Here is a 111,738-nt window from a genome sequence, read left to right on the forward strand (position 1 = left end):
GACGCCGGTGGAGCTCTCGCTGACCGCCGAGCACCGACGGGGCTACGGCGCGTTATACGGAGCCCTGAACCATGGCTGCCTCGACGTGGACCGGCTGCGTGACCTGCTGGTTTCCCTGCCGTTGCCGCGGTTCGGCGGGCGGATCGTGCTCAGCGTGGATGTCTCCCCATGGCTGCGTTCCGACGCGGCCTGTTCGCCGGAACGACTGTTCTGTCACGTCCATGGCCGTTCACGGGAGGCCGCGCAGATCATCCCGGGCTGGCCGTACTCCTTCGTTGCCGCACTCACCCCGGACCGCACCTCGTGGACATAGGTCCTGGATGCGGTCCGGCTGGGGCCTGTCGATGATGCCGCGGCCGTCACCGCCGACCAGCTGCGGGCCGTCGTCGAGCGACTGATCGCGGCCGGGCAGTGGCAGTGCGGCGACGGGGACATCCTGATCGTGATGGACGCCGGCTACGACGTGATGCGCTTGGCCTGGGTCCTGCGCGACCTGCCCGTCGAGCTGGTCGGACGTCTGCGCTCTGACCGCGCCCTGCGGCTTCCGGCACCCTCCCGCGAGGAGTTCGCCCTGGCCCACCCCCGCGGCGGCCGGCCGCCCAAGCACGGCAAGGAGTTCAGCCTTGCCAGGCCGCGGACCTGGACAGAGCCGTCGGTGGTGACAGTGAACGACACGCCCCGCTACGGCAAGGCCGAAGCCCAGGCATGGGACCGGCTCCACCCCGAACTCCAGCAGCGTTCCGCCTGGATCGACCATGACAGTGACCTCCCCGTCATCGAGGGCACGCTGATCCGGCTCAAGGTCGATCACCTGCCGGGTGACCGTGACGCGCCACCGGTGTGGCTGTGGTCCTCGGCCACCGGCGCCGACCCGGCCGACGTCGATTTCGTCTGGTCGTGTTACCTGCGAAGGTTCGACCTGGAGCACACATTTCGCCTGTTCAAGCAGACCCTCGGCTGGACCCGCCCGCGGCTACGCGACCCGCGGGCGGCGGACCGCTGGACTTGGATCATCATCGCTGCCCACACTCAACTCCGCCTCGCCGCCCCGCTCGCCACCGACCAGCGCAAGCCCTGGGAGAAGGTCACCCGCCCCGGCGTCGTCCTCACGCCGACCCGCGTCCGGCGCGGGTTCCGACACCTCCGCCCTCACCTGCCCTGCCCGGCCCGCGTGCCCAAACCCAGCCGCCCCGGCCCTGGACGACCGCCCGGCTCCAAGAACCGACATCCCGCCACCCGCCACGACGTGGGCAAAACCGTCAAACGACCCAACACCCTCTACGAGCGAGACCGAGCCCGAGGCAAGGCGGCAACCACCCACCACGGTGTGTGATGGCTAGGTTAAGGAACAAGTTCAGAAGCCGTGGTGCATCTCTACCGTGCGTAGTCTGTGCTGGTGGTTGCCGCCGAAGGAAGCTGGGCGAGGAGGCGGGGCAGCGACTGGACGGTGCCGGACTCAGGCCTCGGGATGTTGAGGCCTGGGTCCCGGTTGTCGGCGTGGGCACTCGGACAAGTACGCGACACCGGTGCTTCCCGGCGCGCCCGGGCTTCGGCAACGGCAACGCGCCTTTGCGCCGGGGAGTACCGGGGGAGCGGAGCTCAATACCGGTTGTTTCAGCGACGAGACGGGAGTAGTTCCTGGGAGATGTGTTCGGCGTCAGGGCAGTAGGAGAGGCCGGTCAGCGGCTGGTCGGTGAAGAAGCGGGTGATCAGGTCGACGATCTCCGCGCTGCGTTCGAAGGGCACCATGTGGTCGGCGTCGGCGATGGTGGTGAACCAGCTGTCGGCGCAGGTGGCGGCGACTTCGCGGCACAAGTCCGGGGTGGTGAAGTGGTCGTGTTCCCCCGTGGCTACCAGGACTGGCATGGTCGGTGTGATGCTCGTGTCGAGCTTCTTGTGCACGAGCAGGCGAGTGGTGTTCGCGAGAGCCTGTGCGCCTTCTTCGGGTTTCAGCCTGTGCAGCCGTCGGCGCATCCCTTGGCGTAGCCGGGTGCCGAGGACGACGGAATCGATGGCGTGGGGATTGAACAGCAGGTCCAGGACCGTCTCCGCGAAGTCTTCCGTCCGTTCCGCGAGCATGAGTTCCATGGCGCGGCGTATGGCGGCCTCGGCGTGGTCGGGTATGGATGTCATGGTTCCGACCAGGGCCATCCGGTGGACGCGGTCGGGGTGACGCTGGGCGAAGGTGTAGGTGATCGCGGTTCCGTAGGAGCCGCCGACGACGTTGACCGCCTCCAGGCCTGCTTCGTCGAGCATGTGGCACAGGGCATCGGCCAGGAACTCGACGCCGTGATCTTCGGGCAGGACATCTGCCTGGCCCCATCCGGGCAGGTCGACGGTGAAGACGTCGGCGTGGGCCAGGAACTCGCTCTCGACCCGTCCCCAGCTCTCCTTCGTCTGGAAGGCGCCCCCGACAAGCACCACGGGCGCCAGGCGCGGCGAATCCGAGCGCACAAGCCGGGACTCGCAGTGGAAGCCGTGCCAGGAATGCGCGGCGATAACCGGTAACGCGCGGTCGGTCATGCCGCTGGCCGGCGTGGTCGGGTTGGGCACCGGGACTCCCTCACATCGACATGGCCAACCCCGGCCCTTCATCACGGCACCGCCCGAAAGAAGAGCAGGTCAGGGCCATGAGGTCACTGACAGCTGAGCAGTCGTCACAGTACCTCAGTGGATTTCCGGTGACGGCAGGGGCCTGCGGCGCCGCCCTGGGCAGCCATTGAGCTCGATCTCCGGCCACTGCGCAGCGGAGTGGACTGGCGGAGCGAGGAGGTCACCTACTCGGGGTAGCGGTGGTGACGTTCCCGATTGATTGAGGGACTTGCCCACTTCCGAAGCAGACCAGTGCCTGCCTGCTCCCTCACCGTAGAAGCACAACCGCTTCTCAGCCTTGTGCCGCCGCAGTCGAGGGAAGTCGGGCTCTGCTTCACCTGCGGTCTTGTGACGTTGAGCGATAGAGGGGTAGATGGCCCTGTTCTCCCGAAGCTACGGCGAAGTGACAAGTAGCTCTCTGTAGCGGATCTGGGATGTGCTTGTCAGTGTTTTTGATCTTCTGGGGTCATCGGGGGCCGTGCTCGGCGAGGTTGGTCCGGTCATGACGACCGGAAGGAGCGCGGGGTGCGGCAGGAGTGGGAGCCGGAGGACCTGATCGAGGTCTGGACGCTGCTGGAGGAGGACCAGGAACGGCTGCGGAACAAGTCGGGGGCGAACCGGTTGGGGTTCGCGTTGTTGCTGAAGTTCTTCGAGGTGGAGGCCCGGTTCCCAGAGGACGCCGGGGAGATTCCGGTGCCGGCGGTGTCGTACGTCGCTCAGCAGGTGAAGGTGGCGGCGGCGGAGTGGGCCGCGTACGACTGGTCGGGGCGGGCGATCAAGCGGCACCGGATGGAGATCCGGGGCGCGTTCGGCTTCCGTGAGTGCACCGAGGAGGACCAGGCGCAGCTCGCCGAGTGGCTGGCGGTCGCAGCTGTGCGGGGTGGAGTTGAACCGGGACCGGCTGGCGGAGGCGGTGGTGGCCCGCTGCCGCAAGGATCGGCTGGAGCCGCCGGCCCCGGGACAGATCGCGCGGCTGGTGGGCAAGGCGGTCAGCACCTTCGAGGAGCGGTTCTGCGCGGCCACCGTGGGCCAGCTGTCGGGGGCGACCCGTTCCCGGCTGGACGACCTGATCGCCGAGGACGCCGACACGGACGCGGACAGCGCGGGCGGTGGGGGCACGTTCTTCACCGAGCTGAAGGCGGACCCGGGTGCGCTGGGGCTGGACAGTCTGCTGGCGGAGGTAAACAAGGTCCAGCGGGTGCGCGGGCTTCAGTTGCCGCCGGAGTTGTTCGGGGACGTGTCGGGGAAGCTGGTGGCGGCCTGGCGGGCGCGGGCGGCGAAGGAGTATCCCTCGGACCTGCGGGCGGCGGCCGGGCCGGTGCGGTACACGCTGCTGTCGACGCTGTGCCATGTGCGGGAGACGGAGATCACCGACTCGCTGGTGGAGCTGTTCATCCAGCTCGTGCAGAAGATCAACACGCGGGCGGAGAAGAAGGTCGAGGGTGAGTTCAACAAGGAGCTGAGGCGGGTCCGCGGCAAGGAGGGCATTCTGCTGCGGCTGGCGGAGGCGGCGGTCGCGGAGCCGGGCGGCACGGTCCGCAAGGTGATCTATCCGGTTGGCGGGGAGTCCACGCTGAAGGCGCTGGCGGCGGAGGCCGCGGCGAACGAGGCGCGTTACCGGGCCCGGGTGCGGACGGTGCTGCGCTCGTCGTACTCCAACCACTGGCGGCGGATGCTCTCGCCGCTGCTGAACGCGCTGGAGCTGAAGTGCAACAACACCGCTTACCGGCCGGTGATGGACGCGATCGACCTGCTCAAGCGGTATCTGGATCAGCCCATCGCGAAGGAGGGCGCGTTCTTCGATGAAGCGGAGAAGATTCCGCTAGCCGGGGTGGTGCGCGAGGAGTGGCGCAAGTCGGTGGTGGGTGAGCGCGGCCGGGTCGAGCGCATCCCGTACGAGCTGTGCGTGCTCGTGGCGCTGCGGGATGCGCTGCGGCGGCGGGAGATCTGGGTGCCGGGCGCGAACCGGTGGCAGAACCCGGAGGACGATCTGCCGCCGGACTTCGAGGACAACCGCGATGTGCACTACGACGCGATCCGCCAGCCGCACGACCCGGAGAAGTTCATCGGGGCCCTTCAGAAGCGGTTGCGGGAGGCGCTGAGCCGCTTCGATGCGGCGCTGGAGTTGGGCACCACGGGCGGGGTGGACATCGTCAAGAAGCACGGTGAGCCGTGGATCAAGGTCTCGCCGCTGGGCAAGCAGGCCGAGCCGGAGAACCTGGTGGCGTTGAAGGCGGAGATCGAGCGCCGCTGAGGCACCATCGACCTGATCGACATCCTTAAGGAGGCCGAGTTCGCCACCGGCTTCACCGGTGAGTTCACCTCGGTCGGCAAGCACGGTGAGAGCGAGGCCGTCCTGCGGCGGGTGCGGCACCTGTTCGTCAACCGGACCAACCTGCGCGCGGCTCTGGTGCGGCTGGTCAACGCCACTTTCGCCGCCCGTGATGCGGCGTGGTGGGGCGAGGGCACCGCCTGCGCGAGCGACTCCAAGAAGTTCGGCTCCTGGTCCGAACTTCATGACGGAGTGGCACCAGCGGTACCGCGGGCCCGGGGTGATGATCTACTGGCACGTCGAGAAGAAGTCGCTGTGCGTCTACAGCCAGCTCAAATCCTGCTCGGCGTCCGAGGTCGCCGCGATGATCGAGGGCGTGCTGCGGCACTGCACGGACGTGGAGATCGACCGGCAGTACACCGACACGCACGGTGCCTCCATCGTCGGGTTCGCCTTCGCCCACATGCTCGGCTTCAACCTGCTCGCCAGGCTCAAGAACGTCGGCTCAGCACGCCTGTACCGGCCGGCGGCCGGGGAGGACGAGAAGTGGCCGAACCTGGCGCCGGTGCTGTCGACCAAAACGATCGACTGGGACCTGATCCACCAGCAGTACGACCAGATCGTGAAGTACACCACAGCCCTGCGCCTGGGCACCGCCGAGGCCGAGCAGGTCCTGCGGCGCTTCACCCGCGGCGGCCCCAAGCACCCCACCTACCGGGCGATCGAGGAACTCGGGCGGGCGGTGCGTACGGCGTTTATCTGTGACTACCTAGCCGACGCGGACCTGCGCCGCGAGATCAACGACGGGCTCCAGGTCGTGGAGAACTGGAACTCCGCCAACCACGACCTGTTCTACGGCAAGGACGGCGATCTGACCGGCTCCGACAAGGAGTCCCAGGAGGTCTCCATGCTCGCCCTGCACCTGCTCCAGTCGGCGTTGGTGCACGTCAACACCCTGCTGCTTCAGGACATCCTGAGCGAGGAGAAGTGGCAGAAGCGGCTCACCGACGCCGACCGGCGGGGCCTGTCCCCGCTGTTCTGGACCCACGTGAACCCGTACGGCACGTTCCGCCTCGACATGAACAAGCGCCTCGACCTGTCGGGCGTGACCATTCCCGGACAGCGTGCCGCCGTGAGCGAGCGAGCCGAGGCAAACCCCGCCACCCGCTGAGGAGGAGGATCACGCACTCAATGAGTAGACACTGTCTACCAATGCGTGGTAGACAGTGTCTATGACTGATGAGAGCCCCCTTCGGGAGCGGTTGATCGATGTCGGGGTCGACCTTGTGCTGACCGAGGGCTCCGCGTCCGTGGGCCTGCGGGAAATAGCCCGTCGGGCGGGGGTGTCGCACGGGGCGCCGCGTCGGTACTTCCCCACGCACCACGCGCTGCTCTCGGCTATCGGGCGTCGCGGCTTCGAGGACCTTGCAGCCATGTTCGAGGCCGCGGTCGCCGGCACGACCACACCGCGCGGCCAGCTGGAGGCTCTCGCGCGGGCGTACGTCGGGTACGCGCTGGAACGCCGCGGCATGTTCGAGCTCATGTGGCGGCACGACCTGCTTGACGGCGCGGCGCAGGCATCGGACCAACCGAGGCTGCGCGAGTCGACCCTCCCGCTGTTCGGGCACTTCACCGGACTTGTCGCCCGATGCCTATCGGAGAGGGAGGCCGCGCGACGCGCCGACGGGTCGAACGAGGCCGGACCGCCGCCTGCGGTGACTGCCGCCGCTCTGTGGTCGAACCTGCACGGCATGGCCCAGCTGTGGGCCTGGGGCAGCTTGCAACTCGCCCTCGGCGCACCACCGCTGGACGGGGACCCCGACGACGACCAACGCGACCGGCTCATCGCGGCAGTTCTGGACGCCCATCTCGGCCCGGTGACCTCATGACCGCACCCGCACAGCGGCAGATTGCACTTCTGGTCAGTGTGGTCGGCGCGGTGATCGTCGCACTGGACGGAACCATCCTGCTCATGGCGCAGCCCGGCATGCAGCGTGATCTCGGCGCGAGCGTGGCGCAGATCCAGTGGACGAGCACCGGCTATCTGGTCGCCGTGGCCGCGTTGCTCGTGATCGCCGGGCGCCTCGGGGATCGGTACGGGCACCCGCGCCTGCTGTTCGTCGGCGTCCTCGGTTTCGGGGCTGCCTCGGCCGGGATCGCGCTCGCGCCGGGCGTCGGCTGGGTGATCGTCCTGCGCGCGGTGCAGGGCGGGTTCGCCGCGTTCCTCCAACCTGCGACGCTCGCGCTGCTACGGCTGGCGTATCCCGCGGACCGGCTCGGCAAGGCGATCGCCATTCGCACCAGTGCGATCGCGGTGGCGGCAGGGTCCGGTCCGCTCCTGGGCGGTGTTCTCGTGGCTCATCTGGGGTGGCGCGCCGTGTTCTGGGTCAACGTGCCCCTCGCGTTCGTCATCGCCGTCCTCGCCCTCGCCGCGCGGACGCCGGCACCTCAACGTGGCAACTCTCCACGGCTCAACCTCACCAGCGCGGGCCTGCTAGCGGTCGCGCTCGCAATCCTGGTCCACGCCTTGGCCGACGTACCCGCGCGGGGGTGGACCGCCGCGCCGACGCTGCTCGAATTCCTCGCCGTCATCGGCGTCGCAACGGTGCTCGCCTGGCACGAACGCCGCACCACGCACCCGATCGTTCCACCAGCCGTAGCGCGGTCCGTACCGGTGACCGCGTCGATGGCGATCCTGCTGGTCACCACCGCCGGGCTGTTCGGCGCGCTGTTCAGGGCCACCTTCTACCTCCAGGACGTACTTCGACTCGACCCACTCGACAGCGGTCTGCGCGTGCTCCCGCTGACCGTGCTCATGGTCCTCGGCTCACCCGCCGCGGTCGCCGCACTGCGCCGGTACGGTGCGCGCCGCACCGCGATCGCCGGTACGGTCCTCGTCGTGGTCGGCATCGCGGGGCTGTCCCGGCTCGGTCCCGCCAGCACATGGATGGCCATGGCTGCAGCCTTTGCCGCCATCGGTGCCGGGTTCGCCACCGTGATGGTCACCGCCACCGGGACCGTCGTCGGTGACGCGCCACCCGGGTACGCCGGGGTCGTCAGCGGACTCAAGCAGACCGCCATGAACATCGGGCCGACCCTCGGCATCGCCGTCGCGGCCAGCGCAACCGGCACCGCTGCTTCGACCATGAACTCCACTGCGCTGATCTTGGCCGCACTCGCCGCTCTCGGCCTGCTGCCCGCGTCGCGACTGCCCCGGCGCCCGGCCCACCAGGAAGGAGACGACACGACCGCCTCACGCCCGGCGCAAGCACCAACACCACAGGCAGCACCCGCTCGACACTCAAACAGTTGAGCAACCGCCGAACACGCCCGGGCTGATCCGGTCATGTACCAGACCGATCTTCAGTGGCGGCACGCCGTCGTCTGCTGACACTTGGGGTCTCGCCGGTATTGCTGCTGAATTGAACGCTAAGGGCTTTGCCGCAGGTCAGGTCTGGCGCTGGCCGGGGATGACGGGCGTGAGTAGTCGGGGCACAGGAAATCCCGGTGAGAACGATCATGGTCTCGGCGTGAGGGTGCTGACGCGATCTCGTACTCGCGACGGGCCTTGCGCTGGGCCGGGACCGTCGAAGCGCCCGGGCCGCCGTCGAGCGGCTGGCAGCGGGCGAGGAACTGGCGGTGCACGGCGGGGAGGGCGCTGACGCGCAGGGTGTAGCCCTGGCCGCGCCGTACGGTCACACCGTGGTCGAGGCGGTCCGCTCGGCGGGCTCTAGTTCGGCGGCACGGAGGAAGTCGGCGACCTTGCCGGGCGTGTCGAGGGTGGCCGGCAGCTCCAGGGCTGGGATGCCCTCCTGCTCGACGGTGCGGTCGGGCAGGAGGTCGGCGACGGCCGTGCGGATCGCGCCGCGGCTGACGCCGTGGTCGCGAGCGAGGGCGGCGATGGAGCGGGCCCTCTACCTCCACACCCTCAAACACGCTGGGCCGCAGGGTTCAGAAGGCGCGGCACAGCTTGACGTCGAAGGTCACGTGCTTCCCCATGACCTTGCTGTCGTTGTGCAAGCGGAAATACGGGCCTTTGAGGTAGAGCGTGGCCCTGCCGTCGGCGATTTCGTTCTGGAACGTGATCGATACCCTCTCACTGGAGCTCCCCTTGGCCTCGCCCAGGCGGACCGGGGAGCGGAAGGGAACAGCGCAGCCCAGTCGCCAGGACAGGCTCCCCTTCTCGGGGTCTTGCTCGATGTGCAGTTCGAGGGTGAGAGCCCCGTGCAACGGCACTGCGACGTCGACGGTCGATTGAACTTCGGCGGATTCGCCGTAGACCGGGCTGCCGTCTGCGTTCTGGGCGTAGATGTGGCGCTCTTCGGCGGCATCCGAAGCGAGGTCGACGCGGTGGTGCCCCTCCAGCCACGTGCTCAGAGGTTCCTCGGTCTTGCCAGCCGCCTCATCGGCAGTCCTGTCGGCCTGCGTGGACATCGTGTGGGCCCTCCTGTCATCGACGGCTTTCCCGGTTACCGGTCCGCCGGTCTTCGCCCCAGCGTCCGGCGCGGGCCGAACCTACCCACGACACGTTTCGATAACCACACAAAGTAATTTAATGTGCGCCTAACGTAGAACAGGGAATCGTGCGGAAACCAGCACCGGCACCCGCTCGACGATCTTTTCGTCTCAGCGAGGCCGCAGAAACCGACCATGATCGCTCTCACCGGGATTTTCTGTACCCCGACTACTCACACCCGGATGAGGCGCCAGTGGCCGGGGTACTCGGCGCCGCAGTTCGCGCAGTGGGCGCGGTAGAGGGCGGCGGCCGGTCCGAGGGTGCGGGCGGGCCGGGCAGCCGGGGCCTGGCCCTCGATGACGGCGATCAGGTTCTCCCACGGCTTCGGGCAGGTGCAGGCGGCCGGTAACGCGTCGTCAGCCGGTGCGGTCATGCGGTACTCCCGTCCTCGGTGGGGTCGTCGGGGCTGGTGGCCCGCCATTCGCGGGGCTTGAGGCCGGTGGCGTGCTGGACGGCGGCGACTTCTTCGTGGTCGTAGGCGGTGCGGACGCCGGAGATGGACATCCCGGCCGCGTTCGCGAGGTCGGCGAGCTTGTAGGGGCGGGGCCGGGTGAACTCGCGGCCGTACGCGACGAGGCGGCGGATGTCGGCTTCGGCTTCTTCGCGGCGGCGGCGGGCGCCGGCGAGGGCGGACAGCAGGGGTTCGGCGTCGTCGCCGTGGGCGTCCCAGGCGGCTTCGAGGTTGAAGGCGGTCCGTTCGCGGGCTTCGGCGATGTCCGCCCAGATCTCGCTCCGGGCCTCCTCGGGGAAGTTCTCGGGGTCGGGTGTCGGGTGGAGGATTGCGGCAATCTCTTCGTACATGGTCATGGGATTCAGTCTGCGCAATGCTTTGCGATGAGCGCAACAGATTTCAGCAGTCGAAACCGGCCGGGTTCACGGAGCCCGGCGCCCGGTTCACGGCATCCCGAGGGACAAGATCTTCAGCGAGAAGATCAGCACCCGGGTGCGGGTCCGCCCGAAGTTCGAGGAGGCGCTGCGGACCGCGAGGGAGGTCAAGGCGCACGCCCCGCACTGCCGGGTCATCTTCACGGTGTACGAGATGAAGCGGCTCGGCCGCGACGCCGCCGAGCTCACCGCGCTCGCCGACCACCTCACCGCTCACGGCCTGGTCCTGGAGATGCTCGCCGGGCCCGTGCCGGGTATCTACGACCCGACCGGGCCGGGGAAGCTGCTGTTCGCGTTCTTCGCGGCGATGGCGGAGACCGAGCGGGAGAACATCCGCGAGTCGACGCTGGAAGGTCTCGACACGGCGGCCCGCAAGGGCAAGCACGGCGGCCGGCCGTCGGTCATCACCGACGACATGCTGCACACCGTGCTGCGGCGCCGCGCGGGCGGCGAGTCTGTCGAGCAGATTCAGCCCGACCTGATCATCCCCACCGGCAAGCGCAAGGGCCAGAACCCCTCGGTCGCCAGCGTCTACCGGGCACTCGCCGAGCACGCCAAGCGCGAGGCGTACCCCGAAGCCGTCGAGCAGGCCCACGCCGACTTCGCCGCCCTGACAGAAGGGGAACTCCCCGGCCCGCGCACGGCCGAGGTCGCCCACACCGCAGGGAGCGGCGAGTGACACCCGGACCCCACCGGACGAAGGGCGGCGCGCCCCCGCTCGGCGCACGGCCCGGGCAGGTCGGCCCCTTCGGCCAGTACGGCGCCGGGGCGCGCGACCCTGGAGATGTGGAGATCGAGATCCTGGCCGTGCCCGACTGCCCCCACCAGCAACGCGCCCGAACAGCGACTGCGGCAGGCCCTGGACGACGCCGGCCTGCCCGGCATGGGCTTCACCACCCGGGTGATCGCGTCGGCGGGAGCCAGCTATTAGCGGCTGCTGTTAGCTGACCCGTTCGAGGTAGAGACCGTCGTGCGTGTGGACCTTGACCTTGTCGCCAGTGGCGACGAACAGCGGGACCTTGATCTCGGCTCCGGTCTCCAGGGTGGCGGGCTTGGTGCCGTCGCCCTGGGCGGGCGGCCCGGTCTCGGCGATGACCAGCTGGACCACAGAGCTGATACTGATGGCCAGCGGGCGGCCCTTGTGCAGCGTTACGTCGACCGCAGAACCCTCGGTCAGGTACTTGGCGGCGTCGCCGACGACGGCGGAGTCGACCGTGAGCTGCTCGAAGGTGGCTGTGTCCATGAGGACGAAGCCGTCGCCTTCCGGGTAGAGGTACTGCATCGACCGTTCTTCGACATCGGCGAACTCGATCTTGGCGTCCGCGCCAAAGGTCTTCTCGATGATCTCGCCGGAGCCGAGGTCCTTCAGCCTGGCTCGCACGGAGGCCGGTTTCCCGCAGCGTCGGAACTCGATGACGACGTAGGGCCTGCCGTCGACCTCAAGCTTCAGGCCCTTCCTGAAATCGTCCAAAGTAGCCACGGAAAACAACTCCTCGTTGTGTGCTGACGCGGTCCCGCTCAGGCCACCGTCTCGTTGCGGCAGATGCACTCCGGCGCGGCTGTGGCCATCACGACGTTGGACGCATACCCTGAGTTGCCAAATTGTCACGCCGTGTGGCGCCCAGAAGTCGGGCATGAGGGTGGCGTTTCCGACCCGACGGTCAGACGTCGGTCACTCCCCGGTCAACGATCAGCCGGTCCAGCTTCGGTGGCAACTGATCCGAGGCCTGGAAGAAGCTGGTGGAGGCCGCGGGCGACCGGTGGCGGCTGGTCTACCTGCCCGTCGAGAAGGACGAGCTGCTGCGACGCCTCGCCGACCGGAACCGCCGCGAGGATGCCAACGCGCTGACCGTCAGAGGTCGCTCGCCCGTCCCGTACCGACGGCGGGCGAGCGATCCTGGAGGTATGGCCCGCCGTCGGTACTGCTACGTCTGCCGCGTCGTGCTCCCCAAGGGGGCGACACGGCGGCGCCTGTACTGCGGGCCCGCCTGCCGGGCCCAGGCATACCGAGACCGGCTGACCACCGAGTGGATCGGCGCCTTCGGCCGGGTGTATCTCCAGGCCGTGGCCACCGACAACAAGCGCCTCCTGCGGCGGCTGCTGTGCCCGGTGTGCGGGCATATGACCTACGCTGGCGCCTCCCGGCGCCGGGATAGTACGTACTGTTCGAATCGCTGCAAAGATCGTGCTTACCGGCGTCGGCACCGGGCGTACCGTGACGTCAAGACGTCGGGAAAATGCGCTGTACCGGCGGGTACGACGCGTTGACGTCACACAATGCCGAGGGAGTGCAGGACGGCCCGCGCGAGGTCCGGTGTCCATGGTGAGTCGCCGGCGGTCCCGGGCCCGACGCCTTGGGCGAGCTGCTGGAGGCTGGCGACGTCGATCGTGCGCTCGCCGCCGGCGGTGCGGGTGTAGACGCTGCCGTCCTCGCCGTGTCGGGCCTGGAGCCCGTGCACTCCGGTCTCCACCCAGCGCGTTGTGTCCATATCCAGGATCATGCCGGAGACGTCCCGGCCGGTGGCGCATCGACCGGCGGGTGGTCGAGGCGGAGGCGGGCGGCGGCCCATAGCAGGCGGCCACCGGTCCGTACGGCATTGAGGCTCGTGCGGTGGGCGGCGCAGGCGTCGGGGTGGTCGGTGCGGTCGGCCTGCTCGGGCATGTCGTCGTCGAAGGTGCCGGGCGGCACCACTATGACCACGGCCTCCAGGGTGTCCAACGCGGCCTTCAGCCAGGCCGAGGACAGCGGCACCGGTTCCTCGGGCGCCACCAGGGTGCCTGGGCCGGTCAGCGTGAGGGCGTGGAAGCAGCCGCCTGCGACGTGTACGGCGGTGGTCACCACGGGCATCGCTTCACGGCCCCAGGCGAAACCGGCGGCCAGCGCATCCCGGACGAGGTCGCTGTAGGTGTCGGGGCCGGGCTGGTGGACGACTTCGGCGACCCGCCGCCGGGGCGTGGAGATCGTGGAGAAGGACCAGCTGCGCTGTGCTGTCGCGATCAGCTCGTCGGTCACACCAGGCCCAACGAGCCCGGCCTGGACCAGGGCACGGGCGAGGAGGCTACTGGTCGTACGCCCACGCGCGGCCGGTCTGGCGGTATTCCTCCACGGGGATCGGTTCGACGCCGGGCCGCATACGGGCGGTGTAGAGGTGGCCGTCGAGGTGGTCGATCTCGTGAGCGATGAGCCGGGCGAGGCCGCGCTCGTACACCGTGGTGACCTCGGTGCCGTCCATGGCGGTGGTCACCACCGTGATCGTCAGGGGGCGCGGGACCATGCCGCGGACGTCGAAGAAGCTCAGGCACCCCTCGTACTGCTCGTCCATCTCCTCCGAGCGCGCGGTGATGCGGGGGTTGAGCAGGACGATCGCCGCGGCGGCGGGGTCGGCGGGCTGGACGACGGCCGCCGCCCGGCCGATGCCGATCTGCGGAGCCGCGATGCCCATGCCCTTGGCGAAGGGGTGCACATGCGCGATCCGCTCCATCGCCGCGAACAGCGACTCGACGGTGTGCTCGGCGGTGTCCTTCTCGGCGGGCAGAGCGAAGGGCCGGGCGACCTCTGCGAGGACGGGGGCGCCGTACTGCACGACGCCGAGGTCACGCATCTGCTCGCTGGGCCGCACCGTCGTCACGTCAGCTCCCTGTCGCTCGTCTGGGGTTCGGGCCGGGCCGCTCGGAACCGCCATTCGAGACGGTACCGGGCGTGCAGGGGCGGTGTGGAGGTCGTCCAGGAGAACAACCGCGTCCCGTTCTCGTCCCGCCGCACGGGGGCGGTCCGCAGCGGGGACGCCTCGGCGCTCATGGAGGTCTCGGTCCCCCACACGACCGGGTCGAGGGCGGCGGGAAAGGCGAGCTGGACCTCCAGGTGCTCGGTGGGCAGCCGCACCGCCCGCTGGAACCACCGGCCCCACTTCTCATCCCCCACGCCGTAGGCGTACTCGATCCACACAGACTCGGCGGGGTAGAGCGGAAAGCGGCCCTGGTCGTTCTCGAACAGCAGCCAGACCTCCTTGAAGGCGTCGCGGTCGTGCTTGGCCTCCCACCGCATCGCCTCCCCCCGGCACGTCGCGCTCAGCTCCAGCTCCTCCCAGGTCAACGGGTGGGTGCGGTAGTGGGCGTTGGACCGCTCCGGCTCGCCGGGGTAGCGGTCGACGCTGATGCGGATCAGGTAGCGGGTCACCGGCTCGGAGCCGGTGTTCCGCAGGCGCCGGCGCATCGTCAGTCGGTAGAGGCGGCCGTCGTAGTCGAGCCGGGCGGCGTCGTGCTCGACGACGAGCGCCGATCCGGTCGCGTACGGCTGCTCGGCCACCGCTCGCGGGGCCGGAGCGAGGACTGTTGCCCGACCGGTGCGGGTCTTGGCCGCTTCGTAGTCGCACCACCGCTTCCAGATGGCCTTGCCCGCGCCCAGGGCCTCGTCGGCACGGCGGGCGAAGTCCTCGGTCGGCTTGTGCCGCCCGGACTCCACGTGGCTGACGTACGACGGATCGAAGCCCATCGCCGCCGCGAGAGCCCGTTTCGACAGGCCCCTCACCTCGCGCCAGTAGGCGGTCTCGGCCGCGAACGCCTCCGCCGCCTGCTCCACGGTCACCGCATCGTGCTGTTCTCCCATCAAGGACTCCCGCCCGGCCGGCTGGTTGGTGACGAGGGTGAGTGAACCGTGAGTGAGGCCGATTCACCATCCCGTCACCGCTATTGACCCCGGTTTCCTTCCCATGACCGGCCCGGACGGACCCGGGCCAGCAGGAGGGGAAAGCATCATGCGGCTGCTGTACCTGCTGAACATCTCCAACCCCGGACGCCTCTCGGCCGACTCCGGCTTCACCTTCGCCGACCTCCTCACCCCCGCTCTGGCCGACGCCGGGGTGGACGTGACCGTGGCATCCCCGGCGCCGGCCGGGGATGCCCGGGTGGGCTTCGCGCCCACCATCTCGCCGTCCACGAAGTACCGGGCCCGCCTCGACCCCGGCCTCGACGAGCTCGTCGCCCTCGTCCGCCGGACGAAGCCGGAGGTGGTGGTGGCCAACCAGATCGAGGCCGCCCCCGCGATCCGCGCCGCCCTCCTCGAAGCCGGCACCAACGCGCGCATCGCGGGGTACTGCCACTACCTGCCCTTCTCCTTCACCGACGACGGCGACCTGGAGCTCGACCCCTCCATGGACGACGGCGGCCTCGGCCGGCCGGTGCTGCTGGCCTTCGCCGCCGGCCTCGCCGCATGCGACCGGGTCCTGGTCCACTCCGCCACCGCCGCCGCCTGGACCACGGCGGCGGCCGACCGTATGGGCGTCGACCTCGCCGAGAAGCTGCACACCGTGCCCGCCCCCAGGGACGAGCGCCTGGTGCGCGACCCCGCCGACGTCCTCCCGCCGCCAGACGGCCGCGCGGCCGCCATCTACAACCACCGCCTGTACGCGCACTACGGCACCGCCCGCTTCACCGCCCTCGCCCGGCGCTTGGTGGCCGAGGCGCCGGTGGAGCTGACGGTGATGGACCTGTTCGGCACCCGTAGCCCCGAGCGCGTCCGCCTCGATCCCAGCCCCGAACGCCACCGTGACGAGCTCGCCGCCCTCGACGGGGTTACGGTCGCCTCGGACCGCGGGGACCGGGTGCACTACCGGAATCTGCTGGCCAGCGCCCACTTCGGCATCGCGCCGTTCCGGCCCGGGTGCCCGTGGTCGATGTCGGTGGTGGACTGCCAGGGGATGGGCCTGCCGGTCATCGCCCCGCGCACCGGGTGGCTGGCCGAGCACATCGACGACGACCTGCTCTTCGTCACCGACGACGAAGCCGTACGGATCGCGGCCCGGCTGGCCACGGACGGAGAGTTCTACCGGGTGCACGCCAAGCGCGCGCACGCCTCCACCGCCGACTTCGCCCCCTCGGCCGTGGCCGCCCGCTACCTGGAGGCGATCGCATGACCAGCGCCTTCGATGCGGTCCTGCTCTCCTACGACGAGCCGATGGCGAACGCCCTGCACCGCCGGCTCGGGAGGGTGCTGGGCGGCACGGTCAAGCGCCTGCACGGCGTGCGGGGGATGCGCCGCGCCTACCTGCTGACGGCCGAGCTGGCCGATACCGAGCAGTTCTTCCTCGCCGACGGCGACTTCTCCATCGACACCCGCTTCCCGGCTGTCGGCGTCGAGCCGCTGGCGGCCGGGGTCTCGATGCGGGTGTGGCGGGCGGTCAACCCGGTCAACGGGCTGACGTACGGCTACGGCGGGCTGAAGCTGATCCGCCGGGACGCGCTGCGGGAGATGGGCGAGGCCGTCGACGTCCTCGCCGCCCTCCCCGGCAAGGTCGAGTTCTGCCAGGACACCGCCGGGACCACCAGGTTCAACCAAAGCCCGTACCACGCCTGGAAGGCGGGTTTCCGCGAGTGCGCGATGCTCGCGCGCGGCAGCGAGTACGGCATGAACGACACCGACGCCCGCGCCCGGATCGACGCCTGGACATCCAGCAGCACCGGCGACTTCGCCACCTACGCGGCGACCGGCGCCCGCGACGGCATCGCCTTCGCCCGCGACGCCGCCCGCGACCCTGAGCGGTTCGACCTGCTCAACGACCCCGCGTGGCTGCGGGAGCACTTCACGGCCGCGCACGGCGAGCAGGCGGTCGCCGGATGACCGCCGAGCCCCCGCTGGTGCTCATCGAGCCCGGTGCCCACCGGCTCGGCGGGCACCACCCGCGCACCCTGACGGCGCTCGCCGCCGCGCGGCCCGGCAGCTGGGTCATCGCCCCGTACGGCGCCGCCGACCCCGGCCCGCTCCGCCAGGCCGGCGCCCACCTGGTCACCGGCACCCGCGGGCACCTCGCGGCCGTGCTGCTGGCCGCCGCCCACTGGGCGGGCGCCGTCTCCACCGCCGGGCAGAAGGCGTTCGCCTCCCGACGGTGGCCGCGCGCGCTGCGGCGGGCCCCGCACCAGGTCACCCTCCTGGCCCGGTGCCTGACGGAGGCCGCGTGCCTGCGCACGGCCCGCCGGCTAGTCCGGGAACCGGCCACCGTGGTCGTGCTCAGCGCGAGCGAGGCCCTGCACGGCGCCGCCGCCCTCCTCGGCGGCCAGCCCCACCTACGGTTCCTCCACGAGGCCATCACCACGGAGGACGCGCCAGTGCGGCTGCTCGGGCGCATCGCCCGCCGGGGCGAGCGGCGGGTGGTCGCGCTGTACCCGACGGCCGCCGTGCGGGACCAGTTCGCCGACGCCTTCCCGGGCCTGGCCGGGGCCGTGCGGGCTTTCGCGGTGGACGACGGGAAGCGGCTCACCGAGGCCGAGCGGGACGGCGCCCGCACCGCCTTCGGCATCCCCGCCGACGCGGTGGCGGTGTGCCTGGTCGGCGGCTGGTGGCCGTACAAGGACATCGCCACCGTCGACGCCGCCCTCGCCCGGCTCACCGCATCGCTGCACCTGGTGGTCACCGGCACCCCGCTCGACGAGGAGATGCTCTTCCGCTGGCACGAGCTGCCGCAGGTCCACCTCCACACGGTGCCCGGTCCTGTCGTCGAGCAGGTCCTCCGCCTCGTCTACGCCGCAGCCGACGCAGCCCTGGTCACCCGCCGGCCCGGGGTCGGCAAGGAGTCCGGGCTGGTCATGGACGCCGCCCGGCTCGGCGTCCCCTTGCTCGTCTCCGACCACGACCCGGACCTCACCGCCCGTTTCGCGGGGCAGCCGTGGGTGCGGCTCTTCCCGGCCGGCGACGACGGCGCCCTCGCCGCGGTTCTTGACGGCCTCGCCGCCGGGCCGCCCGAGCGCCCCGGCCCCCAGGCCCCGGCGGTGCTGGGCATGGCCACGGCGGCCGAGCAGGCCGCCTTCCTCACCACCGCGTACACCCGCCTCATCGAGGAGCTGCGATGACACCCGTCCCGCCCGCGCTGGTCGCGGTGATCGGCCCCGTGGAACCGGCCCTGCTGATCTCCTGGACGGCCCACTACCGCGTGCTCGGCATCACCGACTTCCGCCTCGCCTTCCACTTCCCCGACCATGTCCCCACGGCCTGGCGGGACCAGCTGCTGGCCACCGCCGCCGAGCTCGGCATCACCCCGGCGACGGTCAGTGCCGGGCCGTGGCACGAGCACACCAACACCGATCTCCGCGACGCCCTGCGCGAGCAGGCCGGGCCCGGCTGGCACCTGCTCGCCGACTCCGACGAGCTGCACACCTTCCCGGCCCCACTGGAGAAGGTGATCGTCACGGCGGAGAGAGCGGGGCGGGTGGTGGTGGGCGGGCTGATGCTCGACCGTGTCGCCCCCGACGGACGGCTCGCCCACTGGCGGCCGGAGACCGGGCTGGACCGCGCGTTCCCGCTCGGCGGCCACCTCACCCACCGGCTCCTGCGCGGCGACCCCCGCAAGATCGTCCTCGCACGGTCCGAGGTTTCCGTGGCCTCCGGCAACCACCGAGCCCCCGGCCAGAGACCCGACCCGGACACGCTGGCCTGCGTGCACCACTTCAAGTGGCGCTCGGGCGTCCTGGACGACCTGCGGCGCCGGGTGGAGAACTTCGCCTCCGGCACCTGGGCCGAGCACACCCCGGCCGTCCGCGATGAGGCCGGGCGGCTGCTGGACCACATCAGTCAGCACCACGGGCGGATCGACGTCGCCGACCCGCGCCTGGGCTTTCGCCGCGTCGACCTGGACGGCCTGCCGGCGGGCTGGGCGGCCGAGGCCCGCGGCATCGTCACCGGATGGCGGCCACCTGCGGCGAACGGCCACCGGTAGCCGGGCCCGGTCGGCGAGAATGGAGGCCGAGGCCCGGCGAGAGGGGAGAGGTCGACGTGACGGAGCGCGTACCGACGGCGGTGCTGCTGGTGGGCATCACCGGCTCCGGCAAGACCACCCTCGCCCAGGCCCTCGCCGACCGGGGCATGGTCCGGCTGTCCGTGGACGAGGAGGTCCACCGCCTCCACGGCCGCTACGGCGTCGACTACCCCGAGGACACCTACTTCGAGCGCGAACGCCCCGTCGTCGAGGCGATCCGCCGCCGGCTCGCCGAGCACCTGGCTGCTGGGGACGACGTCGTCCTCGACCATGGCCTGTGGCTGCGCGAAGACCGCGACGCCTGGAAGAAGCTGGTCGAGGCCGCGGGTGGCCGGTGGCGGCTGGTCTACCTGCCGGTCGACCGGGACGAGCTGCTGCGGCGCCTGGCCGACCGCAACCAGCGCGCGGACGCCAACGCCCTCACCGTGAGCGCCTCCGCGCTGGACGACTTCTTCGCCCGCTTCGAGCCCCCGGCCGACGACGAGCACGCCGTCGTCTACACCGGCGACCCCGGCGCCGTGCTCACGGCCGTCGGCTGACGGGCTGCTGCCCGTACGCTGCCGGTGCCCTGGACGGGGAGTGTGGCGGCCCCCGCCCAGGGCGTACCCGTCCTTCTACTCCTCGGACTCGCCCGGCTCCTGCAGGGGCCGCAGGGCCCCGTCGTCGTGGAAGCGGACGATGGGGTAGCGGCCGTGGAAATTGATGTGCTCGTGGACCAGCGGGGACAGGCGTGAGCGGATCTCGGGGGAGATGGTGACGCCCCCGGCCTCCAGTTTCTTGACCGCCGCGTCGATGTAGAGCGTGTTCCACCAGACCACGGCGTTGAGGGCCAGGCGGAGGGCGCCGAGCTGGTCTTCCATGCCGTCGCGGTAGCCGTGGCGGAGCTCGCCGAGCCGTCCGAAGAAGATCCGGCGCCCGAGTGCGTGGCGGCCTTCGCCGATGTTGAGCTGGACGCCGATCATGCGCCGGTATGCCTCGGAGTCGATGAACTGGAGCAGGTGGAGGGTCTTGAAGATCCGCCCGTAGTGGGCGAACGCGTCCCCCAGGCCGGTCATGCGGTCGCCGCTGGCCATCATCCCCAGCAGGTCGTACGCCCGCACCTTGCCGGTCTGGAGCGAGCCGGCGACACGGAGCATGTCCTCCCAGTGCGTGCGGATCCGCTCCACCTGCACCCGGTGGCGGGATACGGGCTCCAGCGGCCCGTAGTCGGCGCTCATGTCGAAGCGCCACAGCCGGGCGTCGGAGATGTCGGCGATCCGCGGGGAGAATTGGTAGCCGCAGATCGCGAACAGACCGAAGACCAGGTCGCTGTAGGAGCCGGTGTCGGTGATGACGATCTCGGGCCGTTCACGGGTGTCGAGGTTGAACACCGCGTCCAGGATGCCCAGGGAGTCGCGCAGGGTACCGGGCATGACGAGGCCGCCCAGGCCCATCACGCGGTCCGAGACGACGTTGAGCCACGTCGCCCCGCGCCCACCACTGGAGACCGGGAAGTACTTGCGGTTCGGCCGTGCGTGCAGGGAGCGCACGGGGACGGTGAAGCGCATGCCGTCGGCGGAGGCGACGTGGCCGCCGCCCCAGTCGCCGGCGATGTCGATGCCGCCCTGGCCTTCGACCAGCAGGGCGGAGGCGGCGCCGATGCCCGGGGTGTTGAAGTACCCCCAGTCCACGGCGGTCAGCCGCGAGCGGGTCAGGGCCTTGTCGCCGGGCTTGACGACCGGTTCCAGACCGATGTTCGTGGACTTGTGTACCAGCAGGGCGGTGAGGGTGATGTCGAGGTCATCCGGGCGGGCGGCCTTGCCGCTGATGTGCTCGAAGGCATCCAGCATGCCGGTACGGGCGTGGACCTCCAGCAGCAGCTCGGGGTAGTCCACCCTCGGCAGCATCCCCTGCACCGCATCGCGCACCATCTTGTAGCCGACGGGCTCGGGCTCGGCCTGAAGCCGGTCCAGACGGATCCGGCCCGCCACGACGTCCACGGCCGCATTCCCCGGCAGGCCCTCAGCAACATGCCGGTACGTCGCATCCAGCAGCACTTCCAGCTCCCTCAAGTGCTCCCCGGCGGTGTTCGGCAGCTCCAGCGCACACAGGACCTTCGGCCGCGCGATGTCCCAGGCGGCGCCGGACAGCAGCCTTCCCCGCGTGTCGCCCCACACGTCCGTGCCTTTGGCGAAGACGTCGCGCCGCTTGAGCGCGGTGTGCAGGGCCTCCAGCACGCAGAACGTCCAGGCGTGCTTGTCGATCAGCCCGTTCGGGGTGAGCACCGGGCTACCCACGACCAGGCGCCGCCACGTGGCGTCCAGCAGCGACTGATCGATGTGCTCGGGGCCGGGCTTGCGCCTGGCCTGGAGCTTCGGCAACGCCCGCAGCGCCTCCACGACCGTCTCCCCGGCCTCCGTCGCGCCCCACGGCACCACCGTGGCCAGCAGCGAGGTGAACGGCCGTACGGTGGCGTAGCGGTCCAGCAGCTGCTTGCGCCACAGCGCATCGGCGTCCTCATCGTCGCCCTCGGGGAACATTTCGCCCAGCTCGACGAGGGCCTTGGCCAGTTCCTCGCGGGTGACGAACTGCTCGATGCGCTCCCACGCTGCCGCCACGCTCAGCGGCTCAGGCTCCCCTTCGCCCTCCGCCTCCTCCACCACGGGGGTATCCATGAAGATGGTCACCGCGCCCTTGACCTTCGCCACGACCTTCCGCAGCTTCGGCATCCTCTTCAGCTGGGCCTTGCCGTCCTCGCGCTCCGCGCGGGCCAGCAGCTTCGTGGACATCAGCAACTCGAACAGCGTCAGCGCATCATCCACCGACGCACCTTCCAGGTGCCGCACCGTCGCCAGCAGCGTCGCCGCCCGCCGCGGCTCCGCCAACCTGCGCAACGTCGGCGCGTGCGTGGACAGCCCGTACCGGGCCAGCTCCGCCTGCTTCACCAGCGGCACCCGCCACAGATCCAGCTCCCGCGCCTCCAGCGCGCGGATGTCCCGGGCCCGCTCCAGCGCCGCCTTCTGCCCCTTCCCGGAGATGTCCCTCGGCGCCTTGCGCCACCGCTCCAGCACAGACACCGACGATCCCTCCGGCACCGTCAGCAACTGGAGCAACTCCCGGCGGAACTCCGGCGTCACAGGCGCGTCCGCCACCGAATAGATCAACGCCTGCTCGCCCGTGCGGACCTCACCGACCAGCCGGACCAGCTGGTAGATGTCCGGCAACTGCACCCGGTTGCGCCGCAGCCATGCCACCGCCCGGTCGAACAAGGCCCGCGGCCCCTCGTTCGACACCCACACCCGCCCCGCGATGTACTCCCGCAGCGGCAGGTCGCCCTCCTCGAAGTCCCACAGCCTCAGCAGGCCCCGGATCTCCCGCGCGCGCTCGTGCTGCGTCGGCAACCGCTCCGGGTACAGCTTCAGGCACGACGGATCATCGACACCCAACTGCTCCGCGACGAAATCCGCCACCGACGTCGGAACGGCGCCCGGCTCGGACAAGAACGTCCCGAGCATGCGCACGGTGCCCCACTGCACACCCCAGCCCAGCCGGTTGTGGGCACGGCGCTTCGACCGGGCCGCCTCCAGCGCCTCGACGTCCAGCCGGAAGAACGCCTCCAGCTCCTGGACCGACGGCTCGCCCGCGAACTGCCCGTACCGGGCAACCTGATCATCCGATAGGTACTCAATCGGCACGGCCTGTCAACCTGCGGCCAAAGGCCGCAGGCACGGAGCCGCCTCTCTGGTGATCAAACTGATACGCAGCGTTGGCCAGAGCCCTTAGCGTTCAATCCAGCAGCAATACCGGCCGGACCCCTAGTAGGCGCGCGGGGCGTAGGCGCGTTCGCCGTGCAGGTCGTCGAAGAAGATGGTGCCGCCGCGGTGCTCGACGGAGCTGACCGTCACCACACGGGCGTCGCGGCCCTCGGCGGCGGACTTCTCCAGCCGGCCCAGCAGCAGGTCTGTGAGTGCGAAGTGGCCGAGGTGGTTGGTGGCGAACTGCAGCTCGTAGCCCTGCCGCGTGAGCCGGTGCGGGGGCCACATGACGCCCGCGTTGTTCACCAGGACGTCCACCGGCAGACCATCGTCCAGGATCTGCTGTGCGAAGGCGGCCACCAAGTCCAGGTCGGACATGTCCAGCAGGCGCAGCTCGATGCTCGCCCGGGGCTGCTCGGCCAGGAGCCGCTCCACGGCGGCGGTGCCGCGGGTACGGTCACGGGCGGTCATCACGACGTGGGCGCCGTGGCGGGCCAGCTCACGGGCCGTCTGGAAGCCCAGGCCGCTGTTGGCCCCGGTCACGACAGCCGTGCGGCCCTTCTGGTCGGGGATGCGGGCGCTGGTCCACTTGGCCATGGGATGAGGCTCCTCAGCAGTGCTCGACGGCTGCCTTCACGACACCGTCTACGTGCGTAAACACCGGTACGGGAGGAGGCCTCCCGGCGGCTGTCTCCCAGCCTGCTGCGGGCACCGGGGAGTATCCACGGTGTGTTTATCGTCGGTCCGGCAGTGCGTGGATATCCGGGTGCGGACGTACCAAGCTGGTCATGTCAGCGCCTGCGAGCCCGCCCGGCCCCGGCTTGCTCCCAGCGCCCGCCGTACCGCCAGGGAGCAACCGATCATGACCGACCGCAGAGAGCTGGGCCGCTTCCTGCGCGCCCGCCGCGAGGCCCTGCGCCCCGCCGACGTCGGCCTCATCCCCGGCGGACGGCGCCGCACCCCCGGCCTGCGCCGCGAAGAAGTGGCCATGCTGGCGAACATCTCCACCGACTACTACGAACGCCTCGAACAGGCATGCGGAGTCAACCCCTCCGAAGCCCTGATCGGCTCCCTCGCCCGCGCCCTGCGACTGTCCACCGACGAACGCGACCACCTCTACGCCGTCGCCGGCTACCAGCCCCCACAACACCGCTCCGCCGACGGCTATGCCGACCCCGGGCTGATGCACATCGTCGACGCCATCACCGACACCCCCGCACAGATCGTCGACGAGCTGGGCACGGTGATCGTGCAGAACGCCGCGGCCGTCGCGCTGCTGGGACCGCTGGCCAACCGCCCGGGCCGGGAGGGCAACGGCGCCTGGCTCTGGTTCACCCACCCCGAGGGCCGCCGGCTCTACCCGCAGGAGGACCACGCATCGCTCGGCCGCGTCATCGTCGCCGACCTGCGCGCGGCCGTCTTCCGCCACGGCCCCCACCCGGCAGGCGAGCAACTCGTCAACGACCTGCTCGAGCGCAGCGAGGAGTTCTCCGCCATCTGGGCACTGGGAGGTCGCTACCGTCCGCTCCACCCGCAAGACCATCCTCCACCCGCGCGTCGGCCGCCTCGACCTGCAATGCGACGTCGTCCTGAGCCCCAGCACCGGCAACCGCCTTTTCCTCTACCGGCCCCAGCCCGGCACCGACGCCGCCGAACGCCTGGAATTCCTCCGCGTCCTCGGCAATCAGACCTTCACCACCTGACACCACCGACCGCGCCCTGCGCGCTCACGGCTCCCGGCGACTGGGAAGACCGCTCCGGCGGCGACCCGCACGGACGCCGCCTTCATGCAGGTAGTGGTTGCGGGTGCGGCCACCGCGCTTCCAGATGCCCAGGCGGTAGGCGCGGTAGCCGGCGGCCAGGGATTTCTCCAGCACGTGCACCACCTCACGGTCTGCCCTCTCCAGCTCCTCCGGCTCCGCATACAGCCACGCCGCGACGTACAACGCGCAAAGGTACCCGAACCGGTGATGCTCGGCGCTCCGGGTTTCGTCGTCCGTGGTCACCAGGGAGAACGGACGGGACTGGGCATCAATCACGTCGTTACGGGTTGTAGATCCGGTGGCAAGTGAGTGCCGGTACCAGGAGTGGCGATGCACGCTCTTATCTTTCGCTAAGAACTTCCCTCTAGCGTCTCGTTCATGATGACGCAACGTGGTGCAGTCGGATCTATTGTCCTCACGGCCGTGGCCTTGACGGCTACCGTCGGGGCGGCCGCCGGGGCTCCTGCCCCCGGCAAGGCGGCTGCCAGCAAGGCCGCTGCCTCGGTGTCCCATGACAAGGTGACGGACAATCTGTACATGTCGCTGGGCGCATTCGAGGATGCCGTGTCCGGCAACGACCCGAAGGTCAAGGCCATGATTGACCGTACGGACATCGGTGGCGTGCAGGTGGTGGCGCCCTGGAAGGCCCTTGAGGGGAAGAAGGGGGAGTATAAGTGGTCGCGGCTGGACAACGCCCTGAAGTACCTACAGGAACGCCACAAGAAGCTGTTCGTCCAGGTCCAGGACCGGTTCTTCGATGTGGCCATGAAGGACGCCAACGTTCCTCAGTATGTGAAGGACGAGGGCGGGCTCGCACCGACGATCGATGAGAACCCTGATAACCCCACCACCCATGGGGCCATGGTCGCGCAGTGGAACAAAAGGGTGCGAGCGGACTTCCAGGCCATGCTGAAGGCGATGGCGGAGAAGTTCGACGGCAAGCTCGCCGGGGTGAACCTTCCGGAGACCGCGGTCGAGGTGGACACCAAGCAGGACCGGACCAAGTACACCTCGAAGTCCTACATCGATGCCGAGATCGACAACATGCTCTACGGCAAGCAGGTCTTCACCAAGACGCAGTTCATCCAGTACGTCAACTTCCTGCCGGATGACGACGACCACCAGCGCATGAAGGAGATGTTCGACCTCGCCAGGGACAAGAAAATCGGCATCGGAGGACCGGACACCCTGCCGGACCGGAAGTACCAGATGGAGAACTCCTACAAGTTCCTCCACGAGTACAAGGACGCCCTCCCCCTCGTCGCGATGGCCGTCCAGGAACCCGACATCAACGCCAAGGACCCCAAGACCGGCAAGCCGTACACCCGCGAACGATTCACAGACTTCGCCCACAACTACCTCGGCGCGCGCCACATGTTCTGGACCACCGAAGCAGACTGGCTGCAGAAGCCCCCGGCATGACACATGCCCGAGTACGGCTCCTCGGACCGTGTGAGTGACCGAGGGTTCCCGGGGTGGCGTAATCTCGCGATGTGATCACCACGTGACCAACGGGAATTGTTCAGCAGAGTCGTGAACACCCTCAAAACAAGGCCAGGGCTGCTGGAGGCGATACGCCCGAAGGGCGCCCCCTCGGGGGCGCCCTGAGTTCCTGAGGATTTTCTGTTAGATTAACCGCTCCATCGACTACTTGCCCGTTATCTTCATCTGTCGAAACTGGATTGGTCAGGCGATTGCAGCGAGCTGCTCCGTCTTGCGCCAGTTGGAGTGTTTCGCTCGGCAGGAGTCTGAGCGGGGCAGCCGGGTGTGTGTCGGCGCAGGACGTGCGGGTCCCGCAGTCGTCGGGCTGGAAGCTTCTCACAGCTCACAGCTCACAGCTCACAGCTCGCAGCTCGCAGCTGTGAGCCTCACGTGCTGTTTCCCCAGGTAGACAGGCTGACCTGTGAGACCTGTCAGCTGTGAGCAAGCCTCAATCGCAACAACACCAGCCCAGCTTGGCCTGTCTGTCTAGGACAGGCCAAGGCGAGTCCGGTCGGGCAGCACTGCGGGTGAAGCCCTCCGCGGGGGCCAGGCTGCGCCGGAGGTATGAGGCGCATGCGCAGGGGTCGTCACAACCGGATCGTCAGGAGGATGAAGACTGCGTGTTTTTACGGCGTTGGCGCTGAGTGATTAACCGAGGTTTCCGCCTGAGGTGGCGGCGGCCACATGCTGGGCTCAAGTCTGGAATTCCGCTAACTTGCTTCGAGCGCAGCCCATTGGATGGCGCGTGCCGTCTTTTTCTCTCGACCCGAATGCAGGTGATGGTGATATCCAGTACTCGATTCGGGGGCGTCGGCGACACGGATGGGCGAATCACGCCTGAGGGAGAGCAGGCAAGATCATTTGAATGGGTTTAAAGGAGACAAGAGCCGAGATGTCTGGGTGGGTGAACTCGATTCCCAGGGTAGCGGTGCAACGGGGCTACCTTGCACCCCATGCTGTAGCGGGAATGAAGAGCACTCGCACTGAGCGGCGTTTCTGATGGTTAGGGCAACCAATGGGTGTGGGACAACTACACCCATCACGTCGATGCCACGCTGCGCGAGCTGATCGCCGCCCGCACCTGGCTGACCGTCTTCCGATTGCCCACACACGCCTGATCTCAGCCCGGCCGAGGGAGTGTGGGCACATCTGAAGCGCAGTCTGGGAAACCTCGCCCCGTGCACCCTCGACGAACTTGTCGCACTCGTCCGCATGCGCCTGAAAAGGATGCAGTACCAGCCTGGCCTCCTTGGCGGATTCATCGCTCAGACCAGGCTGATGCTGACTCCGTCATGACCTCCCTGAGAACCGAAACCTCAATCGTGGGTGGCTAAGGTACAGAAGATATTGAGGGTGTTCATCTCTGAAGTGAGCACCTGCTAAATATCGGGTACGGCGATTACCTGCCCGTCTTCATCTACACCGGGCGCACCGTTCCCGCATCGTGTGGTTCCGAGCGGGAGAGGAGCGTCGGCGCCGCCGCACTGATTGACGAGCGTAGCGATGGGGATCGCCGCCTGGTTGGCTGCTGCCGCGCCCTTGGAGGGAGGGACCTTGCCATGGGCCGAGGCGTGGTCAGCATTGGCGCAATTTGTTGCCGATCACGGGCGAGAAGAACCCTCACCCCGCGGCCGCCGGCCCTTGCCGACGCCATGAAACAGGCATAACCCGACAGCGAGACAAGTCCGAGCACAGCAGCTCGGGAACTGACGTGGGTCGCATGTCCGTCCAACGACCTGACCCAAGTCCGGGGAATGGCGTCGGACTCCGGTACCACCGAACCTCGAGGCCTGCCAACTTGTCTTTAAGGAGTGTTTCACCCATCCGCTGGTTTGCGTTCGGTCCCGGTCCATGTGCCGCGCCAATTCGGGTTGGAATCGGCGGTGAGTCTGCGGCTCATTAGGTCAATAATCGCGAGGCAGATCACAGTTTCGGTACGGTGCGGTTGGGTGTCGTAGTCACGGGTGAGCCGGCGGCGCTGCATGAGCCGCCCGAAACTCCGTTGAACGGTCCAGCGCCGCGGGATGACTTTGAACCCTTTGGCACCAGGATCACGTCGGACGACACGGTCATCGATGCTGAGGTGGTGCTTGCGGTTGCCGCCCACTGTGCCGCCGTAGCCGTCGACGCTGGCGCTGATCCCCTGCGGATACCAATGAGCGGTCTCGCCGTCCGGCTTGCCGTCCAGGTCCTTGGTGTCCGGTTCAGGAGAAACCGTAGTCGAAACGGGTGGGTGCGGCGTCCTTGCCGGCCCCGTCACGCCAGTCACCCACCGGACCACCGGCGTGCCCCGGCCGCCGTAGCACGTCCCTGACGAGGTCAGCAGGTTCCAGGCGGCGAAGGGTATCGGCCCTGGCAAACCCAGTGCGGTGGTACTGCGACGGGCTCAGCCGCGTCGCGAGGGCGGAACCGCCGGGCGTGGCGTGTGCCTCGGAAGGTACGAGCAGTCCGCCCCGGCTGCTGCGGCCAGGGGCGCTGCCGCCGGACCGCGCAGGATCGCTCTTCTCATGGAGCCCATGGCCAGGCACCGCAGGTCGGAACGTTCCCCTCGGCATGGGAGGGAGATTGACCGCAGCCGACGCCCGGCACGCCCACACCGCCCTTCCTGCCGTCTTGCCGTGCCGCGGTACTCCCGGCCCGGACGGCAAGGGGACCCCTCGTCTGGAACCGCAAAGGCGCCAGGCACACTCTGTGTGTGTTGTAGCCCCATGCACAGAAAGTTGCTCCATACATGATCACGCTCACCAAGGAAGACGGCCCGGCGGACCTCGACGGAGTCACCCATCTGTCCATCGGTGTCTCCTGGGACCCCACAGCCGGCAGCAGCGGCGGTGTGATGGGCATGCTTCGCCGCAAGGCCGGCACGGACCTCGACCTGATAGCCATCGCCATGCAGGGCTCGGACCCCGTGCGCCTGGCCGGCCTCGACTCCCTCAACCCCATGGGCAACGGCTCCCTCGTCCACAGCGGTGACAACCAGACGGGGCGCGGGGACGGCGACGACGAGACCGTCACGGTCGAGTTTGCGCGCATCCCGGCCAACATCACGTCGATCGTGTTCGTCGCCGCCGCCTTCAAGAAGGGCAGTTCCTTCCAGAAGGCGCGCAACATCAGCTTCAAGGTCTACGACGCGACCGGCGGCAGCTCGCAGCAGGTCGCCGACATCTGGCCCAGCCTGCTCACCCAGGACAACGGCTGCGCCGTGGCCAAGGCCGTGCGGGTCGGCGGTGCGTGGAAGCTCGAAGTGATCAATGTGACGGGGAAGATCAAGCAGGGCGACGAGCACGCGCTGATGCGCTTCGCCGTCAGCAAGTAGCACGCGGTACGTGGCGGGTGCCACATAGTACGTCCTGAGGCCCGGCGGGGTCTGCTGAACCACACATGTACGGGGGTTGATGTGAGCCAGGCGCTCTACAGCGAGCGGTCGTGGAATCCACTGGCACGAACCGTGGAGCTGACCGATGCCGGCCTGCGCCGGGGCGGCAACACCACGCCGCTGGGCGAGCTGAACCTCGGCGCCATGGCCGAGGCGTTCCAGCGCGGCTGCTGGCTCGGAGGCGGCGGCACGGAACGTCCGCTGGAGCGGTTGACGGACGGGACCGGAGTCGTACCGGTGACGCGCGTCACCGGAACCGCCATCCTGGTAAAGGTCCGACAGACAGCAGAGTTCGCCCGGGCTTTGGGCGAGCTGGCGGTGCGGCAGTGCGGTGGACCGGCGCACGTGGCCGCCCTGGCGGACAGGGCTCGCGCCGAGGGCGTACCACTGTGGATGGCGCGGCGGGTCGCGCCGGGACCGGCCGGGCCCATCACTGTCACCGTGGACCGGCGCCTGGTACGCGCCGACGTGTGGGGACCGTACGCCCCCGTCGTACGGATCCGGGCACCGCACGGCTTCCACCGCGACTCCCCCGACCCCTCCAAGGGGCTGCGCCTCACCATCGGCGACGTCACCGCGCAACTTGTCCTCAAGAAGAAGCTGCGCAAGTCGAAGAGTTCGGTGGAGGCACGGCTGGCCGGGCAGCAATGGGTGCTGCGGCGGGAGAACGCGGTCAGCTCGTGCCTGCTGCGCAACGACCAACGCGTAGCCCTCCTGACGCGTCCCCCGCGCCGGCCGGCGCTCGAGCCGGGCACGGTCCTGCTACCGCTGGCCCCCGTACAGCATGAGAGCCCCGACCCGCTGGACGCCGTCATGGCCCACGTCTTCGCCGTCGCCTTCGGGCTCGGGGACACGACGGGGCTGGCGCGGTTCCGCGCGGAACGGCGCCCGGCGCAGGGGGGTGAGCCGGTCGCCACCGACGACAGCTGGGACCGCCCCTGGTTCACCAACCTCGGGAAGGGTGGCGAAGACAATGAGCCCGGCGGCAACGACGGCTGGGGCGCGGACGGCGGTGACGGCGGGGGCGACTAGGCCGTATAACGAAAGTGGATCTTGGGCTGTGAATGATGACAGGTCATGGGGCGGGGAGATCTCACAGACGAGCAGTGGGCGGTGTTGGTGCCGCTATTACCGAAGGGCGCCATGGCTGAGCGGTGTTCCGTGGCGGGACGTACTTCATCTGGCCGTCGAGCAGGGCCACAAGCCCACGGCGATCGTGATCACGGCAGGGCAACGTGGTGACTCGCCGCAGTTCGAAGCCGTGCTGGAGAAGGTCCGAGTGCCCCGCATCGGGCCAGGCCGACCACGGGTCCGCCCCGACCGCGTGCGGGCGGACAAGGCGTACGCCTCACGCAAGAACCGCGCCTACCTGCGCCGCCGCGGGATCCGCTGCACCATCCCGGACAAGGCCGACCAGGCATGCAACCGCCAGAAACTCGGCTCCCGCGGCGGCCGCCCGCCGTATTTCGACTCGGCCGACTACCGCCAGCGCCACGCGGTAGAGTGCGGCATCAACCGCCTCAAGAGACATCGCGCTGTCGCCACGCACGATGACCAGCTCGCCGTCCGCTACGAGGCGAACGTGCTGGTCACGGTCCTTAACGAGTGGCTGTGACGGGCGCCCTGCTGGGACCATGCGTCGGTGAACTCAGGACTTCCTGCCGGGTGGACGATGGAGCGCGTGCGCGCTCTTTCCGGGGACCCAAGCGCCGCCCTGCTCTCCTTCGATCGGCTCGTAGTCGTCGAGGTGGCCGGCCAGGCTGACTACGAGCTGCTCCGACCCGATGTGATTCTTTCCTTCCACGAGTTGTGCCTCGTGAGAGACGACGGTGAATGGTTCATGGGGCAGCTCAACAATGACGGCTCGGTGATCTGCTGGGCCTCCTACGGATCCGATCTGGCCGAGGCCATCCGCAATCTCTGAACCACACCCCGCATCTTCAGTCACTTTCGCAACCCTAAGAGGAGCTAACAGGTCCGGGAACAGTTCCCGGGGCCGGTATCGTGGCCGGCCGGTTTGGCCTCTGACCTGCGGGATCGCGTCGAGAAGGGGTATCAGCTGGGTGACGTTGTGGCGGTTTCCGCCGGTCAGCGTGATGGCGAGTGAGGTGCCGTTGCCATCGGTGATCACGTGGTGTTTCGAGCCGGACTGTCCGCGGTCGACCGGGCTCGGACCGGTTTGGGGCCGCCCAGGCGGGCCTGGCGGTGTGAGCCGTCGATCACCGCCCGGGGCCAGCCCAGCTTCCCGGCCGGATACAGCCGGGTCAGGACAGCTGGTGCAAACAGCCCCAGACGCCGGCCTCGTTCCAGTCCCGAAGCCGGCGCCAGCACGTCATCCCCGGCCCGAATCCGAGCTCCTGCGTCAGCCACTCCCACCGGATACCGGTATGCAGCACGAACAGGATCCCCTCAAGGCACTTCCTGTCGTCCAGTGGAAGCCGATCCGCAAGGATCACCACCGGTGCGGTCAGCTCGAGCGCAAGAAGGGCGAGCACCATAGCGCCGGGTGCGATAGGCCGATCGGGTCGTCGTTGCGGGCGTGCCGACCGCTCATTACGGAAGCTCTCGCAGGCGTTGCTCGTCGTCGGGCTCGTTGAGGGCCAAGGGCAGGATCGCGCGGCAGGTCCGGGCGAGCTCCTGGCAGTACACGGCCCGCGCGCCGGCGTTCGCGCCGGCGGTGGGGCTGGCGGCGAGCTTCCTGCGGACCTCGCCCACGAGCATGGTGGCGAGGTCGCCCTGCCCATACGCGGACCAGTTCTTCGCCTCGACCACGGGGAGCAGGCGCTCGGTGTGCCAGCGCAGGGCGGCGAGGAGGCTGTCCACGTCGCTGGCCAGCGACAGGCGGTCCAGCGCACGCCGGATCAAGGCTTGCGTGGCTGCTTCGTCGAACGCACGGTCGTGTAACGGGGCCGTCATCGCAGGCCCTTGGTGTGGACGAGTTCGAGGTAGGCGTCGCAGGTCTCTCCGGACCAGGTGACCGGGTCACCGTGCGCTGCCACGAACGCCGCCCCCGGGCAGTCGTCAGGCGGCTCCACGAGCGGCTTTTCGGAGGCGTGCAGCCGCTGCTCCAAGGTCAGCCTAGGGGCGGGGTCGGGCACGACGGTGCCAGGGGACACGGGCATCGGGTCTCCACGAAGGGTGAGAGTTCTTGGCGGCGTGATGGGCCGCTGCTACTCATCGCCTCGGGGCACGGCGGCCCACCACGCGCAGGGCAGGCCGGGCCACCGTTCGGAGTCTGCAAGGACCCGGCCAGGCCATCCACCGTAGGACCGCGCTAACGGGGTCGCCATGCTTGCGGTATCGACGTTCGAGGCCGTATATCAGTTGCCACGCTGATAACGAATGGAGGGTAACGATGCCCCGCCCCAAGGGAACTTGACCCGTTACGCAACCTCGCGTCGCTCGCCGGGAAGATGCTGCGTGGCCGCCGCAAAGCCAAGGGGCTGACCCAAGCCGGGCTCGGAACGATGATCCCGCTCTCGCAAGCCATGATCGCCGGAATCGAGCTGGGCAAGGAAGTCCCCAGCGCCGAGTTCGGCCAACTCCTCGACGACGCCGTATGCGGGGACGGGGAGCTGGCCGCGATGTGGCATCACGTCCGCAAGGGCCTCCACACGCAGGCCACGTACCCGGTGTGGTCCCACGCCTACCTCGCTGCCGAAGCAGAAGCGACCCGAATCCAGCACTTCGCGAACATCGTCCCCGGCGTAACCTAGACCGAGGACTACGCACGCACGGTCATCACGTCCGCTGCGCCACTGTTCGGCGGCGTCATCGAAGACAAGGTCGAGGCGCGGATGGAACGCAAGATCATCCCGTGATGGGCGCCGCCTTCCACTGGATGGATTGCGACCAGACTCTGCGCGACCTCGACCAGCTCATCGAACCGAACGGAGCCGTCGTCCTCGCTTCCGGCGGAGCTCCCGGAGACGTCGAGCCCGTCCCCTGGCTCCAAGTCATCGCCGAGGTCCGCACGTGCTACCTCGGCCCGAGCGGCGGGCCGGGTCGGGTACCTTCTCCCACCCCAAGGAACGCCACCAGGACGTGCTCGCACGCTCACCCTTCTCGAACGTCGAGACTTCCCGCTGGGACCGCACCCTCACCCGCACCCTGGACGAGGCCATCGGCCTGCAGTTCTCCTAGAGCTACTCCAGTCCCGCCCAGCTCGGTGACCACAAGGATGCCTTCGAACGTGACCTTCACCAGGCACTCACCGAGTTCTGCCCCGCCGGCACCTTCGACGAAGTCGTACGCACCGAAGCCATCATCGCCACCAGGCCCTAATGACTCACGTCCCCCTTTGCGGGGTCGTCGCCGGCGTAGCGGTCGTAGGCGGAGAGTAGCTCGGTGGCGCGGTCGAGATCGGTAAGGCTGTCGGGCGAGGGCCGCCGTCCGGGCGCCAAGTGAGCGCCGATCCCGGGAACCAGCCGGCCGAGGCGTTCGTGGACGCGCGCAGAAGGCAAGCGCCCGCCTGCTGCGTCATCGTGTCCACCGGGCGCCGTCCCGTCGCCGTGCCCGAGGGATCCCGTCTGGAGTCAGCGAGCGGCGCTCCAGGGCACCGGTGACGTCGCTGTCGTCGGCAAGGATGCCGGCAGGGGAGGGGGAGGGGTGGGCGAAGGTCGTCGACGCACCGGTGCGCGATCGCCCGGACGGCCGGGACATCCAGGGGACCGGCTTTGCCAGCCGTGCACCTTGCGTAGCGCCCGCTGCGACAGCCCCCGGCACGTCCGCCCGGCTGCCCGGCCCGACCGGCAGGACCCTCGCGGGCGCCACATCCCAGCAGCGCAGGAACAACAGGCGCTTCGGCGACCCGTGCGACGACGGACGCCTGCTGTGACGGATCCCGGCGCGGCTCCTGCCGTCCCTGTCCGGGACGCGCCGCTGAGCCGGACGTCAGGCGGACTCGAGAGCGTTACAGCTCCTTGTGGCTCCGGCCGTCGCAGTAGTACGGGTTGCCGGTGTTCTTGGGGATGCGACACGACATGTTGCGGACCGTGCCGGTGTTGCCGTTGGTGCCGGTGATCGTGACGGTGCTGTCCTTCTGCCACCACCAACCGCTCAGCTTGGTGTAGCCGGACCCGGGCGTGTTGAGGTGGTTGTAGCAGACCTTGTTGTCGTGCTGGTTCCAGCCACAGATACGGACCCAGTCCGAGTAGTAGGTGGAGACCGCGACCTCCACGGAGGCAATGTCCGCCTGCGCCGTCGTCGCCGCGGTCATCGGCAGACCGACTGCCCCCACCGCGGCCACTGCCAGGGCCAGCTTGCGCATACGCATCATGATGGTTTGTCCCCTTCGCTGTCGGACTGTGGCGGCACCGCCGCCGATGCAGGCAGTGCCGGTGCGTTCCCGGTGCCGGATCAGCCTGCAAGCACCCCGCCGCTCACGTCGTCCTGTTTCGGTCTCAGCCGAAACAGCGGCCCTCCGTAGGGTTCGCCCGTACCGGCCATACGACCGTTCAGGGGGAGGCGGACGCAGGGTGATGAAGCACCGGATTCACTTCACCGCGCAGGACCTGGCAAGTACGCGGATAGCCCGTACGCCGCATCCGCTGCTGGAGGTGACGATCGCCGCGCGGACGCTTCAGGAGGCGCGCGGCGGGCCGGCCATGGGGGCGTGGCGGCGGGAGGTTTACGGCCGGCTGGACGCGAACCGCGCCGGCATGGTCCTGGAGCTCAATCCGCCGCGTGGCTGGGCGCCGAGTTTCCTGCATCCCCTTTGTTCGTCGGGCGACGCGCGGGAGGCCATGGAGCTGGCGCGTGCTACGCCGGGGAAGGTGGTGGGGGAGCAGATGGCGTTCATTGCGGAGCGGCAGAGACAGCCCTGCTGGGCAGCGCACCTCCACGACGACGTCCGGCTGCGGCGGCAGCTGTTCGACGGCCTCCAGCACGTCTACGAGCACGCGCTCGCGCCGTACTGGCCCCGGATCCGCACCTGCCTGGAAGCCGACCGGGCGCTACGGGCGCGGGACTTCGCTGCCGGCGGCATGGAACGGGTACTGGCGGGGCTGCAGCCGGGCCACATCACCTGGAAGCCGCCGGTCCTGGAAGTCACCGGCACGATCAGCCGCCGCATCGACCTGCATCTCGACGGGCGCGGGCTGCTGTTGATCCCGTCCTGGTTCGGCTGCCGGCTGCCGCTGCTCGATCCCAATGCCGAACCGCAACCGTTCCTCACGTATCCGGCGCACCGCGAGGCCGTCGTCACCGGGTCGGGCGGGGTGCCGGCGGGCAGCTCGGTGACCGCCCTGGGTGCGCTGCTGGGCCGCACCCGCGCCGCGGTGCTGCTGACGATCATCGATGGGACGGGCTGCACCACGACCGAGGTCGCCCGCCGCGTCGGCATCTCGCCCGCGAGCGCCAGCGAGCACACATCGGTGCTGCGCTCGGCCGGACTCGTCACGACGGCCCGTCACCGCAATGCCGCCCTGCACACGGCAACGGCCACGGCCCTGGCCCTCCTCGGGTCCTGAGCGAAGACAACCGGGCCATCGGGCTACGCCGTACCGTGCGCACACACAAGGCGCTTCTCGACGATCACCGGGCTCCGGCACGAAGCAGTCCATGAAGCAGTCATCGACCAGCTCTCCCTTCATCGCGCACCCGAACGGCTTCGCGTCGGGACAACTGCAGCGCCTGCTGAAAGTGCGACACCACTGCTGCCCAGCCCCCGACGACGGCACCGCCGCCCGGGACCGAGCGCAGCGCCGCCCCCGAGCCTGTTCGCTGAAGTTGAGGCAGTCACCACCACCTCGTCGCGTCGCGGGCGCCGGCGGCCATGGGGATCCTGAATCGGTGCTCAGGCATGCTGACTGCCTCGCTGGCTGGGTGCATGCCGACCCACGAGCGATCAGCATGCACCGAAACGATTCGCTGTCGGCCTGGTTCACCACTGCAATGGGTCGTGGTGAGCGTCGTGATAGTGCATGTGGCTGGTGACGTCCGCAGGCCTGACGCTCTGGACCGACATAGGGGCGAGGCCCCCGGGTGTTCGGGTTGAGGGGGCTTGGCAGTTGACGTTGAGCGGTATGCGGCCTTCGGGTTGGACGATGCCGGTGCTTGTGGCGTGGGAATCCCGATAGAGGTGGATTGAGCGGCGAGAAGGGCCGTGAGGCCGGCCGGGTCGCAGGTCGTCCGGGTGCGGTGGCGTTGCTCGGGCTTGGCTGACGGGCTTCTCAACTGTGAACGTTCCTGGCGCGTACTGAAGTGGCGCACGCCCAGCCGTTCTCTGGTGCTTGCGGGAGGCCGAGGCGGCGCGGACGGGCGCGACACGCCGGAAAGGTCTTTGACGGAGTGTGTGCGTCGACTTACTGTTCGATGTCCCAGCAGTTCCCGCAGACATCAGATTCAACTGGCGTTCCATGGGGGGAGGTTGTGGCGTTGCCGTTATTCGGGAAGCTCGCCCGGATCGTGTTGAACTTACCCGAGCCGCGCTCGCGCGAGAGACAGGTGGATCGCAGCGCGAAGTTATCCAGCCCCGTTGAGGGGCAACCACCGTCGGCAGTTGGCTCGCCGAATCCATGGGTGGAGGCGGCGCGGCGATTACAGGCGCACGAGAGGGCTGTGGCCTCGGGGCCGTCGTCGCGCACTGCAGTTTCGTGGGCCGTGCCCGCAGAGGAGAAGTCCAGCACCAGATTTGCCCGGCGGTTCGGGCGTGGGGTGATATGGGTGCTGATCGGTCTGGCAGTGGTTACCGGAGTCCGGACCTGGATCGCACCGCCCCCCTCCGGCTCTCCAGCGCCAGCCCCGGCAAAGACGCCTCCGGCCTACCCCGTAGACCAGGCGCAGGCGGTGGCCGCGCGATGGGCACGCGCCTATCTGACGTGGGACGAGTCCCGCGCCGCGGATCGGGCGAGGGCATTGGCTGCGGATATGCCAAGCGGTACGGATGCTGCGCTCGGGTGGGACGGGCACGGCCGCCAGGAGGTCCTCGCTGTTCAGGCCGGCGTGGTGACCGTCACCACTCGGGACCAGGCCCGGGTACGCGTCGAGGCCCTCCTGCGCGGCGGGAGCGAAGACGACAAGAAGAAGGACCCGAAGGCCGTCACGTCCGATCACTGGGTCGGCCTCGACGTCCCGGTGGTGGCCATCCGGGGCCGGATCGTGGTGACCGGCCAGCCGGGCATCGTGGGCATCCTCGCCACCGCCCCCGGCCTGCCGGATCTGCCCGCCGCGGAGGCCGACCAGGACTTCACCGCCGCCACCCAGGGCACCGTGGAGAAGTTCTTCCGGGCCTACGCGGCCGGTGAGACCGACACGGTCACCGCCCCTGGAAAAACGATTCCTCCTCTGCCTGCCGGTATGGCTCTCAAGAGCGTGTCGTCGTGGAGCGCCGATCAAGGCAGCGGAGATCACCGCACCGGCACCGCCCGCATTACGTGGGAGACCGCGGGCGGGGTGGTGGAGCAGACGTATCGGGTGGAGCTCACCCGTGTATCGAGCGCTGACGCACAGCGCTGGCAGGTATCCGACGTGCACGGCGGCACGGCCTGACACCGCAGGGAGGGAAAGCCATGGAACTGATAACGCTGGCTGCACCACTGGTCACCGGTGAAGGCCTGAAGAAGTGGGTCCTGGTGGTCGCCGGAAACCTGTTCATCGCCGTGCTGGCCGCGCGCATGGTGGGCTCGTTCATGAAGAAGGACTGGGGAGGCATGATCACCATGTGTGCCGCCGCGGTCCTGGTCGTCGGATTCGTCTGGTTCCCCGATGCCACCGTCGAGCTGCTGAAGAGCATCTGGCAGAAAGTCATAGGTTCCTGATGCGCACCGGGACCACCTACACCCGCCACTTCGACCTCGACACCCGCCAGCACGAACTCCTCGGCATCGACCTCGGCGAGGGCGCCCCGCGCCGGGCACTGCTGATCGGCGCAGTGCTCTTCGGGGTGTGGAGCGGCGGCATGATCCTTGTCTTCGGACTGCCGGGTATCTATTCCTTCACTCTCTATTTCCTGCCGCCTCTGCTTACGACCTGGGTGGGGATGCAGCGCTCCCGGCGCTTCGACCGGCGCCTGAACATCACCCAATGGGCCATCGTCCTGCGCTATCTCACCCTCGGGCACCGGCCGATCATCTGCGGCGGCCGCCGCGCCGCAGCCCGCAGCGAATGGATCCCCCGCCGCGCCCGCTGGGGCACCCGGGCCGAGGCAGCGTCGGATGCGACCGGCGGCCGCTCCGAGCTCCTCTTCGGCACGGGGCGCGGCCGGTCCGAGGTCCTGGCCGGCGCCCCGCTGGAGCTGGATGCGCGGCCGCGGCTGTACGGCCCGGACGAGCTGTTCAAGGCACGCAAGAAGGGAGATACGGCATGAAGCTCGCGCAGCGTCTTGGCACGTTTTTCGGCATGGGCGGGGACCGCTCGGCACGCCCGCCGCAGTACGTGGCCATTGCCGACGGCCTGATCGTCACCGATACCCACGCCGAGGCGTGGTTTGTGCTGGACTCCTCGAACACAGACCTGATGTCGGAGGCCGCGCGGGATGCCGAGCAGGACCAGGCCGCCAGCGCGCTGGCCCGTACCCTGGCCGGCTACGAATGCCACCTCCGCGTTCTCTGGGCCCCGCTGCACGCCGAGGAGTACCAGGAGGAAGCCGAGACCCTCTTCACCGCCGGGCACTTTCGTGAGTGGGCGGCGCTCAAGGTGCAGCGCCTCGACAGCCTTGCCCTGCCCGCCCGGCACCTGATGCTCGGCGTACGCATCACCGAGCGCACCGGCCAGGCGAAGGCCGCCGGTCGCACCGCGCAGGACACCCTCGGCATCGGGTCGACGTCGATCTCGCGGCGCGAACTGGGGCGCCTGGATGCGATGGTGCGCCGGATGGCTCGGCGCTTGGAGCCGACGCCGTGGCGGGCGCAGCCGGCGACGGTGGACATGCTGTCGTGGATGATCGCCCGCGAACAGCGCCGCGAGACCCCGCTGCCCGCACCCACTACGGCGGGGATCACGGGGGCGAAGCTTGCCCAGCTCACGCGCGGCCGGATCCTCCCTTACCCCGATCACCTCCGGATCCTCGATGTCGACGGGCAGCCCACGGCCTGGGTCTCGGTCCTGGTGATGTCGGGTTTCCCGGAGCAGATGGACACACCAGGGGTGGGGGAGTGGCTGCGGGTGGTCTCGGAGATCACCTACATGCCCGAGCTCGCCGACGACCTCGACCAGGACGTCGACGACGACACTCCCTTCGAGCTCCCGGTCAGCCCCGAGCCGTCCGTCCGCTTCAAGGTGCTGCCGAAGAAGGACGCCCTCAAGCGCGTCGAGGACGCCCGCCGCTTGGCGAAGGAGCAGCGCCAGTCCGCGGCCAAGCACTCCGCCGAGGAAGCCGGCCGGGATGTTGAGGAGACCGAGGACGCAATGGCGGAGCTCGCGCGGGAGATGAAGCGCGAGGACGTCACCCTCGTCGAGGACCACCCCCGCCTCATCGTCACCAGCACCGCCTCCCTGGAAGACCTACGCGCCCGCATCGACGCCGTCGTCACGCACTACGGCGGTTTCGGCATTGAGGTCGCGGTGGCGGAGGAGGAGCAGCGGGAGCTGTGGCTGGAAGCCCAGCCCGGCGACCGTCTCCGCGTCGCCGACCTCGGCCACATACGCGAAGTCGCCGCTCTCGCCGGATCCTGGTGGTGGGGCGGCGCGAAGGTCGGCGACGACGAAGGCCCCATCGCCGGCTACCTCACCGGCTCCACCCCCGGCATCTTCCGCAACGACATCACCGCCGGCTCCGAACGCGGCGACGCCACCACCACCGCCTTCATCGGCCGCTCCGGCCGCGGCAAGACGACATCGATGATGCTGTCACTGCTCGATGCCGCCTTCCGAGGCGCGTTCGTCCTTGCGCTGGACTTCAAGGGTGACTTGGGCGGCGTGGTGGCAGCCGGCCGGCGGTACGGGCTCAACGCTCATCTGGTGGAGACCGGAACGAAGTTCGCCGGCGTCGCTGACCTTTTCCACCTCCTCACCGCGGACGGCGCCGAGCGGGCACAGATCGAAGTCCCGGCTCAGCTGGGCATTGCCGTACCCCCGCACCTGCGGGCCCGCGGCGCCGAGACCCCCATCCAACAGGCCACCAACGCGGTGATCGCCGAGGGCGACCCGGCGACATGGAAGGTGGTCGAGAAGCTTCGCGCGAGCACGGACGATGAGCTCGCCCGTGAGACCGGCGAAGCCCTCTACGAGCTTTCCTTGACCGGGATTGGCGCGCCGTTCATGGGACGGCCGACGGGTGCGGTCCCGCTGCAGCCAGACCCGGGTATCTGGGTCATGCAGATCCCCGGCCTGACCCTGCCGGGCGTGGACGACTCCCGCGAGGACTGGGGTGTCAGTCAGCGTCTGTCCGTGGCGCTCATGCACTCGCTCCTCGCCTACGGCATCACCACCGCCGGCCGCAAGGACCTGCGCGGTCTGCGGAAGGTTGTTGCGGTCCCTGAGGTGCACGTCCTGACCGCCACGCGCGAGGGCTCCTCGTTCCTGAACTACATCGCCCGCGTCGGCCGCGCCTTGTCCACCGCGCTGGTCATCGACACCCAGGACCCGGACTCCCTCGCCCAGCTCACCGGCGTGGTTGAGCAGCTCACCACGGTGGTCGGTTTCCAGCTGACGACCGAATCCCAGCAGGACGCCCTCGCCCAGCTCCTGGGCCTGCCCGCCGGACGGCACGCCCGCGCCCTGATCCATGCCGTCGGCGTGGAGCGCGACGGGGAGATCCGCCACGGGCACTCGATCATTCGGGACCGGCGGTTCTCCGCGGCCACCGTGCAGTGGGACGTGCCCTCGATGGAGCTCCTGGAACTGCTGAGCACCACCCCCCGCCCCGACGATGCGGCCGGGCCGAGCCTGGCCAAGGAAGAGGTATCCGCGTGAAGAGCAGGAAGAAGACAACGGGAGCCTTCGCGCTCGCGGCGGTGACCGCCCTTCTGGCCGTGGGCTGCTCGGGAGAGCACTCGGACGAGAAGCCGGACATGGCGGACGGTCCGGCGGCCGCGGTGACCAAAGCGGCGCTCACGTACCAGAACGCGCTCAATGCCCGGCAATGGCGGCGGGTCTGTGAGCTTCGCGCCCCCTCACTGAGGGAGGGCAGCGTCGAGGAGTGCACGAAGAAGGAGGAAGCCTACGATGCGCCGCCGCCGACTCACGCCACCCCGTCTCCGTCGGGCACCCCGGAACCGGAGCACGCTCCCACAGGACCGGTGAAGGTCGAGGTGACGGGCGAGGTACCGGCGATTGGCGAGCACCCTGCGGGCCAGGGTGTGATCCTGTCCTACAACTACCTCCACCCCAAGGAGACCGAGCTGTCGCGGTGGGCGCTGCGCCTGGTGCAGCAGGACGGGCAATGGCTGGTGGAGCAGGTCGAGGACGCGCTGCGGGGTGAGGTGACGCCCGAGTTCATGCGAGCCACGCTGTCGAAGGAGATGCGCAGGTGAGCGCGTGGTTGTCGCTGCGGTACCGGCTGCCGCGCCTGAGAACCCTTGTTATCCCGCTGCTGGGCGCCTACACCACGCTCGTGGTACTGGCCGGTGCCGCTCATGCGGAGGACATCGATCCGGCCGGGATCGGTGCCCTTCTTCCATCGCCGGACAAGAGTGTCGGTAAGGGCGAGGGCACGATGTACGAGACGTGGACGAACCCGCTGATGTGGCACCTCGACACCGACTACGGGTCCTTCGACGTCCTCGATCCTGCCGCCGAAATCATTCCTCAGATCTGCATGGCACTGACCGCTGCTGTGGGTGCAGCCGTCGCGGTTCTGATCCAGTGGCTGTTCCAGACGATCACGATCCCGGAGCTGGAGAAACCGCTGACGGCCGCGATCAGCGGCGCGTCGAAGGGCCTGACGGCCACGCTACTGCCCGCGGCTCTCGCGGTCGGCGGGCTCATCGCCTTCATGAAGCACAAGGGCGCCCGCGGCTCGGCCCTGAACCAGATCGCCTGGGTGTTCACCTCCGGCCTCCTAGCTGTGTCGCTGCTGGTGAGCCCAGGGACGTGGGTGAGCACGGTGGACACCGGACGGCAACTCGGCGCGAACATCGCGATGAACGCCACCGCGAACGGCCTCGGCGAGGGCAACCAGGACTTCCCGTTCGACATGGGCCACAAGCCGAAGTACGGCAGCGATGAGAAGAAGACCACGATCCGCAAGGCCACCGACGCGTTCTGGCGCTCCTACGTGGCCGGCCCATGGTGCGTGGCGCAGTTCGGGAGCCTGGAGGCGTGCGAGAAGCATGGCAAGGCGATCCTCGACGAGGGCATTAGCAAGGACAAACGGTCGAAATACATCAAGAAAAAGGTGACTGGGATCGGACCGGATTCCCGGGGATGGGCGCAGGGTCACAACCCGATCGGTCAGACCATGGTCGTCGTCCCCGCCCTGATCTCCGTGATCGTCTTCGGCGCCGTGGTCGTGATGTTGGCCTTCACTTCCCTCGCCTCCCTGCTCGGCGCATTGATGCTGCTGGTCGCCGGCGTGCTGTTTGCCTGCATGTGGGTGATCCCCGGCAGGCCCCGGCAGTGGGGCATCCGCTGGTTCGATCAGCTCGTCGGCTTCACGCTGCAGTCGTGCATCGCGACCCTCGTTCTGGGCTGCACGCTGATCGTCAACACCACGGTCACCAGCCTGATCCCCACCATCGGGTGGCTGCCCTCGGCCGGCCTGAGCATCGCGGCCGCCCTCGTCGCCCTGCGCTTCCGCAGGCTCCTGGACTCGATCGTCGGGATCAGCGGTGGCATGGGCGCCGGCGGCGCGATTATGGGCCTGCTGGCAGCCAAGGGTGCTTCGAAGGCTGCCCGGTTCATTGGCCGCCGCTTCAAGCGTCGCCGGCGCCGTCCCGTTCGTGACCGGAGCGGCGGCAGCAGCACCGACGATGGGATCGGCACCCCGGATGAGCCGTCCCCTCGGCGTCCTGGTGGCGGAACGGGCCCTTTGCGGTCCGGGGTCCCGCGTCGCCCGGTGCCTCCGCCTCTGCCGTCGGACCGTATCCGGAGGCCGTTGCCGCCGGAGCAGCCGGAGCAGCCGGAGCAGTCGGGCACGACCGTGGCGTTGACGAGTGATCCGGAGCCGGCGCTGTCAGTGACGATCAGCCGGACCCGCAACGTGGCTGGTAAACCGGCGACCGTCACGTCTGCATCTGTCCATGTGCCCCTTGATACCAGCCCCCGGCGGTCCCGCCCGGAATTGCCTTCAGGCAACGCGGAATCAGAGGACACCTCCGGTGCGGCGCTCGGAACGGCCGGGCAGCGGAGCGTGCCGCAGCTCACCGCCAGCGACAAGGACACCCCTGCCCCGCCGCCCGTACACACCCCGAGCCTGGTACCGCCGGGACGTCCCTCGCCGCTGCTGCGACCGGAGGTTGATGATGTGGCTCCGCAGTTTGCGTTCCGGTCCCCGCCCCGGCCGGGTGACCCCACCCCGAAGATCATTCAGCACAAGGTGATCAAGAGCGTCACCCACCGCCCGCCGCGCCGCCCGGCTACCCCAGCCCGGCCTGCTGGTCATACGCGTCCGGCGCCGAAGGTGACCCGCAAGGGAGCCGCCCGGTGACCGAGAACGGCAATGACCGCCAGGAGCGGAAGCCCAGCAGTGCCCAGGAGTGGCGGGACCTGCTGAAAGCCCGTTACGACTACCCCGAGGAGGCGAAGGAGGGCACGCGTCGGCAGCGACGCCGCGCTCGTAAGGCCTACCGGCGGCGTGACCGCGAGCGCAGGCAGGAGTGGATACGCGAGGAGAGACGGAAGGAGCCGGTCACCGCGGGCGGCGCCCTGCTCCTGGTGGTGCTGCTCCTGCTCGTCGGCCTCGGGGTGAAAGGGTGGTCCGGCAGCAGCGACACCAGCACCGGCGCGGCGGCCTCCAGCCGGCCGGCCCCGTCGCACTCCGCCCTGCAGAGCACCCCATCGGCCATGCCCTCGACGGCACCCGCCGCGTCCAAGCCCTCATCACCACCACCGTCGCCGCCGGCCTCGCTGTCCGAGAATTCGACCCCTGATGTCCGTCAGGCGGAGTCGGTGGTGGACCAGTGGGTACGCCAGTACCTCACCCGTAACCCGCCCGTGGATGAAACCCACGAGGGCCCGGTGCGCCGGGCGGCGCCGTGGGCTTCGTCCGCGCTGACTGACAACCTGCTGCACCACACGGACCCCGCGTGGGACATCCTGGTCAGCCGTGGCGGCATCGCGACCGTCACCGACGTCAAAATCACCCCGGCCGGCGGGGGACTGCCGCCGGATAATCCGCTGCGGGTGTGGCGCACCGCCGCGGCCGAGATCAAGGTGCACGGTTACACCGACTACACCGAGACCCGCACCCTGCGCACTGAGGTGATGCTCAGCGGCGACAGGACGTGGCAGATCACCCGCGTCCTGGGGTTATAGATGGAGGCCCAGGACGTCATCCGGCTGGCCGCGGGCGCGGCCGGCCGGGGACTGATACTCAAGCTCGCCGCAGTCGCCGGGGCGCTGTTCCTGCCGTTCATCTTCTTCATGAGCATCATCGGGATGCTCGGCGGCAGCGCCAGCGCCCGGGACAACGGCTGCGGCGAGCGAGGCAACCCGGGATCGGGCCCCGACGTCGACCGCAGCGGCAACAACATCGGCGCCGGGGACCCGTCGGGGAATCTGCGGCAGAAACAGACCGAGAACGCCGAGATCATCGACCGGGTGGCGAAGAACAACGGCCTGCCCGGCCGCGCCACCCTCATCGCCCTGATGACGGCCCTGCAGGAGTCCCAGCTCCTCAATCTCGATCACGGCGACCGGGACTCGGTCGGTGTCTTCCAGCAGCGCCCGTCCACGGGGTGGGGCACCAAGGAACAGATCATGAACGTCGGGTACGCCGCGAAGATGTTCTTCTTCGGCGGTGACAAGGGCGACCCGCCCGGCCTGACCGACATCAAGGGCTGGGAAACCATGGGCTACGCCCAAGCAGCCCAGGCCGTGCAGCGCTCTGCCGACGGCAGCCTCTACGCCGTCCACGAGGACACCGCCCGGCAGATCGCCCAGGGCGCCAAGATCGACCTCGACCGTGCCGGCACCTCGACCGGGAACGGGCAGCCGTCCGGACCGCCCTCGGGCCGCCCGGACAACGCCGAGAACTGCTACGCCGACTCCTCGAAGCCGGGGAAGCCGGGGAAGGCGTTCCACGACGGTGCCGCCAACTGGCCCGGCAACGTGAAGAACCCCCGCTCCACTGCGGAGGCCATCGCCTGGGCCCGGCGCGAGTCCGAGACGGGCGGCCAGAACTGGTACGCGATGTGCCTGGCTTTTGTTGCCCGCGCCTACGGCTGGAACTTCTCCGGCACCCCGTACGCCATCCAGCACTACCGCGAGATGCCCGCCGGCATGAAACACGACAAGGACCGCAACCCGCCCCCTGGTGCGCTGATGTTCTGGGACACCGGCAAGGTCGCCGGCCACGTCGCCGTCTACCTCGGCAACGGGATGATCGCCAGCAACGACATCAAACGCTCCGGATACATCGACGTCGTCCCCGCGACCGAGATCGAGGCCAAGTGGCGTGCGACGTACGAGGGCTGGGCGCCGCCCTACTTCCCCAACGGCGGATGACCGAGAAAGCAGAGCATCATGTCCGTCCCCGAACCCGGCCACGTACCGGCCCGACCGGTCTACACGATCACCGTCTCCTCCACCGGCCACGCCACCCTCGACGGCGAACCGGTCCAGGCCGTGCCCGGCCAGGAGCCGCGCGTGGCCGCCCTGGCCGAGGTCCGCGTCAAGGCGGCCCTGCACGGCCAGCCCGTACGCGTGACTGCCAAGGAACCCGACGGCACTGTCTGGCCCCTGATCGTCGACACCGACGGCACCGTCACCACCCTCGACCACCCCCACCCCGCCCCACCGCGCGAGCAGCCCGTCCCGGCCCCGGGCACGGCCGTCTCCGACTGGCAGCAGCCGCTCCCCGCGCACCATCAGCCGCTGTTCGAGCACCTCACCGCCGCCGACCGCGCGGGCGACCTCGTCGCGGCCATCGTTACCGCGGCCACCCTCGAAACCGCCCTGGAGCGCGAGTTCGGGCCCCACCACCCGCACACCATCAACATCGTCACCCTGCGCGCCTGGCTCACCCTGCGCCAGCAACCCTACGACCACGAGACGGCCCAGCTCCTCCTCCACACCGCCACCCGCCGTCACGAAGCCCGCGCCCTGCCATACGAGGAAACCGCCCGCTGCGTCCGTAACGCGCACGCCGTATGGCGGAAGACCGCCCGGACCGATCCCTCCAGGGGTAGGGCGGCGAGCACCGAGCTCCTGCAGTTGCTTGAACGCCTCGGCGAGCGCGACCGGGCACGCGATGTACGCGCCTGCTGCGAGGCCGTCGTGCCACAGGGCGGCGCACCGTGACCGCAGCGCGCCACACGGCACACCAGAAGGAAGGGCTGCCGGGGCGTGATCCGTCATGGCGTCCGGCAGGCCTGCTCTTCTCCACAGGCAAGCATCCGCCTGCCGTCGTGAAGCCATCTCTGTCCACCGGCCGTTCGCCGGACGGTCTGCTGACCACTCCGGACAACCGGGCGAAAACATCGAAAGGCGCAAATATGTCGCGAGGCGATTTCAACGATCAGATAGAGGAGGTAGCCGGAAACCTGGGCCTGGGCGTGGGCCGCCTGCTGTCAGGCCGTGACATGGACGGTATCCGCCGCACGGACGCCACCTTCTTCAAGCCCGGCCGCCGGATCCTGCCGGAGACGGAGGGACCAGTGCCGCGACGGTCATTCCGGGCGGGCTGGCAGCGCCTGGCCGTCCGCTTGTCCATACTGGGCGCAGCCGGCGGTGCCGGGTACGGCTACTGGCAGGAGCCCCAGGCGACTCTGCAAGCCCTCCAGTACGGCGGCCCCGGCGTGGGCGGCGTGGCGGCCGCCGGGGGAATCGCGTACGCCGTTCTCAGCCGGGAGCGGCGGGAGCTCATGCGCGAGTGGGTCGAACCCCTGCACCTCGCGCTCGCCGCCCCGCTGGGCATCCCGGAGCAGACCGACCCCCGCACCTACCTTCACGTGCCACTGCGCTTCTCCGACGACGACGCCGAGATCCGCATCGACCTGCCCGTGAACCTGCGGTTCAACGAGGAGCTCGTGGCATCACTGATCATGAAGAAGCTCGCCCTGGAAGGCGTCTCCTTCTCCTGGCGCCCCGCGGGCAAGGAACCATATGTGCTGGTGAAGAAGACGCACCGGCCGCCCGAGAGGCTGTTCTTCCGCGACCCGCAGGTACGCGAGCTCCTCGCCCGCATGCCGGAGCCGGCCCCGCTGATCGGCCTGGGCAGCTCCGGCAAGCGGGTCTCCGTCGACCTCGACGCCGAATCCCCGCACGTCCTGGTCTCCGCGGGCACCGGCGGCGGCAAGTCGGTGATCCTGCGCACGATCGCCGCTCAGCTGATCCGCAACGGCGCCCAGGCCTTCGTCCTGGACTACAAGCGCATCTCCCACCCCTGGGCGCGCGGCGTCCCCGGGGTGACGTACTGCCGCGACATCGCAGAAATCCACGACGCCCTGATCGAACTCGGCGTCGAGGGCCGACGCCGCATGCTCCTGGCCGAGCAACTCGGCGAGGACGCCGACCCGGCCGCCGTAGGGCCACGGCTGGCGATCCTCCTCGAAGAGGTCAACGCCACCATGAAACAGCTGGCCCGCTACTGGGAGAAGACCCGGCAGTCAGGTGACCCGAAGGTCTCCCCGGCTATCGACGCCCTTGCCGAGATTCTCTTCATGGGCCGCCAGGTCCGCCTCCACGTCCTGCTCGTCGCCCAGTCCGCCACCGCCCGCGCCCTCGGCGGACCCGAGATGCGCGAGAACTTCTACACCCGCATTCTCGCCCGCTACAGCCAGAACGCCTGGCGCATGCTCGCCCCCGAAATCACTCCTGCCCCCAAGAGCACCACCCACATCGGCCGCACCCAGGTCGTCCTCGGCGGCACCGCCCACGAGACCCAGGTCCTCTTCATGACCCACGCCGAGGCCCGCGCCTGGGCCATGAACACAGCCAACGCCGGCCCAGTGACACTGAAGAAGACCCCACCCACCGAATCCGCACCCCCCAAGAACCCGGCTGCTCACGTGGCCGACTCAGCTCCGGCCTTGCCCACCGGAACCGCCCCCGCTGTGGTACTCACCCAGACTCCGTCCGAACCATCGACCGCACCGGAGAAGCCGGCCGACGAACTGCTCGGGCTGCGCCAAGCCCAGCTGAAGCATCTGCCCAGCATCACGCTCACAACCCTGAGGTGGGCACGGGCCAACGACCCCGACTTCCCCAAGTCGGCAGGAAAGAAGGGAACGGAGTTGCTCTACCGGGCCTCGGACCTCAAGCGGTGGGCCCGTAACCGGCCTCGCGCGACAGAGGGTCCGGATGGTGTGTCCTGACCTTGGGCGGCTGGGAGGCTATTGCCTCCTTGCTGCTGTGCGAGGGCGGTCGCGCGGCCCATGCGCCACGCCGGGCTGGCGGTAGGGGCTTTGCTGTGCCCGGGGAGGCAGTGCAGCAGGGCGAGGGTGGCTGGCGCCGCCCGGGTCAGTCCTTCGAGCAAGTCGAGCTGCGGGCCGGCCAGGAGCTGGTCTGAGCGGCGCGAGTGAATGCACCGATTCGGAGGACCGCCCGGTGCGAGGGTGCCTCGATTCTCCTGCGCTCCTAAACGGCCATTGGCGTACGTCTTCGGCGATTAGCGCTTTTGAACTAGTTCAGTTCACTGCCGCTCCTGGTGGCACTGGCCAGTCGGCGGCCAGGTCGAGCAGGTACTGCAGGGCCTGGGTGATGTCGTCGGCGGTTCGGTCAGGTGGCGGCAGGGAGGCTGGCCATGAGCGTCCGCGTCGGATCCAGAGGGTCCGCAGCCCGGCGAGTTGGCCACCGATGACGTCCGCCTCGGGGGAATCCCCGCAGAACCAGCCGGCGGCCAGGCCGGTTCCGCAGCGCTCGGCGGCCAGGGCGAAGATGCGGGGATCCGGCTTCCGGATGCCTGCCTCTTCCGAGATGATCCAGCCGTCGAGGTGCTGCGTGAGCCCGGAGTGTTCCAGGACGGCCGTCTGCGTGCGGGTCAGGCCGTTGGTGACGACACCGACCCGCCATCCGCATGCGCGGAGTCGCGCAAGCTGATCGAGGACGTGCTGGGAGCAGCAGAGGAAGAGCGGGTACCGCTGCTGGTACTCGTCGTGCAGGGCGTCGGGGTTCTCATCGAGGGCGAAGTGTTCCCGGACCTCGGCGAAGAACTGATCTTTGGGCTTGAAGCCGTCGGCGTCGGCTTCGACGAGCCAGTCGACGGCGCCCGGGCCGAGTCCTCGGCTTCGGGTAAATTCCTCCGCCCAGTGCCGCAGGCCGTGAACGCGATCAATCAGGGTTCCGTCGAGGTCGAAGAGCGCCAAGGGCGGCGACGGGTCGGGGCCGGATGGGTGGGCGGCTTGCTGTCCCCTCGGTGCACGCACGAAGGGGACAGTAGCGGCTGGGCCGGTCGGGATGGGGCAGATCGTGAAGGTGCTGGCCCTGTGCCTTACCTGCTCCAGGGTAGGAGGCCAAGGAAGTACGCACGGGCGCCGGCGGTGGGAGTCGGCGCCATGCGGCGATGTGGATGCCCGCTGCGGCGGTCCACACGGTGAGCTGATCAGGCAACGGTTGGAGGGTGATGTATCCGACCAGGAGGGTACCGACGTTGGTGGGGCTGTTCCAGCGGACAGGTCGACGGGCTCGGCTTTCAGGCGGCGTTGGAGGTCACTGGGGGCACGCCAGCAGTCCAGAACACCAGTAGCGGCGCACTAGAGGGCCTCCAATCCGTGCAAGAAGGACGCACGGGCCCTCTCCGCCCAGGTGCAGGGCCCCAGCGCGAGGGGGCCGACCCTCGAACAGTCGACGTAAAGCTGCGGGAACGGACCGTGGATTCCGGCGAACAGTCATCCGTCTGCTCTTGCGTCGGCGAGAAGGCCAAATCTGCCTGCTACGTTGCAATTACCCGGCTAGGCTCACCAGGTGATGGATGAGGGATCTCAAGCCACGCAGCCGACTGTGTCCAGGGATGATCTATCGAGGATCGCCTCGGTGTACGGTCTGGGTGAGATCGTCGAAGCGCGATACCTGGCCGACGGATTGATGAACCGGAACTGGTGTCTGAGATCGGCGCGCGGCAGTTTCGCGCTCAAGGAGATCGTTGACATTCGCCTTCGCTGACTCGTCGGAACCTGAGCGTCGTGGCGGAATTGTCCGCCCAGGGCGTCCCTGCTTGCTCTGTTGAGGAGGCCAGCACAGGGGAACTGGTGGTCGAGTCCGGAGGGCGCAGCTACGCCCTTTTCTCCTGGATGCAGGGGTCGCATATTCGGGGGATTGAGCTTGCCCTGCAGCGGGCCGCTGATCTCGGTTGCCTGCTGGGATGTATCCACTTGCGGCTGAACGACCCTGGGGTGTCGATGGTGCCCGGCGAGCCGGACAGTGTGCGGGCGTCGGTTTTCGCACCAGAACATGGCGTCTACACGGTGCTCCGAGTCCGCTGGCACGAGCCCGTCTGGGTGATTCGCCGAGATGTTCTCGCGGACCTGCACCAAGGGCCCGGCAGCGACGCGCACACCGGTTTCCTCAAATACTTCACGCTCCTCGCAGGGGAGCAGTGTCGCGCCCGGCTCCTGCCCTCCGCCCGGAAGCCAGTACGTGTCGGGCTGAGGCCAGTCGCCGCGCACGAAGAGGACATGACCGCCGCGGACGACGAGGCCGCTCGTGGCGTTTCTGATCAATGGAGGAGGGGCCCAGTGACCGGGGGCGGTGCAGGTCCCAGGGCAGGTTGTCCGACTTCGCCGAGGTCAGGTTCGATGGTGCCCGCCAGATGCCGGGTGAAGACCTGGTCGGCGTCAGGGGTGAGCCAGCGGAGTGCGACCATGCCTGTGGTGATCATGTCGCACCCCTCGGCCTGAACGTCGTCCCGAGTGTGGGAAAAGCCCTTGCGCGGCTTCTGGCCCATCGCGCCGATCACGGCCTGAGCGGCTTCGCCGGCCTCCTCGCTGATCTTGAGGATCTGGAGGATGCGCCGCTGCTCGGCTGGCAGCGTGCTGTGACCGTCCAGGCAGGCGATCAGTCAGACGCCGGACTAGCTCCCACTCCACGACATGGCTTCTACGGTGTGCTGGTGGTGGTCTGCGGGCGCCGGAAACTCCTTGAGCGGGCCGCCGGACTGCCTCGGCCGAAGAGCACGCCGTGCTCCTGGCCCGGCCGAGGCTAGCCAGGGCGACGCTGATGCGGGCGAGATCGAGCAGGGATCACCCGTCCGACTTAATCCCTTGAGGCTGGGGCATGCCGTCCGCGGTGTGTGTGATGGCAAGCAGGTGAGCGGTGACGGCGAGGAGGTCTTGCTGTCCGTCCGCAAGCCGGGCCGCCGCAAGAGCGGAAGCGAATTCCGCCGAATCGATCGCTATGCGAATATTGGCTCTTTTCTCGATGGTCTTGAGGATCCAATAGCCGGGCCCCTCAGTGCCGTGCAGAGCGGCAGTGTGGAGGCCGGCGGTGGTGAGCTCGTCACGAAAGTCGGCGGCGGTGTGGAAGTAGGACGTGGTGAAGCCCAGGCCAGGCCGGTCGTAGACACCACCGTGCATGGTGCTGGCGATCACGCCGTGAACGTCGGAGTTCGCGAGGGTGTGCTTGACCGCCTGGTCGAGGAAGTGCGAGTAGCGGTTCATCGCAGCTACAGCTACAAGGGCGCCTGGGCGCGCTGCGCGGGCGGCTTCGTTCAGGGCCCTGATCCGTTCGGCTCGCTCAGTGAGGTGGTAGAGGGGGCCGAGGAGAAGTACCGCGTCGTAAGTGTGGTCCGGGGTGTCGAGGTGGCGTGCGTCGCCGAAGGAGGCTTCGATTCCGCGAGCTCGCGCCTGGTCGATGTGCTTGGGGACGGGGTCGACGAGGTGGACGGTATAGCCGTCGTCCATGAGCCACCGGGCGTGGGCGCCGGGCCCGCCGCCGACGTCGAGGATGGCGGCGGGCGGCGGGGGTAGCCAGGGGCGCAGGAGTTCTTGGATACGGACGAATTCGAGCATGCTCGCCGCGGAGGCGGTGTCGGCGGCGAAGCGGTCTGCTTCCTCGTAGCCGTGGGCGTAGTAGTTGATGATCTCAGGCCTGATGGTGGTGGTGCTGTCTTCGGGCAACAGGGGCTCCTCTCGCTCCGAGACGGTCAGAAAGATCAGAAGATGGGCGGCCTGCCCGCGGCGGTGAGCCGGGCGACCGTGCGCCAGCTCATCGGCGATCGCGTACCGGGGTCCTCGTGGAGTCCCTCTCGGAAGCCGGCGAGCGAGGCGCGCAGGGCGTTGCGGTCGCGGAAGCGCCACAGTGTGATCAGGGTCCAGGTGGTGAGGTTGAGGGGGATCAAGGGTGCGGGGAGGTTGCGGCGGGCGAGCCACACGCGGTTGCGGGCGTTGAGCCGGTAGAACCGTTCGTGGCGTGCCGGGTTGGTCGCCGGGTGGTGGACGAGGATGTCGGGCGCGTAGAGGCCGGTGTGGCCGTGGTTCCACAGTCGCCAGGCGAGGTCGATGCCCTCGTGGAAGAGGAAGAAGTGCCCGGGCCACCGGCCGCTGAGCTCGAAGGCGGTGCGGCGGACCATCACGACTCCTTCGGCCATGACGGTCACGGTGCCTGGCCGGGTGGCGTCGCCGGCGCGCAGCCGGGGAACCCAGCGGCGCAGGGTGACGCCCGTGTCGGGGTCGGCGATGCGGGGCTGTACGTAGGCCAGGTGCGGGTCGCGCTCCAGCTCGGCGGCAAGGCAGGCCAAGGCGTCGGTGGTGGGGAGAAAGGCGTCGTTGTCGAAGAAGAAGACGTAGTCCCCCTTGACGTTCTCGGCGCCGATGTTGCGGCCTTCGGGGATGCCCACGTTCTCCGGCAGCGCGACGGCCCGTACGCCGTCCGGTACCTGGGCGGGCTCGCATCCGTTTCCGACCACGACGACGTCGAGGTCCACACCGTCCTGGGCGAGGAGCGAGGCCATGGCCCGGGGAAACTCGGTTGGCCGGTCGTTCATTGTCAGGACGACGGCGCCGATCGCGGGGCGCGGTGCTCCGGTGCTCACGGGCTGGCCCTTCTGCTGGTGCGGATTATGGTCGCGGGACGGGGGGCATGCCGTCGTCGCGTCATCTGGTGGATGCCTCACCGTAATGCACTCGGCCCGCCACTCGTGGTGATCTTGGTTCGGAGGCGAGGGCGGTGAGGCTGGCCTGGGCGGCGGCGATCAGGCTGGCACGAATGGCTGGCGAGTCCTGGCGGGGGCGGCGGTCGAGGAGGGAGTCGGCGACGACAAAGAGCGCCGCTGCGCTGACGCCGCGGTGTTCGGCGACGGCGAAGACGCCTGCGGCTTCCATGTCGACGGTGAGGATCCCGTCAGAGCTGTACGTCGAGACTTCGCCGTGGGTCTCGCGGTACGGCGCGTCGGTGCTCCATCCGGGCCCCTGCCGCACGGTGAGTCCGGACGCCCGAAGGATTTGCACGAGGTGATCGGTCAGCACGCTGGACGGGTGGGCGTACCGGGATGGGGCGAGGTAGTGGTGAGAGAGCCCTTCGTCGCGCAGCGCCCGCGTGCACGCGACCACGTCTCCGGCGCGCAGGTCCGGCTGGAGCGACCCCGCCGTGCCGACGGTGATGATGCGGGTGGTGCCGAGGCTGATGAGCTGTTCGAGGACCAGGGCTGCGGCGGGGGCTCCGAGGCCGAAGCCTCCGCAGATGCCGACCCGCCAGCCGTCGTGCTCGATGAACCACAGGTCTCCGCGGACCCAACCGCTCAGGGGTCTGGCCTGGCACGTGGAGAGTACGTCGCGCAGAAGCGATCGCTGATACAGCAGGATCACGCCGCCGAGGTGGTCGAGGGTGGCGTCCGGTTCCCGGGTGCGCACGTGCGCTGCGTGCTCGCTGGGATCAGTGGCCGCGGGCAGGGCGTGCTTGTCCGGGAATAGCGGAAAGGAAGCGATCACTGGACGGCCTCGCGCTTGGCGAGGGCTCGGGCGAGGGCTTGTTCGGCCTCGGCGCTGACGTGGTTGAGGATCTGCCACGGCAGGATCCGGTCATCCATGTGCCGCAGGTGCAGGTCGTAGTCGAGGCCGCGCTTGGCCAGCGCCTCGACGAGGTCGTTTTTGCCGAGGGACGCCAGGTCGGTGCCGGCGTCGTAGAGGTCCTCTAGGACGTGGCCGATGCGGCGGTCGCCGCGGGAGCAGACGACTTCGAGGTGCATGCGGCTGGTGGGGAACTGCTCCACCCTGTAGTGCGCCTGGTATTCCTCGTCTCCGACGAGGCTGCGCAGCTGGTCGCCGACCTGGTCGCCGTAGTCCCGGACCAGGTCGGGATCGGCCATGCGAAGGCGCTGGGTGGGGGTGCCGGGCTTGGGCATGAACTGATGGAGCTTGACGATGACGTTCGCGTCCCGTGCACCGAGCCGTTGCCGGACATCGCGGGCGTAGGTGGCGATGGCCATCCGGTCCTCGGGCCGTTCGCCGGGCGCGCCGATGATGAAGTAGAGCATGACCGTGTTGATGTTGCCGTTCTCTCGGCACAGGTCGAGGGCGCGGTCGACGCGTTCCTTCTTCTGCGTCTTGCCGTACAGGGCGACGAGGTCGGGTGATGCCCACTCGGGAGCGACGGTGATGACGCCGCGTGTCTGGGACAGGTGCAGCTCGGTGAACAGGTGCCCGAAGTCGCCGAGCCTGGTGACGGCGTCGAGGTAGTCGGCGTTGATCTCGTCGGCCCGTATCGAGCCGATGATCGTGGTGACCCGGCGGCCGTCGGCCTCGGCGCGATTGGCGTAGGCGAGGATGCGGTCGAGGAGCTGCTGGCGGTGCCGGTACTGGGTGAACGTCGGCGCGCTGATGATGATCTTCGGCACCTTGAGTTCTTCAAGCCGGTCGATGTAGGCCAGGAGCAGGTCGAGCGGAGCCTGCCGGAAGGGGGGCACGCCGAGGTTGCAGTAGTGGCAGCTGTGGAGGCAGCCGACGACCGGGTGGCAGCCGGCCGCAGTACCGTCAGTGATCGGGTACACGAAGTGCGCGTCGTGCAGGTCACCGACCTTCAGGTACTGGGTGTGCACCGCAGGCGGCACCTTCAGCGACCGGGGGCGGATCGCCTCGACGCCTGCGCCGGGGCTGAAGTCGCACTCGTACATGGACGGCACGTACAGCCCCGGAATGCGGGACAGCTCCTCCAGAAGGGCGCCGCCGCCCGCCTGGCAGTGGGCGTGCACGATACGGATCAGCTCGGCGAGCGAGTGTTCCGCTTCGCCGACGGCCACAACGTCGATGTAGTCGGCCAGCGGTTCCGGATCGGCGAGGCCCTGATTACCGCCAACGACGAGCGGGTCCCTGCCCGGCACCCGGTCGGCACTGCGCCGGGGAATCCCGGCGAGGTCGAGCAGGCGCAGCAGGCTGTGAAGGTCTCCTGCGTTGATCATAGAGAGGCCGACGATGTCCGCTTCGTTCACCGGCCGCGGCGACTCCATGCTGCGGTACGGCTCGCCGCCGGGAGTGTGCAGACGGTTTCCGTCGTGGATGAGGCAGTCGTACTGCAGAGCGCGCTCGGCGACGGCGGGGATGCGCGGGCTGCGGTTGATCAGGTCGTACAGGCCCATGGGGCCGTTGCACATCAGGGAGAAGGCGTGCCCGAAGGGGATGAGGAACACCATCCGCAACAGGCCGTCCGGGTCCTTCGGCTCGTAGGGGGTGGTCAGGTGGAATTCTTTGGCCAGGAGGGAGTCGATCTCCCGTGTGAGTACCGACACTGGCTTCTGCCCTTCTCGGTCAGGAGGTGCTGCGGGTCCGGGCGACGCGTGCGGTGGCGCGCGCTATGGCGCCGGTGATCTCTTCTTCCTCAGCGACGCTGATGCGCGGGTGCAGGTAGGGGCACAGCAGCCGGCCGGTGAGCTGCTCCGCCCGGGGGCAGTGCTGATCGGCGGTGCGGGCGCTGATGAGGCGGTGGAAGAGGTAGGCGGGACGGTCGCTGATGATGCTCCCGAGGCCGTACTCGGAGGCCAGGACGTTCATCAGCTCGTCGCGCCCTTCGCCGGCCCACGATTCGGGCACCAGCAGATTGTGGCGGTAGTAGACGTGCTGACGGTCGTGCAGCGTCGGCGGCAAGGTGAGTTCTTCGACGTCGGCCAGACCGCGGGTGCGCTGGTGGGCACGTGCGATGCGTGCGTCGTTCATCTCGTCCAGGCGCGCCAGTTGCACCAGGCCCACCGCGGCCTGGGCCTTGGTCATCATCTGGTTGGTACCCCAGTGCTCCGTGCCGCCGTAGGTGCGTAGCCGGCGAAGCTGCTCGGCGAGGGCCTGGTCGTCGGTGGTGATCATGCCGCCCTGGCCGAAGGTGGTCATCAGCTTCTTCGACTCGAAACTGAACATCGTCGCCCATCCCTCGGCGCCCACCCGGGCACCGGTGGGCGTGCGGCCGCCGCATGCGCGGGCCGCGTCCACGATGACGAGCGGTGCCCCGTGGATCGGGTTGGGGTTGCGCTCGGCGAGGTCGAGGAACGGGCGAAGGTCGGCCACGGCGCCGTTCCAGTGCGCGACGAGGATCGCCCGCGTCCGGCGGCTGAGCACGCGCTCTACGTCGGTGGGATCCAGGTTGAGTGTGTTCGGCTCGGGCTCGGCCAGGATGGGCTTGCCGCCCTGGCTGATGATCGCGAGGAGGGGGCCGACGAAGTTCACGGCGCAGGAGATCACCTCGTCGCCCGGGTCGAGCCGGAGGTAGTGCAGGAGCATCTCGAGCGCGGTGCCGCCGGAGTTGAAAGCGACGGCGAACCGGCTGCCGGTGAACCCGGCGAAGGCATCCTCGAACGCCCCGACGTATCCGGCCGACTTCCAGCCCACCTGCCAGTCGTCCGACTCCGCCAGCACGGAGCGCACCGCGTTGTGTTCCGCGGTGGTGTACCAGCCTCCCTGTGCGGGTTCGACGGGCCAGCGCAGCGGAGCGTCCGTGCGCGGCACGGTGGCGCGGTCAGTAGGCATCGGCGATGCTCCGTCCCTGCCGGCGGTCCTCGAAGGCGCTGATCGTCTCGATCTTCGCGGCGGCCGACGACGTGGGGTCGAAGCGGTAGGTCAGCCATTCCCCGACGAGACGCCGTGCGAGGCCCAGGCTCACGATCCCCTGGCCCATGGCGAGGACCTGTGCGTTGTTCGACAGCACCGAGTACCGCACGGACCACGGGTCGTGGGCGGTCACCGCGCGGATGCCGGGGACCTTGTTGGCGGCGATGGCCATGCCGAGGCCGGTGTGGCAGAAGAGCAGCGCACGGTCGGCGTGGCCTTCGGCGATGAGCTGCGCGGCGGCGAACGCGATCTCCGGGTAGGTGGCCCGGTCCCGGCTGTCGAGCGTGTTGATGTCGATGATGGAGGACACGAGACTGCTCGCCCGGAGATCGTTGGTGAGCGCGGTCGCGTGGTCGCGGCCGGCCTTGTCGGATCCCACAGCGATGCGCTGGGGCTGTAACAGGTGTCCCTCTTCGTCGCTGGTGTGGTGCTGCGGGTGCTCGTGGTGTGCACGAGAGCCGTTCATGGTTGTTACCTCTCGTCGAGCGGATGGTCGGGAAGAGCGATGGGCGCCGGCCGGGATTGTGAGGACGCCGCGTCGTGGCCAGCGAGGAGGATGGCGGCAGGCGGGATGAGGGCCCCGAGGAGCAGGGCCACCGTGGCGCGGAACGGGTGAGAGATGTCGATCTTGTCGTTCTGGCTTTCGCGGTCGCGTAAGCCGCTCATGGCCTCACGACCTCGACCGTCTCGCCGATGAGTGCCAGGGAGAGGAGGTCGCGGCAGAGGCCGGCCAGCACCTTGGCGTAGACGCAGCGCCCGACCGCAGGTCCGGGTTCCGGCACTTCCGCCAGCGTGTCTCGTACGGATGCGGCCATGAGGCGGATCTGGTCTTCCTGGCCGTACCGTGCCCAGTCCTGGATCTCGATCTCGGACAGGAGAAGCTGGATGTGGCCGCGCAGGCGCAGCAGCTGGTGATCGACGGTGGCGGCGAGCGGCAGCCTGTCAAGGGCGGCTCGTACCGTGTTCATGATGTCGTCGACATCGATGGGGTACTCGTTCTGCTTGCCCCGGGCAGCAGGTCGGCGGGCGCCTCGTGGTGGGCGAACGAAGGTTTTCAGTGCCCACATCGCACTACCACCGGCCTGGGTGCGCCAGTTCTTCATGCTGTTGTGCGCCTGTCGGTAGCGGGCACCGACGCGTGATCTGACGGGATTCTGGTTGCCGTTTCGGAGGTGCAGGGCGGGTACAGCCATGGCGGTGCCAGGAAAAGTGGGCATGGAGGCTCCTGGGCGAGCAGTGAGATGGCTGCATCGGCGGCCTGCCGTTCGGGGGTGGCAGGCCGCCGCGCACTGATCACCGGATGAGCGCGAAGTGATGCGCATCACCGCGACTCAGGAAGGATGCCGCTTGGAAAGCTGGGTGTGCAAGCAGGTCACCTCAACTGGCAAATCCCGAACCGGGGTTCTATCGACTTGTGTAACCCTGCAGAGGCACAATGCGACCTGTAAGGCTCAACGCATCACCTTTTCGCGGAAGTTCACCACCCAAGAGGGAGGACGCGAGCTCAATGCCGAACCAACGGGCCCGGCCCACGCTCCGCCGAAGGCGTCTCGGTGCTCTACTGCGTGACGCCAGAGACAGCGCCGGACAGACCCTCGAAGAAGCCGCCGGCCGCTTGGGCTGGGACCCGACCAAGCTCTCCAAGATCGAGAACGCTAAGGCTCATATCCCCGCCAAAGCGATCCCGGAGCTGATGGCAGGCTACGGCGTCACGGACGAGACGCTGATAGGAGCACTGGCAGGGCTGGCCAAGGATGCCGGCAAACGCGGCTGGTGGCAGACGTACGGAGACGTCGTCGCCGCTGAGTACAGCGACTACATCAGCCTGGAAGCCGACGCCGAAACCATGAACATCTACGCCCCGAACATCATCCCTGGCCTGCTCCAGACCGGCGCCTACGCCCGCGAGGTCATCGACGCCACCGCGATGATCCGCACGCCGGAGGAAATCGCAGCGCTGGTCGAGGTGCGCAAGGCGCGCCAGGTCGTCCTCACCCGCCCCCAGCAGCCGCTCAAGCTCTGGGCCGTCATCAACGAAAGTGCACTGCACCAGCGATTTGCTGGCCACCCCTTGCTGATGCGGGAACAGCTCAGACACCTGCTCGACGTCATGGACCTGCCGAACATCACCATCCAGGTCATGGCCCTCGACGCTGTACCTCACCCAGGCATGGCCGGTCTGTTCCACGTGGTTCACTTCCCCGGCCCATGGCCCACGATCGTGCACTTGGAGAACATCATGGGCAGCACCTTCGCTGAAGGGTCAGCCGTTACGAAGGTCTACGAGGACGCCTTCGATCGCGTCGTCGCCGCTGCACTTCCCGCGGACCTCTCCCGGGAAAGAATCAAATCGATCATGGAAGGGAATGGTAAGTGACTCATAGCAGGCACGCGCTCGACCTCTCCGCAGCCGTGTGGCGCAAGTCGTCGCACAGCGACGCGGGCAACGGCTGCGTCGAGGTCGCCGACGGATACATGGGCTACATGCCGGTCCGCGACAGTAAGGACCCGACGGGGCCAGCGATCATCTTCCCAGCCGACGCCTGGTCCGCCTTCATCACCGACATCGTGAACGAATAGCGCCTTACCTACCGTACGAACGCGCGGCTCACCTCAGGTGCGTTGGGGTGAGCCGCGCCCTTTCACCCAGACCCCGCAGCATAGACATGCGGCGGTGCGCAGCAACAGAACCCCACTACGACTCCGTGCACTGGAACCGAGGAAGACCACTCGAATCGCGGTCCCTGACGGCACCTGGGCCCACGATCAGAATGAAGTCTCCGGGGCTGACCAATTGCCGCGATCTCGTTCCGGTCTGAACGGAGCTGGTCCCGTCGGCACCATGTGAGCATGGCCACGACATGGGCCACTCCGCCCTGGCTGTGGAACGAGGCGGAAACATGGGCTGCTGCTGCCAGACCGATCACGCCGGCACGACGTCGATACGTTCCGGCTCGTGGCCGACGAGCAGCCCCCGGCTCTTCGGAAACGGTAACTGCAACGGTTCTCGCCAGCCGAGAACGGCCCCTCGGGCGGGCACATCCGCCAGACGAACAACGAACTGGGCATCACCGGGCCTCCTGAAGGAGGGGAAGGGCGTCGAAGAGGAAGTGGGCGAGCACCAGGGGAAGCAAACGCTGGGTGTAGAGGAGCCAGCGAGAGTTTGGCCAACATGCCAGGAGGGTTCATCGAGATCCCTTCACCCGCGGGCTCGATGACCCGCGCCGGACGGCCCGGGCCACGCACGGGCCATGCCGACCCGGCGCACGACAGAACACCGCCTTGTCGCGTTGCGGATCCAGTGGTGCGGGCGGTGCGATGCGTTGCGATTCCACATGCCAACGGTGCGGGGCGTTGCGCGGCGTTGCGGAGCGGCACAAGGCATCGCACCGGCGGCCGTGCGCCGCTAGTTTGAGGGGACAGGCACGCCATCTGCCCTGGAGGCGGGGAGGGGATATCGCGTGACGAGCAGCGACAGCTCAGCACCGCGCAACGCCCAGCCGGCGTACTGGAAGGCGCGCTCCGGCCGGTCCTACCGCCGTCTCTCGCAGGACATCGGACGGCCCCTCACCGCGCTTGGCCGTCCCGACCCTCCCCCGTGTCACTCGCGCATCGCCCGCTGGATCCGGGACGGTGAATGCCCCGACCCGCCCATGCCCGACGTCGTCGCACTGACCTTCACCGAACTTTGCCGTTTATCCGTGCCTTTATCCCCGGAAGATCTCGGGGTTCGACCCCTGCGGCTGCGAGTGCCTCAGCACCCACCCCACTGCGGCCCAGCACACGCGGCCCGACGAAGCAGGTGATGATCCCATGAAACGCCGGACCGCCCTCAGCCTGATCACCGGCGCTGTCCTGGTGCCCGCCCTGGCCACCGAGACGGCCAGCGCCGACACCTTCCGCGCCTTCGCCAGCCACGCGACCGCCACCGAAATCTCCCGCGACGACATCGACAGCCTCGACCTCGCCGTCCACCAGCTCGCCGCCAACTACTCCGCCCAGCCGCCGGCCCAGCTGTGGCCCACCGCCTACAACCTCCGCCGCCGCGCCTACACCTTCCTGCACCACCACCGTCACACCCTCAAGGAAGGCGTGGAACTCGCAAGGCACTGCGCCATGCTCTCGGTCATCCTGGCCTGGATCGCCCACGACCGCGGGCGGCGCGACTACGTCGCCGCCCTGTGCGAGGACGCGTGGGCCCATGCCGAACAGGCCCAGACCCCCGAAATCGGCGCTTGGGTGGAAGACGTGCGCTGCACCGACGCCCTCTACAGCGGCAATCCGCTCGACGCCCTGACAGCGGCAACCCGCGGCCTGCAGGTCGCTCCGGCGAACGGCGACGCGGCTGTCCGCCTGACCGCACAGCTCGCCCGGACCCACGCCCGTCTCGGCAACCGTGACGCCTTCGCCGAGGCGGCCGCCAAGGCCCACCACTACCGCGACCACCTACCCCTCTACGGCGGGGGACTCTTCGGCGTCGACGCAGCCCGCATCATCAGCTACGACGCCACCTCACACGGCGCCCTCGGCCAGCACGCCCTCGCCCGCAAAGCCGCAACCGAGGCCATCGGCTACTACCAGAAGAGCCCCCAGCAAGCCCCCACCCGTCTGGCCATCGCCCGCCTCGATCTGGCTCAAGCCCATGCCGCCCTCGGCGAGCCGGACGCCGCCCTGGCGGCCGCCCGCCAAGCCCTTGCCGGCGACCGCATCGTCAGCTCCATGCGAGGCCGCGCCCGCCAGCTCGACTACCACCTGCGCCGCCGCTACCCCACACTGCCGGACGCGATCGCCTTCGGCCGCGAGCTACGAGTCCTCACCTGAAACGCACAAGCGCACGGCGCTACCAGGCGGACACCGCGAACGGCCGCACGTCCACGGCGTCCATGCCCGCCGCCCGGGCAGCCGCAAGCCCCTCATCAGCGTCTTCAACCACCAGACACCGCGCCGGCGGCACACCAAGCCGCCGCGCCGCCTCCACGAACACATCAGGCGCGGGCTTTCCCCGCGCGACATCCTCGCGCGTCACCACCACGTCGAAGAGACGCTCCAGGCCCGTGGCCACCAACCCCGCGCGGACCACCGGGCCGCCACCTCCCGAGGCCACCGCACACCGCAGCCCCTGATCACGGGCCGCCTCCACCCACCCCACCGCGACAGGAAACGGGCGCAGCGTCCGGACACTGCCGATGATCAGCTCCCCGCACCGAGCCAGCACCTCCCCATGCGGCACGGTGACACCGAGCTCCGCGAGCAGGTCGCTGCCCGAAGTCCCAAGCCGTGACCGATACCATTCCTGGTCAAGGGCTATCCCGTAGAGCGATAACGCCTCCGCCAAGCACCGGTAGTTGAGCGGCTGGGAATCGACCATGGTCCCGTCCCAGTCCATCAACAGCGCCTCGTACGGCGCGAAGTCCAAGGTCATCCCGCTCTCCTACCCTTCGGAGCGCACTCACGACACGGTCGGGCGTTCTTCTCGCATCAGGGCACAGCACAATCTGGCCGTAGCCTCCGACACCTCAAGGAGGGCTTCACGAACCACGAACCACGGACCCCGGGCGCGCTTCGCGCTGCCGCCGCTACAAGTACCGGGGGAGCGCAATGATCAGACCTGGGGAAGCGGCCGGATGCCCGCCTGACGCGAGCGACGTGCCACGGCGACCGGGACCGGATCCGGCAGGCTGACGGTGAAGGCGGTCATCCGAACGCCGGGCCCCGCCAGTGCCTTCAAGCACCGGCCCGTGAGGGCTGGACCGCCCGCTGTCAGATCGACGCGGTACAGGTGGGCGAGGATCAGCACTGACCACGGACAGTCAGCACAGCTCATGCTCCAAGGCCGGCCGCCATCCCGGTTGTTCGCGTGCCCCTCTCCTCCAGGTTCACTGCTGTATTCCCCTTGTCCTGCCGACGGTGGAACCTACGCGCGCTGTTCCGGACAGCTGCAGGGTGCTCGGCGATCTGAGGGAACGATGCCTCGTGGGTGGTCCCTCCGAGATGGATGACGGCGTTCACGTCTGCAGCAGCGTTGCTGACCGCGCCCAGGTCGCGCAGGTCGGCCTGAACGAACTCGGCGCCGGGCGGCAGCTCGGCGAGCGGGTGCAGATCGCGTAGCCGCAGCCGGATGCCGGCCTGAGCGAACGAGCGCGTCAGGCCGGTGCCGATGGTGCCGCTCGCCCCAGTGATCAGCCAGGTCATCAGCGTCGGTGCAGGATCGATGCCACGCCCCCATCCCCGGGCTCGTAGCAGAGGCCGCGGATCACCACGACCGGGGCGCCACGCCCGCGCTGCCCCAGGACGATGCCGCCGGCCGCGGCGACGAGATCGATGACGGTCTCCTCCTGGCGCTTGACCTTGCCGCCGTCTTCGGTGTGCTCGCTGACGCGCAGCGGGGAGATCCCGGCCGCGCCGATGGCGATGACGGTGGAGCCGCGCCGGTCCGCCCGGCCGTCGGAGTCTGCGATGACCACGGCCACCTGCACTCCGGTGGCGGCGGTGAGTTCCTCGCGCAGACGGCGGGCAGACGCGTCGGGGTCGGCGGGCAGCAGCCACGCGCCGTCCATGCCGGCGCGGTCCACCCCGGCCGAGGTCAGCTGGTACCCCAGCCGGTGACGGGCGATGATCGGCCCGCGCTCGGTCGCCAGGAAGTAGCCCGACGATTGGTCGAGGATGATCTGCACCACCTCGGCGGGCTTGCCGGTCCGGGCCGACAGCTGAAGGGCTTCCTCGCTGGGGGTCACAGAATCGAGAGCTACGTAGCGGCCTTCGGAGACCGAGACGGCCTTGGAAGCGATGACCAGGACATCGCCGGAATCAAGGGCGATGCTCTGGTCCGTGAGGACGCTGGTGATGGCGTCGGTGATCGAGGCGCCCTCCTTGATCTCGGGGAACGGTTCGAGGGAAAAGGCGCGGAAGCCTGTGGTCGCGGTCACGGCGGTTCAGCTCCTACGGCGGTTGTCGTCGGCGATCCAGCGGCCAAGGCAGACGTGCGCTTTGGCCAGGTGGGCGCGTCGCGCGGCGAGCGGGACGGTGATTCCCGTGGAGAGCCACGAGCGGACTCTCCGGAGGTAGAAAGGCCACAGGGTAGTGGCTGCCTGGGCGGGGGAGGCCCCTAACCTGACCTGCCGCCAGGCGTCCAGCAGCGGCAGTGGCCAGGGCTTCGCGGAGGCGGGAATGCCCGTGGTGATGAGGTTGTCGAGCCTGCTGAGCATGGCATTGAGCTGCTGCTCGTCCAGGGACCGGTCGGTGAGGTCGTAGGAGACCACGGCCGTCACTCCAGTCGGCTCCGGATGCGAGACAGTGAGCGCGAGGAGGACAGGCACGGCCTCGGCGTAAATCACCGGAAGGGGGGGGGAAGGACGGCGCGTGCTCCTTCGTACGGTCCAAGGACCCGCCGGTGACTCGCTGGCCCGTGTGGGCCGCAGTAACGACGAGGAACGTGTCGATCCCGTACCCTTCCACGCCATCCGCCAGCGGCCCGGCGAGCACACGCCGCTCCCGCATCGCGCACGATACGGCCTGCGGAGAGAGAGCCATGTCCCCGGCGAGCGGCTGCGGAAGGTCCAAGCCGGCTGCCGCCAGCAGCGGGCGGGCCACGTGGTGGGTCAGGTTGCCCTCGTCCCAGTAGCGGCAGTAGTCAGCGACCGTGCACCCGGCCCTGGCGAAGGCCGCGTCGAGTAGGCGCTGGTACATGTCTGGTGACGGATTACGGGTGTCGGTGTCCGCCAGCAGAACGGTCGCGCCCCGGGGTACGTGTTCGAGGCCGGCGGGGATCTGCCGTCCCTTGCCGGCGGGCAGCCCGGTCAAGGCGACCTTGCGCGCCCGCGTGGGCGCGGAGGCGAAGGCGCGGGCGGTCGCTGGGTGAGTGGAGGCATCTGCGTTGACGATGACCGTATCTGGCTGTCGAGAGCGCGATCCATGGCGGCCGTCACGGCGCCGATGGTGGTGGCCTCGTCCCGCGAGGGGAGCACGGCGGCGAGCGCGGTCACGGCATCAGCTCCTCGATGAGGTCCGCCGCCGCCTCGGCCGTGGGGGCATGGACGTAGAAGAACCGATTGCGTTCCATGCGGTTGATCAGATGAGGGCGCTACCGGGCGCACTGTGGCGTGTCCAGTGCCCAGGTGACCACATACGGCGCCCCGAGCACGCCACTGACGGGGGTGGGGAGACCGCTGATGTAGCGGGCCAGGTTCTCGTGGAGACGCACGTACTCGCCGGAGGAGAACGGCGCCGCCGGCACAGCAAGGGGCTGGGCTCGGGGGTGCACAGTGAGGCGGACGATCAGTGCCACGGGCATCCGATCGGAGGCGAAGCCGGACCGCAGGTCGAGCAGCGGCTTCTGGCGGTAGAACTCCTCCGTCTCCGAGGGGCGGACGGCGGCAGTCGGCTTGCCGGGCATCAGGTACAGGCCTGCCTCATCATCCCCAGGACGATCAGGTCATTCCCAGCGTGGGCCCAGCCTCGCCGCGCGAGCGCGAACGCCGTGGTGGTCTTGCCCGCTGCCTTGTGCCCCAGCAGCACCACCGCGCCCTGGTCATGGGCGGCGGCGCTGCCGTGAAGAGTGACCATCCGTCGCCGCTGGCGGGCCCGCTCCATCGCGTTGTAGGTGGTGAAGCCCAGCGCCGGAGACGCCGCCGCACTGCTGGTCAGGTGGATGGTGACCACGTTCGGCAGGGTCTCGACATGGCCGGAGTCGCCGGCGTACCAGACCGCGAGCTGGCCCCGGGTGAAGGCCCCCTGTCCTCGGGCGTGGGTGGGGACCCACCGTCAGCGCTCCGAACGCCACGACCAAGCACTCGACGTGCCCTCCTGGCGCCTGCCCTCGAAGAAGATCTGACCCACGCCGCACCCCCGAGCCGCTAGTGTCCCCTCGTACATGTATTGAGGGGACAGACGGACCACCTGCAGACAGTCGGCATCGAACCGACGTGCAGACCGGCCTTGGTGCTCTTCGACCTTGACAACACCCTCGTGGACCGTCCCGCAACCAAGGCGGCCAGCGGTTTGTGAGGCCATCGTGCCGGAACTCGAGACCCCGTGAAGATCGCCATCACCATCGTGACGGCGATCTCCACACCAGAGTGGGCTCGGTAGCCTGTACTGCTGGCCGAGGCGCATGTCCTCTCGGCTGGATCGCTGCCTGGCCGCCAACGGGAAAGGCTCGACGGCCGCCAGCGGGGCGAACTCCTGGCCGCCTACGGAGAGCTCAAAAAGACCACTGACAGAAGCTCGGGCCCACTTCTTGCGGTTCGATCACACGCTGTTCTCCCTTGGGCTATCTCCTGGAGGTGATCATCGATCACTTCAAGTTGGGGAGCGGTCTGTGATGAGCGGATGGTCGCCAGAGGTGCTTGAGGCCCTGGAGGCCTCGGGGCGGACGGCAGACAGGTGGGACGACACGACTGGGTGGCAGTCCATGTTCGAAGCGGTCGGCCTCGTTATGCACGATGCTGCAGATGCGTTCCTCAGCAGCTCCTCCGTGGTGCCCGGATAGGTCGTGGACCCACGACCACCGTCGCGCCGGGCGAAGGTGCTCACCCAGCGTCCGGGCGCAGGACTCGACGTAGGTCAGGTCGGGCACCCCGTCGCTCAGCGGGGTCAGCATGCTGATCACCGCGATGTCGAAGCCGGCCAGCGCGGCGGCATCGGCGGTCGCGGAGTAAGCCCCGGAGTCCAGGACCGCGCGGAGCCGCGAGGAGGCCACGTCCTCCACGTACGAATCCCCGACGGTGAGCCGCTTGATACGGTCTGTGTCCACGTCATAGCTGACGACACGGTGACCCACCTCTGCGGCGCGTACGGCCAGTGGTAGCCCTACGTAGCCCTGACCAGCGACAACGATCTGCATGGCAGCTCCTACTCGGTTGCGGTGCTTGAATGGACCGTCGTTCCTCGTCTGCAAGGAGAAGTGCTGTGCCCCTGGTGTCTGTCGTGATGCCCGTGTACAACTCGGCAGCCACCCTCGGCGCAGCCGTCCGATCGGTGCTCACGCAGACCTACAGCGACCTTGAGCTCCTGGTCACCGACGACCAGTCCTCCGATGGCTCCATGGACCTGCTCCGCGAGTTCGCCGAGCAGGACGAGCGCGTCCTGCCGGAGGCGGCACCCGAGCGGGGCGGTGCGGGCCGGGCGCGTAATCTCGCAATCGAGCGGGCCCGCGGGGACTACATCGCCTTTCTCGACAGCGATGACATGTGGCTTCCGGAGAAGACCGAGAAGCAGCTCGCCTTCGCTGCGGAGGGTACTGCGCCTTTGACGTTCACCTCGTACTTCAAGATGGACGCCGACTACGACGGTGAGAGCACCGACTGGATCCCGAACGGGCGGGTGGTCCGTGCGCGGGAGCACGTGGACTACCGCGCGATGCTGGTCCGGGACTACATCGGTGCTCTCACCGCCATGTACGACCGCAATGTCCTGGGCACGAGGCTGATGCCGGAGATGCGAAAGCGCCAGGACTATGCGCTTTGGCTGTCGATCATGCGGGACGGTGCCGACGCCCGGGGCCTGGCTGAGCCGCTTGCGGTATACAGAGCCCATCAGGCGGGGTCGCTGTCCTCCAACAAGCTGTCGCTTGTGCAATACAACTGGGCCCTGTACCGCGAGCACGAGCATCTGTCGGTCCCGCGGGCGACGCGGGCGCTGGCCGGTGCTGTGTGGCAGTCGCTGCGCAACTCGCGCATCTAGTTGCTGTGACCGGATAGATTCACCGAGTCGGGAGCGATGAGGGAGCGGGCAAGCGGTTCGAGGGATCGGGCAGCTCGTGCAGTGGGCGTGAGAGGATCGCGTCGTGACCATCAACCTGCATGACTTCGACCGCGAGTACTCGCTGACGTTGGATGCCGGTGGCCTGGTTGTCGATGGCGCAGTAGCTGCCGCTGGGCACGAGCCGAACGGGTACTTCTGGGAAGGTCTTGTTCGGTTTGCCTGGCCGGACATTGCCGAGCGCCTCGATTTCGACAGCGAGGCTGGCATGTTCTGCGCGATCGGGAGTTCGAGCGACCTCGCGCGACTCAAGACGGCCCTTGAATCCGTCATCACGAGCCCCGAGGCAGTCCGCGAAATCATTGCTCGTGGGGAGACTTCGGGCTTCGAGTTCGACGACTAATGCTGTGACCTCGCCGGGGTGGGCGTGGTCAGGCCGGGGTTGGCAGTGGCCTGCCGCCCCAGCGGAGACCGCGTTCGCTGCGGATGCGTGCGCGCTCGCGTCGTTGGCGGCCGGGACGTCGGGGTGGCGGGCGGTGTTGTTCTGCCAGCGCAGGTAGGCGTACAGGGTCCGGGTCTGGACGGCAGGCGAGCTTGAGGAAGGCTTCGTGGATGTCGTCGCGGATCTCCCAGCGGATGCGGAGGCGGCGGAAGCCATGAATCCAGGCATTCGTGCGCTCTGCCACCCAGCGGACCACGCCGAGTCCAGAGCCGTGGGGTACCCCGCGTCGTGCGATGACCGGCTTGATGCCCCACTTCCACAGCAGTCTGCGGTACTTGTCGAAGTCGTAGCCCCGGTCGGTGAACAGCTGCCGGGGCCGGTGGTGGGGCCGGCCCGTGCGCCCCCTGATAGGCGGGACCGCATCGAGCAGGGGAAGCAGCTGGGTGACGTCGTGCCTGTTCCCGCCAGTGAGCGCGATGGCCAGTGGTGTGCCGTGCGCGTCGGTGATCACGTGGTGCTTGGAGCCGGGCCGGGCACGGTCGACCGGGCCCGGCCCGGTTTTGGGCCGCCCCGAAGTGCCCTGTGATGCGAGCCGTCGATCACCGCCCTCGACCAGTCCAGCTTCCCGGCCCGGTGCAGCTCGGTCAGCAGCACCTGGTGGAGGCTGTCCCACACTCCGGCCTCGTTCCAGTCCCGCAGCCGGCGCCAGCATGTCATCCCCGAGCCGAAGCCCAGCTCCTGCGGAAGCCACTCCCACTGGATACCGGCGTGCAGCACGAACAGGATCCCCTGCAAGCACCTGCGGTCGTCCAGCGGAAGACGCCCGGGATGTTGTTGCCGACGCCGGCGCGTCGGCAACAACGGTGCAACCCGCTCCCATAGATCGTCCGACACCAGCCACGGCGGCCCGCTCTTCCCCACGCCCGGGTCAACGACCAGGCCAGACAGGAGACATGGCCTGCCCCGCACATTCTGTTAGCTCCTCTTACCTCGCTAGCTGGGAAGATGCTCCGCAACCGGCGCTACACGGCAGGCCTGACGCAGAAGCAGTTCGGGGACCTGATCCCGCTGTCGCAGGCCATGATCGCGGGGATTGAACTCGGCAACGAGGTCCCCAGTGCGCCGACCGGACAACTGCTCGACAATGCCGTAGGGGCCGCCGGCGAGCTGGCTGCCATGTGGCACCACGTCCGCAAGGATCTCCAGCAGCACGCTCTGTACCCGATATGGGCACACGGCTATCCGGAGGTCGAGGCAGAGGCCACGCGCATCCAGCACTTCGCAAACCTCTTCCCGGGCGTGACGCAGACCAAGGAGTACGCCCGCGCCATCTTCGAGGCCGCCACCCCGCTCTTCGGGGGCGACGTCGAAGAAAAGGTCGAGGACCGCATGGCGCGGAAGAGCATCCTAGACCGGGACGACCCGGTGTGGTTCTGGAGCATCCTCGACGAGTCCGCCCTGTACCGCGTCGTCGGAAGCCACGAGGTCATGTGTGGCCAGCTCACCCACGTACTCGAACTCGCCGAGCGCCCCCGTGTCACCTTCCGCATCCTGCCGTACGACAGAGGCATGCCCGGCGGAGTCGTCTCGATCGGAGCGATCCTGCTGCTGTCACGCCCAGGAAAAACGAAGCAGTCTACTGGGAGAGCGGCCTCAACGGCGCTCTGCTGGAGACTCCGAGCGAAGTGGCGGTATACAGACCGTTCTACGATCACCTGGGGCTCGAAGTATTGGCGCCCAAAGCGTCAACCGTCTTGATCCGCAAGGCTCGTGAGGAGCACCATGCGCACTGCATGCACCATTGACACGTCCAACTTCAACTGGCGCAAGTCCTCGTACTCCGGAAACGGCCACGAGTGCGTCGAGGTCTCCGACGACCTCATCAAGCCCGAAGGGCTCGTGCCGGTCCGGGACAGCAAGAACCCGAGCGGACCAAAGCTGGTCTTCCTGGAGACGGCCTGGTCCACGTTCGTCCGTAGCGGCCACGCCCGCTACCTCGCCGCATAGCGCCGCTGTACACAAACGCGGCTCACCCCAGCCGAATTGGGGTGAGCCGCGCTGTGCTGTCCTTCATCGCGGAAGCCGCCTCCTGAACATCGGTTCCCCAGCCGATGACCTCCAGGGCCGCAGCAGCGGAAAGCCGTACCGGCCGCGGCAGGGCGTCGAACGCGGCGAGCCGGTAAGCCAGCGTACGGCGGGCATCACGCACCTCCTCGGACAACACCGTGGGGGACAAGAGGGCAGACCGCGGCCCGATACGTCGCGATGCCGTCACCGCCGGCCTCCCCCTCCCCTTGAACTCCGGCGCCGTCGAAGGCAACGTCACGAGAATCAAGCTCCTCAAGCGCCGGCACTACGGACGGGACGGGTTCGACCTCCTCCGAAGACGCATCCTGCTCGCACACTGTCCATGCCACACTGCGGCAGTTGCGACTCAGCACAGCTCTGCGGGTAGCAACTGGACCAGACCGACCCACGGAAACTCGCCTGTCGTGTGAAACGCACGGACCCGCCACCGACCAGCGGGCAGCACAACCGGCGCCTGCTCTGGCTGGCCACCATCCGGGTACTGCTCGTTGAGTTCGGCCCCCGGCGTGGCGGAATCCATGAGCACGGCAGGTCCGTCCGTCTCCCAGATGCCAACGTCTTCCCACTCGGTGTCAGGATCGGCAAGAACGGTCTGTGCTGCGGCGAGCAACTCGCTCTCCGATTCGGCAGCCAGCCAGCGCACAAACACTTGCTGCTCGGGCAGGTAGCGACTGATGGCCGGCTCGTCCGCCAGGACCAGGGCCTGGACGCCACTGGAGCCGACATCGAGCAGTCCGGCCCAGTCCTCGACCGCGCAGGCTCGGTCGTAGTCCTCCACGGCGCCCGACTCCTCGCCCCAGTTCTCCGAACAGCCGCCCCATTCCGCCAACACGGACACAGGCACGGCGATCAACGGGCCGCCCAGGGACTCCACCCAGTCCGAGGAGCGCCGACTTGAGAGAGACACGATATGTGAAGAGAAAACCATGCTGGCAGTGTCCCTTCGACCACTGACAACGCGAGATCGTCCACTTCACGGAACATGCCGAAGCGCGCCAGATCAAAAAGGCTACTGACGGAAGGTCGGATCCACTTCTTGTAGTTCGGTCACACGCTGTTTGCTCTTGTGCCGTCTCCTGGGATGATCACCGCTCACGTCAAGTTGAGGAGCTGGGTCTGTGATGCGCGGATGGTCGCCAGAGGTGCTTGAGGTCCTGGAGGCTTCAGGGTGGACGTCAGACAGGCGGGTCGACACGACTGCCTGGCGGTCCATGTTCGAAGGGGTCGGTCTCGTCATGCACGACGCTGCAGATGCGCTCCTCCAGGAGTTCGGGGGACTGACCGCGAGCATCGGTGGCCCGGGAATCAACTGCGCCCGGGCCCCGTTCGAACTGAATCCGAGCCTGGCTTGGGGCGAGGACGATCGGTTCTCGGAATGGAGCGACTCCGTAGGAAGACGTCTCTTCCCGCTCGGCGAGCTTGATGACGGCCGATTCTTTCTCGGCATCGACGAAGACAGTGAGGTCTACGTCGTGGAGACCTGGATTGCTAGCTTCGGGCCGATGCCGCAGGCCCTCGAGAGACTGATCCTCGGCGTGGCGCCCCGCAGGATCGATGACGAGCACAAGCCGTCGGATCAGGCCCCGTGACGCGCCTACCCGAAGAGCAGGACTCGTTTGCGGAGGAGTTCGAATCCTGCCCGAAGCAGAAGCCTTGGAATGTTCGCGAGAAGTAAGAGAAGTAAGAGCAGTCACGTGGTTCGTTGTCGGCTCTGCGGCAGGTCTGCGACGCTGATAGTCAGGGCAGCCCGATGGGCGCTGCCCTCAGCGGTTGGCCGTTGAGTTCCTCGCAGCCGTCTTCGTCCCACCACAGCTCACCTCGGGCAGTGAGGTAGGGACGCAGCCCGCGCACGTCACCGCCTTCATGAAGCGCATGCGCGACTGTGTGAAGAAGGTTTGCCAGATCAGGCCAGGAATCGGTGAAGTCGCCGCCACCACTGTGGCCTGCCCAGCCGATGCGGCCGGTGTCCGGGCCGGGACGTTGGTCGATCACCTGCACCCCGCCATCGGGACTCTCGGCCCAGGGAACCCAAAGAGGGTGCCACCAGGGCTCGTCGTCCCAGGGTCGACGGGTCAGGCCGTCGTTCTCGGCCGCGACATCCATGCAGGTCTGCCAATGATCCACGATGCTGCTCACCGCGAGCGGTGACTGCTCCGGCAGGAAGGTCGCCCAGGCGCTCACCCCGTCATGGCACTGCAGAGACTCAGCCAGGTCACCAGGCAGCGGGATGCCGAGAAGACGCTCGGCTCGCTCGATGTCGTCCCGTGCCGCAGGCGGATTGAGCAGTGCGAAATCGGACGCCGAGTGGGTCGCCAGCCAGGCGTCGATCCGGCGCCAGGATTCCGACGGGGGCAAGATCTGCTGTGCCATGACGCCATCCTGCCCCACGCCTGCGGCCAGACGGATCGGGGCCCCGCCCCGATGAAGTGAGGTCAGCCCACGGCCTGCTACTGGCCGGCTCCCCACCCGACTGCGTCCGCCGGGACAGCACCGCTTCGCTTGAGCAGTCCGTGTCCGAGTCAGACACTCTCCCTCGAGGCCGAGCGGCGTGGCCCGGATGCCGTACGGGCCGGTGTGGCCGCTGGACGCCCCCGTCCTGGCCCGTTGGCGCAGCCACCTCATCGCCGCCTGGAGAGCTACAGGCTCAAGTACCTGTAGGCCGTCAGCGCCGAGACGGCTGCCGACCTGCTGGCCAAGGAGGCGTAAGAGTTCAGGCACGCGCGGAGCGCCGGCCGCCAGGTATAGGGCCCTGTAGAGGGTAAATCTCTTCCGTCTCTCGTCAGTAGCGGAAAGTGAGGCAACGGGATGGACGTCCCAGTCAGCGAGCCCGGGGGTGTGGCCAGGCCGGGGCGATAGCGGGGGAACTAGTTGGTCACAGAGGTTGGAGAAGCGGTAAGAGCACCCCATTCGGGTGAATTATTCACCTAAGCCTGTTCTTGTGTGGCGTGTCGGCTTCTTCTGTGAGTGTCACGGCATTTCGCCGGGACCGTTCGCGCAACATCGCCGCGCCATCCGGTGCGGCGGGCGAGCAACCGAAGTCCGAGAAAAGGAGTGCGCGATGGAGCAGAACGACATCGTGCAGGAGACGGTGTACGAGCCACCGGAGCTGGTGGAGGTCGGCGGCTTCGCCGAGGTAACGCTGGGCGGGGGAAGCTACTGGGCGGATTACCTCACGCTCATGGACGTCTGACCGTCCGGTGCCTGGCGTGGTGAGTTTCACGATCCTTCCCGATAGCGATGACGCGGTCTTCGCGGCCCGTGTCGTGTGCGAGGTACCGGATGTGCAGGTGATCGCGCATGCTTCGGGCCGGCCGTGGCTGGTGGGTCGCTGGCCGGCAGGGGAGGTCCGGATCGCCACCGCCGGGTCGACACGAGTGGTGGTGGCCGGGTACAGCCCGGTCACCACCACAGAACTGGCGGAGGCCGCCGCACGCCTGTCTGATCCAGAGTCCGCGGATGCCGTGGCGCGCCGACTGGGGGGCTGTGCGCATCTTCTGGTGAGCCTTGCCGGCCGCATCCGCGTCCAGGGGACAGCCTCGGGAACGCGGGCCGTCTTCCACGCCCGTCCGGGCCGGATCACCCTCGCGAGCGATCAGCCGGAGAGCTTGGCCCGCCTGACCGGTGCCGTCCTCAACGAGGAGTTGCTGGCGGCACGTCTGCTCAGCCCGCTCGTGCCACATCCACTACGTGAACGCCCTTTGTGGCGCGGGGTGGAGCAGGTGCCGCCGGATCACTGGCTGCTGATCGAACCTGACGGCAGCTCCAGCGAGGTGCGCTGGTGGCAGCCGCCCGCTGCCGAGTTGACGTTGCAGCAGGGTGTACCGGTGGTGCGGGAACGGCTGATCGAAGCCGTGAGGGGACGGGTGGCCGCTGCCGGTGCCACGATCAGCAGCGACCTGTCCGGTGGGCTGGACTCCGGGTCGGTGACCTGCCTGGCCGCCCAGGCGGCCGCGCGGTTGGTCACCGTGCGGGTGGCGGAGCTCGATCCGGGCAGCGACGACGCGCAGTGGGCCAGCCGGATCGCCCGATACCTACCACACAGTGAAAGCCTGCTGCTGGAGTACGGGCAGGTGCCGACGATGTTCGCCGGCCTCGACACAGGCGCGGGTATCTCCCTGGCCGGGGAGCCCGTGTCCTGGGTGCGTACGGGGGCGAGGTTCGCCGACACCTGCCGCCGTGTAGCCGCCTTGGGCTCAACACTGCACCTGTGCGGTCACGGGGGCGACGAGCTCTTTCACCTTCCGCCCGCCCACCTGCACTCCCTGATCCGCACCCACCCCCGCACCGGCCTACGGCATGCGCGCGGCCGCCGGGCCATCGCCCACTGGCCGCTGACGGCCACCTGGCGGGCGCTGGCCGATCCCCGCGGCTTCCCCGCCTGGCTGGCCCACATGGCGCGGAACCTGCGAGCTCCGCAACCACCGCCCTACCAGCCACAGCTGGGCTGGACCGCCCCACTGCGCCTGCCCGCCTGGGTGTCCGACGACGCAGTCCACGCGGTCCGCCGACTGCTGCTGGACGCCGCGCAGAACGAGCCCGAACCCCTGGACACCGGGCGCGGCCCCCACACCACCCTGGATCTAATGCGGGCCGCCGGCACAATGATCCGCCAGGCGCACCAGATCGCCGCCACCCACGATGTGCGTCTCGCAGCCCCCTACCTCGACAACCACGTCATTGAAGCGGCCCTCGCCGTACGCCCGGACCAGCGCGCAGCCCCGGCCCGCTACAAGCCCATGCTCACCGAAGCCATGCGCGGCATCGTGCCCGACGACGTTCTCGCCCGGAGAACCAAGGGCAACTTCGGCGAGGACTCCTACGACGGACTCCGCCGCCACCGCAACACCCTGCTCGAACTGTTCAACGACTCTGAACTCGCCCGCCGCGGCCTGGTCGACGACCACGCCGTCCGAGCCGGCCTACGCACTGCTCACCCCATGCTCGCCGGACTCTCACTGGAGCCCACGCTCGCCTGCGAGACATGGCTGCGCTCCCTCACCCGCTCCCGGCCCCCGCTCTCGGTCTCACAAGGAGCAGCGTGACCTTCTCACTGGCGCCTCACGTCACCGCCACCGGGACCGAACACGGCACGGTCCTGCTCGACCAGCGCCGAGGCCGCTACTTCCAAATCAACACGACCGGCGGCCTCATCCTGCGCACGCTCCTGTGCAACGGCAGCCCCGAACACGCCGCCACAGTGCTGACCGAGCACTATGGCATCACCGTGCAACAGGCCCGCAGCGACGTAGCAGGACTCCTCAATGCCCTGACCGCCGCGCAACTGGTCACCACATGAGCACCCCGTGCGCTCTCGAGCCCAGCGCACCACCTCCCTGGCGCCGGCGCATCGCCGCGCGCCTCGTGGTCACTGCCGCCCGCCTCATCGAGGCCCTGCCCCCGCGCCGCATCCGCACCACCCTGACACTCTTGCGTACCGGCGCCGCCCCGGCCACGGCCCCCCAGGCCCAGAGCGCCCGGGACGCCGTCGTCGCCGTCAGCCTCCGCTGCGCGGGCCAAGGCTGTCTGCAACGGTCCATCGCCACTGCCCTGCTGTGCCGCCTGGGTGGTACCTGGCCCACGTGGTGTACCGGCGTACGCACGGCTCCCTTCCGCGCCCACGCCTGGGTCGAAGCCGACGGCGTCCCGATCGGGGAAACCGAACCGCCCGGCTACTACACCCCCACCCTCACTGTCCCACCCTCCAGGCGCCCCTGAGGCGCTTCTCATCCGGGCCGTCGTTCCGGTCGGTGAGGCGCAGAACGAGGAGGTCCTCCGCCGACGCCAACGTTTCGGCGGGGGCAACGAGCCGGAAGGCTGAGATGCACGCATCAGCCGCTGGGGTGCCTCTTGCCCCAGGCATCGGCGCGGGGCCGACCTCCGCGGGCCGGGCGCCGGGTCATGACGGGGATCAGTGACCAGGCCAGGGTGGGCTTCGGCATGCTCGGGCAGGTGCTCGCAGTCCCGTACGTTTCGCCGGGCGTGCATCAGCCAGCTCAGGGTGCGCGCGACGCGCCAGCGACGGGGGACGACGGCGAAGCCCTTGGCGCCCTTGGGGCGGCGATGGTTCGCAAGCGCAGGTCGAGGAAGCCGTCGGCCCAGCCGACGAACTGGCCGACGTAGGCGCGGTCGGCGAAGACCTGGACGAGCTGGGGGTGTGCCGTCCGCAGGCGCCAGAGCAGTTCGCGGGCGCGTCGCGGTCGCTCATGTCCGCGGGCGTCACCAAGATCATCACCGGCAGGCCGCGGGTGTCCACCGCGATGTGTCTCTTCCGGCCGTTGATGTCTTCAGGGGTGCCGAGGGCCGGGTGCGTCCGGTTGGGCGGTTGCGGCTCCGGCTATGAACGGTTCCCGGCCCTTGTGGATGATCCTTGACGGACACCGGGGGCGTGTCTGCGGGGCTGAGTGGGGGACAGGGGCGCCTGCTGCGCTTGAGGCTTGACGGGTGGCATGGAGGTGTCATGTGCCGACGCACGATGTCCTGGGTGACGGTCTGCACGATGGCGGGAACGGGCCGCAGGGCGGGAGAGGGTCTTCTGGAGAAACGGTGCTGCACGTCAGGCTGATGGGCGCTGGGAAGGAGCAGCACGGACGGTGTTGTTCCGGCGCCCCGGGCTGGGAGTGACCCTCCCGGCGAAGGGCGTCCGGAGGAGCTCCATCTGCTGCCGCACATGACCACGGGCTGGGCGCTGGAAGCGTTCGCCGTCGGTACACCGTCCCACCCGTACCGAGTGGTCGCCGTGGCCGTCGTCCGGTGCCTGACGCCGCATCACTCCATTCACACTCCTCAAGCCTCGCCGAGTCCGTTCGCGGACCATGGCCCCGGCCTTCTCCCTGGAAGGTGACTGCCGTGACCGAGAAGGACACACCCTCGTCGAACCCGTCCGGCGGGTTACGGCTCCTGCTCGCCCGGATCGACCTGACCGCCGGCCTGTCCAGTCTGCCTGTTGTGGGCCCCCAGGTGCCGAAGGACCTCGACGTCCGGGTGACGGGACTCCGTTTCGGCGTCGCGAACCGCCTGTTGGTCCTGGCAGACGTCCAGAAGGTGAACGCCTTGCTGGGGGCGGGCGGGCAGAGCTCCCGTCTGCGCTTGCCCGACGCCCGGTGGACGGGCAAGACCCAGCTCGGTCTCAGCGTGGAACTCGGCGGCAGGCCGCTGCAGCTGAACACCCCGGACGGCTCCGGCCCACCGCCGGCGGAGAAGGGCAGCGAGAAGACGAAGCAGGCGGAGTCCGGGCAGAACGCCATGAGCGACGCGACCGGACAGGGCGGACAGGCCGGTCAGAGCGGTCAGCAGGGCACCGCCGGCATCACCGGCACCGCCTGGTATTCGGTGGACCGGACCCTCGGCCCGGTCCGCCTCGACCGCCTCGGCGTGCGCTACACCGACAACACCGTATGGCTGGTGACCGACGCCGGCCTCGACATCGGCGGGCTCAAACTCTCCGGCCGTGGCATGGCCCTGGGCATCCCGCTGGAGAACCCCGCAAAGGTCGTTCCCCGGCTGGAAGGCCTGGGTATCGGATTCTCCCGCCCTCCCGTCGAGATCTCCGGTGCCTTCCTCAACCAGGAACGGAAGGGCTATCTCGTCTCCCTGCTGGGCGCTGCCGTGCTCAAGCTGCCGACCCTCAGCCTCAGCGCCGTCGGCGGCTACGCCCAGCGCGAGCATCAGCAACCATCGCTGTTCGTCTTCGGCCAGCTCGCTTTCGCCGAGGGGCAGGGGGTCGGTCCGCCACCGTTCCGGGTCACCGGGGCGGCCGCCGGGTTCGGGTACAACAGCAGCGTCCGCGTGCCCGACATCACCGAAGTCGACGCGTTCCCCCTGATGCCGGGAGGAGCAGGCGACGCCGACACCACGGATGCGATGGCGCTCCTGGACACCCTGATCTCCGGGAAGGCCGGCAAAGACAGCAAGAACGGCAAAGACGGCAAGGACAGCAAGAACCCTCAGGAGAACACCAAAGGCAGCAAGACCGGGACGGGCGGATGGATCCGCGAGGCGCCGGGCCGGATCTGGCTCGCCGCCGGAGTGCGGTTCGACTCGTTCCAGTTCGTCCACAGCCGGGCCCTGGCCCTCGGCGATTTCGGCTTCGAGGGCGAGAAGAACTTCACCCTGGCCCTGCTCGGCCGCTCGGCAGCTGACTTCCCGCTCCGTTCCACCGGCGCGTCCCGCTACGCCCACGTCGAACTGAGCATCAAGGCGTCCTACGAGTCGGCCGAGGACGCACTGAAGGTCGCCGCTCGCATCGAGCCGGGCTCCTATCTGGTGCACCCCTCCTGCAAGCTGAGCGGTGACGCCGCCTTCTCCATGTGGTTCGGCAACAACAGGCAGCACGCCGGGGACTTCGTACTCACCGCGGGCGGCTATCACCCCAAATACCCGGTGCCTTCCCACTATCCGAAGGCGGACCGGCTCAAGCTGGAATGGAGCTGGGGGCCGGTCTCCTTACGCGGCGCGTGCTACGCCGCGCTCACCCCGTCGGCGTTCATGGTCGGGGCCGAACTGGACGTGTCGTTCCACGCGAGCCCGATCAGTGCCTGGTGCCGGGCCGCTCTGGACGCCTTGATCCAGTGGGATCCGTTCTCGTTCCGGGTGACCGTCTCGGTGAGCATCGGCGTCCGCATCGACATCGCGATCCCGATCAGCATGGAGATCGGCGTCGACCTCGACCTGTGGGGGCCGCCCACCGGTGGCATCGCGCGCGTCCATGTCATCGCAGGCTGGAACTTCGAGATCCGCTTCGGTGAGGACCCGCCGTCGTCGCCCGCATGGCTGCCGTGGAAGGACTTCACCGACCGCATGCTGCCCGGCCCCGTGGCGCAGATCTCCGCCGAGAAGGGACGGCTTCCTGCCAGGCCCGTCTCCGGCGTGGGCGGCAGCAGCAAGAAATCGGGAGAACCGGAGACCTGGGAGATGTCCCCGGACGGCTTCACCGTCCTGACCCGGACCACCGTCCCCGCCCAGCAGGTGCGCCTCGTCGACGTACAGGGCAAGGACCGGGCGCCGAGCGGGTCCACCGACGGCTCGACCCTGTCCGTCCGGCCCGTCGGCGCGACGGGTGCCCGTTCCACCCACCGCATCACCGTACAGCGCGACGGCAAGCCGTTCGACCCCGAGGCCGACGGCTGGACCGTCGACCTCGTGCGCGGCAACGTCCCTCTCGGGCTCTGGGGCGTTCCCCTCAAGGCCGCCGGCACGGCCCCACCGGACCCCGGCCCCGGCAACGAGACCATCTACAGGGTCACCGGTACCCGGATCACCGCCCACCGCCCCGCCCCGTCGGCCGATCCACTGGTGACCTCCGAACTCCAAGTGGGCCACGAAACCGTCGGCCACCCGCAGGTCCCGCTGACCGCCGGGAAACCCGACGGCACAGCACCCGCCTGCCCCGGCACCACACGCGCCGACCTGGCGGCCCACCTCGCCACGGACCGGACCAAACGCGCCGAGCTCGCCCAGGCCCTGGCCGACGACCTCGTCGCACCACCCGGCGCCCGGACCCTCACCGACGACCTGCCCGCCTACGCCCGCACGCTCTGGTCCCAGCTGCGCACCGACCCGATGCAGCTCGATTCGGCGAAGGACTGAAGCCCATGGACCGCACCCTGTCGTTGCACGACAGCTGGAAAGGCGTCAGCACGGGTGACTACGCCGTCACTCTCGACCACACGGTGGACGGCACGGAGGGCACCGGAGGCCGGATCGAGCAGACGTTCACGGCGACCCAGCGGTTCGCCGTCCGTGGAATGCGCTTCACCCTTGCGGCCGACCAGGTGCACGCGGTGTATCCCACGCCCGGCTCGACCGGCGAGTACGGCAACGACCTGGCGCACCTGGTCCTGACCCAGGCTGTCATCCCCTGGACACGCCCGGTCGGCACCGGCACGGGCGCTGCCCCCTGGCTGGCGCTGCTGCTCTTCACCGAGGCCGAGCTGCCCCCCGATCCGGCCACCGGCCTGACCACCCGGTCCCGTCCCCTCACCGAACTGCTTCCCGGTACCGGGCACCGACAGCCTCCGGGCGTCCTGGTGCCCGACCTCCCGGCCGAGTCCCTGCCTCCCGGTCTTACGACCTGTCTCACCATCGACGTGCCCGCGACCGTGTTCGCGGACGTCACCCCCCGCCTGAGCGAACTGGACCGGCTCTGCCACGTACGCCGCGTGGCTCCCGACGGCACCCATGGCCACGGTGGGGACTACGCCGTCGTGCTCGGCAACCGGCTGCCGCGTACCCCCGGCCGCTACACCGCTCATCTCGTCTCCCTCGAAGGCTTCGCCGATCACCTCGACGGCAAGCTGCCGCTCCTCCTGCCCGACAAGAGCGAAGCGAAATCCGTACGCCTGGTGTCCTTGTGGTCCTGGTCGTTCACCGCGGCCAAGGAGACGCGGCCGAGCTTCCTGTCCGTAGCACGGAACGTTCTCACCGCCAGCAAGGACCGGTTCCCGCTGTGCTTGAAGGCCCCCCGCCTCGGCTCCGGCGACCTGCACGACCACATCGAACGGCGGCTGCACCGCGGGTACGTCCCCGTGACCCATCAACTGCCGACGGGGGAGCGGACCCTCTCCTGGTACCGCGGCCCCTTCTCCCCGGTCGTTCCGCCCGAACCGCCCGGCGGCGGGAAGACCCTCACTTCGGAGGCCCAAGCACTGATCTCACTGCCCCGCTACGGCACCTTCGACATCAGCTACGCGTCCGCCTTCGCCCTCGGCAGAGTGCTGGCCCTCGCCAACGCGGACATCGCCCGGTCCGTCGCCGGCCTGCGCTCCGCCACGCAGCACGCCGGCCTGCGGCTGACCAAACTGATCGCCCAGGGCGTGCTGACGGCGGACGACGATCTCGCCCGGCTGACGGACTTCACGGGGGCCACAGCCCCCGGCACCGCCCTCCCCGAGGCACTCCGCTTGGCCGGCGCGGCGCGCACGGGCTTCGAGCAATTGCTCCGCGACGGCGGATACGACCGGGCCACGACCCCTGCCGGGTCCGCCGTCGGGGGCTACGCCGAGGAGCCCACGCCCGAGTCCGCCCCGGGTACCGGGAGCCGGCCCGGGGCACCCCCGCCGCACCCCATGCCCTCCCCGCCGGGCGCCGCACTGCTCACCGGCGTGATCGAGGACCAGATCCGCCACCTCACGCGAGCCGGCCTCGCCCCCGACAAGCTCCTGGCCGCCGTACCGTTCGACCACCTCGTCCCCGACGCAAGGATGCTGCCGCCGGAGAGCCTGCGCTTCTTCCACCTCGACCCGTACTGGGTCGCGGCGCTGACCGCAGGAGCCACCAGCCTGGGCCTGAGCACCAGCCTGGACCTGGCGCTCCACCACGAGGCCACCACGCGCCTGGTCCAGGACGCGCCACTCCCCGTCGCCGGGATGCTGCTCCGGTCACGGCTGCACCGCGACTGGCCCGGAGCGACCGTCATTGCCCGGTCGGGTACCGGGAACAAGGCCACCGACGTCCTCGCGGGCCCGCCACAGGTCCTGGCCCCCGACCTCCTCCTCGTCCTGTTCACCGCCCTGCCCACCACCGTGGCCATCCGCCAGCCGCCCCAGGTCCCGCACTTCGGCCTCGACGGCGAGAACACCATCGACCTGCGCTGCCTGATCGACGGCCCCGAGGGCAAGACCGGCCAGTCCATGAAGAGCGGCCGCACACTGGACGACATCGGTGGTCTGCTGCGCACCCGCCACGGCACCGGCACCCGGGAAGTGCTCGCCATCAACGAGAAGGGCATCCGGTCCCTCGCCACCGACCTGCGAGACGCCCTGAAGCGGAGCCCGAACCCCCAGTGGACCTCCCCGGCCCCGCTCACCGCCGCAGCACTCGGCCTGCAACTCCTCAACACCCCCGGCCAACTGGTCATCGGCACACCGCTGCCGGACACCGCTTGACCCGTCCCACGACGCAGAAAGGACCGGCCTGCCCATGCCGGGAGACCCCCAAGCACTCGTCGTCCCCGTGGAAGTGTCGGCACTGGCCGTCACCGACCAGATGGTGGCCCACACGCCGTTCCGCCGCTGGGAGCCGAAGTTCTACCGCCGCGCACCGCGCGTCAGCCCGGAGCCGGACCCGTTACGGTCCTTCACGGGCCTCACCAAGCCCTCCGACCAGGGCGTCTACCTCCACTGGGAACTGCCCGCGGCCCTCACACGCGGCCGCGTGGACCTCACCGGACCACGCCCGCAGGACATCGTGTTCCCGCTGATCCCCAACCGCTGGCTGGTCGTCCGGCACTTCCGCAAGGACGCCGACCCCACGGCACCACCCGTCACGGCCGGCTGGGTCGTCGAGAGCGACAACCTGACGAACGGCACTTCCCACTTCCTGCACAACGGAACATCGACGAAGATCGGCCGACGCCACGACCTGTCCACCGCCCCCTGGCAGGAACCCACGACGGCACCACCCCCGTTCCTGCGGGCCGACGGCCCCGGCCTGACCGACTTCACCACCTTCCAGCCGTACAACACGAACGTCGTCTCCCTGCACGACGAGTTGCCCGGTGACCTCATGACCACCCCGGGCGTCCTCAGTTACCTCGTCGTCGGCTGGCACTCGACACCCGAAGCCGACCCGCTGTCACCCGACCGGATCAAGGAACTGCTCGCCTTCCGCGGCGAGGACACCGCCCACACCACCGACCAGGACCGCTTCACCGCCGCCCTGAAGGGCCTGAACTGGCACGTGGCCGGCCTGAAGCCGGGCGAGTCCCCGCGACCGGCCCACCGCTCCCTCTACCTCGGCACCGTCCTCACCTTGCGCTGGAAGCCCGGCGACACCCCGGAGTCGGACAAGCCGCCCAACGCCCTGAAAGAGATCGACGTCGCCGTCGGGCAGAACACCGCCGACGCCCGCACGGCCCTCATCGCCCAGAACACCCCGCCCCGCGACCGGCTGCTCATCGAGGCGTTCGAGTACGGAGTCCTCGACGAACTCGACGACGCGATCGGCGACGGCGGCCGGGACGTCATGGACGACGCGTCCCACCGCACGTGGTTCCAGCCCTCCCCGGCAGGCCGCACCTGGCAAATCGTGGACCGCCCCACCCCGGAACCACACAAAGGCCTGCCGGCCCGCCGCCTGCGCACCCGCGCGGAACAGGAAGCCGAACGAGCCTGGCTGGAACGCCTCAACGAGGACCAGCACGCCTACGACGAGGCATGCCGCACCCTCGACGCACTCCGCGGACAGCTCTACGAGCTGTGGTGGGCGTCCGGACTGCCGGAACGCCCCACGGCACCCGCCGACTTCGACACCCCCTGCGCCCAGCAGCTCGACCCGGCCCGGCAGGACCCCTTCGACTCCACCAAAGCCAGCCTGGCCGCACGCGTCAAGAAACAGATGACGCTCTGCTTCGGCGACGGCGGACCCGAGCACGGCACCGGCGGCCTGCGGTCGAAAGTCCCGCACGGCAGGGACCCCGCGGCCTTCGCGGCGAGCATCACCGCCTACGCCACGGCACACCACCTGGCCGCCGACCGCGAGCTCAAATGCGTCCCCCACCCCGTCCGCCACCGGCCGACGGACCCCGTGGTCATCCTCCGCGGCCCCGGCACCACCGTCCCGCTCCCACGGACGGCCTCACTGCCGTGCCGCACCCCCGACCGGCTGCTGGCCGAGCTGGGCACACACGGCCGGCCGTTGCGACCTCCGACGCCGGGCACCAAGCCGGCGTACTTCCCCCAGCTCGCCGCCGCCCTGCCGTGGGCCTCGCTCGGCGACGTCTTCACCGAATTCCTCGTCCTGCAGGAGATCGCCGCCCTGGTCCGTGCAGGCGGTGGAGCGGCCCCGCGGGACCCGCTCGGCAAGGCCGCCCAGGACAAGGGGATCACCGCGGCCGACGGCACCGGCCGCACCGCCCTCTGGCCCGAGTTCTCACAGCCGTGGCGGCAGCCATGGGCACCCCTGTACCTCCTGTGGGAGGCCGAGTGCTACCCCCTGCCGTTCGTCACCCCCGGCTCGGGGAACCCCACTGCCCACTGGACGTTCGACGGGCGGCAGCACAGGTGGAACGGCACGGGCGCACAGCCGTACCAGATGATCAGCGGCAAGGCCCGGCTCACCCCGCTGCCGGCCTTCGCGCTGCGCGGCCGCATCAAGGAGTACCAGGAGCGCTACGGCAGCGACCACCTCGAACAGTTGCTCAAGCAGATCCACTCCCCGTCCACCGCCCAGCAGATTTCGCAGACCCTCGACGGCGTCAACGCCTGGCTCGCCCAGCGGGTCCCCGCCACCCACTTCGACACCCCGGGCGTGCCCGGCTCGGCACCGGACGCTCCCGACCCCGTCCTCGGCACGCGCACCTCGCACTTCGCACCGGTCCGGGCGGGACAGCTCGTGCTCACCCAGCTGCTCCTGGTGGACCGCTTCGGGCAGACCGTCCCCGTCATCAACGCCGGCAACCGCGACAACCGCCGCCCGATGCTGTCGGTGAGCGTCACCCCCGACTCCCTTCCCGACCCCTGCGACCACACGAAGACCAAGCTGCTCACCGCCGCCTCCGACCGCGCCGGCTACCGCTTCATCCAACTGCGGCCACGGCTCCAGCAACCCGCCCGGACCTGCTTCGAACCACTGTCCGCCCGGGACGACAACCGGCCCGTCGACACCGACGCCCTGCCCGTGACACCCGGCAACAGCCCGGTCTGCGGCTGGCTGGTCCTGGACCGCCGTGACCACTCGCTGATGGTGCACGGCTCCGACGGTGCCGCCCTCGGCGAGCTGCACGCCGCCGGCCCGCCCGGCAAGGAGAAGACCGACTGGCTCCCACTGCCCGGTTCTCCCTGGAAGGACCGCGCGGCCGTCGTCGCCCCCGGGTTCACCACCGCCCACCCCCATCTCGGCTCGTTCGTCAAGGCGGTGCTCGACGCGCCGGGCACCGCGGCCTTCCACGACCTGCGGGCCGCCGTGGACCTGGGCCTGCGGACCGTCGTCCCCCCGCCCCAGCACAGCTCCGCGCAGTGGTCACTGCTGGCCGGGCGCCCACTGGCCCTGATCCGGGCCCGCATCCGCATCGAACTCTCCGGACCACCCGTCAACAACCCGACCTGGCACGGGCTGATCAAAGGCCCCGGACCCGGCGACGGCAATGCGCTCCGCACGACCCGCTGGCCCATCCGGCTCGGCGACCCCAACCGGGCCGGCGACGGACTCATCGGCTACTACGCCGCCGACCCCACCGGCAACCCCCAAGCCACCCGCTACGACCGCCTCTACACCGCACACCGGCCCGACCGGACGGAATCCACTCTCCTCCACCCGGTCGACGCCTCCGCGGACCCCGCCGTGGTGGCCGCACCCCGCCCGGACCTCACCACCGCGCCCGTCCCCGGAGCCCCTCCCACTCCACCCGCCCAAGGCACCGCCGCCTGGGTCACGCTGCTCGCCGACCCGTGGGCGGCCGTGCACGCGCACACCGGGATCCTCCCCGTCACCACCCTGCGCCTCCCGGAACCGTACCTCTACGGACCCCTGCACCAGCTGGCGTTGCACCTGCGTACCGGCCCCCTGCTGACCAGGATCGAAACCGTCCCCGACGTGCCCGGAAACGACAACCGGCCGCCCGGCCCGGTCGTCGCGCTGCCCCGGCCGTCCGCCTGGACCGGCACATGGGCCTGGGCCGAGCACACGCCCCCCACCGCCCCCAAGCCCTGGCTGCGACTACCCCTCGGCGGCCTCAGCACCGCTGTCCGTCCACCCGACGCCACCCCCGAAGCACACACCGGTTACCTCGTCCTCTCGCCGCCCTCCGAAGGGACACCATGACCCCGCCACCGCCCACCACATCCCAACCGCCGGTGTGCTCACTGGAGACGTCCACCGCGGGCATCCTCCACATCGGTCCCGCTCACCGGATCCGGGAGAGCGAACTGCGCATCGTCGTCAGCAACCCCGGCCGGCACGCCCTGGCCTGCGACAAGATCATGCTGACCATGCCGGTCGGCAAGGGCGCGGACGACGTGTCGGACGCGCCGGACCAGCTGCGACTGTCCGCAGAAGCCGATGCCTGGGCATTGACCAGCGTGGGGAACGGCCGCTTCGAACTCGTACCGACCGGGCCCGGCGCCGCGGGCCGGCTGGAGCCCGGCGCCCGCCTCGTCCTGCCCCTGACCGGCGTCAATCCCAACAGCCTGCCGGGCGCGGCGCTCCTCACCACCGACGTCCACTGGCGAACGGACACCACCACCCACCTCGAGACGGCCGGATTCCGCATGCTGAAGGCCGACCGGACGGACTACATCAGCAGCTTCACCGCGAGCGCGAGCGGCATCGACAGAGGCCATACCGTCACCCTGACGTGGAAGGGCCGCCCGAAGGCAGGCCGGCCGCCCTACTGGCTGTACATCGGAACCAAGCTGCCGCAGAAAGTCGATCAGGCACCCCACATGGACGCCGACGGCAACGGCCGCTTCGGACCACTCACACTCACCGAGACGACGGCCTTCATGCTGCTCGTCGAGACCAAAGACGCGGGCGGTGCCCTGACCTACGGCAAGACCCTCGCCGTCACCGTCCGCAACCCCGACCTCGTGGTGGGCGAGCTCTCCAGCAACGGCACGGTGATGCTGATGGGCAAGCCGACCTCGCTGCTGAACACGCTGTCCGGAGACAAGGCCTTCGCCCGGACCTACACCGCGAGCACCGACGGGATGATCGCAGCCTGCCTGGAACGCGGCGACGGCAGTGCCCCCGCCAACCTGACCGCCGTCGTCAGCGCGCCCGGCGGTAGCGGCGGCGCCGGCCACACCACACGCGCCTGCGCGCGGACCCTCAAATCACCCGAGAACGCCCTCGTGCCCGTCCCCAAGGGAGCCACCGTCGAACTCGGCGTCAACGCCGAGTCCGGCACCTATGCCGCCCAGCTCACCTGGTATCCGATGGGCGTCGGCACCCTCACCCCCTCCACCTGACGCACCGTCGATCCGCGCATCCCACCCGTCCCCGCCCGGAGGAGAGTCCCATGACCCAAGCCCGAAAGGCGATCACATCGGCGCTGACCCTGCCCGCCGCCGGCGCCTCCGCCGCCACCAGCTATCTCTTCCAGGGCACGTTCGCCATGCCCTACACCGCGAGCGACGGAGGATGGAAGCCGAGCAGCCCGACCGGCCTGCCGCAGCACGTCTCAGCACTGTGGCAGGGCCTGGCCGGAACCGCAGGCCACCGCCCCTACACCGCGTCGTTCACGGCACAGGGCGAGATCTACTTCCTGCGCCCCGGCCATCTCGTCCGCTACAGCATCGACAAGGGCCAGGTCGAGAGCGACCCCGGGGCCAAGCCCGAGAACACGTTCAAACTCGCGCCGGAATTCCTCAACAACCTCAGCGCCGCCATGGACGCGAACGGCGGAGTCTACCTGTTCAGCGGCACCGACTACGCGTTCTGCCGCCTGAGCACCGGCAAGCCGCAGAAGACCGGCAAGCTCAGCGCACCGGGCCTGTCGCACGTGGACGCCGCGCTCTGGCCGAAGGGCAGCACCACCGGCTTCCTCTTCTGCGGTGAGTCGTACGCAACGTGCACGGCGGACGCCGACGGCACGCTGAAGACCGGCAGCACAACGCACCCCATCGCCGGCACCTGGCCCACGCCGCCGCTCGGACGGCCGCGCATGGTGGCTCTGCTGTCCAGCTCGAACACGAGGGAGGACGGCCTCGCCACCATCGTGCACACCGACATCGACCTCAGCACGGACACCCACCCCGCGCAGCCGGCCACGACCCCGTCGTGGGGCGGCGGATCGAGCGGACCCAGGGGCTCCATCGCCGTCGGGCCGGACGGCTGGCACGCCTACATGATCAGCGGGGACGCCAAGCTCTTCGCCATGGACCTGCGCAAGGCCACCAAGGCACCGGACGCGGTTATCCGGGCCGTACGCATCGCGGACTACATGAAGGCGGGCGGCCGCATCGAGACCGACTACGCGGCGCTCTCCCCCCTGGGCACCACGCTGTGGGTGACGGACCAGTACTACGAGAAGACCAAGCCGGCCCACGTGATCCGCGTGGCGGACGTGAGCGCCATCGACACGGCGAACCCGACCGTGAAGGAGATCGACCCGCAGGCACGCACGTCGGGCATCACCTTCTCCCCGAACGGCGAGCACGTATTCGTCATCCACTGGCAGGGCAACGACGACGGCAAGGACGACGGCGTCCTGGAGATCGACGCAGCCGAGCGCACGATCATCCGTGACTACAAGGCCAAGAACCTGGGCGGAGGCATCGCCGTCTCCCGGGACAGCAGCCAGATCTACACCCAGGCAGGGGCCGGTGCGACCAAGATCCTGAAGATCAACACGAGGGTGGATCCCCCCACCGTGACCACGCCCGTCAGCATCCCCGTCTGGCGGCTCGCGATGACACCGGACCGCGAACGGATCTGCATGCCCGCTTCGCACGACAGCGCGGTCATCATCCTGCACATCAAGGACGACACCACGATCACCGTCAAGATCCCGGACGCGGAAACCCCGCACAGCGTCGCCATCGACCCCAACGGCCGCTACGCCTACGTCACCGACGCGCTGAAGACCGCCGTCTGGATCATCGACCTGGACACCGAGAAGTGCACCGGATCGATTGCGATCGACCAGAAGGACGCCAAGGGCCGCGGCTTCTTCCAGATCGGCCTCGGCTGGGACTGGACCTGACCCGATGACCGCGCCGCACCTCGGCTACGACCTGACCACCGACCCTGCCCCGCTCGCCGTGAGCGTGGCAGGGCAGGACAACCCACCTGCCTCGATGACGCTCGCAGTGACCAACGACAGGCCCCCGGTGGTGTGCGACACCATCACCGTCCACCTCCCCGTGGGCACGGGACCCGGACACCTCGTCCAGGCGAAGGACGCCGATCGCATCCAGGTGGACCATCCAGCGGGCTGGGACGCGGTGCCGGTCAAGTCCACCCCGGGGAAGTTCGAACTCGCCCCCTCCGACGAGACCGCGGCCCGGATCCTGCACGGAACGAAACTCGAGTTCACGTTTTCCCAGATCCAGGTGAACTCCGAGCCCGGTGCCGTGGAGATCGCCGTCACGGAGAAGCTGGACGGAAGCTCTCCGGCGCAACAGACCACCGTCTCCTGCGCCAAGGCCCCCGGCGGCCTCAAGCTGCACAGCTTCCGCCCGCGGCGGCAGGTGGTCCGGTCCGGTACCCGGGCCCAACTCGTGTGGACCTACGTCCCCGCGGCCGGCGCCTCTCTCGACCTGCAGTACGTGGACGCCCTGACCGGCCTGTTCACCAGGGACCCGGTCGACAAGATCGGCAACTACGAGGTGACGCTGTACGCGGACACGGCCTTCGTCCTGCACGGCTACCTCGGCGATCGCGACGCCCCGAAGGTCAGCTACCTCATGCACACGTACGTCACGGTCTCCGAGCCGTACGTCCACGCCCACGACCTGACCGCGCAGCAGGCCGTCTCCCTGCTGGGCCGGTTCCGGCCGCACACCCCGCAACCCCGGCTCGACCCGCCGCCCTCCACCACCAGCGTCCACTCGTCGACCACCTGGACGGCCGGGACGGATGGCCTGCTCACCGGCTCGGTCCGGACGTTCTTCGCCGGGACCAACGCCCAGCTGCAGGTCACCGTGACACCCCCCAAGGGCACCGGCGGCGATCCGCACACCGCGTACGTGTACTGCGCCGACGAGACCGACCCCCGGGTGTACGCGCCGGGCCCCGGCCTCTGCGTCCCCGTCCCCGAGGGCAGTTCAGTGGAAATCGACTGGGACCTGGTGAGGACGGCGGACTTCGTCAGCACACCCAAGAACGCTCACGCCCAGCTCTTCGCGACGGCTCTGGACTGGCACCCGTGGGGGACGGGCGGGCTGGTCCCGGCCTCCGGCGGCGCCGGCTGACGAGATCTTGCCCCACCCACGGCAGGGTCCGGCCGGGCTGCGGCCGCCGTCCCCTGCCGGGACCGACCCGGAAGGCATGTGATGACCTCCGAATCAGGCCGCCTGCGAGTCAACCTCCGGATTCAGGAGGAGGGCTGGCGCCCGGACTACCCGTACGACACGGAGGAGGCCAAGGAAGAGAACGCCGCAAGGGACGAGAACGACCTCGGAAAGCCCAAGAAGTCCCTTCCCAACGTCGACATGTCACGACACCACATCATCCCCTGGGAATTCATCAAGGTCTGCTGGAACCAGACGGCCGAGGCGTACTACCGCGACGACGACGTGAAGGTCCCGAGGCAACTCCAAAAGTTCCTGAAGTTGTTGGGCAGTACGATCGACGATCTGAAGTTCCGCCCACCTCCCCGGCCGGAAGTGAGGGAGGAACTGAAGAAACTCGTCGACGCGCTCCGGAGGAAAACCGTTTGCCATGATCCTGACACCGAAAACCTCAAGGGCGCTTTCGAGCTGCTGGCCACCATGCTCTGCTGGACACCGGGAAACCTCGTCACGGGGCCGACTTGGTCGGGAGAGGATTGGAATAAGAAACGGGTCAAAGGGTTTCGGATCGACGACCCAGGAGATTCGATCGAACCGCACCTCGGGGACACGATCAAGGATCCGGTGGCAAGCGCAGCCATCAGGCGGATCAAGCAGCCCGTGGAAATGATCGTCTTGAACGGCGAGAGAGAGAATCCGGATCTCCAGGGCCACCTTGAGCTCTTCTACCGCCACCTCGGAACCCTGTCAGTACAAGGCGGAAAGTACCTCCCGCAAAGTGTGCAGGAGGCGGACTGGAGGCATATCGAGCCGGGGACGGTGTGCCGCTTGCCCGGTGGCTCCTTCCTGCGGACCGCAGCAGGCATTGCGGCCGCGGAGAAAGCTCCGAACCTGGTGAACGGGACCGGCAGGGTCCTCCGTGAGGTGATGACCCGAAGGCAGATGAAGGCGAGGCGGGCGTTGGCGCTGTCCGTGCAGGAAGGCTCTCAGGAACGCTCTCCGGCGCAGAGGGGAGACCTCGACACGAGCGTCAGGATCGGGGGTACGGAGTTCACTCTGAGGACCGTCACCAAGAGCGCCCTCCGCACCGAGCGCCGGCTCGCTGTCACCGGAGTCGACATGGGTAAGGTCCTCCAGTGCATCGCGGAACAGCGGAACCGGCTCATTCCTGACAAGGCGAGCGGTTCCCTGGACGTCCCGGACTTCGTCAGGAGCCTCAAACTCCAGCAACTGTCCGTCGTGGCCGAAGCCGGCCCCGGAGGATGGGAGGCGTGGCAGTTCACCGCCGCAGCGGAAGCCGCACTCGCCGGAGTGACCGTGGACATGGCCATCTATCTGGAGTGCATCAAAGGCGCGCATTTCGGCCTCGGGGCGCTCTTCGCCTGCCAGGACAAGACGGACAAGGACGCACTACCCATGTACTTCGGCGGGGACTTCTCCAAAAGCGGCCCGGACTGGGAACTGGGGGCCAGGGGCGGTCCCTACGACCTCTCCGGCCTCGTCAGGGCGCTGGGCATCAATGCCGAACACCTGCCGCCCGAACTGGCGAAACTCATCCCCGAGACCGTCGAAGCAGAACTACGGTGCCGCTTCACGTCCACCGGCACCGAGCTCCTGGTGATGGCCGGAACAGCACATGTCCAAGTCGCCGTCGTCGGTCTCAGCGGATGAACGACATGCGCTGTCCCTACCGCCGTTTCGCATATCCGCCATCGGACCGGGCAAGACCGGGCAAGACCGGCCAAGGCCGGCATGGTCGGCCAGCGGTCCCCCGTGGTTACGACCGGTCGGCGCCCCGGTGGGAGCGGGTTGGTAGAGGGCTGTCAGGAAGGCGGCCAAGGTGTCGGCCGCCTCCGCAGCGCGCGTGGTGGGGGCGTGGTCGGCGGGCTTGCCCGGCACCCAGTTGGTGACGATCCAGGGCCGTGGAAAACGCGCTCGGAGGCCTCACCAAGGCGCTGAGGGACGGGGACCCGCAGCGGAAGGTGCGGGGCGAGGGTCGGTAGCCAGGCATGCTCCTTGCGCAGCAGCGCATCGGCGGACGGTGTTGCCTAGGGCAACCGGACGGCGAGGTCGTCGCGAGCATCCATAGCTGGTTGTCCCAACCGCGCGCGCCGAGCCTCACTGGGCGATCGGCCAAGTCTGGGGTAGGTTCCGGATCAACTGCGCGGTGATCTCGATCTCGCTGTGAGTCATGCGGAGCAACCGCAGTCGGGCGGTTGGCCGCCCCAGAAAGACTGACCGGCGACATCAAGTGAGACAGCTGTGCGGAAGTGTTGCTGACAGGCAACGTCAACTGAGACTCCGTCGAGATTCCTCTCACCTGCCCTTGCATCACCGCTGGTCACAAGCTCGACAACCGCCAAGATCAACTGAGGCGGGACATTTGGGCTCACCTGATTCCTTCCGAACGATCGCGGGGCCGCCGGTGGCGCCCACGGCATTGTTCGAGTGGTGGGGGCCGATGTCTCCGTCGAGCCGGGCCCCCGAGGCCTTGCGTTGGACCGCGTGGGCAGCCCTCACCACGACGGTGCGTGGCCGAGCTCGACGAACGAGGGCGCGACTTCCTCGCCGGCACCTGACCTCAGCGGCACCCGGAGAAACGGCGGATGACCGGCTCCAGGTAGTCCGCATGGGGACCGGCAAGAGCGGCCAGGTCGTCCGGTGAGCGCACCAGGGCGATGTCGTCGAGTTCGGGTTCGCGGTCCTGGGCGCGCTCGGCTGCCGCAGCGGCGGCGAAGTCTGCGCGCAGTGCTGCCTCGGGAAGGGCCGGGGCGAGGTAGGTCAGGCCGATACTTCCGTTCTCGCCGCGGGTGACGACCCACAGTTTCAAGTCCTCGGCGACCGCGCCGATCCCCAACTCTTCAGCGAGCTCTCGCGCAGCCTGGCCGGCCAGTGTCGACTCGTCCAGCGCCGCCCCGTTCCGGGGAGGCTCCACGGACCCTCCTGGTAGCTGCCAGCGGCCCGGGGCGGCCGTAAAGGGGGACATCTTCGCTGCGAGCACCCGGCCGTCGTCCGTCGGCTGAACGACGTTTACGAACAGCGCGGGCAGCGCGGTGGCGCTGGGAACGCGACGCAAGGCGTAGTGCCGGTAGGTTACCCGCACCCACGAAAGGCGCAGGGTACGCGGTCCAGTCCGCTCCAGTCCCCCACACGCCACCACAGGCCCGTCGAAGAGAGCGGGGTTGGCCCGGACTGCCATGTCCCACACCCGATCCCGGGCCTCAGCGACCTGGGGCGACAGCGGCGGCTCCCCTGCTTCGGTCAGCAGGAGCCGTTCAACGTCGAGGAGGTCCAAGCTCCCAGGGGGCAGTGTCCCGGTCACCGGCCCATCGTAGAGCCCGCTCCAGCCTCGACCGCCACTTTCACATCAGGTCATGAGCCGGCCGGCTTCCTGCCCAGGCACGCCGTCCTCGCGATGGGCGCTACCCGCCGGTGCCTTGGTGGCCGGCGGCCCGGGTGCCGAGGATGGCGTGGGCCATGAGCAGGGAACAGACCGACCGGGGACCGGTATGGGCGAGCAGCATAGTGCTGGCGGCTGCGGAGGCTGCTTTCGGCGCCGTCGCTCGCTCTCTGTGTGACGTTGTGGACATCCGGATACGGTTCCGTTGCCCTCGTTGCGGTCTGACGCGTCTGACGGTTCCCGTGGGTTGTGAGGTGTGAGGCTCATAGCCTGTTTTCCCAGGTAGACAGGATGAGCTGTGAGCTGTGAGCTGTGAGCTGTGAGGTTATGGGCGGTGTTGAGGGGCTGGCACCGCGGCCGCGGCGCCGGCGTGGGCGGTATGGAAATCTCCGGCTTTGAACCGCCCGGGCGGCCCGTTTGGTGACTGCGCGGTTGGTACATCCTTCAGCGTCCGGGCGGGAGGGAGACGGTTTTGCGGGGGAGTGGGGGAGAGTCGGCTTGGGCTCTGTTGAAAGCCCTGGTCGTCGATGTGCCGCCCGCATCGTGGTGGCGGTCGACCTGGCCGGCGGCGAGTCCGCGGTGGGGGCGAGACCGGCATCGTGGCGGCCGCGCGCGACCGCGACGGGCACCTGTACGTCCTGGACGACCGCAGCGGCAACCTCGGCGCGGACGCGTGGGGCAGAGAAACGTGCCTGCTGGCGATCGAGCTCCGCGCGAACGCCATCGTCATCGAGACGAACTACGGCGGCGACATGTCGAAGCAGATCGTTCAGCAGGCGTGGCAGGAACTTCAACGCGAGCAGCGCACCGAGGGCATGCTGATGCCCGCGGTCATGCCGGTCACCGCGAAGCAGGGCAAGCGCCTGCGCGTGGAGCCGATCGCCCAGTCGTACGAGCAGGGCCACGTTCACCACGTCGGCCAGTGGCCCACGCTCGAGCAACAGATGGTGCGCTGGGTGGCCGGCATGGACCCCCCGACTGCATGGGCGCGGCCGTACACGCCCTGACGCAGCTCGCCGCCCCGACGCAGCAGCGGCACGGTGACCACGCCGTACCGGGACGGGAGGTTGTCCGGGCGCCGGTGAGGGATCGGCAAAGCTCGCGTACGAGATGCGGGCGCAACGAGGAGGGCGCGATCCTCCGCACCACCAGCCGGATGAGAAGATGCGTGTATGTCCGAGATATCCGCGCTGTGGTCGCCCGCGCCCGCAGGCTCCACCGACTGGCTGGCCGACCTGTCAGGCGACGACGGTCTCACCGGCTACCCCGCGCCGGGCTTGCCCGACGCGGCCTGGGTGCTCAATGCGATGTACGAGCATGAGCAGGGCCCCGGCGTCGTCTCGCACCACGAGGCCCGCCGGGCGAGCCTGGCGGACGGAAGCATCGAACCCACGGTCGTCGGGTGCATCAATTTCGACGACGAGGACCTGATCACCACGGGCGGCGGTCTGGGGTGGTCACAGCGTCCCGGGGCCGGATGGCGGAGGCTGCGGTGGGCGGAGCTGGCGCGCCGAGGTGGTGAGCCGGTAGTGACCGAGGGGCTGCTGCCCTCCCATCGCAGCGCGCCCGACGGCCGGTTGGACGACGGCAGCTGGCCGACGGGCATCAAGGTGCCGACGGAGGGCAGCCTGGACCGGGAATCCTTCCTCCGTCTGATCGACATCCTCATCGATCACAGCCCGGCCGGCCCGGAGACCCGATGCCTGGCCTTCTACAGCCCGTTGGTCATGCGCGCCATGGAGTTCGATGCCCGCCATGTGCTCACCGGGCGACTGGGCGATGCGCGAGCCCTCGCCGACCTGGAGGATCCCGGCTTCAGCCCTTCCAACCTGTGGCCCGAGGACCGGTCCTGGGTCGTCTACACCGACTACGACCTGTGGGCCAGCAAGGTTGCCGGCCCCACGTCCCTAGTCGAATCCTTGATCGGTGACGCGGAGATCGAGGCAGTCCGACTGCCCTGGGTAAGCTGACCAACCGACCCGAGTCAACTCGGACACTCGGCCGACCGATGTCAGTGCCTGGGGCTAGCCTGCCCTGGTGCTCGAAGACGACAGCTTATGCAAGCTCTGCTGGCAATGGTTTCCTGGCACCCGCAGCGGCAACGTCGCCTGCCCGAAATGCAGGCAGATGCAGCGCCGCATGCGCAGATATGGGCTGACCATTGCTAAATACAACGCCATTTGGCGCGCTCAAGGGTTCGCTTGCGGTCTGTGTGGAGACAGCGACGAAGAAGACGACTCCGGCATCCCTCACTTGAAGCCGTCGCCGTGGAACATCGACCACGATCACGCATGTTGCGACCGCCCCCGTTCCTCATGCGGCACGTGCGTACGAGGCATCCTGTGCCGACCATGCAACATCGACTGGCTCCGCCACTATGAACGCAGACCCAGCCATCTCAGACAAGATCCGCTTTTCAACGCCTACCTCATGAACCCTCCCGCACACCGCCCTGAGGCACGGGTGATCCTCGGCCGCGACAACATGTACGTGCCCACCTCGTGGGCTTTCCTCGAAGATGAGCGCCTCGCAAGAGCGCCGATGACGTGACGGACCTCGGTCCGCGCGTCCTGCCCCGCCTGGCAGCACGATCTGCCCCACCGCTCCGGTCACGGCCCCTGGACTGCAAGCCGTGACTGGTGCGGCGCTGGCGAGTGGGGAAATCTGGTTCGCCCCTACCTGGTCGATGCCGTAGTGTTCACCATACCGACGCGGGGTGGAGCAGCTCGGTAGCTCGCTGGGCTCATAACCCAGAGGTCGCAGGTTCAAATCCTGTCCCCGCTACTCACAGGTTGAAGGCCCGGCATTGTCATGCCGGGCCTTCGCTGCGCCTTGGCGGCCAGGTCGGGCACTCCCGGATGGTCGTGTACTGGGCTCCCGCGGCTCGTGCACACGGAATCTAGATGCGCGAGTTGCGAAGAGCACGACTCGCGGGGCCCCTCGCCCGGCCGCTGCCCAGCGGGATCCGCTGGAACCGACCGCGACCCGGAACTGCCCCCACTGCCAGCAGCCCATCACCATCGTTGCCCTGCTGGCCACCCCCGTAGACGCCCGGCCCGCCATGCCGGCCGGCCCGGACGTCATTCCCCTCCGGAGAACCCCGTGACCCTCATCGGATCTTCGTGGGATGCAGAGGCGTTCAGTGCCTGAGATGGGGCCGGGCTGGCAGGCTGCACTCGTGGCCCTCAACAGTGCCTGGACGCCGGTTGGGCCGAAACCACCCCCGCGCAGACCAGGGAGGCTGCCGTATTTCAGTGCTGGCGGCCTCGGAACCGGCCCCATCCAGCTGAACTCTAGGCGCGGGGTCTGACAAGCCCGACGGAAGAACGGCTCAGTCTGCGTGGCCTTCGCACGCAACGGCTGATGTTCCAGATCCACAGGGCCCGCCGACCTGACGGTCGGCGGGCCCTCAAGCATGCTTATGCTCCCTGATTTCCCCACATCGTTCGGAACGCGGCCATCTGAGGAGAAAGAGCGCGTCTGGTAAAATTCAGGAATCCTCATCACCAGCTGCCTGCCCCACGCAGAGGGGATGTCCCATGTCCCGACCGTCACCATGATCACGTCGTACGGGGCGTGAGCAGAAACGCCCCCCGTGGCATCCGCGAGGACAACCCGCACCCTCGAGTAACCGGCCTCTGCCGGCAGACGGGTAGTCCGGTCTATCACCTCCTGGTCGATATCGACCGTTGTGACCTCACCGGCGTCACCGACCAGATCCGCCAGGTACGCGGCATTGAGGCCACCGGAGCCGATCTCCAGCACCCGCATCCCCGGGCTGATCTCCGCCTGCTCCAGCATGAACGCCTGGATCTGTGGCGCGGAAACCGAGCTGACCGCCTTCCCGTGCTCGTTCCTCTTGGTGATCACGGCGTTGTAGGTGTGGTAAGCGTCCTCCAGGCTCGCCTCGGGAGCGAACTTATGCCGTTCGACCTTGCGCATCACGGCTGCGGCTTTCTTCGAGACGATCTCACCGCGTTCGACAAGCTCGTCCACGACCTTGTCGCGCAGCTGCGCAGCACGCTCTTGGTCGGAGGTCGCGTTGGTGATGGAACACGTCCTTCCAGCACTGCGTCGGGGAACTGGCCACCGGCTCGGGCCGGGGGCATTCGGGGCGGTCTATCAGTGGAGGTTGACGCCACTGCGGGCGAAGAGGGCTACGGTGACGCCCCACCTCAACAGATGATCTCGGTGCTTGTCCGCAACTTGGGTGACCCATGAGGGCGGCCCAGCCTCGCGAGATCCGGCGCTGCCATGCGGCACCCCCCTCGACTTGGAACCCGCCTGGTCCAGGGACTGGAAGGCGGCCCGAAGAAGCAATGGCGGGTGAGCGGTCAGTCCTTCAGCATCGCGTCGCGCACCAGGATCCAGTCCAGGGAGGACCTGATCCCCTCCTCCAAGGAGAGCTGCGGCGCCCACTCCAGAAGCCTCTGGGCTCGGTCGCTCTTGGTGTAGCCGCCGGCGACGTCACCAGGCCGCGGCTCCGCATCGACCGTGGCGAGCGGCGTATCGACGACCTGGTTGAAGGCTGCACACAGCTCCCGCACGGTGGTACCCGAGCCCGTGCCCAGGTTGATCGCCGTCGACGGCTCCGACTCCGTGAGCAGAGAGTCGAATCGTCCGACCGCCGCCACGTGGGCTGCGGCCAGGTCCCAGACATGCACATAGTCCCGGATTCCCGTTCCGTCGCGCGTGGGGTAGTTGGTCCCGGTGACGGGGAAGGCCGTGCCCTCCTGGTGCGCCTGGATCATCTTGCCCAGGGCATGGCTGGGCCGCTTGAGCTGGAGCCCGGTCCGCATCTTGGGGTCCGCCCCGATGGGGTTGAAGTAGCGCAGCGACAGCACACGCATCTGGCGGGCCGCGGCGATGTCCGCGAACATCTCCTCGCACACGGCCTTGGCGCGCGCGTAGGGGCTCTGCGGGCGGAGCGGGGAGTCCTCGTTGACAGGGGAGCCGTCGTCGGCCTGGTAGATGGAGGCCGAGGAGCTGAAGATGAGGCGGTCGCAGCCGTTCCTGCGGAGATGGCCGAGGAAGCTCAGGCTCTTGGTGACGTTCGCTTCGTAGTAGCCGATCGGGTCCTCGACAGACTCCGCGACCACGATCAACGCCGCGCAGTGCACCACCGTGGTGATGGCCGGGTGCTCGGAGAAGATCCGGTCGACCAGGGCCCCGTCGGAGATGTCACCTTCGTAGAAGATCCGGCCGTCGGTGAACTCCCTGCGGCCTCGGACCAGGCTGTCGAGGATCACGGGGGTGATCCCCTGGTCCAGGCAGGCCGACGCTACGGTGCTTCCGATGTAGCCGGCTCCCCCGGCGATAAGAACAGTCACGATCTTCTCTTCCCGGACCTTCGAGGACGGCAGGCAACCGGCAGTCAGGCTAGCGGAGCGTACCCGGAGAGAACCAACGGAACAGACCACTCAGATTATTCGAACATAACGATCGAATACGGAAACTTTGCGCCGGAGGGAGGGGCTCTTCCCGGCCTGTGCGCGCTGGACGGTCGCGGCGGCATTGCCGTCGCCGAAGTAGCTGACCTCAGACCGTGACCATCCGGAGGCAAGGCAGTTAGGCACTGGGTGCCTTCAACCGGGCGCTCTTTACCCAAGGGGAGGGAGAACGGACGGTGGAAGACTCGTCAGGTGGTAAACGGGCCCAGACGCTGAACAGGCCGCCGATGCCGGAGCCGGTGGAGCCTCGGCAGAAGCGTGCGGAGCTGCGGTCGGCGTTCGAGGACACGTCGTTCTGGGCGCTGTGCCGGAAGATTCCGGCGTTGCTTGCACAGATCGCGCGGATGGCGTGGGCGATCGATCGGCGGGATGTGCTGCTGCTGGTCGGCTGCCAGATCGCCTCCGGCGTCGCGGCCGGCGTGGTGCTTGCGGCCACCGCGAAGGCGATGGTGCCGATTCTGGGCGGTGGCCTGGTCCCCGACCGCGTGCGTGAAGCCCTGCCGGCCCTCGCAGTGGTCGCGGTGGCAGCGGCCATAGGGCGCGTCGCGTTCGGGCTGTCGGCGTGGGCGGTGGCCCGGCTCAAGCCGCGGGTGATGACGGCGGCGGACACGGCGCTGGTGCAGGCGATGTTGTCGGTGGAGCTGGAGGCGTTCAACCGGGCCTCCTTCTCTGAGGAGCACGAGCACGCCGAGACGGGCGTGATGCGGTGCGAGCGGATGCTGTACGACGCGCAGTCCTTCATGGCCGCGCTGATCCGGTTGATCGCGGCGTTCGGTGTGGTGACGGTGCTGCATCCGCTGATGCTGCCGGTCCTGGTGCTGGCGGTGCTGCCGTCCGGGTTCGGGGCGGTGGCGGAGGCGCGGATCGAGCACCGTACGCACTACGAGAACGCCGCGAACCGCAACCTGAAGGGGATGATGCGCTGGCACATCACCACCTCCAGCCTTGCCAACGAGGTCCGCGCGAACAGCATGCGCGGCTACCTGACGTTCTGGTACCAGACCCTCAGCCGCCGCATCGACGACCGCACCGTCGCCGCGGCCGGCCAGCAGGTGCGCACCAACCTCATCGCAGCGGCAGCCGGCGGGATCTGTCTGACCGGGGCATGGGCGACGCTCGTGTGGCTGACCGTCTCCGGACAGGTCTCCCTCGCGGTCTCGGCAACAGCCGTCGTGGCAGTGCGCACCGCGCTGGGGAACCTGGCGAACGTCGTGCACTACTGCGCCTCACTGTTCCACTCCTCCCTTTTCCTGGGGGACTGGAAGCGGTTCGTCGAAACGACCACGGCGGCGGTGGCCCTGGCCCGTGGCGGCGAGCGGGCGCCGGTGTGCCCGGAGACGATCCGGCTCGACAACGTCACCTACAGCTACCCGAACAAGCCCCGCCCGGCGGTGGACGGCCTCTCCCTCACGCTGCGCCGGGGTGAGGTGGTGGCGGTAGTCGGGGAGAACGGCTCAGGGAAGTCGAGCCTCATCAAGCTGATCACCGGCCTGTATCTCGCCGAGAAGGGCGCGGTGCTGTGGGACGGCGTCGATCTCGCGACCGTGGACCCGGACACCCTGTGGGCACAGACGGGCCTGGTACCGCAGTTCTTCGCCTGCTGGCCGCTGCCGTGCCGGGAGAACATCACCCTCGGCCAGCCGGCCACCTGGGACGACGAAGCAGTCTGGGACGTCGTCGAGACGGTCGGCATGCGCGAGGTCGTCGAAGACCTGCCCGAGGGCCTGGACATGCTGCTCGCCCGCGAAGTCTGGGGCGGGGTGACGCTCTCCGGCGGGCAGTGGCAGCGTCTTGCCTGCGGCCGCGCGATCTACCGCAAACCCGCCTTGCTGGTCCTGGACGAACCCACCAGCGAGATGGACGCCCGCGGCGAACACCTGATCTTCCAGACCATCAAGGCCATGGCCGCCGATCGGATCTCGATCGTCGTCACACACCGGCTGGAGAACACCAAGATCGCCGACCGGGTGATCGTCATGGAACACGGCCACATCACCGAACAGGGCACATTCGACCAGCTCGTCACCGCCGGCGGGCTGTTCCAGGAACTGTACGAACTCTCGCAGGACCGATGAGAGGGGAAGTTGATCGTGCCCGATGCCCAGGGATGGATCAGGAACGCGGACACCGGGATCGTCGTCAAGGAGCAGCATCTGCTGATGATCCGGGAGGACTGGCCGCGCCCGGACACGTTCTTCCTGCCCGGCGGTGGCCAGCAGGCCGGTGAAACGCTGAGCGAGTGTGCCGAGCGAGAGGTGCTGGAAGAGACCGGCGTCGTGCCCCGGCGCCTGGCCGTACTCCGCGAGTACATCCCCGCCCGGCATCCGGGCGGAGCGCCGATGCTGTCCGGGGCTACGCATCGAGTGGAGGCGATGTTCTGGTGCGAGATCGTGGCGGAACCCACGGTGCTCGGCGGGCACAACGAGGACGACACGCAAACCGGCATCGAATGGATTCCTCTGTCCAAGATCGGGCATGTCCGGCTGCTGCCGCCATCGCTGCCTCGGATCGTCCACGCCGTACTCAACGATCCGGCCGAGGGCGCCGTCTACCTCGGGGACGACCATGCCTGAGGCAGTAGGGCTGTTCGACCTGGACGACACTCTCATCCGGCGCCGGGCGACGTTCGAGCGGTGGGCGACGGAGTTCTCCACCGAACACCAGGTGCCACTGGAGTGGCTGCTGAAGACGGACCCGGCGTACTCGTCGCGCCGGGTGGAGTTCTTCGAGCTGGTCAAGGCCACCTTCGGCGTACGGCCCGGCGTGCCGGAGCTGCATGCCCAGTACAGGCGGCGGATGCCCGAGCTGGTCGAGCCGGACCCGCAGGTCTTCGCGATGCTCGCCGGTCTGCGGGAAGCGGGCTGGCGGCTGGGGGTGGTGACCAACGGCATGGAGGACAACCAGCGCGCCAAGATCCACCATGCAGGACTGAGCGATGTCGTCGATGCCGTCGTCATCTCCGGCGCGGTGGGCATCCGTAAGCCCGATCCAAGGATCTTCCACCTCGCCCTGAAGAACCTGCGGGCCCCTGCGGGCGCCCCCGCGTGGATGGCTGGAGACAACCTGAACGCAGACGTCGGCGGCGCACTGGCTGCTGGACTATCCACCGTGTGGATCTCCCACGGCCGCGCCTTGCCCGACGACGGACCCCAGCCTCACCACACCGCCCGCACAGTCACCGAGGCCGCGGCACTGATCATGCAGCAAGGCGGAGGAGCGAAGCGCGATGGCGCATGAAACAAGGCCGACAGGAGAGAGGCAGGTGGAGTCTCCCTGGGACACCATCGCCAGCCTGACCGAGCGGCTCGACCAGCACAGCACGCACCAGGGCGAGATGCGTCGCGTCCTGCAAATCCTGAAGATCAGCGAGGAAGCCGGCGAGGCCGCCGAGGCCGTCATCGGCGCAATGGGGCAGAACCCGCGCAAGGGCTTCTCCCACACCTGGGACGACGTGCAGGCCGAAGTGTGCGACGTGATCACCACCGCCATGGTCGCCCTTGAGCGCCTCACCCCTGACGCTCCCGCGGTCTTCGCCCGGCATCTGGCCAGGATCGCCGAACGTGATCTCGGCGTGAAGCCCGCGCCCGTCGAGACCCTTGCTCCGTCGCCGTTCACCGGCACTGCCCCGTTCTACCGTCGCTACCGTCCCGGGCTGCCGCCCCAGGCCGCCGCTCTGCTCGCCCGCCAGGTCGCCGACGTCGAGGAGCCCACGCTGCTGGACCTCGGTTCCGGGACCGGGCAGGTGCCGCTGGCGCTGCATAAGGTCTTCGCCCGGGTCGACATGGTCGAGCCCGATCCCGGCATGGTCGCCGAGGCCAAACGGCTCCAGCCCTACCTGGAAGGGCCAGGGCAGACCGTTCGCCTGCACAACGTGATGGCCGAGGACTTCACCCCGCCCTCGGAGACCTGGCACGCGGATCTGGTGACGATCTGCAGGGCCTTCCACTGGGTCAGCCAGGACACCGTCCTACGGCAGCTCGAAACCTGGACCACTCCGCAGGCCACAGTCGCGGTCATGGGCGACAAGAGCCTGTGGACCCTCGACCACAGCTGGACCAAGGCCCTGCGCATGCTGATCCAGTCGTTCCTCGGGGACAACCGGCACGCCGGCCCTGGGGGCATCTTCAACCCGCACAGCCGCCCCTACGCCGACGTCCTTGCCGAATCGGCCTTCAGCGACGTGCAGGAGTACCAGTTCGAGGAGCAGCGGGAGTGGACTCCCTACCAGGTCATCGGCTACCTCTCCTCAACCTCGTTCGCATCCCGGGCCGTCTTCGGGGATAAGTGGCCCGCCTTCGAGAGGCAGGCGCTGCGACTGCTGATCGAGCACTGTGACCAAGGGACCGGGCTGCTGACAGAGGAGAACACCTTCAGCGTCCTGCTTGCCTACCGTCCGTGACAAGGGAGCCGGCGGCGGGCATGGGAGCAGGACAGGCCAACGAGCGGGAGCACGAACGGTGCACGTACGCCGCGCCGTCCTCGCCGACGCGGCCGGGCTGGCCCGTTTGCGTGGTCTCCTCTATGACACGTCGGACCTGGTGGAGAGCTGGAGCGGGGAAACGGAAGCGGCCTTCGCCTACCGGCTGACCATCGATGAGAACTTCGTCGCGTTCGTCGTGGACCTTGGTAACGGCCAGCTCGTGTCGTCCGCTGACGGTACTCGGGCCCGGCGTCTCCCTGGTTCGGGCCCAGGCGGCCCGGACTACGGGTACATCGGGTCCTTGGCCACCGCCCCGGGGAGGAGGCGGCGCGGCTACGCCCGAGCGGCCGTGACGGCCGCCATGAGCTGGCCGGCCGAACACGGCTGCGCGAGCATCCGCCTGTACGCCTCCCCCAGGGGGACCAGGCTGTACGAGCAACTCGGCTTCCAGCCGCTCAGCACGCCAGTACTTCAGTGGCAACCTCAAACTTCGGAGGGATATGCCGTGCAGGAACCGGAAGGCACCGCTGCCCTGATCACGAACTCGGCCGGCGAGTACCTGCTGCACCTGAGGGACAACATCGAAGGGATCTGCGACCCGGGCACGTGGTCGCTACTCGGCGGGAACAGGGACAGCGACGACGAGACACCCGAGGCCGCCATCGCCCGGGAGCTCAAGGAAGAGGCCGGTCTCGTCCTGCCGGAGCTGAAGAAGTACACGGTGGTCGACGCCCACGGGCCTCTGGGCGGCCAGATCACTGTCTTCTTCGGACACTGGGACGGCGATGCGCGGACACTTCCCCTCACCGAAGGAATCATGCTGGGCTGGTTCCCGGCCTCGCTGGTTCCCCGGCTCGTGATGAGCCCCTGGGCGAAGTCGGTGATCGAGCGGCACCAGGCCCAGCGGGCTCAGGCCGCTCTCTCCGCCGGCGCCGTCACGATCGGATCGGACACGGGCAAGGCGCTGCCGGAGAGCGACTTCTACTGCGCCGAGGTCCTGAGTGGCCGTACGCCCGTCACGGTGGTGGCGGAGACCGATGCGGTGCTGGCCTTCGAGCACACGCGCCCCTCGTACCCGGTGCACATCGTGGTCGTGCCGAAGCAGCACACGCCATCGCTCGTCGACCTCGGCCACGGCGGCGAGGTTCTGCTGCTGAAGGTACTCACGGTCGTCCGGTACGTGGCGGCCCGGGTGCAGGAGGAACACGGCGCTGCCCGGGTGGTCACCAACCTGGGCGGCTACCAGGAGTCCAAGCACCTGCACGTCCACGTGACGTACGGACAGCTGCTCGAATCCGCCTAGCCTTCGGCGGACACCGAAGACGGGTTATCAGGCGTAGGTCAGCCAGTCGTAGGAGCACTAGGGATTCTTGCTCCCTGCCCCCGCGGGATGGTCCCGGCAAGGTGTTCGCGATCTTCCCCAGCCACCAATGCTCCCCGCGCCCGCGGGGATGATCCCGCGGCCGTCCTGTCCTCGACGAACCCAAGCGCATGCTCGCCGCGCACGTGGGGGATGGCTTTTTGGTCCCCTGGCCGGGCCCGCCACCACCACGGCTTGCCTGGGAAAACGGCGGGGGTCGAGCCCTGTCGGGGTTCCTCGGGCGGGTCGGGGCCGGGCCGCACCGTACGGCGCACTGGTGCGACAGCAGGGGTGCCAGCGGCTTTGAAGGCTTCGCGGCGCCCTGACGTCTAGGAATCGAAAGTAAACAGCGTGCTATATCGTGCTTTCGATGCCCCCGCGGGCGGGCGAGCCGGGAGATATTCGCACTCCGGTATGCCCCGCTTCTCTCCCTGGCAAGTCGGCCATGATCATCAGAAGCGGGACTGCCAAGCCGCCCCGCTGTCAGTCCTGGCCACTACTGTGGCGGCAGTTGAGCCTAGCGGAGGCCCGAACCCGCACGGCGCTCCGGGCCTCCAGACAGTCAGTGATCAGCACGTCTGCCGGGGGCTCCTCCTCCATCAAAGCCCAGGTTAAAGCGCTCTTGGACGTGCGCAGGGCTTGGCGCCGGTTTGTGGTTCCGGTGTTCCTCAACCCTCGGGCATGGGCAGATGACGGCCGCAGCCTGTCGCCCCTGGATACGCTGTCTTAAGGGAGAGCACAGGGGCCGAGGCGTGGTGGTCCGTCGAGCTTGAACGCCGCGGTACCGAGCTGATGGCTTGCACGAGAGCGTCAGCTGGCGTCCCGAGGCCCCCGAGACCGTATTCCGGCAGGTCGCCGGCCGGCTCGCCTCCGCGGACGCACCGGCGTGGGGTGGCGCCGTCCTCAACTTGCGCGACGACGCGTTCACCCTGACCGGCCCGGGCAACGTGACCTTCTACGACGGGTCTCTCAACAGCTCGAAGGCCTGGCGACGCGGGGCATGCAAGCACGGCCTGTTCCTGGCATTCGCCGGGGACAACGCTAGCCCCGCCGACATCCAGCAGGCTCAAGAGCGCAGCGCAGGAAGCCGTTCAACCCTCCGCCGGCGCTTCTCGTCCACCGCTTGAGGCCGGGGCGACGTAGACCGAGACCTGAGTTGGCCTTCCCACGGTGTATCGGGCTTCGGCAAGGGTCGCGACCAGGTCACGGAGGATGTCCAGCGCGATCCAGAAATCACCTTGCGCATCCGCGACGGGGCCGGGCGTCGGGCCAGACGATGACCACGCGGGGAGTTTCCAGCGCATGGAGCCCGCCCCAAACCGAATCCGAGAGGGCGTCCCACGCCCTGCGGAAGGTCCCGAGCGGCGGGTCCAAGGGCAGCGTCCCCCGCACCGCCTCGAAGAACGCCTCCTCCTCGGTCCGCCCGCCAGTGCAGAGTGTGAACACGGGAACGCCCTGGCGGGCGGCCTCCTCGACCAGCCCGGGCGTGTCCGCACTGGAAACCTCGTGGAAGCCCCTGTCGATCACCATGCCCAGAACCGTACCGGCGCGCCCTTCCAGCCCGGATCACACCCACGACCACTGCGACCCGCTCCAGGGTCCGCAGGGCGGCCTCGACCCCATGCGCCTGAGCGCCTCGTTCCAGCGCGGCGCGGACAGACTCGGCTTGGGCGTCATCCACCTTGGGCGGCTGGCCGGTGGCCGAACGCGACCGCAACGTTTGAACCCCGCCCTGCTCCCACAGGTGCTTCCGCCGCAGCACGCTCGGGGTGCATCCCCGCCATCCGAGCGACCTCGGATTGACGTCCCTGCTCGAACAACTCGACCGCACGCATACGCCGGGCCTCAGCCAACTGCGGTCGTGTCAACGACGGAACAGAAACTTAGGAAACAACAGGGCTAACGAAAACCTCAGTAGCACATCTACGATGCGGTGGTGCGGAACACGAAAGCGTTCAAGGAAGCCGTTGCCCGGACGCTCGCGGAGCTGGCTCACCGTGGGGTGACGCTCGCGCCGTCGACCGTTGAGGACACCATCGAGAAGAACATCAACACCGTGGCCGAACGGCTCAGGATCCAGGTGCGCTCCGCCTGGCGGTACTTCGACGCCGGGGTCACCGCCGATCGTCTCGCGCAGAGCCTGTCCTCGTACAAGGAGAGCAACAGCGAGAAGGACGTGGGCCAGTCCCCGATGCCGCCGATCGACAACCCCGAACTCGCGCTGGTCCTCGCCGGCGTCCCGGACTCCCTGGCACAGACCGGCGGCGACCTTTACGCGGTCATCATCAACGTGGCGGTCAACGCGTGGATGGCCGGCCACATCCACGGCGAGGACGGCTGCGCCGGGTGCGACGGCAGCCGCGGCCCGGCCGGGCACGACTGGGAGGCCCGGATGCGTACCATCACCGAGATGCAGCCGAACATCAGCAAGTGGTTCGACCGCGACGTGTGGACCCGTGCAGTCAACGAGGCGGGCTACACCGTCACCCGCCGCTGAAGTCAGGGCGCGAAGACCGGAAGGACTCCTCGGCTCACCAGCTGCTTGCCGTAGGGGGGTGGGCATGGACTCCATCCGGACGCCGGTGCGCAGCGGCTTCACCGGGAAGCGGAAGCCCTTGTTGGGGCCGTGGCAGATGACCCCCGCCGGCGTGGGGATGCCGATGCGGTCGGGGGAGAAGGCGAAGCCGAGACCGGCGTAGAAGTCCGTCAGCTCCGCTTCGTGCGTGACATACAGGACGGCCGCGCCCAGCTTCCCGGCCGGGTGCGAGCCCGCCGCCCTCCCCGCTTCGGCGACCAGGGCGCGCGATGCCCTTGCCGCGCCAGTCGTCGACCACCGCAAGGGAATCCAGGCCGGCAACCAGGCCGGCAATGATGTGCACGTTGGGGGGAGCCTATGAGCACGGGGTGGGTTAAAGCCCATGTCGCCGGCAGGGCGAGCATGCTGCCGACCAGCGCGTCGGAGGACGTCTCCTCCGCCACCCGCGTGTACGTGAGCTTCTCCGAGTCGATGCTCTGATCGATCACGGAGGGAAGGGCCCGCCAGGAGCCGTTGGGGTTGTCCGGGTCGGCCAGCCGGATCACCGGCTCCAGCGGAGCTGCGTCGGCCCGGGTCGCGTCCCGGATCACGATGCCGTCCGGCAGGGGCAGCGCGCTCACGGGAATGATCTCTCCGGGCTGCGCCCCGGCCCGGTTGACTGCGGCGGCGTACATGCGCTCACCCAGCACGTTTCCCGGGTACAGAGGCTCCGCCTCGCGACGTGCCGGATTCCCCGAGCGACGGGCGCCCTTACGTGCACGTTCCGCTTCCCCACGGTCACCCTCCCCGCTCCGGCACCCCATAACCCCCGGGTGACAACGCCCCGCTATCGGGCACTCGATCTGCCAGGGGCGGGGCGGTTGGCCTCGTGCCCGCATTGGCGGCGGTTCGCGATGCTCGCAGCGGTCTTGACTGGCTGCACACGCATCGTGACCTGCCTAATAGTCAAACCTTGCTCGTGCAGGGTGCGTTCGCTTTGTTGCAGGTTGCGGGGACGGGAACCCGCACACTCCGGCTGGCGCAAGGCGCTGTCGATGCGCTGGACCACGTCGGCTCGCATTGTGCGATACTTGTGCTGAAAGATACCCTTTTGAGGTATGTGCGTTGTGCATGGCCCTGAACTGCCAGGGCCCCGCGCGGTCCGTTGGGCGGCCGCGATACTGGCACGTACCTGCAGCATCCAGGGATACAGCTTTGCTCAGGAGCAGGCTCGGATCGGCCTGGTCGCGCGAGCGCGTATCCGGGCGCTTCAAGCGGCTGCGGGGTAGCCGGCGGCGAGGCCGCCGCGTAGCTGTGCTGGCATGCCGGTGTGGAACACATTCCAGGCACTCCTGTGGAGCCGGCGCGGTGCCGCGCCTCTCCAGTGTCCACCGGGATGGCATCTGCCATGCGGGCAGGGTCAGTTTGGGTTCATGTTCCCGGTGCAGGTGGGGACGATGAGCCAAGGCGTTGAGTGCCGTGCAGTTCGGCTAGCAGGTCCCACACTCGTACGCTACCGTCCGAGCTGCCCGTGATGGCGACGAGGCGCCCCTTGAACTGCGTGCACGCTACGGACGTCACACGTCGGCGATGTCCTCGCAGGACGCCAAGTTCCCGGCGCCCGGAGAGGTCCCATACCCGGGCACTGCCGTCCGTAGCGCCCACAATAGCGACGAGACGCCCCTCGAGCTCCGAACACGCCACAGCCAGTGCCCCTGGCCCGTGCTCTTGCAGAACGAATAGCTCCCGGCATGCTGCGATGTCCCAGACACGCACGCTTCCGTCCCCGCCGGTGATAGCAACAAGACGCTCCTCGAACAGCCCACACGCCACTGCCCCCACCACGTTGGTGTGCCCCTCGAGGACCGTCATCTGTGTACTCTCGGCCAAGTCCCACACGCGGACAGTGCGGTCCTCACCTCCGGACACGGCGACGGTCCGGCCCTGAAGCTGGGCGCAGGCCAACGATGGCACTCCGGCCGTGTGGCCTTCCAGCACCGCGATCTGAACGTGTTCGGTCAGGTCCCACAGGCGAAGGGTGCAGTCGGAGCTTCCGGTTATGGCGACAGCACGGCCGTCGAGCTGAGTACAGGCTACGGAGAGGACGGTTCCCTCGTGGCCCTCGAGTGCCGCGAGCTGCTGGTGGCCGGTCAGGTCCCAGAGCCTGACAGCACAGTCTCCGCCGCCGGTCACGGCAATGAGTCGGCCGTCGAGGTCTGCGCACGCGACAGCCCAGGCCGAGGCCGCTCCCCGGTGGCCTTCCAGCGCGACCATGCTGGATGCTGCCACGTCCCACACGTGCACTGCGCAGCCGCCGTTGCCCGTGACGGCGAGGAGCCGGCCATCGAGATACCCGCACGCCATCCCCAGGACCTGCGCATCGGGGTGTATGAGCGCCTTCCGGGATACGGGTAACGGGACAGTCGCCGACCGGTCCGGCTGGCTCGCGGTGGAATGGGATTGGCCGAGCTTGGCGGCGATCCACAGCTGATGGAACCGGTCGAGGTTCCCGCCTAGGACGGTCACTACCAGGGCTGTACGCGGCCACCGGGGCAGGCGTGGTCCCGAGAGGATGCGGTGCACGGCGTCGTGGCTGACGTATTGAGGAATGGGTAGTCTCCCGATCCTGCGTGAAATCTCCCGCAGGCTGGGTTCGCCGGCTTCGAGGTGCAACCTCCGCAGTGCGGTGCGGAACTCTACCTCCGGGCCTGTTGCCGGACCGTTCGCCACCAGCATCCCCCTTGCCCGGTTGTCGCGTGCACGGGCTACTAGTTTGTCAGGGAGTGTCAGGGACTGTAAGGGCTCTTCAGGCGTGCACAGGGGCGTTCCATCGGCGATGTCCTGCGCTGTAGCGATGCGTTGCGATGTGCAGTGACCTGCACTTTCCGAGTGAGGCGAGGGAAGACTCAGGGGCGGAACCTTCATCCGGCGAGGCTTCGCTTCTGGTACTGCACTGCCCAGGGGCCGGGCTTCTGGGTGACCGGATCTTCTCCAGACGCTTGGAAGGTGTGTCGTGGCTCTCTCCGACAGGACTCCCTCAAACCCCCACCACGGACGAAATATCCATACACGCGGCCGAACCGGACCGGTGTTGTTCGTCTCCGTACTGGTTGCCCTCCTGACCCTGGACGCGTTCGGCTGGATAGAACCGGGCGTACTGGCCGACGCAGTCGCCTTGGCCACGCTCTGCCCCGCTGCCTTCGGAGGCACCGCGACGGGAGCGGACTGAAGACCGGGTGGCTGCGCCATGTCCGGCCTACGCATCGCCTCACAGATCCCTCGCCACTTCGACACCACACCCGAGGACATCCAGGTCCTGCGCCCCTCACGCCACCACGTCGCTGGCACCCTCGTCCTCAACGTCCGCCTCCAGTAACACCTCAATCCGGGACGCGCCGGGTCTGGCGGTGGATGGGGCGCGGCGGGTCGGCGGCCGACGTCGGGCCCGGGCGGTCGCGCGCGGGTGGTGACGGACTGGGTCGGCCTTCGCCGCGGCCCCGGCACTCGTTCGAGCCAGGGTGGCAGCAATGGCTCATCAGCTCCCAGTCCGTCGTCCACGATCCACGGCCGCTTGCTCACGCCTGACGAATGGCCGGAACACAGTCAAAGGCACAGATGATCAGCCCTGCTCAACAAGATCGTGTGACACGTGCTAAGGGGTGCATCGGCATAGCCAAGTAGACGGCCACAGCCCCCTGTCTGCGACGGGGGCTGCTCGATGTCTGGGCGGTCAGACTAGATCGTCGAACTCACCTGCTGCTGCTCCCGATGGACTGATGTTCCCCGCGCTCGCGGGGATGGTCCCGGCGGTTCGTCCGGCCAGGCCGGGATGGGCAGGTGCTCTCCGCGCCCGCGGGGATGGTCCTTCGTGCATGAAGTCTTCGACCCACACGCCGTTGTGCTCCCCGCACGCGGGGATGGTCCCCCCACCTGGTGGGGCAACACCGAGCCGCCGCTGTGCTCCCCGCACCCGCAGGGATGGTCCCGTGGTGGGCGCGGCCACCGTGACGGGTTCGATGTGCTCCCTGTGCGGCCCCCCATCCGCCACGGATGCCGCAGACCGGTTGACGCCGGGCCTGCACCGGCGGGGGGGGGGGGGGGGGGGGGGGGGGGG

Annotated in this window: 98 protein-coding genes, 1 tRNA gene and 10 pseudogenes (1 of these 109 running past the window's edge); 64 read left to right on the top strand and 45 right to left on the bottom strand. The window is 68.8% G+C overall.

Features of this window, described 5'->3' with window-relative positions:
- Positions 1 to 1,333, top strand: a pseudogene (locus tag ACSNOH_RS01070) (NF041680 family putative transposase) (it extends 149 nt beyond the left edge of the window).
- Positions 1,334 to 1,614: 281 nt separating this feature from the next.
- On the opposite strand, the gene ACSNOH_RS01075 reads toward ACSNOH_RS01070, so the two are convergent.
- Positions 1,615 to 2,553, bottom strand: coding sequence for an alpha/beta fold hydrolase (locus ACSNOH_RS01075; protein WP_436719221.1), 939 nt, complete (start codon positions 2,551 to 2,553; stop codon positions 1,615 to 1,617).
- A 564-nt stretch (positions 2,554 to 3,117) separates the two neighbouring features.
- Between ACSNOH_RS01075 and ACSNOH_RS01080 the strand changes: the two are divergent.
- From ACSNOH_RS01080 to ACSNOH_RS01100, 5 genes and pseudogenes are all read left to right on the top strand, one after another.
- Positions 3,118 to 3,408, top strand: a pseudogene (locus ACSNOH_RS01080) (DUF4158 domain-containing protein); the annotation flags it as partial.
- Positions 3,409 to 3,472: 64 nt separating this feature from the next.
- Positions 3,473 to 4,846 carry a hypothetical protein gene (locus tag ACSNOH_RS01085; protein WP_436719317.1) on the top strand — a complete coding sequence of 458 codons (1,374 nt, stop codon included), beginning with the start codon at positions 3,473 to 3,475 and terminating at the stop codon, positions 4,844 to 4,846.
- A gap of 111 nt (positions 4,847 to 4,957) precedes the next feature.
- Positions 4,958 to 6,035 (top strand): annotated as a pseudogene (locus tag ACSNOH_RS01090) (transposase).
- Positions 6,036 to 6,096: 61 nt separating this feature from the next.
- Positions 6,097 to 6,753, top strand: a complete 657-nt coding sequence (locus tag ACSNOH_RS01095; protein WP_436719222.1) for a TetR/AcrR family transcriptional regulator — start codon at positions 6,097 to 6,099, stop codon at positions 6,751 to 6,753.
- On the top strand, positions 6,750 to 8,177 hold the full coding sequence (locus ACSNOH_RS01100) for an MFS transporter (protein WP_436719223.1): 1,428 nt from the start codon (positions 6,750 to 6,752) through the stop codon (positions 8,175 to 8,177). Before ACSNOH_RS01095 ends, ACSNOH_RS01100 begins: the two co-directional genes overlap by 4 nt.
- 638 nt (positions 8,178 to 8,815) lie before the next feature.
- On the opposite strand, the gene ACSNOH_RS01105 is transcribed toward ACSNOH_RS01100, so the two are convergent.
- The 3 genes from ACSNOH_RS01105 to ACSNOH_RS01115 all read right to left on the bottom strand — a co-directional run bounded on the left by ACSNOH_RS01105 (position 8,816) and on the right by ACSNOH_RS01115 (position 10,187).
- Positions 8,816 to 9,298, bottom strand: a complete 483-nt coding sequence (locus tag ACSNOH_RS01105) for a hypothetical protein (protein ID WP_436719224.1) — start codon at positions 9,296 to 9,298, stop codon at positions 8,816 to 8,818.
- Between the two features lie 254 nt (positions 9,299 to 9,552).
- The gene (locus ACSNOH_RS01110) at positions 9,553 to 9,753 is read right to left on the bottom strand and encodes a hypothetical protein (protein ID WP_436719225.1); all 201 of its coding nucleotides are present in this window, start codon (positions 9,751 to 9,753) and stop codon (positions 9,553 to 9,555) included.
- Positions 9,750 to 10,187 carry a hypothetical protein gene (locus ACSNOH_RS01115; RefSeq protein ID WP_436719226.1) on the bottom strand — a complete coding sequence of 146 codons (438 nt, stop codon included), beginning with the start codon at positions 10,185 to 10,187 and terminating at the stop codon, positions 9,750 to 9,752. Before ACSNOH_RS01115 ends, ACSNOH_RS01110 begins: the two co-directional genes overlap by 4 nt.
- A 109-nt stretch (positions 10,188 to 10,296) precedes the next feature.
- Here ACSNOH_RS01115 and ACSNOH_RS01120 point away from each other — a divergent pair, with 109 nt between their 5' ends.
- Positions 10,297 to 10,944 carry a recombinase family protein gene (locus ACSNOH_RS01120; RefSeq protein ID WP_436719311.1) on the top strand — a complete coding sequence of 216 codons (648 nt, stop codon included), beginning with the start codon at positions 10,297 to 10,299 and terminating at the stop codon, positions 10,942 to 10,944.
- A 261-nt stretch (positions 10,945 to 11,205) separates the two neighbouring features.
- Here the strand turns inward: ACSNOH_RS01120 and efp are convergent, their stop codons facing one another.
- From efp to ACSNOH_RS01145, 5 genes are all read right to left on the bottom strand, one after another.
- Positions 11,206 to 11,745, bottom strand: a complete 540-nt coding sequence (gene efp / locus ACSNOH_RS01125) for an elongation factor P (protein WP_436719227.1) — start codon at positions 11,743 to 11,745, stop codon at positions 11,206 to 11,208.
- 790 nt (positions 11,746 to 12,535) lie between these two features.
- A complete protein-coding gene (locus tag ACSNOH_RS01130) occupies positions 12,536 to 12,754 on the bottom strand; it encodes a hypothetical protein (RefSeq protein ID WP_436719228.1) in 219 nt (72 codons plus the stop codon).
- A gap of 8 nt (positions 12,755 to 12,762) precedes the next feature.
- Complete coding sequence (locus ACSNOH_RS01135) at positions 12,763 to 13,278, bottom strand: hypothetical protein (RefSeq protein WP_436719229.1); 516 nt, start codon at positions 13,276 to 13,278, stop codon at positions 12,763 to 12,765.
- Positions 13,279 to 13,324: 46 nt separating this feature from the next.
- On the bottom strand, positions 13,325 to 13,894 hold the full coding sequence (locus tag ACSNOH_RS01140; protein ID WP_436719230.1) for a peptide deformylase: 570 nt from the start codon (positions 13,892 to 13,894) through the stop codon (positions 13,325 to 13,327).
- The gene (locus ACSNOH_RS01145) at positions 13,891 to 14,871 is read right to left on the bottom strand and encodes a helix-turn-helix domain-containing protein (protein ID WP_436719231.1); all 981 of its coding nucleotides are present in this window, start codon (positions 14,869 to 14,871) and stop codon (positions 13,891 to 13,893) included. The genes ACSNOH_RS01140 and ACSNOH_RS01145 overlap by 4 nt, the downstream gene beginning before the upstream one ends.
- 148 nt (positions 14,872 to 15,019) lie before the next feature.
- On the opposite strand from ACSNOH_RS01145, the gene ACSNOH_RS01150 reads away from it, so the two are divergent.
- From ACSNOH_RS01150 to ACSNOH_RS01170, 5 genes are read left to right on the top strand one after another with little or no spacing between them, the layout of a single operon-like run.
- Positions 15,020 to 16,177: a glycosyltransferase gene (locus ACSNOH_RS01150; protein ID WP_436719232.1), complete on the top strand. Its 1,158-nt coding sequence runs from the start codon at positions 15,020 to 15,022 to the stop codon at positions 16,175 to 16,177.
- Positions 16,174 to 16,881: a hypothetical protein gene (locus ACSNOH_RS01155; RefSeq protein ID WP_436719233.1), complete on the top strand. Its 708-nt coding sequence runs from the start codon at positions 16,174 to 16,176 to the stop codon at positions 16,879 to 16,881. Before ACSNOH_RS01150 ends, ACSNOH_RS01155 begins: the two co-directional genes overlap by 4 nt.
- Complete coding sequence (locus ACSNOH_RS01160) at positions 16,878 to 18,107, top strand: hypothetical protein (RefSeq protein WP_436719234.1); 1,230 nt, start codon at positions 16,878 to 16,880, stop codon at positions 18,105 to 18,107. The genes ACSNOH_RS01155 and ACSNOH_RS01160 overlap by 4 nt, the downstream gene beginning before the upstream one ends.
- Positions 18,104 to 18,970: a glycosyltransferase family 2 protein gene (locus ACSNOH_RS01165; protein WP_436719235.1), complete on the top strand. Its 867-nt coding sequence runs from the start codon at positions 18,104 to 18,106 to the stop codon at positions 18,968 to 18,970. The genes ACSNOH_RS01160 and ACSNOH_RS01165 overlap by 4 nt, the downstream gene beginning before the upstream one ends.
- Before the next feature lie 56 nt (positions 18,971 to 19,026).
- A complete protein-coding gene (locus ACSNOH_RS01170) occupies positions 19,027 to 19,548 on the top strand; it encodes an AAA family ATPase (protein WP_436719236.1) in 522 nt (173 codons plus the stop codon).
- Between the two features lie 75 nt (positions 19,549 to 19,623).
- On the opposite strand, the gene ACSNOH_RS01175 is transcribed toward ACSNOH_RS01170, so the two are convergent.
- The gene (locus ACSNOH_RS01175) at positions 19,624 to 22,683 is read right to left on the bottom strand and encodes a Tn3 family transposase (protein WP_436719237.1); all 3,060 of its coding nucleotides are present in this window, start codon (positions 22,681 to 22,683) and stop codon (positions 19,624 to 19,626) included.
- Between the two features lie 120 nt (positions 22,684 to 22,803).
- Positions 22,804 to 23,340: an SDR family NAD(P)-dependent oxidoreductase gene (locus ACSNOH_RS01180; protein WP_436719238.1), complete on the bottom strand. Its 537-nt coding sequence runs from the start codon at positions 23,338 to 23,340 to the stop codon at positions 22,804 to 22,806.
- Positions 23,341 to 23,605: 265 nt separating this feature from the next.
- Here ACSNOH_RS01180 and ACSNOH_RS01185 point away from each other — a divergent pair.
- Both ACSNOH_RS01185 and ACSNOH_RS01190 read left to right on the top strand, forming a co-directional pair.
- Positions 23,606 to 24,187: pseudogene (locus tag ACSNOH_RS01185) on the top strand (helix-turn-helix transcriptional regulator); the annotation flags it as partial.
- Between the two features lie 97 nt (positions 24,188 to 24,284).
- Positions 24,285 to 24,446 (top strand): MmyB family transcriptional regulator, encoded by a 162-nt coding sequence (locus ACSNOH_RS01190; protein WP_436719312.1) that lies wholly within the window; start codon positions 24,285 to 24,287, stop codon positions 24,444 to 24,446.
- Positions 24,447 to 24,470: 24 nt separating this feature from the next.
- Here the strand turns inward: ACSNOH_RS01190 and ACSNOH_RS01195 are convergent, their stop codons facing one another.
- Positions 24,471 to 24,749 (bottom strand): hypothetical protein, encoded by a 279-nt coding sequence (locus ACSNOH_RS01195; protein ID WP_436719318.1) that lies wholly within the window; start codon positions 24,747 to 24,749, stop codon positions 24,471 to 24,473.
- Positions 24,750 to 25,025: 276 nt separating this feature from the next.
- Here ACSNOH_RS01195 and ACSNOH_RS01200 point away from each other — a divergent pair, with 276 nt between their 5' ends.
- A complete protein-coding gene (locus ACSNOH_RS01200; protein ID WP_436719239.1) occupies positions 25,026 to 25,928 on the top strand; it encodes a hypothetical protein in 903 nt (300 codons plus the stop codon).
- A gap of 1,079 nt (positions 25,929 to 27,007) precedes the next feature.
- Positions 27,008 to 27,284: pseudogene (locus tag ACSNOH_RS01205) on the top strand (transposase); the annotation flags it as partial.
- Between the two features lie 520 nt (positions 27,285 to 27,804).
- On the opposite strand, the gene ACSNOH_RS01210 reads toward ACSNOH_RS01205, so the two are convergent.
- The gene (locus ACSNOH_RS01210; protein ID WP_436719240.1) at positions 27,805 to 28,257 is read right to left on the bottom strand and encodes a hypothetical protein; all 453 of its coding nucleotides are present in this window, start codon (positions 28,255 to 28,257) and stop codon (positions 27,805 to 27,807) included.
- A 462-nt stretch (positions 28,258 to 28,719) separates the two neighbouring features.
- Between ACSNOH_RS01210 and ACSNOH_RS01215 the strand changes: the two genes are divergently transcribed.
- The 4 genes and pseudogenes from ACSNOH_RS01215 to ACSNOH_RS01230 all read left to right on the top strand — a co-directional run bounded on the left by ACSNOH_RS01215 (position 28,720) and on the right by ACSNOH_RS01230 (position 31,288).
- The gene (locus ACSNOH_RS01215) at positions 28,720 to 29,304 is read left to right on the top strand and encodes a TerD family protein (protein WP_436719241.1); all 585 of its coding nucleotides are present in this window, start codon (positions 28,720 to 28,722) and stop codon (positions 29,302 to 29,304) included.
- 81 nt (positions 29,305 to 29,385) lie between these two features.
- Positions 29,386 to 30,396, top strand: coding sequence for a hypothetical protein (locus tag ACSNOH_RS01220; protein WP_436719242.1), 1,011 nt, complete (start codon positions 29,386 to 29,388; stop codon positions 30,394 to 30,396).
- Positions 30,397 to 30,538: 142 nt separating this feature from the next.
- Positions 30,539 to 30,979, top strand: a pseudogene (locus tag ACSNOH_RS01225) (transposase); the annotation flags it as partial.
- A gap of 57 nt (positions 30,980 to 31,036) precedes the next feature.
- The gene (locus ACSNOH_RS01230) at positions 31,037 to 31,288 is read left to right on the top strand and encodes a hypothetical protein (protein ID WP_436719313.1); all 252 of its coding nucleotides are present in this window, start codon (positions 31,037 to 31,039) and stop codon (positions 31,286 to 31,288) included.
- A gap of 51 nt (positions 31,289 to 31,339) precedes the next feature.
- On the opposite strand, the pseudogene ACSNOH_RS01235 reads toward ACSNOH_RS01230, so the two are convergent.
- The 3 genes and pseudogenes from ACSNOH_RS01235 to ACSNOH_RS01245 all read right to left on the bottom strand — a co-directional run.
- Positions 31,340 to 31,805 (bottom strand): annotated as a pseudogene (locus tag ACSNOH_RS01235) (transposase); the annotation flags it as partial.
- 112 nt (positions 31,806 to 31,917) lie between these two features.
- Positions 31,918 to 32,280 (bottom strand): DUF6415 family natural product biosynthesis protein, encoded by a 363-nt coding sequence (locus ACSNOH_RS01240; RefSeq protein WP_436719243.1) that lies wholly within the window; start codon positions 32,278 to 32,280, stop codon positions 31,918 to 31,920.
- Entirely contained in the window at positions 32,277 to 32,486 is a 210-nt protein-coding gene (locus ACSNOH_RS01245) for a hypothetical protein (RefSeq protein WP_436719244.1), read from the bottom strand. Before ACSNOH_RS01245 ends, ACSNOH_RS01240 begins: the two co-directional genes overlap by 4 nt.
- A gap of 291 nt (positions 32,487 to 32,777) precedes the next feature.
- Between ACSNOH_RS01245 and ACSNOH_RS01250 the strand changes: the two genes are divergently transcribed.
- Positions 32,778 to 33,080, top strand: a complete 303-nt coding sequence (locus ACSNOH_RS01250) for a helix-turn-helix domain-containing protein (protein ID WP_436719245.1) — start codon at positions 32,778 to 32,780, stop codon at positions 33,078 to 33,080.
- A 1,196-nt stretch (positions 33,081 to 34,276) separates the two neighbouring features.
- Here ACSNOH_RS01250 and ACSNOH_RS01255 read toward each other — a convergent pair.
- A complete protein-coding gene (locus ACSNOH_RS01255) occupies positions 34,277 to 34,633 on the bottom strand; it encodes a hypothetical protein (RefSeq protein ID WP_436719246.1) in 357 nt (118 codons plus the stop codon).
- Positions 34,634 to 34,844: 211 nt separating this feature from the next.
- On the opposite strand from ACSNOH_RS01255, the gene ACSNOH_RS01260 reads away from it, so the two are divergent.
- The 11 genes from ACSNOH_RS01260 (at position 34,845) to ACSNOH_RS01310 (ending at position 48,719) form a co-directional block, all read left to right on the top strand.
- A complete protein-coding gene (locus ACSNOH_RS01260; protein ID WP_436719247.1) occupies positions 34,845 to 35,834 on the top strand; it encodes an ArsR/SmtB family transcription factor in 990 nt (329 codons plus the stop codon).
- A 1,399-nt stretch (positions 35,835 to 37,233) separates the two neighbouring features.
- A complete protein-coding gene (locus ACSNOH_RS01265; protein ID WP_436719248.1) occupies positions 37,234 to 37,854 on the top strand; it encodes a hypothetical protein in 621 nt (206 codons plus the stop codon).
- 20 nt (positions 37,855 to 37,874) lie between these two features.
- Positions 37,875 to 38,123, top strand: coding sequence for a hypothetical protein (locus ACSNOH_RS01270; RefSeq protein ID WP_436719249.1), 249 nt, complete (start codon positions 37,875 to 37,877; stop codon positions 38,121 to 38,123).
- Positions 38,123 to 38,671, top strand: a complete 549-nt coding sequence (locus ACSNOH_RS01275) for a hypothetical protein (RefSeq protein ID WP_436719250.1) — start codon at positions 38,123 to 38,125, stop codon at positions 38,669 to 38,671. Before ACSNOH_RS01270 ends, ACSNOH_RS01275 begins: the two co-directional genes overlap by 1 nt.
- The gene (locus tag ACSNOH_RS01280; protein ID WP_436719251.1) at positions 38,668 to 41,217 is read left to right on the top strand and encodes an ATP-binding protein; all 2,550 of its coding nucleotides are present in this window, start codon (positions 38,668 to 38,670) and stop codon (positions 41,215 to 41,217) included. Before ACSNOH_RS01275 ends, ACSNOH_RS01280 begins: the two co-directional genes overlap by 4 nt.
- The gene (locus ACSNOH_RS01285; RefSeq protein WP_436719252.1) at positions 41,214 to 41,777 is read left to right on the top strand and encodes a hypothetical protein; all 564 of its coding nucleotides are present in this window, start codon (positions 41,214 to 41,216) and stop codon (positions 41,775 to 41,777) included. The genes ACSNOH_RS01280 and ACSNOH_RS01285 overlap by 4 nt, the downstream gene beginning before the upstream one ends.
- Positions 41,774 to 43,891: a hypothetical protein gene (locus ACSNOH_RS01290; RefSeq protein WP_436719253.1), complete on the top strand. Its 2,118-nt coding sequence runs from the start codon at positions 41,774 to 41,776 to the stop codon at positions 43,889 to 43,891. The genes ACSNOH_RS01285 and ACSNOH_RS01290 overlap by 4 nt, the downstream gene beginning before the upstream one ends.
- Entirely contained in the window at positions 43,888 to 44,718 is an 831-nt protein-coding gene (locus ACSNOH_RS01295) for a hypothetical protein (protein WP_436719254.1), read from the top strand. The genes ACSNOH_RS01290 and ACSNOH_RS01295 overlap by 4 nt, the downstream gene beginning before the upstream one ends.
- Positions 44,719 to 45,909, top strand: a complete 1,191-nt coding sequence (locus tag ACSNOH_RS01300) for a peptidase M23 (RefSeq protein WP_436719255.1) — start codon at positions 44,719 to 44,721, stop codon at positions 45,907 to 45,909.
- Between the two features lie 18 nt (positions 45,910 to 45,927).
- Positions 45,928 to 46,704, top strand: a complete 777-nt coding sequence (locus ACSNOH_RS01305) for a hypothetical protein (RefSeq protein ID WP_436719256.1) — start codon at positions 45,928 to 45,930, stop codon at positions 46,702 to 46,704.
- Between the two features lie 194 nt (positions 46,705 to 46,898).
- Entirely contained in the window at positions 46,899 to 48,719 is a 1,821-nt protein-coding gene (locus ACSNOH_RS01310; protein ID WP_436719257.1) for a helicase HerA domain-containing protein, read from the top strand.
- Between the two features lie 312 nt (positions 48,720 to 49,031).
- Here ACSNOH_RS01310 and ACSNOH_RS01315 read toward each other — a convergent pair whose 3' ends face one another.
- Together ACSNOH_RS01315 and ACSNOH_RS01320 are read right to left on the bottom strand one after the other, a co-directional pair.
- Positions 49,032 to 49,769 (bottom strand): HAD family hydrolase, encoded by a 738-nt coding sequence (locus tag ACSNOH_RS01315; protein WP_436719258.1) that lies wholly within the window; start codon positions 49,767 to 49,769, stop codon positions 49,032 to 49,034.
- Between the two features lie 555 nt (positions 49,770 to 50,324).
- On the bottom strand, positions 50,325 to 51,062 hold the full coding sequence (locus ACSNOH_RS01320) for an NUDIX domain-containing protein (protein WP_436719259.1): 738 nt from the start codon (positions 51,060 to 51,062) through the stop codon (positions 50,325 to 50,327).
- A 47-nt stretch (positions 51,063 to 51,109) separates the two neighbouring features.
- Between ACSNOH_RS01320 and ACSNOH_RS01325 the strand changes: the two genes are divergently transcribed.
- A complete protein-coding gene (locus ACSNOH_RS01325; protein ID WP_436719260.1) occupies positions 51,110 to 51,544 on the top strand; it encodes a hypothetical protein in 435 nt (144 codons plus the stop codon).
- A 37-nt stretch (positions 51,545 to 51,581) separates the two neighbouring features.
- Here ACSNOH_RS01325 and ACSNOH_RS01330 read toward each other — a convergent pair whose 3' ends face one another.
- The 8 genes from ACSNOH_RS01330 to ACSNOH_RS01365 all read right to left on the bottom strand — a co-directional run bounded on the left by ACSNOH_RS01330 (position 51,582) and on the right by ACSNOH_RS01365 (position 58,468).
- Positions 51,582 to 52,457: a class I SAM-dependent methyltransferase gene (locus ACSNOH_RS01330; protein WP_436719261.1), complete on the bottom strand. Its 876-nt coding sequence runs from the start codon at positions 52,455 to 52,457 to the stop codon at positions 51,582 to 51,584.
- A 35-nt stretch (positions 52,458 to 52,492) separates the two neighbouring features.
- Positions 52,493 to 53,371, bottom strand: a complete 879-nt coding sequence (locus ACSNOH_RS01335; protein WP_436719262.1) for a glycosyltransferase family 2 protein — start codon at positions 53,369 to 53,371, stop codon at positions 52,493 to 52,495.
- A 61-nt stretch (positions 53,372 to 53,432) separates the two neighbouring features.
- Entirely contained in the window at positions 53,433 to 54,266 is an 834-nt protein-coding gene (locus ACSNOH_RS01340) for a nucleoside phosphorylase (RefSeq protein WP_436719263.1), read from the bottom strand.
- Positions 54,263 to 56,059 (bottom strand): radical SAM protein, encoded by a 1,797-nt coding sequence (locus ACSNOH_RS01345; protein ID WP_436719264.1) that lies wholly within the window; start codon positions 56,057 to 56,059, stop codon positions 54,263 to 54,265. Before ACSNOH_RS01345 ends, ACSNOH_RS01340 begins: the two co-directional genes overlap by 4 nt.
- Positions 56,060 to 56,078: 19 nt before the next feature.
- Positions 56,079 to 57,284: a DegT/DnrJ/EryC1/StrS family aminotransferase gene (locus ACSNOH_RS01350; RefSeq protein WP_436719265.1), complete on the bottom strand. Its 1,206-nt coding sequence runs from the start codon at positions 57,282 to 57,284 to the stop codon at positions 56,079 to 56,081.
- Positions 57,274 to 57,768, bottom strand: a complete 495-nt coding sequence (locus tag ACSNOH_RS01355) for an RpiB/LacA/LacB family sugar-phosphate isomerase (protein ID WP_436719314.1) — start codon at positions 57,766 to 57,768, stop codon at positions 57,274 to 57,276. Before ACSNOH_RS01355 ends, ACSNOH_RS01350 begins: the two co-directional genes overlap by 11 nt.
- A 68-nt stretch (positions 57,769 to 57,836) precedes the next feature.
- On the bottom strand, positions 57,837 to 58,031 hold the full coding sequence (locus tag ACSNOH_RS01360; protein WP_436719266.1) for a hypothetical protein: 195 nt from the start codon (positions 58,029 to 58,031) through the stop codon (positions 57,837 to 57,839).
- On the bottom strand, positions 58,028 to 58,468 hold the full coding sequence (locus ACSNOH_RS01365) for a DUF6415 family natural product biosynthesis protein (protein WP_436719267.1): 441 nt from the start codon (positions 58,466 to 58,468) through the stop codon (positions 58,028 to 58,030). The genes ACSNOH_RS01360 and ACSNOH_RS01365 overlap by 4 nt, the downstream gene beginning before the upstream one ends.
- Before the next feature lie 404 nt (positions 58,469 to 58,872).
- Between ACSNOH_RS01365 and ACSNOH_RS01370 the strand changes: the two genes are divergently transcribed.
- From ACSNOH_RS01370 to ACSNOH_RS01380, 3 genes are all read left to right on the top strand, one after another.
- Complete coding sequence (locus tag ACSNOH_RS01370) at positions 58,873 to 59,742, top strand: helix-turn-helix domain-containing protein (protein ID WP_436719268.1); 870 nt, start codon at positions 58,873 to 58,875, stop codon at positions 59,740 to 59,742.
- Positions 59,739 to 59,945: a DUF397 domain-containing protein gene (locus ACSNOH_RS01375; RefSeq protein ID WP_436719269.1), complete on the top strand. Its 207-nt coding sequence runs from the start codon at positions 59,739 to 59,741 to the stop codon at positions 59,943 to 59,945. Before ACSNOH_RS01370 ends, ACSNOH_RS01375 begins: the two co-directional genes overlap by 4 nt.
- Positions 59,946 to 61,178: 1,233 nt before the next feature.
- Complete coding sequence (locus tag ACSNOH_RS01380) at positions 61,179 to 62,186, top strand: hypothetical protein (RefSeq protein ID WP_436719270.1); 1,008 nt, start codon at positions 61,179 to 61,181, stop codon at positions 62,184 to 62,186.
- Between the two features lie 19 nt (positions 62,187 to 62,205).
- Here ACSNOH_RS01380 and ACSNOH_RS01385 read toward each other — a convergent pair whose 3' ends face one another.
- The 7 genes from ACSNOH_RS01385 to ACSNOH_RS01415 all read right to left on the bottom strand — a co-directional run bounded on the left by ACSNOH_RS01385 (position 62,206) and on the right by ACSNOH_RS01415 (position 67,206).
- Positions 62,206 to 62,787, bottom strand: a complete 582-nt coding sequence (locus ACSNOH_RS01385; RefSeq protein ID WP_436719271.1) for an HAD family hydrolase — start codon at positions 62,785 to 62,787, stop codon at positions 62,206 to 62,208.
- Positions 62,788 to 63,185: 398 nt separating this feature from the next.
- Positions 63,186 to 63,557, bottom strand: coding sequence for an NAD-dependent epimerase/dehydratase family protein (locus ACSNOH_RS01390; protein WP_436719272.1), 372 nt, complete (start codon positions 63,555 to 63,557; stop codon positions 63,186 to 63,188).
- The gene (locus ACSNOH_RS01395) at positions 63,557 to 64,291 is read right to left on the bottom strand and encodes a coenzyme F420-0:L-glutamate ligase (RefSeq protein ID WP_436719273.1); all 735 of its coding nucleotides are present in this window, start codon (positions 64,289 to 64,291) and stop codon (positions 63,557 to 63,559) included. The genes ACSNOH_RS01390 and ACSNOH_RS01395 overlap by 1 nt, the downstream gene beginning before the upstream one ends.
- Positions 64,292 to 64,297: 6 nt before the next feature.
- The gene (locus ACSNOH_RS01400) at positions 64,298 to 64,681 is read right to left on the bottom strand and encodes a hypothetical protein (RefSeq protein WP_436719274.1); all 384 of its coding nucleotides are present in this window, start codon (positions 64,679 to 64,681) and stop codon (positions 64,298 to 64,300) included.
- A 764-nt stretch (positions 64,682 to 65,445) separates the two neighbouring features.
- Positions 65,446 to 65,757, bottom strand: a complete 312-nt coding sequence (locus tag ACSNOH_RS01405; protein ID WP_436719275.1) for a hypothetical protein — start codon at positions 65,755 to 65,757, stop codon at positions 65,446 to 65,448.
- Complete coding sequence (locus tag ACSNOH_RS01410; protein ID WP_436719276.1) at positions 65,757 to 66,023, bottom strand: hypothetical protein; 267 nt, start codon at positions 66,021 to 66,023, stop codon at positions 65,757 to 65,759. The genes ACSNOH_RS01405 and ACSNOH_RS01410 overlap by 1 nt, the downstream gene beginning before the upstream one ends.
- A 634-nt stretch (positions 66,024 to 66,657) precedes the next feature.
- The gene (locus ACSNOH_RS01415; RefSeq protein ID WP_436719277.1) at positions 66,658 to 67,206 is read right to left on the bottom strand and encodes a hypothetical protein; all 549 of its coding nucleotides are present in this window, start codon (positions 67,204 to 67,206) and stop codon (positions 66,658 to 66,660) included.
- 65 nt (positions 67,207 to 67,271) lie between these two features.
- On the opposite strand from ACSNOH_RS01415, the gene ACSNOH_RS01420 reads away from it, so the two are divergent.
- Both ACSNOH_RS01420 and ACSNOH_RS01425 read left to right on the top strand, forming a co-directional pair.
- The gene (locus ACSNOH_RS01420; protein WP_436719278.1) at positions 67,272 to 68,045 is read left to right on the top strand and encodes a glycosyltransferase family 2 protein; all 774 of its coding nucleotides are present in this window, start codon (positions 67,272 to 67,274) and stop codon (positions 68,043 to 68,045) included.
- Positions 68,046 to 68,148: 103 nt separating this feature from the next.
- The gene (locus ACSNOH_RS01425; protein ID WP_436719279.1) at positions 68,149 to 68,466 is read left to right on the top strand and encodes an Imm51 family immunity protein; all 318 of its coding nucleotides are present in this window, start codon (positions 68,149 to 68,151) and stop codon (positions 68,464 to 68,466) included.
- 28 nt (positions 68,467 to 68,494) lie between these two features.
- Here the strand turns inward: ACSNOH_RS01425 and ACSNOH_RS01430 are convergent.
- Positions 68,495 to 68,646 (bottom strand): annotated as a pseudogene (locus ACSNOH_RS01430) (IS630 family transposase); the annotation flags it as partial.
- A gap of 1 nt (position 68,647) precedes the next feature.
- Positions 68,648 to 69,426 (bottom strand): annotated as a pseudogene (locus tag ACSNOH_RS01435) (IS5 family transposase); the annotation flags it as partial.
- Positions 69,427 to 69,510: 84 nt separating this feature from the next.
- Between ACSNOH_RS01435 and ACSNOH_RS01440 the strand changes: the two are divergent.
- Complete coding sequence (locus ACSNOH_RS01440; protein ID WP_436719280.1) at positions 69,511 to 70,263, top strand: Scr1 family TA system antitoxin-like transcriptional regulator; 753 nt, start codon at positions 69,511 to 69,513, stop codon at positions 70,261 to 70,263.
- Between the two features lie 24 nt (positions 70,264 to 70,287).
- On the top strand, positions 70,288 to 70,512 hold the full coding sequence (locus ACSNOH_RS01445; protein ID WP_436719281.1) for a DUF397 domain-containing protein: 225 nt from the start codon (positions 70,288 to 70,290) through the stop codon (positions 70,510 to 70,512).
- Between the two features lie 22 nt (positions 70,513 to 70,534).
- On the opposite strand, the gene ACSNOH_RS01450 is transcribed toward ACSNOH_RS01445, so the two are convergent.
- Both ACSNOH_RS01450 and ACSNOH_RS01455 read right to left on the bottom strand, forming a co-directional pair.
- Positions 70,535 to 70,831 (bottom strand): hypothetical protein, encoded by a 297-nt coding sequence (locus tag ACSNOH_RS01450; RefSeq protein ID WP_436719282.1) that lies wholly within the window; start codon positions 70,829 to 70,831, stop codon positions 70,535 to 70,537.
- A gap of 108 nt (positions 70,832 to 70,939) precedes the next feature.
- A complete protein-coding gene (locus tag ACSNOH_RS01455) occupies positions 70,940 to 71,521 on the bottom strand; it encodes an Imm21 family immunity protein (RefSeq protein WP_436719283.1) in 582 nt (193 codons plus the stop codon).
- Between the two features lie 193 nt (positions 71,522 to 71,714).
- On the opposite strand from ACSNOH_RS01455, the gene ACSNOH_RS01460 reads away from it, so the two are divergent.
- Positions 71,715 to 72,182: an SUKH-3 domain-containing protein gene (locus ACSNOH_RS01460; RefSeq protein WP_436719284.1), complete on the top strand. Its 468-nt coding sequence runs from the start codon at positions 71,715 to 71,717 to the stop codon at positions 72,180 to 72,182.
- A gap of 148 nt (positions 72,183 to 72,330) precedes the next feature.
- On the opposite strand, the gene ACSNOH_RS01465 is transcribed toward ACSNOH_RS01460, so the two are convergent.
- Complete coding sequence (locus ACSNOH_RS01465; protein ID WP_436719285.1) at positions 72,331 to 72,963, bottom strand: SMI1/KNR4 family protein; 633 nt, start codon at positions 72,961 to 72,963, stop codon at positions 72,331 to 72,333.
- A gap of 688 nt (positions 72,964 to 73,651) precedes the next feature.
- On the opposite strand from ACSNOH_RS01465, the gene ACSNOH_RS01470 reads away from it, so the two are divergent.
- From ACSNOH_RS01470 to ACSNOH_RS01520, 11 genes are all read left to right on the top strand, one after another.
- Positions 73,652 to 73,783 carry a lasso RiPP family leader peptide-containing protein gene (locus ACSNOH_RS01470; RefSeq protein WP_436719286.1) on the top strand — a complete coding sequence of 44 codons (132 nt, stop codon included), beginning with the start codon at positions 73,652 to 73,654 and terminating at the stop codon, positions 73,781 to 73,783.
- 16 nt (positions 73,784 to 73,799) lie between these two features.
- Positions 73,800 to 75,635 carry an asparagine synthase-related protein gene (locus ACSNOH_RS01475; RefSeq protein ID WP_436719287.1) on the top strand — a complete coding sequence of 612 codons (1,836 nt, stop codon included), beginning with the start codon at positions 73,800 to 73,802 and terminating at the stop codon, positions 75,633 to 75,635.
- Positions 75,632 to 75,889, top strand: coding sequence for a lasso peptide biosynthesis PqqD family chaperone (locus ACSNOH_RS01480; RefSeq protein ID WP_436719288.1), 258 nt, complete (start codon positions 75,632 to 75,634; stop codon positions 75,887 to 75,889). Before ACSNOH_RS01475 ends, ACSNOH_RS01480 begins: the two co-directional genes overlap by 4 nt.
- On the top strand, positions 75,886 to 76,308 hold the full coding sequence (locus ACSNOH_RS01485) for a lasso peptide biosynthesis B2 protein (protein ID WP_436719289.1): 423 nt from the start codon (positions 75,886 to 75,888) through the stop codon (positions 76,306 to 76,308). Before ACSNOH_RS01480 ends, ACSNOH_RS01485 begins: the two co-directional genes overlap by 4 nt.
- A gap of 1,131 nt (positions 76,309 to 77,439) precedes the next feature.
- Positions 77,440 to 80,178, top strand: a complete 2,739-nt coding sequence (locus ACSNOH_RS01490; protein WP_436719290.1) for a DUF6603 domain-containing protein — start codon at positions 77,440 to 77,442, stop codon at positions 80,176 to 80,178.
- A 5-nt stretch (positions 80,179 to 80,183) separates the two neighbouring features.
- Positions 80,184 to 82,475 (top strand): hypothetical protein, encoded by a 2,292-nt coding sequence (locus ACSNOH_RS01495; RefSeq protein ID WP_436719291.1) that lies wholly within the window; start codon positions 80,184 to 80,186, stop codon positions 82,473 to 82,475.
- A gap of 34 nt (positions 82,476 to 82,509) precedes the next feature.
- Positions 82,510 to 86,349 (top strand): hypothetical protein, encoded by a 3,840-nt coding sequence (locus tag ACSNOH_RS01500; RefSeq protein WP_436719292.1) that lies wholly within the window; start codon positions 82,510 to 82,512, stop codon positions 86,347 to 86,349.
- Positions 86,346 to 87,494 carry a hypothetical protein gene (locus ACSNOH_RS01505; protein WP_436719293.1) on the top strand — a complete coding sequence of 383 codons (1,149 nt, stop codon included), beginning with the start codon at positions 86,346 to 86,348 and terminating at the stop codon, positions 87,492 to 87,494. Before ACSNOH_RS01500 ends, ACSNOH_RS01505 begins: the two co-directional genes overlap by 4 nt.
- 50 nt (positions 87,495 to 87,544) lie before the next feature.
- On the top strand, positions 87,545 to 89,230 hold the full coding sequence (locus ACSNOH_RS01510) for a hypothetical protein (RefSeq protein ID WP_436719294.1): 1,686 nt from the start codon (positions 87,545 to 87,547) through the stop codon (positions 89,228 to 89,230).
- 4 nt (positions 89,231 to 89,234) lie between these two features.
- Positions 89,235 to 90,440 (top strand): hypothetical protein, encoded by a 1,206-nt coding sequence (locus ACSNOH_RS01515; RefSeq protein ID WP_436719295.1) that lies wholly within the window; start codon positions 89,235 to 89,237, stop codon positions 90,438 to 90,440.
- 81 nt (positions 90,441 to 90,521) lie between these two features.
- Positions 90,522 to 92,150 carry a hypothetical protein gene (locus ACSNOH_RS01520; RefSeq protein ID WP_436719296.1) on the top strand — a complete coding sequence of 543 codons (1,629 nt, stop codon included), beginning with the start codon at positions 90,522 to 90,524 and terminating at the stop codon, positions 92,148 to 92,150.
- Between the two features lie 78 nt (positions 92,151 to 92,228).
- Here ACSNOH_RS01520 and ACSNOH_RS01525 read toward each other — a convergent pair.
- Both ACSNOH_RS01525 and ACSNOH_RS01530 read right to left on the bottom strand, forming a co-directional pair.
- Positions 92,229 to 92,672, bottom strand: a pseudogene (locus ACSNOH_RS01525) (phosphotransferase); the annotation flags it as partial.
- 388 nt (positions 92,673 to 93,060) lie between these two features.
- Positions 93,061 to 93,678, bottom strand: a complete 618-nt coding sequence (locus ACSNOH_RS01530) for an NUDIX hydrolase (protein WP_436719315.1) — start codon at positions 93,676 to 93,678, stop codon at positions 93,061 to 93,063.
- 800 nt (positions 93,679 to 94,478) lie between these two features.
- On the opposite strand from ACSNOH_RS01530, the gene ACSNOH_RS01535 reads away from it, so the two are divergent.
- The 4 genes from ACSNOH_RS01535 (at position 94,479) to ACSNOH_RS01550 (ending at position 96,663) form a co-directional block, all read left to right on the top strand.
- Positions 94,479 to 94,886, top strand: coding sequence for a hypothetical protein (locus tag ACSNOH_RS01535; protein WP_436719297.1), 408 nt, complete (start codon positions 94,479 to 94,481; stop codon positions 94,884 to 94,886).
- A gap of 165 nt (positions 94,887 to 95,051) precedes the next feature.
- Complete coding sequence (locus ACSNOH_RS01540) at positions 95,052 to 95,849, top strand: hypothetical protein (protein WP_436719298.1); 798 nt, start codon at positions 95,052 to 95,054, stop codon at positions 95,847 to 95,849.
- A gap of 67 nt (positions 95,850 to 95,916) precedes the next feature.
- The gene (locus tag ACSNOH_RS01545; RefSeq protein WP_436719299.1) at positions 95,917 to 96,429 is read left to right on the top strand and encodes an endonuclease domain-containing protein; all 513 of its coding nucleotides are present in this window, start codon (positions 95,917 to 95,919) and stop codon (positions 96,427 to 96,429) included.
- Between the two features lie 160 nt (positions 96,430 to 96,589).
- Positions 96,590 to 96,663: transfer RNA gene (locus ACSNOH_RS01550), tRNA-Met, on the top strand.
- On the opposite strand, the gene ACSNOH_RS01555 is transcribed toward ACSNOH_RS01550, so the two are convergent.
- Positions 96,661 to 97,929, bottom strand: coding sequence for a hypothetical protein (locus ACSNOH_RS01555; protein ID WP_436719316.1), 1,269 nt, complete (start codon positions 97,927 to 97,929; stop codon positions 96,661 to 96,663). The two genes, ACSNOH_RS01550 and ACSNOH_RS01555, sit on opposite strands and share 3 nt — an antisense overlap.
- Before the next feature lie 284 nt (positions 97,930 to 98,213).
- On the bottom strand, positions 98,214 to 99,209 hold the full coding sequence (gene galE, locus ACSNOH_RS01560; RefSeq protein ID WP_436719300.1) for a UDP-glucose 4-epimerase GalE: 996 nt from the start codon (positions 99,207 to 99,209) through the stop codon (positions 98,214 to 98,216).
- A 347-nt stretch (positions 99,210 to 99,556) separates the two neighbouring features.
- Between galE and ACSNOH_RS01565 the strand changes: the two genes are divergently transcribed.
- The 6 genes from ACSNOH_RS01565 to ACSNOH_RS01590 all read left to right on the top strand — a co-directional run bounded on the left by ACSNOH_RS01565 (position 99,557) and on the right by ACSNOH_RS01590 (position 106,236).
- A complete protein-coding gene (locus ACSNOH_RS01565; protein WP_436719301.1) occupies positions 99,557 to 101,404 on the top strand; it encodes an ABC transporter ATP-binding protein in 1,848 nt (615 codons plus the stop codon).
- Positions 101,405 to 101,419: 15 nt separating this feature from the next.
- On the top strand, positions 101,420 to 101,902 hold the full coding sequence (locus ACSNOH_RS01570) for an NUDIX domain-containing protein (RefSeq protein WP_436719302.1): 483 nt from the start codon (positions 101,420 to 101,422) through the stop codon (positions 101,900 to 101,902).
- The gene (locus tag ACSNOH_RS01575) at positions 101,895 to 102,566 is read left to right on the top strand and encodes an HAD family hydrolase (RefSeq protein WP_436719303.1); all 672 of its coding nucleotides are present in this window, start codon (positions 101,895 to 101,897) and stop codon (positions 102,564 to 102,566) included. Before ACSNOH_RS01570 ends, ACSNOH_RS01575 begins: the two co-directional genes overlap by 8 nt.
- Positions 102,567 to 102,591: 25 nt before the next feature.
- On the top strand, positions 102,592 to 103,728 hold the full coding sequence (locus ACSNOH_RS01580) for a methyltransferase domain-containing protein (protein ID WP_436719304.1): 1,137 nt from the start codon (positions 102,592 to 102,594) through the stop codon (positions 103,726 to 103,728).
- A 58-nt stretch (positions 103,729 to 103,786) separates the two neighbouring features.
- Positions 103,787 to 105,052, top strand: a complete 1,266-nt coding sequence (locus tag ACSNOH_RS01585) for a GNAT family N-acetyltransferase (RefSeq protein ID WP_436719305.1) — start codon at positions 103,787 to 103,789, stop codon at positions 105,050 to 105,052.
- 854 nt (positions 105,053 to 105,906) lie between these two features.
- On the top strand, positions 105,907 to 106,236 hold the full coding sequence (locus ACSNOH_RS01590) for a hypothetical protein (protein ID WP_436719306.1): 330 nt from the start codon (positions 105,907 to 105,909) through the stop codon (positions 106,234 to 106,236).
- 106 nt (positions 106,237 to 106,342) lie between these two features.
- On the opposite strand, the gene ACSNOH_RS01595 is transcribed toward ACSNOH_RS01590, so the two are convergent.
- Positions 106,343 to 106,639: a hypothetical protein gene (locus ACSNOH_RS01595; protein ID WP_436719307.1), complete on the bottom strand. Its 297-nt coding sequence runs from the start codon at positions 106,637 to 106,639 to the stop codon at positions 106,343 to 106,345.
- Positions 106,640 to 107,045: 406 nt separating this feature from the next.
- Here ACSNOH_RS01595 and ACSNOH_RS01600 point away from each other — a divergent pair, with 406 nt between their 5' ends.
- Positions 107,046 to 107,606: a hypothetical protein gene (locus ACSNOH_RS01600; protein WP_436719308.1), complete on the top strand. Its 561-nt coding sequence runs from the start codon at positions 107,046 to 107,048 to the stop codon at positions 107,604 to 107,606.
- Between the two features lie 1,449 nt (positions 107,607 to 109,055).
- On the opposite strand, the gene ACSNOH_RS01605 is transcribed toward ACSNOH_RS01600, so the two are convergent.
- Positions 109,056 to 110,354, bottom strand: coding sequence for a WD40 repeat domain-containing protein (locus ACSNOH_RS01605; RefSeq protein WP_436719309.1), 1,299 nt, complete (start codon positions 110,352 to 110,354; stop codon positions 109,056 to 109,058).
- Between the two features lie 517 nt (positions 110,355 to 110,871).
- Here ACSNOH_RS01605 and ACSNOH_RS01610 point away from each other — a divergent pair.
- Complete coding sequence (locus tag ACSNOH_RS01610) at positions 110,872 to 111,000, top strand: hypothetical protein (protein ID WP_436719310.1); 129 nt, start codon at positions 110,872 to 110,874, stop codon at positions 110,998 to 111,000.
- Positions 111,001 to 111,738: the final 738 nt, after the last annotated feature.

Origin of the sequence: Streptomyces sp. URMC 127, from assembly GCF_051386535.1 — a bacterium.
Taxonomy (GTDB): domain Bacteria; phylum Actinomycetota; class Actinomycetes; order Streptomycetales; family Streptomycetaceae; genus Streptomyces.

Bases quoted from the DNA above. Each gene is read 5' to 3' on its own strand.
- ACSNOH_RS01370 (WP_436719268.1), top strand. From the start codon at position 58,873: ATGCCGAACCAACGGGCCCGGCCCACGCTCCGCCGAAGGCGTCTCGGT.
- ACSNOH_RS01520 (WP_436719296.1), top strand. From the start codon at position 90,522: ATGACCTCCGAATCAGGCCGCCTGCGAGTCAACCTCCGGATTCAGGAG.
- ACSNOH_RS01455 (WP_436719283.1), bottom strand. From the start codon at position 71,521: ATGGTTTTCTCTTCACATATCGTGTCTCTCTCAAGTCGGCGCTCCTCG.
- ACSNOH_RS01145 (WP_436719231.1), bottom strand. From the start codon at position 14,871: ATGGGAGAACAGCACGATGCGGTGACCGTGGAGCAGGCGGCGGAGGCG.
- ACSNOH_RS01415 (WP_436719277.1), bottom strand. From the start codon at position 67,206: ATGCAGATCGTTGTCGCTGGTCAGGGCTACGTAGGGCTACCACTGGCC.
- ACSNOH_RS01265 (WP_436719248.1), top strand. From the start codon at position 37,234: ATGCCAAGCGGTACGGATGCTGCGCTCGGGTGGGACGGGCACGGCCGC.
- ACSNOH_RS01280 (WP_436719251.1), top strand. From the start codon at position 38,668: ATGAAGCTCGCGCAGCGTCTTGGCACGTTTTTCGGCATGGGCGGGGAC.
- ACSNOH_RS01100 (WP_436719223.1), top strand. From the start codon at position 6,750: ATGACCGCACCCGCACAGCGGCAGATTGCACTTCTGGTCAGTGTGGTC.
- ACSNOH_RS01500 (WP_436719292.1), top strand. From the start codon at position 82,510: ATGCCGGGAGACCCCCAAGCACTCGTCGTCCCCGTGGAAGTGTCGGCA.
- ACSNOH_RS01260 (WP_436719247.1), top strand. From the start codon at position 34,845: ATGAAGCACCGGATTCACTTCACCGCGCAGGACCTGGCAAGTACGCGG.
- ACSNOH_RS01540 (WP_436719298.1), top strand. From the start codon at position 95,052: ATGTCCGAGATATCCGCGCTGTGGTCGCCCGCGCCCGCAGGCTCCACC.
- ACSNOH_RS01460 (WP_436719284.1), top strand. From the start codon at position 71,715: ATGCGCGGATGGTCGCCAGAGGTGCTTGAGGTCCTGGAGGCTTCAGGG.
- ACSNOH_RS01385 (WP_436719271.1), bottom strand. From the start codon at position 62,787: ATGACCTTGGACTTCGCGCCGTACGAGGCGCTGTTGATGGACTGGGAC.
- ACSNOH_RS01160 (WP_436719234.1), top strand. From the start codon at position 16,878: ATGACCGCCGAGCCCCCGCTGGTGCTCATCGAGCCCGGTGCCCACCGG.
- ACSNOH_RS01130 (WP_436719228.1), bottom strand. From the start codon at position 12,754: ATGGACACAACGCGCTGGGTGGAGACCGGAGTGCACGGGCTCCAGGCC.
- ACSNOH_RS01165 (WP_436719235.1), top strand. From the start codon at position 18,104: ATGACACCCGTCCCGCCCGCGCTGGTCGCGGTGATCGGCCCCGTGGAA.
- ACSNOH_RS01485 (WP_436719289.1), top strand. From the start codon at position 75,886: ATGAGCACCCCGTGCGCTCTCGAGCCCAGCGCACCACCTCCCTGGCGC.
- ACSNOH_RS01270 (WP_436719249.1), top strand. From the start codon at position 37,875: ATGGAACTGATAACGCTGGCTGCACCACTGGTCACCGGTGAAGGCCTG.
- ACSNOH_RS01380 (WP_436719270.1), top strand. From the start codon at position 61,179: ATGAAACGCCGGACCGCCCTCAGCCTGATCACCGGCGCTGTCCTGGTG.
- ACSNOH_RS01360 (WP_436719266.1), bottom strand. From the start codon at position 58,031: ATGAGCGGCTTACGCGACCGCGAAAGCCAGAACGACAAGATCGACATC.
- ACSNOH_RS01510 (WP_436719294.1), top strand. From the start codon at position 87,545: ATGACCCAAGCCCGAAAGGCGATCACATCGGCGCTGACCCTGCCCGCC.
- ACSNOH_RS01565 (WP_436719301.1), top strand. From the start codon at position 99,557: ATGCCGGAGCCGGTGGAGCCTCGGCAGAAGCGTGCGGAGCTGCGGTCG.
- ACSNOH_RS01575 (WP_436719303.1), top strand. From the start codon at position 101,895: ATGCCTGAGGCAGTAGGGCTGTTCGACCTGGACGACACTCTCATCCGG.
- ACSNOH_RS01115 (WP_436719226.1), bottom strand. From the start codon at position 10,187: ATGACCATGTACGAAGAGATTGCCGCAATCCTCCACCCGACACCCGAC.
- ACSNOH_RS01245 (WP_436719244.1), bottom strand. From the start codon at position 32,486: ATGCCCGTGTCCCCTGGCACCGTCGTGCCCGACCCCGCCCCTAGGCTG.
- ACSNOH_RS01215 (WP_436719241.1), top strand. From the start codon at position 28,720: ATGATCACGCTCACCAAGGAAGACGGCCCGGCGGACCTCGACGGAGTC.
- ACSNOH_RS01230 (WP_436719313.1), top strand. From the start codon at position 31,037: ATGGAGCGCGTGCGCGCTCTTTCCGGGGACCCAAGCGCCGCCCTGCTC.
- ACSNOH_RS01610 (WP_436719310.1), top strand. From the start codon at position 110,872: ATGTCCGGCCTACGCATCGCCTCACAGATCCCTCGCCACTTCGACACC.
- ACSNOH_RS01350 (WP_436719265.1), bottom strand. From the start codon at position 57,284: ATGCCTACTGACCGCGCCACCGTGCCGCGCACGGACGCTCCGCTGCGC.
- ACSNOH_RS01240 (WP_436719243.1), bottom strand. From the start codon at position 32,280: ATGACGGCCCCGTTACACGACCGTGCGTTCGACGAAGCAGCCACGCAA.
- ACSNOH_RS01180 (WP_436719238.1), bottom strand. From the start codon at position 23,340: ATGGCCAAGTGGACCAGCGCCCGCATCCCCGACCAGAAGGGCCGCACG.
- ACSNOH_RS01095 (WP_436719222.1), top strand. From the start codon at position 6,097: ATGACTGATGAGAGCCCCCTTCGGGAGCGGTTGATCGATGTCGGGGTC.
- ACSNOH_RS01530 (WP_436719315.1), bottom strand. From the start codon at position 93,678: ATGGCAGTCCGGGCCAACCCCGCTCTCTTCGACGGGCCTGTGGTGGCG.
- ACSNOH_RS01150 (WP_436719232.1), top strand. From the start codon at position 15,020: ATGCGGCTGCTGTACCTGCTGAACATCTCCAACCCCGGACGCCTCTCG.
- ACSNOH_RS01255 (WP_436719246.1), bottom strand. From the start codon at position 34,633: ATGCGCAAGCTGGCCCTGGCAGTGGCCGCGGTGGGGGCAGTCGGTCTG.
- ACSNOH_RS01250 (WP_436719245.1), top strand. From the start codon at position 32,778: ATGCTGCGTGGCCGCCGCAAAGCCAAGGGGCTGACCCAAGCCGGGCTC.
- ACSNOH_RS01155 (WP_436719233.1), top strand. From the start codon at position 16,174: ATGACCAGCGCCTTCGATGCGGTCCTGCTCTCCTACGACGAGCCGATG.
- ACSNOH_RS01595 (WP_436719307.1), bottom strand. From the start codon at position 106,639: ATGGTGATCGACAGGGGCTTCCACGAGGTTTCCAGTGCGGACACGCCC.
- ACSNOH_RS01445 (WP_436719281.1), top strand. From the start codon at position 70,288: ATGCGCACTGCATGCACCATTGACACGTCCAACTTCAACTGGCGCAAG.
- ACSNOH_RS01110 (WP_436719225.1), bottom strand. From the start codon at position 9,753: ATGACCGCACCGGCTGACGACGCGTTACCGGCCGCCTGCACCTGCCCG.
- ACSNOH_RS01310 (WP_436719257.1), top strand. From the start codon at position 46,899: ATGTCGCGAGGCGATTTCAACGATCAGATAGAGGAGGTAGCCGGAAAC.
- ACSNOH_RS01365 (WP_436719267.1), bottom strand. From the start codon at position 58,468: ATGAAGAACTGGCGCACCCAGGCCGGTGGTAGTGCGATGTGGGCACTG.
- ACSNOH_RS01405 (WP_436719275.1), bottom strand. From the start codon at position 65,757: ATGCCCGGCAAGCCGACTGCCGCCGTCCGCCCCTCGGAGACGGAGGAG.
- ACSNOH_RS01465 (WP_436719285.1), bottom strand. From the start codon at position 72,963: ATGGCACAGCAGATCTTGCCCCCGTCGGAATCCTGGCGCCGGATCGAC.
- ACSNOH_RS01515 (WP_436719295.1), top strand. From the start codon at position 89,235: ATGACCGCGCCGCACCTCGGCTACGACCTGACCACCGACCCTGCCCCG.
- ACSNOH_RS01300 (WP_436719255.1), top strand. From the start codon at position 44,719: ATGGAGGCCCAGGACGTCATCCGGCTGGCCGCGGGCGCGGCCGGCCGG.
- ACSNOH_RS01495 (WP_436719291.1), top strand. From the start codon at position 80,184: ATGGACCGCACCCTGTCGTTGCACGACAGCTGGAAAGGCGTCAGCACG.
- ACSNOH_RS01105 (WP_436719224.1), bottom strand. From the start codon at position 9,298: ATGTCCACGCAGGCCGACAGGACTGCCGATGAGGCGGCTGGCAAGACC.
- ACSNOH_RS01390 (WP_436719272.1), bottom strand. From the start codon at position 63,557: ATGACCTGGCTGATCACTGGGGCGAGCGGCACCATCGGCACCGGCCTG.
- ACSNOH_RS01305 (WP_436719256.1), top strand. From the start codon at position 45,928: ATGTCCGTCCCCGAACCCGGCCACGTACCGGCCCGACCGGTCTACACG.
- ACSNOH_RS01505 (WP_436719293.1), top strand. From the start codon at position 86,346: ATGACCCCGCCACCGCCCACCACATCCCAACCGCCGGTGTGCTCACTG.
- ACSNOH_RS01275 (WP_436719250.1), top strand. From the start codon at position 38,123: ATGCGCACCGGGACCACCTACACCCGCCACTTCGACCTCGACACCCGC.
- ACSNOH_RS01470 (WP_436719286.1), top strand. From the start codon at position 73,652: ATGGAGCAGAACGACATCGTGCAGGAGACGGTGTACGAGCCACCGGAG.
- ACSNOH_RS01440 (WP_436719280.1), top strand. From the start codon at position 69,511: ATGCTCCGCAACCGGCGCTACACGGCAGGCCTGACGCAGAAGCAGTTC.